Source organism: Streptomyces sp. NPDC088246 (assembly GCF_044741025.1).
In the GTDB taxonomy this organism is placed as follows: Bacteria; Actinomycetota; Actinomycetes; order Streptomycetales; family Streptomycetaceae; genus Streptomyces.
On sequence record NZ_JBIURV010000001.1, the window covers coordinates 127,491 to 241,467 of the forward strand.

At 69.3% G+C, this 113,977-nt stretch carries 98 protein-coding genes, 3 tRNA genes and 6 pseudogenes (1 of these 107 running past the window's edge); 54 read left to right on the forward strand and 53 right to left on the reverse strand.

The annotated features are described in order from the left end of the window. The 3 genes from ACIPEK_RS00600 to cpt form a co-directional block, all read left to right on the forward strand. The coding region (locus tag ACIPEK_RS00600; protein WP_401989453.1) for a tectonin domain-containing protein at window positions 1-376 on the forward strand (376 nt) is incomplete at its 5' end. Window positions 377-795: 419 nt separating this feature from the next. After that, on the forward strand, window positions 796-2,625 hold the full coding sequence (locus ACIPEK_RS00605; protein WP_401989454.1) for an acyl-CoA dehydrogenase: 1,830 nt from the start codon (window positions 796-798) through the stop codon (window positions 2,623-2,625). Window positions 2,626-2,733: 108 nt separating this feature from the next. Further along, window positions 2,734-3,255 (forward strand): chloramphenicol phosphotransferase CPT, encoded by a 522-nt coding sequence (cpt, locus tag ACIPEK_RS00610; protein ID WP_401989772.1) that lies wholly within the window; start codon window positions 2,734-2,736, stop codon window positions 3,253-3,255. Between the two features lie 36 nt (window positions 3,256-3,291). Here cpt and ACIPEK_RS00615 read toward each other — a convergent pair. From ACIPEK_RS00615 to ACIPEK_RS00625, 3 genes and pseudogenes are all read right to left on the reverse strand, one after another. Then, window positions 3,292-3,764, reverse strand: a pseudogene (locus ACIPEK_RS00615) (GNAT family N-acetyltransferase). Window positions 3,765-3,897: 133 nt separating this feature from the next. Further along, on the reverse strand, window positions 3,898-4,737 hold the full coding sequence (locus tag ACIPEK_RS00620; protein WP_401989455.1) for a hypothetical protein: 840 nt from the start codon (window positions 4,735-4,737) through the stop codon (window positions 3,898-3,900). Between the two features lie 257 nt (window positions 4,738-4,994). After that, window positions 4,995-5,600, reverse strand: a complete 606-nt coding sequence (locus ACIPEK_RS00625; RefSeq protein WP_401989456.1) for a DinB family protein — start codon at window positions 5,598-5,600, stop codon at window positions 4,995-4,997. A gap of 114 nt (window positions 5,601-5,714) precedes the next feature. Here ACIPEK_RS00625 and ACIPEK_RS00630 point away from each other — a divergent pair, with 114 nt between their 5' ends. After that, on the forward strand, window positions 5,715-5,924 hold the full coding sequence (locus tag ACIPEK_RS00630) for a hypothetical protein (protein ID WP_401989457.1): 210 nt from the start codon (window positions 5,715-5,717) through the stop codon (window positions 5,922-5,924). A 40-nt stretch (window positions 5,925-5,964) separates the two neighbouring features. Here the strand turns inward: ACIPEK_RS00630 and ACIPEK_RS00635 are convergent, their stop codons facing one another. The 4 genes from ACIPEK_RS00635 to ACIPEK_RS00650 form a co-directional block, all read right to left on the reverse strand. Beyond that, on the reverse strand, window positions 5,965-8,532 hold the full coding sequence (locus ACIPEK_RS00635) for an FtsX-like permease family protein (protein ID WP_401989774.1): 2,568 nt from the start codon (window positions 8,530-8,532) through the stop codon (window positions 5,965-5,967). Continuing rightward, window positions 8,532-9,317 (reverse strand): ABC transporter ATP-binding protein, encoded by a 786-nt coding sequence (locus tag ACIPEK_RS00640; RefSeq protein WP_401989458.1) that lies wholly within the window; start codon window positions 9,315-9,317, stop codon window positions 8,532-8,534. Before ACIPEK_RS00640 ends, ACIPEK_RS00635 begins: the two co-directional genes overlap by 1 nt. 243 nt (window positions 9,318-9,560) lie before the next feature. Then, complete coding sequence (locus ACIPEK_RS00645) at window positions 9,561-10,769, reverse strand: MFS transporter (RefSeq protein ID WP_401989459.1); 1,209 nt, start codon at window positions 10,767-10,769, stop codon at window positions 9,561-9,563. 87 nt (window positions 10,770-10,856) lie between these two features. Further along, on the reverse strand, window positions 10,857-11,168 hold the full coding sequence (locus ACIPEK_RS00650) for an ArsR/SmtB family transcription factor (RefSeq protein ID WP_401989460.1): 312 nt from the start codon (window positions 11,166-11,168) through the stop codon (window positions 10,857-10,859). 344 nt (window positions 11,169-11,512) lie between these two features. Between ACIPEK_RS00650 and ACIPEK_RS00655 the strand changes: the two genes are divergently transcribed. Further along, window positions 11,513-12,292: a hypothetical protein gene (locus tag ACIPEK_RS00655; RefSeq protein WP_401989461.1), complete on the forward strand. Its 780-nt coding sequence runs from the start codon at window positions 11,513-11,515 to the stop codon at window positions 12,290-12,292. Between the two features lie 123 nt (window positions 12,293-12,415). On the opposite strand, the gene ACIPEK_RS00660 is transcribed toward ACIPEK_RS00655, so the two are convergent. Continuing rightward, complete coding sequence (locus ACIPEK_RS00660) at window positions 12,416-12,862, reverse strand: alpha/beta fold hydrolase (RefSeq protein ID WP_401989462.1); 447 nt, start codon at window positions 12,860-12,862, stop codon at window positions 12,416-12,418. A gap of 281 nt (window positions 12,863-13,143) precedes the next feature. Between ACIPEK_RS00660 and ACIPEK_RS00665 the strand changes: the two genes are divergently transcribed. Both ACIPEK_RS00665 and ACIPEK_RS00670 read left to right on the forward strand, forming a co-directional pair. Next, the gene (locus ACIPEK_RS00665) at window positions 13,144-13,524 is read left to right on the forward strand and encodes an antibiotic biosynthesis monooxygenase family protein (RefSeq protein WP_401989463.1); all 381 of its coding nucleotides are present in this window, start codon (window positions 13,144-13,146) and stop codon (window positions 13,522-13,524) included. A 54-nt stretch (window positions 13,525-13,578) separates the two neighbouring features. Next, window positions 13,579-13,698, forward strand: a pseudogene (locus tag ACIPEK_RS00670) (IS630 family transposase); the annotation flags it as partial. 5 nt (window positions 13,699-13,703) lie between these two features. Here ACIPEK_RS00670 and bla read toward each other — a convergent pair. After that, window positions 13,704-14,633, reverse strand: a complete 930-nt coding sequence (bla, locus tag ACIPEK_RS00675) for a class A beta-lactamase (protein ID WP_401989464.1) — start codon at window positions 14,631-14,633, stop codon at window positions 13,704-13,706. 245 nt (window positions 14,634-14,878) lie between these two features. Between bla and ACIPEK_RS00680 the strand changes: the two genes are divergently transcribed. From ACIPEK_RS00680 to ACIPEK_RS00700, 5 genes are all read left to right on the forward strand, one after another. Further along, window positions 14,879-15,790, forward strand: a complete 912-nt coding sequence (locus ACIPEK_RS00680) for a LysR family transcriptional regulator (RefSeq protein ID WP_401989776.1) — start codon at window positions 14,879-14,881, stop codon at window positions 15,788-15,790. Window positions 15,791-15,792: 2 nt separating this feature from the next. Beyond that, the gene (locus tag ACIPEK_RS00685) at window positions 15,793-16,695 is read left to right on the forward strand and encodes a serine hydrolase (RefSeq protein ID WP_401989778.1); all 903 of its coding nucleotides are present in this window, start codon (window positions 15,793-15,795) and stop codon (window positions 16,693-16,695) included. Between the two features lie 381 nt (window positions 16,696-17,076). Continuing rightward, the gene (locus ACIPEK_RS00690; protein ID WP_401989465.1) at window positions 17,077-17,856 is read left to right on the forward strand and encodes an LPXTG cell wall anchor domain-containing protein; all 780 of its coding nucleotides are present in this window, start codon (window positions 17,077-17,079) and stop codon (window positions 17,854-17,856) included. Window positions 17,857-18,163: 307 nt separating this feature from the next. Beyond that, entirely contained in the window at window positions 18,164-19,147 is a 984-nt protein-coding gene (locus ACIPEK_RS00695; RefSeq protein WP_401989466.1) for a hypothetical protein, read from the forward strand. Between the two features lie 32 nt (window positions 19,148-19,179). Next, a complete protein-coding gene (locus tag ACIPEK_RS00700) occupies window positions 19,180-19,755 on the forward strand; it encodes a DUF4240 domain-containing protein (RefSeq protein WP_401989467.1) in 576 nt (191 codons plus the stop codon). A gap of 75 nt (window positions 19,756-19,830) precedes the next feature. On the opposite strand, the gene ACIPEK_RS00705 is transcribed toward ACIPEK_RS00700, so the two are convergent. Next, a complete protein-coding gene (locus ACIPEK_RS00705; RefSeq protein WP_401989468.1) occupies window positions 19,831-20,406 on the reverse strand; it encodes a hypothetical protein in 576 nt (191 codons plus the stop codon). Between the two features lie 135 nt (window positions 20,407-20,541). Here ACIPEK_RS00705 and ACIPEK_RS00710 point away from each other — a divergent pair. Beyond that, a pseudogene (locus ACIPEK_RS00710) lies at window positions 20,542-20,739 on the forward strand (Scr1 family TA system antitoxin-like transcriptional regulator); the annotation flags it as partial. A 30-nt stretch (window positions 20,740-20,769) separates the two neighbouring features. Here ACIPEK_RS00710 and ACIPEK_RS00715 read toward each other — a convergent pair. Genes ACIPEK_RS00715 through ACIPEK_RS00725 form a run of 3 tightly spaced genes read right to left on the reverse strand, consistent with a single transcriptional unit; the run spans window position 20,770 to window position 22,131 of the window. Then, window positions 20,770-21,039 carry a DUF397 domain-containing protein gene (locus ACIPEK_RS00715; protein WP_401989469.1) on the reverse strand — a complete coding sequence of 90 codons (270 nt, stop codon included), beginning with the start codon at window positions 21,037-21,039 and terminating at the stop codon, window positions 20,770-20,772. A 34-nt stretch (window positions 21,040-21,073) separates the two neighbouring features. After that, window positions 21,074-21,286 carry a DUF397 domain-containing protein gene (locus ACIPEK_RS00720; protein WP_401989470.1) on the reverse strand — a complete coding sequence of 71 codons (213 nt, stop codon included), beginning with the start codon at window positions 21,284-21,286 and terminating at the stop codon, window positions 21,074-21,076. Then, window positions 21,286-22,131, reverse strand: coding sequence for a helix-turn-helix domain-containing protein (locus ACIPEK_RS00725; RefSeq protein ID WP_401989471.1), 846 nt, complete (start codon window positions 22,129-22,131; stop codon window positions 21,286-21,288). Before ACIPEK_RS00725 ends, ACIPEK_RS00720 begins: the two co-directional genes overlap by 1 nt. Window positions 22,132-22,345: 214 nt before the next feature. Between ACIPEK_RS00725 and ACIPEK_RS00730 the strand changes: the two genes are divergently transcribed. Then, entirely contained in the window at window positions 22,346-22,993 is a 648-nt protein-coding gene (locus ACIPEK_RS00730) for an ATP-binding protein (RefSeq protein ID WP_401989472.1), read from the forward strand. 162 nt (window positions 22,994-23,155) lie between these two features. Here ACIPEK_RS00730 and drmB read toward each other — a convergent pair whose 3' ends face one another. The 5 genes from drmB to ACIPEK_RS00755 form a co-directional block, all read right to left on the reverse strand. Further along, window positions 23,156-25,012, reverse strand: a complete 1,857-nt coding sequence (gene drmB, locus ACIPEK_RS00735) for a DrmB family protein (protein WP_401989473.1) — start codon at window positions 25,010-25,012, stop codon at window positions 23,156-23,158. A gap of 3 nt (window positions 25,013-25,015) precedes the next feature. Beyond that, on the reverse strand, window positions 25,016-28,267 hold the full coding sequence (locus ACIPEK_RS00740; RefSeq protein WP_401989474.1) for a helicase-related protein: 3,252 nt from the start codon (window positions 28,265-28,267) through the stop codon (window positions 25,016-25,018). Beyond that, a complete protein-coding gene (locus ACIPEK_RS00745; RefSeq protein WP_401989475.1) occupies window positions 28,264-30,180 on the reverse strand; it encodes a UvrD-helicase domain-containing protein in 1,917 nt (638 codons plus the stop codon). Before ACIPEK_RS00745 ends, ACIPEK_RS00740 begins: the two co-directional genes overlap by 4 nt. Continuing rightward, window positions 30,177-34,952, reverse strand: coding sequence for a DEAD/DEAH box helicase (locus ACIPEK_RS00750; protein WP_401989476.1), 4,776 nt, complete (start codon window positions 34,950-34,952; stop codon window positions 30,177-30,179). Before ACIPEK_RS00750 ends, ACIPEK_RS00745 begins: the two co-directional genes overlap by 4 nt. Before the next feature lie 124 nt (window positions 34,953-35,076). Then, complete coding sequence (locus tag ACIPEK_RS00755; RefSeq protein WP_401989477.1) at window positions 35,077-35,460, reverse strand: hypothetical protein; 384 nt, start codon at window positions 35,458-35,460, stop codon at window positions 35,077-35,079. A 328-nt stretch (window positions 35,461-35,788) separates the two neighbouring features. On the opposite strand from ACIPEK_RS00755, the gene ACIPEK_RS00760 reads away from it, so the two are divergent. Genes ACIPEK_RS00760 through ACIPEK_RS00770 form a run of 3 tightly spaced genes read left to right on the forward strand, consistent with a single transcriptional unit; the run spans window position 35,789 to window position 39,755 of the window. Then, entirely contained in the window at window positions 35,789-37,876 is a 2,088-nt protein-coding gene (locus ACIPEK_RS00760; protein WP_401989478.1) for a helix-turn-helix transcriptional regulator, read from the forward strand. Then, a complete protein-coding gene (locus ACIPEK_RS00765) occupies window positions 37,873-38,850 on the forward strand; it encodes a hypothetical protein (RefSeq protein WP_401989479.1) in 978 nt (325 codons plus the stop codon). Before ACIPEK_RS00760 ends, ACIPEK_RS00765 begins: the two co-directional genes overlap by 4 nt. Beyond that, window positions 38,847-39,755, forward strand: a complete 909-nt coding sequence (locus ACIPEK_RS00770; RefSeq protein ID WP_401989480.1) for a DUF6339 family protein — start codon at window positions 38,847-38,849, stop codon at window positions 39,753-39,755. Before ACIPEK_RS00765 ends, ACIPEK_RS00770 begins: the two co-directional genes overlap by 4 nt. Before the next feature lie 89 nt (window positions 39,756-39,844). On the opposite strand, the gene ACIPEK_RS00775 is transcribed toward ACIPEK_RS00770, so the two are convergent. The 5 genes from ACIPEK_RS00775 to ACIPEK_RS00795 all read right to left on the reverse strand — a co-directional run bounded on the left by ACIPEK_RS00775 (window position 39,845) and on the right by ACIPEK_RS00795 (window position 43,803). Beyond that, on the reverse strand, window positions 39,845-41,083 hold the full coding sequence (locus ACIPEK_RS00775) for a DNA cytosine methyltransferase (RefSeq protein WP_401989481.1): 1,239 nt from the start codon (window positions 41,081-41,083) through the stop codon (window positions 39,845-39,847). Between the two features lie 66 nt (window positions 41,084-41,149). Next, window positions 41,150-42,106 carry a DNA cytosine methyltransferase gene (locus ACIPEK_RS00780; RefSeq protein WP_401989482.1) on the reverse strand — a complete coding sequence of 319 codons (957 nt, stop codon included), beginning with the start codon at window positions 42,104-42,106 and terminating at the stop codon, window positions 41,150-41,152. Next, window positions 42,103-42,555: a very short patch repair endonuclease gene (locus tag ACIPEK_RS00785; protein ID WP_401989780.1), complete on the reverse strand. Its 453-nt coding sequence runs from the start codon at window positions 42,553-42,555 to the stop codon at window positions 42,103-42,105. The genes ACIPEK_RS00780 and ACIPEK_RS00785 overlap by 4 nt, the downstream gene beginning before the upstream one ends. A gap of 14 nt (window positions 42,556-42,569) precedes the next feature. After that, window positions 42,570-42,989 (reverse strand): hypothetical protein, encoded by a 420-nt coding sequence (locus ACIPEK_RS00790; protein WP_401989483.1) that lies wholly within the window; start codon window positions 42,987-42,989, stop codon window positions 42,570-42,572. A gap of 28 nt (window positions 42,990-43,017) precedes the next feature. Further along, window positions 43,018-43,803, reverse strand: coding sequence for a Z1 domain-containing protein (locus ACIPEK_RS00795; protein WP_401989484.1), 786 nt, complete (start codon window positions 43,801-43,803; stop codon window positions 43,018-43,020). A 175-nt stretch (window positions 43,804-43,978) separates the two neighbouring features. Here ACIPEK_RS00795 and ACIPEK_RS00800 point away from each other — a divergent pair, with 175 nt between their 5' ends. Both ACIPEK_RS00800 and ACIPEK_RS00805 read left to right on the forward strand, forming a co-directional pair. Then, on the forward strand, window positions 43,979-44,398 hold the full coding sequence (locus ACIPEK_RS00800) for a RidA family protein (protein ID WP_401989485.1): 420 nt from the start codon (window positions 43,979-43,981) through the stop codon (window positions 44,396-44,398). Between the two features lie 283 nt (window positions 44,399-44,681). Further along, window positions 44,682-46,919, forward strand: coding sequence for an APC family permease (locus tag ACIPEK_RS00805; RefSeq protein WP_401989486.1), 2,238 nt, complete (start codon window positions 44,682-44,684; stop codon window positions 46,917-46,919). Window positions 46,920-47,098: 179 nt separating this feature from the next. Here ACIPEK_RS00805 and ACIPEK_RS00810 read toward each other — a convergent pair whose 3' ends face one another. Then, window positions 47,099-47,326 carry a hypothetical protein gene (locus tag ACIPEK_RS00810; RefSeq protein WP_401989487.1) on the reverse strand — a complete coding sequence of 76 codons (228 nt, stop codon included), beginning with the start codon at window positions 47,324-47,326 and terminating at the stop codon, window positions 47,099-47,101. 231 nt (window positions 47,327-47,557) lie between these two features. On the opposite strand from ACIPEK_RS00810, the gene ACIPEK_RS00815 reads away from it, so the two are divergent. Both ACIPEK_RS00815 and ACIPEK_RS00820 read left to right on the forward strand, forming a co-directional pair. Further along, window positions 47,558-48,109 carry a SigE family RNA polymerase sigma factor gene (locus tag ACIPEK_RS00815; RefSeq protein ID WP_401989488.1) on the forward strand — a complete coding sequence of 184 codons (552 nt, stop codon included), beginning with the start codon at window positions 47,558-47,560 and terminating at the stop codon, window positions 48,107-48,109. Further along, entirely contained in the window at window positions 48,106-48,918 is an 813-nt protein-coding gene (locus ACIPEK_RS00820; RefSeq protein WP_401989489.1) for a hypothetical protein, read from the forward strand. The genes ACIPEK_RS00815 and ACIPEK_RS00820 overlap by 4 nt, the downstream gene beginning before the upstream one ends. A 198-nt stretch (window positions 48,919-49,116) precedes the next feature. Here the strand turns inward: ACIPEK_RS00820 and ACIPEK_RS00825 are convergent, their stop codons facing one another. Both ACIPEK_RS00825 and ACIPEK_RS00830 read right to left on the reverse strand, forming a co-directional pair. Then, window positions 49,117-49,623 (reverse strand): GNAT family N-acetyltransferase, encoded by a 507-nt coding sequence (locus ACIPEK_RS00825; protein ID WP_401989490.1) that lies wholly within the window; start codon window positions 49,621-49,623, stop codon window positions 49,117-49,119. 179 nt (window positions 49,624-49,802) lie between these two features. Further along, entirely contained in the window at window positions 49,803-50,804 is a 1,002-nt protein-coding gene (locus ACIPEK_RS00830) for an SEC-C metal-binding domain-containing protein (protein ID WP_401989491.1), read from the reverse strand. Window positions 50,805-50,882: 78 nt separating this feature from the next. Here ACIPEK_RS00830 and ACIPEK_RS00835 point away from each other — a divergent pair, with 78 nt between their 5' ends. The 6 genes from ACIPEK_RS00835 (at window position 50,883) to ACIPEK_RS00860 (ending at window position 55,927) form a co-directional block, all read left to right on the forward strand. After that, window positions 50,883-51,686, forward strand: coding sequence for a class E sortase (locus tag ACIPEK_RS00835; RefSeq protein ID WP_401989492.1), 804 nt, complete (start codon window positions 50,883-50,885; stop codon window positions 51,684-51,686). Between the two features lie 55 nt (window positions 51,687-51,741). After that, entirely contained in the window at window positions 51,742-51,900 is a 159-nt protein-coding gene (locus ACIPEK_RS00840) for a DUF3311 domain-containing protein (protein WP_078852680.1), read from the forward strand. Further along, on the forward strand, window positions 51,897-53,438 hold the full coding sequence (locus tag ACIPEK_RS00845; RefSeq protein WP_401989493.1) for a sodium:solute symporter: 1,542 nt from the start codon (window positions 51,897-51,899) through the stop codon (window positions 53,436-53,438). Before ACIPEK_RS00840 ends, ACIPEK_RS00845 begins: the two co-directional genes overlap by 4 nt. A 297-nt stretch (window positions 53,439-53,735) precedes the next feature. After that, window positions 53,736-54,068: a DUF6412 domain-containing protein gene (locus tag ACIPEK_RS00850; RefSeq protein ID WP_401989494.1), complete on the forward strand. Its 333-nt coding sequence runs from the start codon at window positions 53,736-53,738 to the stop codon at window positions 54,066-54,068. A 91-nt stretch (window positions 54,069-54,159) separates the two neighbouring features. Continuing rightward, window positions 54,160-54,930: a YidC/Oxa1 family membrane protein insertase gene (locus ACIPEK_RS00855; protein ID WP_401989495.1), complete on the forward strand. Its 771-nt coding sequence runs from the start codon at window positions 54,160-54,162 to the stop codon at window positions 54,928-54,930. 136 nt (window positions 54,931-55,066) lie between these two features. Beyond that, on the forward strand, window positions 55,067-55,927 hold the full coding sequence (locus tag ACIPEK_RS00860) for a fumarylacetoacetate hydrolase family protein (protein WP_401989496.1): 861 nt from the start codon (window positions 55,067-55,069) through the stop codon (window positions 55,925-55,927). Here the strand turns inward: ACIPEK_RS00860 and ACIPEK_RS00865 are convergent. From ACIPEK_RS00865 to ACIPEK_RS00885, 5 genes and pseudogenes are all read right to left on the reverse strand, one after another. Next, window positions 55,924-56,241: pseudogene (locus ACIPEK_RS00865) on the reverse strand (transposase); the annotation flags it as partial. The gene ACIPEK_RS00860 and the pseudogene ACIPEK_RS00865 overlap by 4 nt on opposite strands. A gap of 196 nt (window positions 56,242-56,437) precedes the next feature. Further along, window positions 56,438-58,765, reverse strand: a complete 2,328-nt coding sequence (locus ACIPEK_RS00870) for a collagenase (protein WP_401989497.1) — start codon at window positions 58,763-58,765, stop codon at window positions 56,438-56,440. Between the two features lie 908 nt (window positions 58,766-59,673). Then, the gene (locus tag ACIPEK_RS00875; protein WP_401989498.1) at window positions 59,674-60,237 is read right to left on the reverse strand and encodes a Uma2 family endonuclease; all 564 of its coding nucleotides are present in this window, start codon (window positions 60,235-60,237) and stop codon (window positions 59,674-59,676) included. A gap of 246 nt (window positions 60,238-60,483) precedes the next feature. After that, a complete protein-coding gene (locus tag ACIPEK_RS00880; RefSeq protein WP_401989499.1) occupies window positions 60,484-60,963 on the reverse strand; it encodes a heme-degrading domain-containing protein in 480 nt (159 codons plus the stop codon). Further along, the gene (locus tag ACIPEK_RS00885; RefSeq protein ID WP_401989782.1) at window positions 60,960-62,120 is read right to left on the reverse strand and encodes a Gfo/Idh/MocA family oxidoreductase; all 1,161 of its coding nucleotides are present in this window, start codon (window positions 62,118-62,120) and stop codon (window positions 60,960-60,962) included. Before ACIPEK_RS00885 ends, ACIPEK_RS00880 begins: the two co-directional genes overlap by 4 nt. A gap of 56 nt (window positions 62,121-62,176) precedes the next feature. Here ACIPEK_RS00885 and ACIPEK_RS00890 point away from each other — a divergent pair, with 56 nt between their 5' ends. From ACIPEK_RS00890 to ACIPEK_RS00930, 9 genes are all read left to right on the forward strand, one after another. Beyond that, on the forward strand, window positions 62,177-63,337 hold the full coding sequence (locus ACIPEK_RS00890; protein ID WP_401989500.1) for an ROK family protein: 1,161 nt from the start codon (window positions 62,177-62,179) through the stop codon (window positions 63,335-63,337). Between the two features lie 320 nt (window positions 63,338-63,657). Next, entirely contained in the window at window positions 63,658-65,046 is a 1,389-nt protein-coding gene (locus tag ACIPEK_RS00895; protein WP_401989501.1) for a hypothetical protein, read from the forward strand. Between the two features lie 82 nt (window positions 65,047-65,128). Further along, window positions 65,129-65,899, forward strand: coding sequence for a GntR family transcriptional regulator (locus ACIPEK_RS00900; protein ID WP_401989502.1), 771 nt, complete (start codon window positions 65,129-65,131; stop codon window positions 65,897-65,899). Window positions 65,900-66,041: 142 nt separating this feature from the next. Further along, on the forward strand, window positions 66,042-67,166 hold the full coding sequence (locus ACIPEK_RS00905; protein ID WP_401989503.1) for a TIGR03364 family FAD-dependent oxidoreductase: 1,125 nt from the start codon (window positions 66,042-66,044) through the stop codon (window positions 67,164-67,166). Further along, on the forward strand, window positions 67,163-67,870 hold the full coding sequence (locus ACIPEK_RS00910) for a phosphonatase-like hydrolase (RefSeq protein WP_401989504.1): 708 nt from the start codon (window positions 67,163-67,165) through the stop codon (window positions 67,868-67,870). Before ACIPEK_RS00905 ends, ACIPEK_RS00910 begins: the two co-directional genes overlap by 4 nt. Next, window positions 67,867-68,958: an ABC transporter ATP-binding protein gene (locus ACIPEK_RS00915; RefSeq protein WP_382941754.1), complete on the forward strand. Its 1,092-nt coding sequence runs from the start codon at window positions 67,867-67,869 to the stop codon at window positions 68,956-68,958. Before ACIPEK_RS00910 ends, ACIPEK_RS00915 begins: the two co-directional genes overlap by 4 nt. Next, on the forward strand, window positions 68,951-69,901 hold the full coding sequence (locus ACIPEK_RS00920; RefSeq protein ID WP_401989505.1) for a 2-aminoethylphosphonate ABC transporter permease subunit: 951 nt from the start codon (window positions 68,951-68,953) through the stop codon (window positions 69,899-69,901). The genes ACIPEK_RS00915 and ACIPEK_RS00920 overlap by 8 nt, the downstream gene beginning before the upstream one ends. After that, on the forward strand, window positions 69,888-70,685 hold the full coding sequence (locus tag ACIPEK_RS00925) for an ABC transporter permease (protein WP_401989506.1): 798 nt from the start codon (window positions 69,888-69,890) through the stop codon (window positions 70,683-70,685). Before ACIPEK_RS00920 ends, ACIPEK_RS00925 begins: the two co-directional genes overlap by 14 nt. Before the next feature lie 80 nt (window positions 70,686-70,765). Beyond that, window positions 70,766-71,827: a 2-aminoethylphosphonate ABC transporter substrate-binding protein gene (locus ACIPEK_RS00930; protein ID WP_401989507.1), complete on the forward strand. Its 1,062-nt coding sequence runs from the start codon at window positions 70,766-70,768 to the stop codon at window positions 71,825-71,827. A 276-nt stretch (window positions 71,828-72,103) separates the two neighbouring features. Here ACIPEK_RS00930 and ACIPEK_RS00935 read toward each other — a convergent pair whose 3' ends face one another. Beyond that, window positions 72,104-72,883 (reverse strand): HAD-IIA family hydrolase, encoded by a 780-nt coding sequence (locus ACIPEK_RS00935; RefSeq protein ID WP_401989508.1) that lies wholly within the window; start codon window positions 72,881-72,883, stop codon window positions 72,104-72,106. A gap of 371 nt (window positions 72,884-73,254) precedes the next feature. Further along, entirely contained in the window at window positions 73,255-74,760 is a 1,506-nt protein-coding gene (locus ACIPEK_RS00940; protein WP_401989509.1) for a recombinase family protein, read from the reverse strand. 88 nt (window positions 74,761-74,848) lie between these two features. On the opposite strand from ACIPEK_RS00940, the pseudogene ACIPEK_RS00945 reads away from it, so the two are divergent. From ACIPEK_RS00945 to ACIPEK_RS00960, 4 genes and pseudogenes are all read left to right on the forward strand, one after another. Continuing rightward, window positions 74,849-75,001: pseudogene (locus ACIPEK_RS00945) on the forward strand (HAD hydrolase-like protein); the annotation flags it as partial. Between the two features lie 133 nt (window positions 75,002-75,134). After that, window positions 75,135-75,695, forward strand: coding sequence for a hypothetical protein (locus tag ACIPEK_RS00950; protein WP_401989510.1), 561 nt, complete (start codon window positions 75,135-75,137; stop codon window positions 75,693-75,695). A gap of 1 nt (window position 75,696) precedes the next feature. Beyond that, window positions 75,697-76,380: a class F sortase gene (locus ACIPEK_RS00955; protein ID WP_401989511.1), complete on the forward strand. Its 684-nt coding sequence runs from the start codon at window positions 75,697-75,699 to the stop codon at window positions 76,378-76,380. Between the two features lie 283 nt (window positions 76,381-76,663). Further along, window positions 76,664-77,704, forward strand: coding sequence for a glycoside hydrolase family 6 protein (locus ACIPEK_RS00960; protein ID WP_401989784.1), 1,041 nt, complete (start codon window positions 76,664-76,666; stop codon window positions 77,702-77,704). Window positions 77,705-77,849: 145 nt separating this feature from the next. Here the strand turns inward: ACIPEK_RS00960 and ACIPEK_RS00965 are convergent, their stop codons facing one another. From ACIPEK_RS00965 to ACIPEK_RS00975, 3 genes are all read right to left on the reverse strand, one after another. Next, on the reverse strand, window positions 77,850-79,784 hold the full coding sequence (locus ACIPEK_RS00965; RefSeq protein WP_401989512.1) for a galactose oxidase-like domain-containing protein: 1,935 nt from the start codon (window positions 79,782-79,784) through the stop codon (window positions 77,850-77,852). Further along, window positions 79,781-81,685 carry a glycosyltransferase gene (locus tag ACIPEK_RS00970; protein ID WP_401989513.1) on the reverse strand — a complete coding sequence of 635 codons (1,905 nt, stop codon included), beginning with the start codon at window positions 81,683-81,685 and terminating at the stop codon, window positions 79,781-79,783. The genes ACIPEK_RS00965 and ACIPEK_RS00970 overlap by 4 nt, the downstream gene beginning before the upstream one ends. A gap of 521 nt (window positions 81,686-82,206) precedes the next feature. Continuing rightward, window positions 82,207-82,280, reverse strand: a tRNA-Lys gene (locus ACIPEK_RS00975). Window positions 82,281-82,464: 184 nt separating this feature from the next. Here ACIPEK_RS00975 and ACIPEK_RS00980 point away from each other — a divergent pair. The 4 genes from ACIPEK_RS00980 (at window position 82,465) to ACIPEK_RS00995 (ending at window position 88,061) form a co-directional block, all read left to right on the forward strand. Further along, window positions 82,465-83,853, forward strand: coding sequence for a peptidoglycan-binding protein (locus tag ACIPEK_RS00980; RefSeq protein WP_401989514.1), 1,389 nt, complete (start codon window positions 82,465-82,467; stop codon window positions 83,851-83,853). Between the two features lie 25 nt (window positions 83,854-83,878). Further along, window positions 83,879-85,609 (forward strand): SPFH domain-containing protein, encoded by a 1,731-nt coding sequence (locus ACIPEK_RS00985; RefSeq protein WP_401989786.1) that lies wholly within the window; start codon window positions 83,879-83,881, stop codon window positions 85,607-85,609. A gap of 158 nt (window positions 85,610-85,767) precedes the next feature. Next, the gene (locus ACIPEK_RS00990; RefSeq protein WP_401989515.1) at window positions 85,768-86,358 is read left to right on the forward strand and encodes a lytic polysaccharide monooxygenase; all 591 of its coding nucleotides are present in this window, start codon (window positions 85,768-85,770) and stop codon (window positions 86,356-86,358) included. Window positions 86,359-86,384: 26 nt separating this feature from the next. Continuing rightward, on the forward strand, window positions 86,385-88,061 hold the full coding sequence (locus tag ACIPEK_RS00995) for an AMP-binding protein (RefSeq protein ID WP_401989516.1): 1,677 nt from the start codon (window positions 86,385-86,387) through the stop codon (window positions 88,059-88,061). Between the two features lie 288 nt (window positions 88,062-88,349). Here the strand turns inward: ACIPEK_RS00995 and ACIPEK_RS01000 are convergent, their stop codons facing one another. The 5 genes and pseudogenes from ACIPEK_RS01000 to ACIPEK_RS01020 form a co-directional block, all read right to left on the reverse strand. Further along, window positions 88,350-89,867 carry an MFS transporter gene (locus ACIPEK_RS01000; RefSeq protein WP_401989517.1) on the reverse strand — a complete coding sequence of 506 codons (1,518 nt, stop codon included), beginning with the start codon at window positions 89,865-89,867 and terminating at the stop codon, window positions 88,350-88,352. A gap of 131 nt (window positions 89,868-89,998) precedes the next feature. Beyond that, window positions 89,999-90,072, reverse strand: a tRNA-Lys gene (locus ACIPEK_RS01005). Between the two features lie 184 nt (window positions 90,073-90,256). Then, on the reverse strand, window positions 90,257-91,015 hold the full coding sequence (locus ACIPEK_RS01010) for an IclR family transcriptional regulator (RefSeq protein ID WP_401989518.1): 759 nt from the start codon (window positions 91,013-91,015) through the stop codon (window positions 90,257-90,259). A 167-nt stretch (window positions 91,016-91,182) separates the two neighbouring features. Continuing rightward, window positions 91,183-91,398, reverse strand: a pseudogene (locus tag ACIPEK_RS01015) (L-cystine ABC transporter ATP-binding protein YecC); the annotation flags it as partial. 226 nt (window positions 91,399-91,624) lie between these two features. Beyond that, window positions 91,625-92,584 carry a D-2-hydroxyacid dehydrogenase gene (locus tag ACIPEK_RS01020; protein WP_401989519.1) on the reverse strand — a complete coding sequence of 320 codons (960 nt, stop codon included), beginning with the start codon at window positions 92,582-92,584 and terminating at the stop codon, window positions 91,625-91,627. Between the two features lie 210 nt (window positions 92,585-92,794). On the opposite strand from ACIPEK_RS01020, the gene ACIPEK_RS01025 reads away from it, so the two are divergent. Continuing rightward, on the forward strand, window positions 92,795-93,610 hold the full coding sequence (locus tag ACIPEK_RS01025; RefSeq protein WP_383069176.1) for a decarboxylase: 816 nt from the start codon (window positions 92,795-92,797) through the stop codon (window positions 93,608-93,610). A gap of 106 nt (window positions 93,611-93,716) precedes the next feature. Next, window positions 93,717-94,814 carry an LLM class flavin-dependent oxidoreductase gene (locus ACIPEK_RS01030; RefSeq protein WP_383069174.1) on the forward strand — a complete coding sequence of 366 codons (1,098 nt, stop codon included), beginning with the start codon at window positions 93,717-93,719 and terminating at the stop codon, window positions 94,812-94,814. 16 nt (window positions 94,815-94,830) lie between these two features. Here the strand turns inward: ACIPEK_RS01030 and ACIPEK_RS01035 are convergent, their stop codons facing one another. After that, complete coding sequence (locus ACIPEK_RS01035; protein WP_401989520.1) at window positions 94,831-96,702, reverse strand: putative bifunctional diguanylate cyclase/phosphodiesterase; 1,872 nt, start codon at window positions 96,700-96,702, stop codon at window positions 94,831-94,833. Window positions 96,703-97,111: 409 nt separating this feature from the next. Here ACIPEK_RS01035 and ACIPEK_RS01040 point away from each other — a divergent pair, with 409 nt between their 5' ends. Then, window positions 97,112-98,326: a M6 family metalloprotease domain-containing protein gene (locus tag ACIPEK_RS01040; RefSeq protein ID WP_401989521.1), complete on the forward strand. Its 1,215-nt coding sequence runs from the start codon at window positions 97,112-97,114 to the stop codon at window positions 98,324-98,326. A 56-nt stretch (window positions 98,327-98,382) separates the two neighbouring features. Here the strand turns inward: ACIPEK_RS01040 and ACIPEK_RS01045 are convergent. The 7 genes from ACIPEK_RS01045 to ACIPEK_RS01075 form a co-directional block, all read right to left on the reverse strand. Next, a tRNA-Lys gene (locus ACIPEK_RS01045) sits at window positions 98,383-98,456 on the reverse strand. Continuing rightward, on the reverse strand, window positions 98,447-99,154 hold the full coding sequence (locus ACIPEK_RS01050) for a hypothetical protein (protein WP_401989522.1): 708 nt from the start codon (window positions 99,152-99,154) through the stop codon (window positions 98,447-98,449). Before ACIPEK_RS01050 ends, ACIPEK_RS01045 begins: the two co-directional genes overlap by 10 nt. Window positions 99,155-99,383: 229 nt before the next feature. Further along, window positions 99,384-99,725 (reverse strand): hypothetical protein, encoded by a 342-nt coding sequence (locus tag ACIPEK_RS01055; RefSeq protein ID WP_383069166.1) that lies wholly within the window; start codon window positions 99,723-99,725, stop codon window positions 99,384-99,386. A 114-nt stretch (window positions 99,726-99,839) separates the two neighbouring features. Continuing rightward, window positions 99,840-101,174 (reverse strand): AAA domain-containing protein, encoded by a 1,335-nt coding sequence (locus ACIPEK_RS01060; RefSeq protein ID WP_401989523.1) that lies wholly within the window; start codon window positions 101,172-101,174, stop codon window positions 99,840-99,842. Beyond that, window positions 101,171-102,784, reverse strand: coding sequence for a hypothetical protein (locus tag ACIPEK_RS01065; RefSeq protein ID WP_401989524.1), 1,614 nt, complete (start codon window positions 102,782-102,784; stop codon window positions 101,171-101,173). The genes ACIPEK_RS01060 and ACIPEK_RS01065 overlap by 4 nt, the downstream gene beginning before the upstream one ends. Beyond that, the gene (locus ACIPEK_RS01070; protein ID WP_401989525.1) at window positions 102,775-103,962 is read right to left on the reverse strand and encodes a hypothetical protein; all 1,188 of its coding nucleotides are present in this window, start codon (window positions 103,960-103,962) and stop codon (window positions 102,775-102,777) included. The genes ACIPEK_RS01065 and ACIPEK_RS01070 overlap by 10 nt, the downstream gene beginning before the upstream one ends. Continuing rightward, a complete protein-coding gene (locus ACIPEK_RS01075) occupies window positions 103,847-104,827 on the reverse strand; it encodes a phosphatase PAP2 family protein (protein WP_401989526.1) in 981 nt (326 codons plus the stop codon). Before ACIPEK_RS01075 ends, ACIPEK_RS01070 begins: the two co-directional genes overlap by 116 nt. 248 nt (window positions 104,828-105,075) lie before the next feature. Here ACIPEK_RS01075 and ACIPEK_RS01080 point away from each other — a divergent pair, with 248 nt between their 5' ends. Next, window positions 105,076-105,672 (forward strand): histidine phosphatase family protein, encoded by a 597-nt coding sequence (locus ACIPEK_RS01080; RefSeq protein WP_383069156.1) that lies wholly within the window; start codon window positions 105,076-105,078, stop codon window positions 105,670-105,672. Window positions 105,673-105,819: 147 nt separating this feature from the next. On the opposite strand, the gene ACIPEK_RS01085 is transcribed toward ACIPEK_RS01080, so the two are convergent. Continuing rightward, window positions 105,820-107,169: a tetratricopeptide repeat protein gene (locus ACIPEK_RS01085; protein ID WP_401989527.1), complete on the reverse strand. Its 1,350-nt coding sequence runs from the start codon at window positions 107,167-107,169 to the stop codon at window positions 105,820-105,822. A 240-nt stretch (window positions 107,170-107,409) separates the two neighbouring features. Here ACIPEK_RS01085 and ACIPEK_RS01090 point away from each other — a divergent pair, with 240 nt between their 5' ends. Together ACIPEK_RS01090 and ACIPEK_RS01095 are read left to right on the forward strand one after the other, a co-directional pair. Next, window positions 107,410-107,859, forward strand: coding sequence for a hypothetical protein (locus ACIPEK_RS01090; RefSeq protein ID WP_401989528.1), 450 nt, complete (start codon window positions 107,410-107,412; stop codon window positions 107,857-107,859). Window positions 107,860-107,968: 109 nt separating this feature from the next. Next, window positions 107,969-108,895, forward strand: coding sequence for a spermidine synthase (locus ACIPEK_RS01095; RefSeq protein WP_383069353.1), 927 nt, complete (start codon window positions 107,969-107,971; stop codon window positions 108,893-108,895). A 75-nt stretch (window positions 108,896-108,970) separates the two neighbouring features. On the opposite strand, the gene ACIPEK_RS01100 is transcribed toward ACIPEK_RS01095, so the two are convergent. Both ACIPEK_RS01100 and ACIPEK_RS01105 read right to left on the reverse strand, forming a co-directional pair. After that, window positions 108,971-109,123 carry a hypothetical protein gene (locus ACIPEK_RS01100; protein WP_401989529.1) on the reverse strand — a complete coding sequence of 51 codons (153 nt, stop codon included), beginning with the start codon at window positions 109,121-109,123 and terminating at the stop codon, window positions 108,971-108,973. Window positions 109,124-109,162: 39 nt separating this feature from the next. Further along, a complete protein-coding gene (locus ACIPEK_RS01105) occupies window positions 109,163-110,080 on the reverse strand; it encodes an SMP-30/gluconolactonase/LRE family protein (RefSeq protein WP_401989530.1) in 918 nt (305 codons plus the stop codon). A 124-nt stretch (window positions 110,081-110,204) separates the two neighbouring features. Between ACIPEK_RS01105 and ACIPEK_RS01110 the strand changes: the two genes are divergently transcribed. From ACIPEK_RS01110 to ACIPEK_RS01120, 3 genes are all read left to right on the forward strand, one after another. Then, on the forward strand, window positions 110,205-110,645 hold the full coding sequence (locus ACIPEK_RS01110) for an Lrp/AsnC family transcriptional regulator (RefSeq protein WP_401989531.1): 441 nt from the start codon (window positions 110,205-110,207) through the stop codon (window positions 110,643-110,645). A gap of 41 nt (window positions 110,646-110,686) precedes the next feature. Then, window positions 110,687-111,439: a transposase gene (locus ACIPEK_RS01115; protein WP_401989532.1), complete on the forward strand. Its 753-nt coding sequence runs from the start codon at window positions 110,687-110,689 to the stop codon at window positions 111,437-111,439. Window positions 111,440-111,744: 305 nt separating this feature from the next. After that, window positions 111,745-113,073, forward strand: coding sequence for an ABC transporter substrate-binding protein (locus ACIPEK_RS01120; RefSeq protein WP_401989533.1), 1,329 nt, complete (start codon window positions 111,745-111,747; stop codon window positions 113,071-113,073). Window positions 113,074-113,380: 307 nt separating this feature from the next. Here ACIPEK_RS01120 and ACIPEK_RS01125 read toward each other — a convergent pair whose 3' ends face one another. Then, a complete protein-coding gene (locus tag ACIPEK_RS01125) occupies window positions 113,381-113,425 on the reverse strand; it encodes a hypothetical protein (protein WP_363329866.1) in 45 nt (14 codons plus the stop codon). 7 nt (window positions 113,426-113,432) lie between these two features. Between ACIPEK_RS01125 and ACIPEK_RS01130 the strand changes: the two genes are divergently transcribed. After that, on the forward strand, window positions 113,433-113,977 hold the 5' portion of the coding sequence (locus ACIPEK_RS01130) for a carbohydrate ABC transporter permease (RefSeq protein ID WP_401989534.1). Its footprint extends 214 nt past the window's final position; the window shows 545 of its 759 coding nt (coding positions 1-545); the start codon lies at window positions 113,433-113,435; its stop codon lies off the right edge, out of view.

Consider the following 113,977-nt stretch of genomic DNA (forward strand, 5'->3'; position numbering starts at 1 on the left):
GTACCGGTACACCGGGCATGACTCCAACCCGTGGGTCGGTATCCCCGGTAAGGCGGTGGACATCGGTGTGGCCGCCGACGGCACCGTCTGGCATGTCAACTCCGCCGGCGGGATCTACCGCTACACCGGGGATCAGGGCTCTACCGACTGGGTCGCCGTCTCCGGCGGCCTCACCCGTATCTCGGTCGGGTCCAGGACTCATGTGTGGGGTGTGAACTCTCTGGGCCAGATGTACCGGTACACCGGGCATGACTCCAACCCGTGGGTCGGTATCCCCGGTAAGGCGGTGGACATCGGTGTGGCCGCCGACGGCACCGTCTGGCATGTCAACTCCGATGGCGCGATCTACCGCTACACGGGAGACCAACCGAGCTGACCCCAGGCAGCAACTGCGAGGGGCCCCTGTTCGGAATGGCAGAGGCCTCTCGTGGCTGAGCAATCAGCGCGGCCGGGGCGCTGCCACGTTGCCCGCCCTCCGCAACGGACGAAAATTGAAGGTGCTCCGCGAGGCAACAGAGGGCATGACCGAGGAGGGTGAGCAGCCACAGTGTTCCCACTCCGGCAACAGCTCGGAGTGCGCCCCCGCGCACAGCCGACCGCTCGGAACTCTCACTCCGCGGCGTGGCATTGACGGCCCCCAGGCGTATTGATCAGGAGCGTCGAGGGGGGCCTCACGCACTCCCGGAGAGCAGGGAAACCCGCACCTCGAAACGAGCCAGTACCAACATCCAAGTGATCTCAATCGTGTTGATCATCACGCCGTGCTAACTGAACGTATGAGCTAGCGTTCCGAAAGTGATCAAGACCTCAATCCCCTCTGACCAGGCCTCTTCGACCGTCGCAGCGCTGACGCGGGCGCTCTTCGGCGAACGGCTGGATCAGCTCCACGAGCCCTGGCGCAAGCTGTTCAGTACTGAGCCATTCAGCTTCAGAGAAGGGCTGTCGCCCGATGAACGTGCCGCACTGTCCTACGAGCGTTTACATCTGATCAACGAGGCACTCGACAGCCCCGAGGACTTCGTGGTCGATGTGGAACGACTCACGGCACTCCATGAATGGGTCGGCCCGGTGGACGCGGGATTGGGAACGGTGGCGAGCATCCACTACAACCTCTTCCTCGGCAGCCTCCTCGAACACACGTCGGGCCCGAACCGCGATCTGCGGGAGTTCGCCGAGCTGCGGCGTACAGGAACGTTTCTGTGCACGGAGGCCGGGCACGGCAACAGCGCCTCCCAGCTGGAGACCACCGCCACGTACGACCGAACCGCGGGCGAGTTCGTGCTGAACACTCCCAATGTGGCCGCCCGCAAGTTCATGCCGAACACCAGCTCCACCGGCGGCCCCAAAACCGCTGTCGTCGCTGCCCGCCTCATCACGGACGGCAAGGACCAGGGCGTCTTCCTGTTTCTTACTCCTCTCAGCGACGAGACCGGGCGACCGATGCCAGGAGTCGAGATACGCAGGCTGCCCCAGACAGCCACCGCCCCTGTCGACCACTGCATCACATCCTTTGACAACGTCCGGCTGCCACAAGAAGCGCTTCTGCAGTCCGACCACGGACGCCTCACACCGGAAGGCGTCTTCACGAGTTCGATCGGCAGCCCCCGAAAGCGCTTCCTGCACTCCATCGGCCGCGTCACCGCCGGCAAGCTCTGCATGAGCGCCTACAGCCTCGGTGTCACGCGCCACGCGCTCGCTGTAGCCGTACGGCACGCCCACGCGAGGCAGACTTCCGGCGTGACGGCCGGCGGCAGCGTTCCGCTGTTCGCTCACCGCAGCCACCACGCTCCGCTCGTCGACGCCATCGCCACCACCTACGCCGCGACTCTCCTGCACCGCGCCGCGGTACGGCAGTGGGCGCAGGCAACGGAGCCGGAGCGGGAGAACGGCGAGCGGTTCGCAGCCATAGCCAAGGGCTGGATCACCTGGCGGGCCCGCGCCGTCATGACCGAGTGCCGTGAACGCTGCGGTGCGCAGGGACTCTTCCTGGCCAACGGAATCGCGGGCCAGTTGGCAGCCAACGAGGGAACCATCACCGCGGAGGGTGACAACCTCGTCATCTGGGTCAAGGCCGCCGGCGAAATGCTTCTTGGACACTTCACTCCGAAGGAGCCCCATGACGCGCCGCCCGAGGCTCGCGACCTCGACGATCCGGCCTTCCTCCAAGACCTGTTGGCGGACATCGAACGCATCTGGCACCAGCGCGCACGTACGCGCCTGCGCAGCGCACCGGCCGGCAATCCCCTCAACCGGTGGAACACCACTGTCACACCGGCTCTGGAACTGGTCGACGCCTACGCACACAGCCAGGCCGCCCAAGCTCTTCTGGACGCCGCCGACCAGGCTCCTCACCCCGAAGCACAGCGCCAGCTGCGTTTGCTGCACCGCCTGTTCACCCTGCGCCGTGTGGCGGCTCACAGTGGAGACCTGCTTGCGGAGGGCTACCTGACCAGCGCTCAGGTGAGGCAGCTCCCCGACGCGGCCGAGAGTGTCGTCGCGGACCTCGCACCCGAGGCCTTGACCCTCACGAACGGATTCGCCGTCGTGGAGGACGTTCTCCTCGACCATCCCATCAATCATCCTGCTGCCTTCGATGGCATCGAAGACGGCCTGCTGCGGCGGTGAGAGCATCAAAGTGAGATCTGCGAGCCGTGAACGCCCGGCGGCGTCGTGTCGGCAAAAGGGCGTGTCACCCGGGGGACACGGTTCTGGAGTGGCGCGGTGATGACGCGGATGATCGTGCTCAACGGTGGCTCCAGCTCGGGGAAGTCCGGGATCGCCCGGTGCCTGCAGGCGGTCCTGCCGGACCCCTGGCTGGCCTTCGGGGTCGACACACTGATCCAGGCGATGCCCGCGTCCATGCAGGCGTCGGACGCGGGCATCGAGTTCGCTCCGGACGGTGAGGTGATCGTCGGCTCCGGGTTCCGTACGTTGGAGACGGCGTGGATCGAGGGTGTCGCCACGATGGCCCGGGCCGGAGCCAGGGTCATCGTCGACGAGGTCTTCCTCGGCGGGGCGGCGTCGCAGCAGCGATGGCAGAAGGCGCTCGGTGGAGTGCAGGTGTTGTGGGTGGGCGTCCGGTGCGAGAGCGCGGTTGCCGCAGCCCGTGAGATCGCGCGCGGCGACCGGGTCACGGGAATGGCGGCGTCGCAGGCGGACGTGGTCCACCGGGGCGTGCTCTACGACCTGGAGGTGGACACGACGCGGAGCGAGTCCATGGAGTGCGCGCGGATCATCGCCGACCGCATCGAGTGATCCATTGGGTTGCTGTGGCCGCTTACGGCCACAGCACTACACGTCGCCGAGCTCCAGCTCACCGACGACCTGGTCCCCGCTCATCTCCCCGGTCAGCCGGAAACCGAGCTTCAGATAGAACTTCTCGGGCCCGTGCGCCCCGGGAACCCAGGTCACGGTCGTTCGCGTCTGCCCGCGCCGCCGTATCTCCTCGCACACCGCCCCCACGGCGAAGCGGCCGTAACCGCGACCCTGTTCATCGGCGGAGATGTTCAGCCGCCAGAGCCCGGAGCGGAGCCTGTCATCCGGCTTGTCCGGATCGAACCGGACATCGAAGAAGGCCATGACGAAGCCCACGAGCCGCTCACCGTCGAAGATCAGCCGGGGCCAGGCGACCTCGGGTGCGGCATACGCCTGAGCCAGCGACCAGGCGACCGGCTTCACGAGTCCTGGTCGGGGCGTACTTTCAGCAGGCAGGCGGCCTCGACGTTGTCGGACGTGACCTTTTCGAGGCGAAGTGATGAAGACATGCCTGCAACCTACAGAGCGTGCTGAAAAACCATCGGGATCAACCACCGAAGCGCGATGCAGGAGCGCCTTCGCCCCCGCTACGGCCATCGGGCCGTGACGGGGGCGTCTGAACGAATTCCCTTGCAGGAAGCGTCAGTTGGCGGGCGCCTGGTACAGGCCTCGGCCGGCGCGGTGCGCCCGGGAGGTGCCGACGAGCCGGTCCAGGGTGCTGCGTACGGTGTTGATGCTGTTGGGGGTGAGCTCACGCCCCAGGGCCTTCGTGACCTCGCGGGCACGGACAGGGGTGTCGCCGAACGTGGACAGCACCTTCATGGCCATCTCGGTGAGGCTGCCGCTGTCGTCGACGGCAGGCGTGGCAGGCGCGGCAGGCGCTGCCTTCTTCGGCGCCCGGGCCTTTGCGGGCTTGGCGTCCTTTGCGGGCGCGGTGGCCTTTGCGGGCTTGGCGGCCTTGGCGGGCGCGGTGGCCTTTGCGGGCGCCGTGGCCTTCGCGGGCTTGGCGGACTTGGTGGCGACGGCCTTCTTGGCCTGCCCGCGCTCGCTCTTCGGCTTGGCGGGAGCCTGCTTGCGGCCCTTGGGCGCGGAAGTCTTCCGGGCGGTGCGGCGCGCGGGAGTGGCCGCTGCCGGCTCCTGCGGGACCTCCGCCGGGACGGCGGCGTCAATGGAATTCTGAGCCTGCTGCGGAATCTTGGGAGCGGCAACGCTCTCGGTCTTCGCCTCCGCCTTGACGTCCTCGGCTTCCGCCTTGACGTCCTCTGCCTTGACCTCCTGCGCCTCCGTGTTCGAGGAGGAAACAGGGGAGGTGGACAGCGAGCGCAGGGCCGTCAGTGCGGTCCGCACCGATTCCAGGCGCTCGGTGACGGTCGCGAGCTCCTTTTCCAGGGTTTGCTGGTGCTGTTCCAGGCGAGGAAGTTCCGCCTGCAGCAAGGCAGTTGTAGCATCGATGGTGCCGAGTGTGTTGGTCTCGGAGGTCATGTTGTCGCCCTTCTCTCCCGGCCGACCGATGGTGACCGATGTGTTGCAGCGTACGGTGCGTTGTGTTGTGGCCGGAAATCGACCTTCGGTGCGAACTGTCAAGAGGCACCTTCAGCGCTGACTGCCAGTCTCCTGAAACTCCCTGTCGCGCGTACCGGAGACGGCTCGATCGGCACTCATTCGGCCGCACATGCTTCACTGGACCCGGCCCGCTCCAGCCGCCGCCTCCAGCTCCCTTCCGCCCCGGTCACCTGCCGTCAGCCGTCGCCGGCCACATCGCCGCCGCGCGAGGCGGCCTCAACCATGCGCGCCGTGGTGCTGGCACCGTCCAGCGCCTCGCGGACGATGTCCGCGTGCCCACTGTGGTGCGCGATCTCCCGGAAAACATGCAACAGTACGTGGCGGACGGTCCACGTGATCGGTTCCGGCGGCGACCAGGGATACTGCGGGAGAGTCACGAGGCGGTCGAGGTCGGGCTCCTGCCGGACCGTGCGATCGAACTCCGCTGCCGCCGCGTGGAACGCATCGAGCAGCCCGGCCAGGGTCTCGCCCTTGGTCATCCGGGTGCCGTCGGGGTCGAGATCGGCCCGGTCGACCTCGCCCGGCGCCGTACCGTCGACCACCGCGAGCCAAGTCCGTTGTACCTCGCCGAGATGCTTGAGCGGGCCGCCGAGCGTCAGCTCGCTGACGGTGGTGGCGACGCCGGCCTGCTCATCGCCGACGCCCGCGACGGTATGGAGAAAGTTGGTGCGCTGATCAGCAACGAGCGCGAGCAGATCCTCGCGCCCCCCGCCCGGTAAAGTCGTTCGCGCTCGTCGTCCCCATGGGCCACGGCCCTCCTGGTCGGCTCGTGGGAGCCACACTAGGGCCTCTCTTGAGTCGTGATCACGCGGCGGGGCGGAGGCTGCGGCGCCGGATCACCGCCCTGCGCAGGTGGAGCGCGGCGGTAATTTCCGACCGGCCGAAGGAATGTCCACATGTCCGAGACCCGTACGCTTTCCCTGCCGCTTTCGGCAGCAGCGGCCGGCGCCGTCGTGGAACTGACCGAGGCCGAGCAGAACGCACTCGTCGCCGTCGTCGAGCAGCTGAGCCCGAAGTGGTTCGCGGACGGCAGGATCGGTGATCTCCGCTGGCTGGACGCCGCACGCGATGCCTCCGTGCAGCACTCAGGGGTGCACGGGAGCTGAACTGCCGTACACCCCTGAGGTGTTGACGTGGTGCGTCGGCCTACTGGCGGGCGTTGATGACGTCCGCCGGGCGTCCGCCGAGTGCGACGCGGCCGGGGACCAGCGTCGCCACCGCGGTGAGCACCGCGGCGAAGCCGAGGACCCCGAGGAACATCGGCAGGTCGACGGACGGCTGGGCGGCGCCCGTCATCCCGACGCTGAATGCGGTGAGCACCGCGAGCGAGATGGCCGTGCCGAGCACCGCGGCGACCAGGACGATCAGGGCGGACTCGATCCTGAGCATCGACATCACCTGGCGGCGGGTCGTGCCGACGAGCCGCAGCAGGGCGAACTCGCGGGTGCGGTCCGAAACCGACATGGCCAGGGTGTTGACCACGGCGATCGCGGTGAACGCGATGATCAGGCCCATCGCGAGGTAGTTGACCTCGGCGTTGGACTGCTGCACGTCGGCCTGGAGGTCGTCGACCTGGGTGCGGTCGAGGACGCCGATGCCCGGGAAGCGCTTGAGGGCGCCGGTCAGCTGCTCGCGGCCCGCCTTGCCGTCACCGGCCGTCTTGACGAGGACGGAGGAGGCGAGCGGGTTGTCGACGTGCCGGGCGACCACGTCGTGCGACATGGTCAGGTCGCCGAATCCCAGCCCCCGTTCGTAGACGGCGACGACCTTCAGCTCGGCCACAGTGGCGTCGCCGAGCGTCACCTTGAGCGTGTCGCCGGGCTTCTTGCCGAGGTGGTCGGCGGAGACGTCGCTCATCGCGATGCTCTTGTCCCCGAAGCCCTTGAGGCTGCCCCGGGAGACGTCCGGGTCCCAGTTCGTGGTGAGGCCCTGTGCGGAGATGCCCTGCGCCGGGTACTTGTCGAGGCCGACGCGGACCTGGGTCCGGACGATCTCGGTGACCTGGGTGACGCCCGGTACGGCGCGCAGCGCGTCCGTCGCCTCGGCGGGGACGCCGGGGCCGTTCGAAGCGACCACCCAGTCCGCCTTGTTGCCCGCCTTGGCCTGGGCCGAGGCGGCGTCGCCCATGGTGGTCTGCACGAACAGGACGGTGCAGGCCATGCCGATGAGCAGGACCAGTGGGGTGACGGCAGCGGCCATCCGCTTGGCGTTGGCCCGGGCGTTGGCGGTCGCAAGGTGACCGCCGACGCGCGAGAACTTCAGCGGGATCCCGAGGATCGCGACGGCGATGCGGGCGATGACCGGGCCGAGCAGCGAGACCGCGACGGCGAGGACCACGACGGACAGGAACGTGACGGGCTGCGAGGCCGGTTCGGTGCGCAGGAAGCCCAGCAGGACGACCACACCGATACCGAGGGCCAGGACGAGCATCCCCACGCCGAGCCGTCCCCACGCGAAGTGGCGCTGTTCCATGGACGCCTCGGACAGGGCCTCGGCCGGGCGGATGCGGGCGGTGCGGCGTGCGGAGATGCGGGCCGCGACCCACGCCCCGAGCAGGGCCGCGCCGATGGCGGCGGCGAACGGCACGAAGCTGAAGGTGAGTTCGAGGGTGTCGGGGATGGCCTTGAAGTCGATGAACTTGCTGTGCAGCCAGTACGCGATGGGCAGACCCACGACCGAGCCGAGTCCGCCCGCAAGGCCGCCGATGATCAGGGCCTCGCGGCCGATCAGCTGGCGGACCTGCTTGGGAGTCGCGGCGACGGCACGCAGCAGGGCGAGCTCGCGGTAACGCTGTTGGATGGAGAGCGCGAACGTGCCGACGACGACGAGGATCGCGACGAGCAGCGACGTACCGCCCATGGCGCCGCCCATGGAGACGAGCTTGACCCGGGCCTTGCCCGCGTCGAGGAACTCGATGGGGCCGCGCTCGCCACCGGTGGCGACGGCGTACTTGCGGCCGTCGCCGGCGAGGGCCTTCTTGGCCTCGTCCGCGAGTTCGCTCGCCAAGACGCCGGGCTTGGGCAGCAGGCCGACGGTCGCGACCTGGCCGGCCCGTCCGGAGAGGTTGCGGGCGGTCTCGTCGGAGAAGAACAGCGAGGTCTGCTGGTGCAGGTCGCCGCCCTTGGCCGCCGCGATGCCGCTGACCTTGTACGTCGTCGGGGCGCCGGTCGACTGGATGACGAGGCTGCTGCCGGTCTTGAGGCCGGTGCGGGCCGCGAGTTCCCGGTCGAGGACGACCTCGTCGGCGCCCGCGGGTGCCGTGCCGTCGGTCAGCTCGAACGGGGTCAGTGCGGCGGAGGACCAGGCGTGGCCGTAGGACGGCTTGCCGTCGATGCCCGGCACGATCTGGCCCTGGGGGCCGACCGCGTACGCCGGGAAGTTCGTCTCGGGCACCGCCTTGCGTACACCGGGCAGGCCGACGAGGGTCTCGGTGGTCCCCGCGGGCAGCCAGACCCGCTCGGCCAGCGGCTTCGCCTTGTGCTTCTCCTTGATCTTGCCTTTCTTCTCCTTGATGGTGGTCTGGTGGACGTTCTGGTCGGCGCCGACGATGACCGGGGCGGCGGCGTAGCGCTCGGTGGCGATGGTGCCGCGCAGACCGGTCTCCAGGAGGATGCCGCAAGCGGTGACCAGGGCGGCGGCGCAGAACAGGGCGAGGAAGGCGCCGATGAAGCCGCCCTTCCTGGCCTTGAGCGTCTGCAGCGCGTAGCGCAGCATCAGGCCCACGCTCCCAGGTGTGTCATGCGCTCGGCGACAAGGTCGGCGGTCGGGGCATCCATCTGTCCGGCGATCTTGCCGTCGGCCAGGAAGAGGACGGTGTCCGCGTACGAGGCGGCCACCGGGTCGTGGGTGACCATGACGACGGTCTGGCCGGTCTCGGTCACGCAGGAGCGCAGCAGGGAGAGGATCTCCTTGGCGGTCACGGTGTCGAGGGCGCCGGTCGGCTCGTCGCCGAAGATGACGTCGGGCCGGGTGATGAGGGCGCGGGCGATGGCGACGCGCTGCTGCTGGCCGCCGGAGAGTTCGGCGGGCCGGTGGGCGGCCCGGCCGCCCAGGCCGACGCGGCCGAGGATCTCGTCGAGCCAGTTCTTGTCGAGGCTCTCGCCCGCGAGGCGCAGTGGCAGCTCGACGTTCTGACGGACCGACAGGGACGGGATGAGGTTGAACGCCTGGAAGACGAAGCCGATGCGCCGGCGGCGCAGCTTCGTCAGCTGGGTCTCGTTCATGTCGTTGAGCTGGGTGTCCCCGATGTAGGACTGGCCCGTGGTCGGCTTGTCGAGGCCGGCCGCGCAGTGCAGGAACGTCGACTTGCCGGAGCCCGACGGGCCCATCACCGCGGTGAAGGAGCCGCGCTCGATCCCTACGGAGACCCCGTCCAGGGCGCGGACGCTGCGGCCGTTCCTGCCGTACACCTTGGTCACGTCGGCCAGACGAAGGGCGTGCCCCCGGTTGACCGTGTTGTGGCCGTTGTCGAGGGAAGGGCGGCTCGTCTCGGTCACCATGTTGCGACCTGTCCTCTCCATAGTGCGGTTCCGGGTCTCAGGGGGGTGATCTTCGAGCGTATATGGCATCGAGTCGAGCGTGGTCCGTAGTTCTGCATTCGCTCTACTCCGGTGCCGTTCGGGGCAGTTGACCCGGTGCTCGCCGGTGGGCCGAGGCACGTCTGCGGCGCTGCATCTGGGCCGCGACGGCGGCGACCGGACAGGCCGCGTACGAGGCAGTCCCGATGACCGGCGCCGGTCGGCTCAGCTCCGGACGTCCCCGAGTGTCCGCACCTCCTGGCCGGCGGGCGGCGCCTGTTGCGCACCGGCGCGGTCCAGTCCCAGCCTCAGAGCCATGGCAATCAAGGCAGCAATCGCGAACCCGCTTCCTGCCCAGGCGAGTTGACGGGCACCGTACTCGGCCAGGACCCAGCCCCCGACCGCGGTTCCGACGGTGATGCCGAGGTTCGAGAACGAGATGAAGAGGCTGTTGCCGAACTCGGGCGCGTCGACGGCGTCCCTCCCCAGCCAGCTCTGGCTCACGATGAGCCCGCCCGAGTGCACGGCCCCCCAGACCAGTACGGCCACAACCATCGGCGCGAACAGCGGGCCGACGGCGTACAGGAGCACGTAGACGAGCAGACACAGGACGGGGTAGGCGACCACCGTACGAATCAGGTTGCGCCGCAACAGGCCGCCGAAGACGAAATTCCCGAGGATCATGATGACGCCGAATGCCATCAGCATGGCGCTGACCCAGGTGCCGTCCATGTGCGTGACCTGGCCGAGGTACTCGGCGAAGTAGCCGTAGACCGAGAACATCGCCGCGAAGACGAGGACGACCGATGCGATGGTCAGCCACATCCGGGACCGCTTGAGAACGCTCAACTGGGCACCGTAGGACACCCGTTGCCCGACAGGCATCGACGGTACGAACCGCAGGATGCCGAGGAAGGCGATCAGGTTGACGAGCGCACCGAACCAGAACGCCGACGCCAGGGACACATGCTCGGCGAGGTACGAGGTCAGCGGCACGCCGAAGGCGAAGCCGACGGTGACTCCGCCGAACACGGTCGTCGTGGCCCGGGTCGCGTCCCCGGCGGGCACCAGCCGCGCGGCGGTAGCGAGCGCGACAGCGAAGAATACGGGGTGGAAGAGGGCGGGAACGACGCGGAAGGCCAGCATCACCTCGTACTGCGTGGTGAGCGCGTAGACGGCATTGGAGGCGGCGAACACCGCGATTGCGGCGGCGAGCACCTTCTTGCGGTCGATGCCGGAGGCGAGCAGTGTGGTGAACGGCCCGGACACGGCGATGACCAGGGCAAAGACGCCGACGAGCCACCCCGCGGCGGACGGCGTGACACCGAGCTCGGCCGAGACCTGGGGGAGTACGCCGACCATGCCCATCTCGGTGGTGATGATCCCGAACACGCCCAGGGCGAGCACGAGGACGGTGAGGGAGGTCTTTCTCATCGCGACCTTTCATCAAATCTAGAAAAGTAGATACATTGAGCTGTGAGAGAAGGTGTGCGCACGGAAATCGAGTGGGCTACCGGTGAGCTACAGCTCGTCGCGGACGTGCGCGGCGAACTCGGCGATCACCGTTTCGTTGCGTCGGTAGTACGTCCACTTGCCGATGCGTTCCGAGGTGAGCAGCCCCGCGTCCTTCAGGGTCTGCAAGTAGCCTGACACCACCGACTGCGCCAGCCCGGCACGCTTCTGGATGTCACCGACGCACACGCCGATGTGGAAGCCGAGCCCCTGCTGTCGGTAGGAGTTCTCGTCGAAGTACTTCGCCGGCTCCTTGAGCCACTGCATGAACTGCAGGCGCGCGGGATTGGCGAGCGCCTTGTGTACGGCCAGCGGATCCACCGGTCTGCCTCTCCATGCTCTCTACAGGAACGCATCTAGCTTTCGCGATATGTAGTGACAAGTCAAATCGATCCGCGTCGCCCGCCCCTCCGGCAGCTCCGAGGAGTCGGAACGATCTTTCCTTGCATCCGGTCGGTCTCGCTGAGCTCATGGGCCTTGGCTGCGGCCTCCAGCGGCAGCACCTGACCGACTGCCTCAGGGAGGCGTCTGTCGCCGGCGTGCCCGCTGGGAGATGCGGTTCTGCCCCGAGCGCGTAGTGATGCTGCCCCAGGTCTGCCCCGGGGGGCGCTTCTCAGAGGCAGGCCGCTGTTGTGAGCATGGAGACCGGCCAGGAGGAGGGACGTATGCGCGCACAGTCCTCGCTGGAGGCGGAGTCCGCTCACGCTCAGGCAGCGCGGTCACGGCGGAGCGGCGAGCGAGGCGGAGTGGCGGCGGTGAGTGACGGAGCGCCGCCGCCGGGGTCGCTGCTCGCCCTGCAGCGCAGCGTCGGGAACGCCGCGGTCGCAGCCATGATCAAGCGGAGCCGCCACGAACACGGCCCCGGGTGCGGCCCGGCCGAATCCGGCGGGGCCGTCGGTGTCGTGCAGCGCGCCAAGAAGAAGGACTGGAAGCTCGGGTCGACGAGCAACGAGCTGGCCGCCGTGAAGACGGCGCACTCCAGCGGTCCACTGGTCGATACGCTGCACCACATCATTCCCAAGTCGCTCTTCCAGCCGTTCCTCGCCGTGCTGACCCCCGCTCAGGAGCAGCAGATCAGCACCACGCTGGCGCCACTCGCCCCCAAAGCGTTCGGCGCGCCCGACGTCGACAAGGCGCTGAAGAACATGCCGGCCAACTTCCGCGTCGGCCCCCGGCCCGAGGACAGGACCGACGACCCGGGAGACGGCCTCGACCTGAACAAGGACGCCAAGGGTGACACCACGCCCCGCTCCGCCGAGCTCGAGAACGCCTTCAATTACATGACGGCCGCCATCAACGCGGGGGCGGTCACCCAGGCGGACTTCGAAAGCAAGTTCCTCGCCCCGGTCGAGGCGGCGTGCAGGCTGCATGGGACCAACATCAACATCGACCCCGCACGGGGGACATGGTTGCAGGACAGCAGCGGCAAGTACCACATGCCCTAGCCTCGCCGTCTCGGTTGGGATGAGGCCGGGCGCGGGGGGCGAGGGCAGTGCCAGGCTCTGACATCTGGAGTCGCTCCGCCGGTCAGAGGCAGGCAAGGCGGCTGACGGAGCGGCCCGGACGCCTCATGCGTGGAGAACCTGTTCCGCCGTCTCCCGGACCGCGTCGGCCAGGGTGTCAGGAGCGGTGAGGTGGGCGACGTGTCCCTGGCCGGCGAGCGTGACGATCCGCGCGTTCGGCAGGGTTGTCGCCAGGTCGGCCAGGCGCTCGCGCAAGTGGGCGGGACTGAGGTCTCCCTTGACCAGGGTCGTCGGCATTCCGAGCGTCGCGAAGCGATTAGTGCCGACGCCGAGCGCGTCGATCGCCTCGTCATCGGCGATCAGCGCCTCCGCGTGGGCGGAGAGCGCCGCTCGCACCCGCTGGTCGGCGAACATCGCATCGACCGCGCCCGCGGGCATGCGGACGATGTCGCGCATGTGGATCCGTATCGCCTCGACCGGGTCGCCCGCGTCGAGCGCCGTACGGGCGTGAACCCCCGGCCAGTGGGGGTCTGCGCTGTGATGCGCGGCCACCGCAGGATCTCCGGTTGTCCTCACAAGCCATCGGTGATCAACGCGGTGGCCGTCCTCATGCCCGCGCCACGCCCGACGTCGAATCCGAGTGACGTCGGACTAGCCGCATCAGCCAACGTTCGCCCTGGTGTTCCCCGTCCCTTGCGCCGTTCTGTGAGCCGTGGCCGTTTCCGGGAGTTGGGGGAGAGCTCGGACGGCTTTGGTCAAGAGCCCGATCCCTCATGTATCCCGTTCAGGAAAGACGCTGGATCGTTGGGCGCATCCCGCCTTACGGTGGCGCCATGAGCGATCACTCGGAAGCGCCTGTCGCGCCCGTCGAGGCCTATGAACCCCCCTACTACGTGGCTGTCTTCACTACGGTGCGAACCCAGGATCAGAGCGGCTACAGCGAGACCAACGCACGCATGGAAGACCTGGTGAAAGGCGTCCCTGGGTTCCTGGGGATGGACCACGCGCAGACTCCCGGCGGGCTGGGCATCACCGTCGGGTACTTCCGCGACGCCGACGCCCTTACGGAGTGGCGGTGCAACGCCGAGCACCGCGCGGCGCAAAAGCGTGGGCAAGCCGAGTGGTACCAGAGCTATACGCTGCATGTGGCGAAAGTGGAGCGGAGCCACGGGTTCATGCGAGCGCAGGTCCTGCAGAGCCCGACAGCAGGCTGACCAACCGAAGTCACCTCCTGGTCCGGTGAAGCGCCGTCCCGCCAGGCTGTCCGGGTGGCAGAACGAGTACGCGTCCGCGAGATCGATGACGACGAGGGCAAGCGCCTGCTGCGGATCATCCGCAGGGGCACCGGCTCGGTGGTGACCTGGCGGCGGGCCCAGAATTGCCTGATGCGGCACTAGGTGAGAGTGGCCACCACGTACGCGGCGGCCTCGGCGAGGAGGGCCTGATCGTACTCGGCGTCCTTGGTGGCCTTGCTGGACATGATCGCGATGACGAGTGGCGCGGCATTCGGGGGCCACACCACAGCTATGTCGTTGAGGGTGCCGTAGTCACCGGTCCCGGTCTTGTCCGCCACGTTCCATCCCCGCGGTACGCCGGCCCGGATACGTTGCGCGCCGGCAGCGGTGGCGTTGCGTTCCAGCAGGTGGCGGAGGAAGGTGCGCTTGTCCGTCGGCAGGGCGTCCCCCAGCAGGATCTTCCGGTAGTTGGTACCGAACGCCCGGGGCGAGGTGGTGTCGCGGGGGTCTCCCGGGGTGGCTTGCGCGATCGTCGGCTCGATCCGGTCCATCCTGGTGACCGTGTCGCCGAGGCTGCGCACGTACGCCGTGAACCGGGCCGGCCCGCCGAGATCGCGGAGCAGGAGATTTCCGGCCGTTCCGTCGCTGTAGCGGACCGCGGCATCACACAGCTGTCGGATCGTCATTCCGGTGGCCACATGCCGCCTGGTGATGGCCGAGCTCTTCATCAGGTCGCCTTCGGTGTACCTGATGACCGTATCCAGGTGCGACAGCGGATTGCGGTGCAGGACCGCCGCTGCCGCCAGCCCCTTGAACGTCGAGCAGAACGCGAACCGTTCGTCCGCCCGGTGGGTGATGGTGGCCCCGGTGCCGGTGGCGAGGGCGTACACCCCCAAGCGTGCTTCGAACTTCCTCTCCAATGCTGCCAGTTGACTGTGGCGAGCGCTCGCCGTGGCGGAGGGGGATGAGGGCGCGCCCGCTGACGGTCGCGTCGCTGTCCTCTTGCCCTCCGCGCATCCGGCCAACGGCAGGAGTGCCGCCACCCCTAGAAGCGCGCGGCGTGTGATGGCCGGCTGTCGTGGCGTCATGGTCTTCCCTCCACCGGGGCGAGTTACGACTACGGCAAGCGGGCTCGAGTTCGCTTGCCGCAGATGGGGTGACCGCCTGGCAGTATTTCCCCTCCGGAAGCTCATTACCGGCAAACAGGTATCTACCTCGAGAGATGACCCAGGTCGGGCAGAAGGCAATCTGGCATCCGGCAGTACATGCTGTCCAAGACAGAAATGCGCAGACCCATGCTGATCCGGCATAGCTATAGGCTCCGGCCGTGGACATGGTCAGGGCCTGCGAGGCGTTCGTGGCGGTGAGTGGGCATGGCAGCTTCACCGTCGGTGCCGCTGCGGCAGGCATGCCGCAGTCGGTCGTCAGCCGGCGGATCGCCGCCCTGGAGGAGCACTTCGGCGCCAAGCTGTTCGACCGGTCGTCACGAAACGTCACTCTGACCCCGTTCGGCCGGGACATGCTGTCCTCGGCCCGGCGGCTGGTCGAACTCGTCGAGGCGATGGAGCACGACGCCGAGTGTGCCAAGCGACGCCGGTTCCGGCTGGCCGTACCGGCGGTCTCCGCCCCACGCCGGCTCGCCGGGCTCGTTGCCGAGGCGCGTCGGCACGACCTGAATCTCGCCCTGCACACAGCCGGGCCGGGTGAACGCGCGGCGCTCGCCCGGACGTTGGAGGTCCGGGCGGCGATCGTGTCCGTACCCGCGGACGGAGCGCCATGGCGGATACCGTTGGGGCTGGCCGGCAGCGCCGAGCCGGCGGGGCAGACGATATACGTGGAAAACCTGCGCGCGGGCCGGGCCGGACGTAACGCACGCCGACGACGCGTCTGGATCCAGCCGGAGGACGACGTGCCGCACGTACGCGACCGGGTGATCCGCTTACGGGACGGGGTCGGCCTCCAACCCGCCCAGGTCGTGGTCTCGGCCTCACTCGTCGACGCCGCGGCCGAGGTGCTCGGCTCGGCCGACCTGTTGCTCTGCTCCGCCGTCCAGGCCGACGAACTGGGGCTGTACTGGCGGCCGATCGGCGAGTTGGAGCTGGTACGGGGTTACGACGTCGAGGCCGGACTGCGCGAGGACGCCCAGCGCATCCGGACCCTCCCGCTCGCCACGATCGGGCGCTGCCTCGGCATGTCGGACCACGGTAGCCGGAGCGGCGACGTGCCGGGCGATGGTGAGGCGTAGTGGTGGGGACGACCAAGGTCCTGCGCGATGCGAGGGAGGCCCTGCACGACGGCGGCCTGCGCGGCTCGTTCCTCGTGCGTGACCTCGACACCGGCGATGAACTCGCGATCGACGCCGAGGTGGAGTATCCGATCGCTTCCCTGGTCAAGGTGCCGCTCGCGATCGCCACACTGGAACGTGTCGGACGCGGCGAACTCGACCTGGCCGCAACGATCGTGGTGCAGCCCGGCCGCGTCACCGTGCCGGGACCGACCGGCCTGACCAAGTTCCGGCACCCGGCCACGGTCGCGCTCGAGGACCTGCTGTATCTCAGCACGGCGATCAGCGACGGCACCGCGGCCGACGCGCTGTTCGCCCTCACCCCGCCCGCCGCGGTCACCGCGGAGCTGCGGCGGCTCGGCTACGACGGCATCGTGGTACGCCACCTCATGGGGGACCTCACCCAGACGCCGGCCGAACGGTTCGCGCCGACCGAGGTGCACCTTGCCCACGCCCTCGCCATCGGCGCGGCGACAGCGGGACAGGGGCATCCCGTGGCCCAGCTCGACATCAGCCGCGCGAACGTCGGGTCGGCCCGGACCTTCGTCGACCTGCTGGAGGGATTGTGGCGGCCGACGACGATCCAGCCCGCCACCGCGGCGCGGGTCCGCGAGCTGATGACGAACAACGTGATCCGGCAGCGACTGGCTCCCGACTTCAGCTCCGACGCGTCCCGGTGGTCGTCGAAGACCGGTACGTTGCTCAACCTCCGACACGAGGCCGGGGTCGTCGAGCACGCCGACGGGCAGACGTTCGCCGTCGCCGCCCTCACCGAATCCCGCGTACCGGCCGTGCTGCAGCCCGAGACGGAAGCACTGATGGCACAGGTCGCCCGGACGCTCCGCGACCAGTTGCGGATGGCCTGAACGGATGGACGCTCCCACCACTCCTGACTGGCTCAACGGGTCTTCGCCCGATGAGCCGTCAGGTGCGCCCTCACCGCCCGGTTGGCCTCTCAGCCGTCGGGGAACTCGACCGGGACGTTCAGGTGGACCGGCTCGGTCGACTGGCTCGCCTGATGGTGAGAAGTCCTGTTCGCGTGGGGCTGCCCGCGCCACGGGCATGGGGACACGCTCGGAGCCTACGTTCTCAATCGTTATGTGGGACCAATGGGGCAAGCGGTGCGTCGTGTGACACAAGTGGTCAGAAGTGCATTGACGGGTGTACGCGGTCGCAGGAGGCTGAGCGGACCCCCCCACGCAAGCCCCCCACGGTAGCCCCCTGTCTCCTTCACCGTTGGATTGCCCATGCGCCCACTCGTTTCCGCAGGCACGCTCACGGCCGCCGTCACCGCGGCCCTGCTGCTCGCACCCACGGCATACGCCACCGCCCCCGGCGACAACGGCACCGTGAAGATCCACGACGCCGCGACCGGTGAGGAGCTCCGTAAGAACGAGCCTCACGTGTGCACCTTCTACCTCGACGCCTTCGGTTTCGATGCCGGCCAGAAGGTCGACTGGCGCATCGAAGCCTGGGCCCCGACCGCCCACGTCAAGGGCGAGACCGTGAAAACCGGTTCGCTGACGCTCGACGGCAAGGGACACCTCCGTTCGGAGGACCAGTCCCTGCCCGACGGCCACTACAAGCTGTTCTGGAACTTCGACGGCGAGCACGGCCGGGCCAAGCACAAGGTCTTCTGGGTCGACTGCGACGGCAAGGGGCAGCCGGGTGGCGGCAAGCCCGGTAAGCCCGACGAGCCCGGTAAGCCTGGCAAGCCCGACGAGCCCGGCAAGCCCGACGGCGGCAAGCCGTCGACGCCTGCCACCCCGTCAGTGCCCGGCGCTCCGTCCGGCCCGGCGCAGCCGTCCGCGGCGCCCACGTCGTCCGCCCCCGAGGGCACCAAGCCGACGTCCTCGACCTCCTCCCCTTCGTCCCCCTCGTCGTCACCCTCCGCACAGAGCGGCGGGGACCTCGCCGAGACCGGTAACGGCGCGCCCGTCGGCCTGCTGTCCGCAGCGGCCGCCGCGCTCGTCGCGGCCGGCGGCTACCTGGTGTTCCGCCGTCGCAAGGCGCAGCAGCAGCACTGACGCATGACTGTGCCCCCGTGCTTCGTAGTACGAGCACGGGGGCACAGCCATCGCGGTCCCAGCCGGCCGCGCGCGCAGACCAACTCCCGGGAGCCCCGTGGCACTCGGTGATACTCCGTGCCCCCGCCGCAGCGCCCTCTTCGGGGGAGTGGTGTGAAGTCCCATTCGCATGGCGGGAGATGAAAACAATGCGGTACGGTGACGAAACCATCACGCTCTGTGCGTCCCCGTGCGCATGGAGCGGCCCCCGGCGGTGCGCCAACACCAACCGAGGGCCTTCATCACCAGTGGATCGAGACCACCGGAAATGCTGCGTCATGCTATCGCGCCGTCCGCGCGCTACACGAAGGCATCGCACGATGTCGTCCGCCATCCCCGTCTGAACAGTGACGCGAAGGTCCTGCTCGTGTACGTCCAGGGTCTTCCCGAGGACGCCACGGACAAGCCCCTCAGCGAACTCGCCCAGAAGCTGGGCATCAAGGGCCGCGCGTACCAGAAGGCGAAGCAACTGCTGGTCGAGCACGGGTACGTACACGAGTGGCGGAGCCAGGGCGGCGGGGGCCGCTGGATCACTGAGCAGCTGGTCGCGAACAACCCTCTGACGAGTGAGCAGGCGGGACAGCTGCGGGGGGCCGTGCCCGCCGCCCCGCCGCTGCCGAGTACGCGGTTCCCGACCGTCGGCGAACCGACTGCCCGGCCGGCCGGTGGCTATGAACCGGTAGAAGACCACAGTGATAAGACCACTCCCCACCCACCCTCCGAAGCCGAGCCAACGGCGGACCCGGACCCCGAGCCGACGGCGGGGGCGGCCGACGCTCTCCAACTGGCCCGGGCAGAACGGGTCCTGCTCTCCCTGCGCCACTCGCGCCGCGAACTCCACCTGGGCGTACGCGAAGCCCGCGTACTGGCCGTGGAAGCGGTCAAGTGGCTGGAGCGCGGCCTGAGCGAGTCCGACTTGCGCCAGGCCTTACTCGCCGAACGTCCTCAAGATGGCGTGCGCTCGGCAGTCGGCTTCCTGCGCTACCGCCTCATCCAGAAACTTCCCGAGCCCCAGGCTCCGCTCCCGCCGTACGAGCCCGCGCCCGTCCGCGAGCTGCTGGAGTGCGAGGGCCCGGGCGAGAAACACGTCTTCCGCCCCCTGGCCGACGAGACTGAATGCGCACCGTGCCGCCGGTCCACAGCACACGCGACGTTCCACGGCGCCCCCGAGCCGGAGCCCGACCGCGTCCCGTGGCGGGAACGGATCGCGAGAATCAACGGGACGTCGGCAGCTCTGCCCGCGCGGCAGTAGGACTGTCCGACCTGACTGCCATAGTGCGGCCCATGGATGAGAACTCCTTCTGGGCCCTGCTGGAGGGCTCTCAGCAGCAGACCGGCGACCCGGACCAGCGGCTGGAGGCACTGCGTGAGCAACTCAAGCAGCGGTCACTGGCAGAGATCGTGCAGTTCCAGTCGTGCCTGCACCAGGTGCGACGGCGGATCGACACGTGGGAGATGTGGGTCGCCGCCGAGCAGATCCACGGAGGATCGTGCTCCGACGACAGTTTCTGGTACTTCCAGTTCTGGGTGCTCGGCCTCGGCCGGGAGACGTACGAGAGGGCGGTGGCCGATCCGGATTCGTTGGCGGAGACCCCGAAGCTGCGCGCGCTGGCCGGACGCCCCCTGCAGGACTGGTCGGACGACGAGTGGCCCGAGTGGGAGTCGCTGGACTACGTCGCGGCCGAGGCCTTCGACATGCTGACGGGCGAGGAGGAAGGACTTGAGAAGGCACTGGAGGCCGAGGGCCTGGACCTCCCCTGCAACCCCGAACCGAGCGGCGAGGCGTGGGACATACGCAACGCGGACGAAGCGTCGCGTCGGCTGCCGCGTCTCAGCCGGATGTTCCCGCTCGCCGGCTGAGTCCACGGGGGAAATCTTGAGAGAGACGGCCGTCGGCTCGCCGTTGACCAGAACGGGGCATCCCTGGTGGTTCCGCTATCCGGCCACGGCTGTACGCCTCGCCGCCCAGAAACGGTAGACAACCCAGCCGGCACTGAACACAGCGGCCGTCCAGACGATGACCTCGGCGAGAACAATTGTCGGGGTCAAGGTGAGGTGCGGTCGGGGCGGTAGCACGACCATCTGCACGGCAGCACCCACCGGAACCGTCAACGCCGCAAGCAAGCCGATCAATCCAGGCCGCCGGATGGCTGCACCCACCGCGCCCAGGACCAGCCCGAGCGGCAGTCCCGCCACCCACCACCTGACCATCTCCGTGCCTGCCCCCGAGGCGAAGGCGTCCGTCACGTAGTACGCCCCGGTGGCAGCGATCAGCGCCAGGGCCCCGACCAGCGCGCCTCGGACCGGTGTCCCGGCCAGCCAGCCCACCGCCAGCGCGGCCCAGGACCAGCCTGCGTCCATCAGCAGGCTGAGCACCTTGGCAGCACTGGCCCAAACGGTGCCCGCAAGAGGGGCGCCGAGCTCCCCGTACGGGGAGGAAAGCGCGTTGATGAGCGAGGTGGCCGCCCCGAATCCCACCCCGGCCGCAAGAGCACCCATCGTGATCTTCATACCGGGAGAGTATCCAACCGACATTCACGGAAGACTACGGAGAACCTGTGATCCGGAGGCACTCCCGGCGAGAGGCAGGTTGAAATGGCACGCAGGCCGCAGTTCAACGGCACAGGCAGCGGCGGCACCGGATGTCCGTCACTCCATGGCTTCTGGAGCTTCGACGGCCGCCTCGTGATCACCGAGAACTGGCATGCCGAACTGTGGCTCGACGACGCGGACACCATTGCCACGTACCAGCGGGTGTGGCAGTCCCTGAGTGGATCGGCCCTGTTCGGAGCGGAGGCACAACACGTGATCGCCAGGGCGCGCCGAAGCCTCGACCTCCGCTGACGGCGGCTGCCACGCTCGATCGAGGCTGACCTACTGGGTGCGCAGAGAGGCAACGAACCGTGCCCATGTGTTGTGACGTACGGCTATGTGCGGCCCGCGAGGTTGCTTGGAGTCCCGAACGCCAACCGCCGATTGCAGGTCCGCGACCTCGACGCACTCCGTGCCGCTGCCGCCGCTGCGACTGCTCTTCCGCCACTGGGAGCCGGCGGAAGGCTGATTTGTCATGAGTACACCTTCTCGTGGCCTGAAGAGAGCTGGGTCCCGGGCAGTCTGCCGGTGGCGGCCCTGACTGTGAGGCATCGCGGACGCCACCCCTCACACAGGAGGTGGCCTATCACGCGCCGAGCTGCTGGTGCTGTATGGCAGTGAGGAACCCCTCCCACGATGCATTGCCGAATGTCAGCATCGGACCGTCAGGGGCCTTCGAATCGCGGACCGCAGTGGCCCGTGGGAGGCGGGCGGCCTCAACACACTCGGTCGTGTTCCCTCCGCTGTACGACGACTTGAACCAGTGGAGGGGCTCGGGGGAGTGAGGAACCGAAGGCATTACATCTCCTTGAGTACACGCTTGATCAACGCGGACGACGCGGCTATGTCCAACGCTTGTGCACGCAGGTAGTCGAACGCAAGTCTGTATCGGCTGAGTTCTTCGTCCTTCTCCAGGAAGAGCGAGCCGACGTGCAGGTCGACGTACACGACGTCCAGGCTTGCCTCGACCCCGCCGAGGATCACGAAGCTTCCCAAGGCCGCGCAATGAGCGCCCTTCGAGAACGGCAGAATTTGCAGGGTGATGTGTTGTGAGTCGTTGGCTTCCAGCAGGTGATTCAACTGATCGCGCATGACGTCCGGGGATCCGACCACGCGCCGGACAACCGACTCGTCGAGGATCGCCCACAGGTGGGGCGGCTTCGGCCGGCTCAGGATCTCCTGGCGCTTCATGCGGATGTCCACGAGGCGCTGGATCTCGTCGGGCGCCAGACGCATCTCGTTGGCGCCCTGAATCGCTGCGCTGTAGCTCCGTGTCTGCAGAAGGCCGGGTACGTAAGTGCAGCAGAAGTGGTCCTCGCGCACTGCCTCGTCTTCGAGCGTCAGCAGGAGATTCATGTCAGCGGGGATGGAGTCGGTGTACGGCCCCCACCAGCCCTGCTGCTTTGCGTCCTTCGCCAGGGCGACCACGGCATTCCGCTCCGCGTCGGTCGCGTCGTACTGCCGGCAGAGGGCGTCCGCGATGGGCCATTTCACTGGCCCTTCCTGGGTCTCGTAGCGGCTGACCGTGGCCTTTGAGATCCCGACGAGCCGTCCAGCTTCCTCCAGCGTCATGCCCTTCCGTGCACGCAACTTGCGCATCATCGCGCCGAGCTGTCGACGTCGTGTTGTGGTCCTGACGGACATGGAGGGTGGCCTTCCGTTCCGTGTGCGCTGAGGCTCTCCGGCGCCAACAAGGCTATGTCTGACACCCGTTGCCGGGATCTGGATTCACCCGATCGATTCTCGTGAGAAGTTTCATGAAGAGACTTCTTGCTGCCATACTCGCAAACCTGGCCACTCAGCGCGGTCGTTTGGATACGGCGGGTGCAGGGCTGATGTGGCGCCGGAAGGAGAGTGCATGTCCGGACACGACAACAGTTCGCAACTCCGCAGCGTTCTGCCGTTCGAGGCCGAGCCCGCAGCGGTCCGGGAGCTGCGAAGAGCCGTCAGGGGGCAGCTTGCGGAGTGGTGCTTGCCGGCCTTCGCCGAAGAAGCTGAGCTGGCAGTGAGTGAGCTGGCAGCCAACGTGATCAAGCATGTGGGTAGAGGCGTTGCTGCCACCCTGGTCCTGGAGGCGGTAGGGGACCGGCTGCGGATCGAGCTCCATGACAAGAGTTACCGCGTGCCGGTCCTCGGAACGGTGGCCTGCGACGACGAGTGCGGGCGGGGTCTGCATCTGCTCGCCGGCATGGCTGCCGACTGGGGAACGTTGCTGACTGCGACGGGGAAGGCTGTCTGGTGTGAGCTGTCGGCCGACCCGGAGCTGCAGTGCCGCCGGGTGCAGCGTGCTGAAGCGGCCCTGACGAAATACCGAGGCGACGTCGGTGCACCGCCTTTGCTGCAGAGTCGCTCCGCTCAGATCCTTGAGGAATCTGCCATCGACCTCATCGCGGACCTCCTTCATTGGGTGACTGCCCAGGGTGGCGATCCCGACGGCCTGTTGGACCGGGCGCAGATGCACTTCGAGGCGGAGGCCCGAGCGGAGGTGCTGGCCGAGGCGGCTTGAGTCAGGGTGCATTGATCGCGCGAGTCGCAGGACACTTGTGCCAGGGTTTCAATGTCTGGATCTCCGCCGTCCCGGGCGTGCTCGTGTCATCTCGTTCTCGTGATGTGCGCCGATCCGGCGGCCGGGGTGCCTGCGGACCGTGGGCCGCCTGGGCGTTGGGTGTCAGCGAGTGAAGAAGCCCGGCACCCGACCGTCCGGTGTCCCGACCAGGGCTGCCCGATCGAGCAGGATGTTGTTGTTCTCGCAGCTCGTCTCGGGGAGCAGCAGGCAGGCATGGCAGGCGGCCATGTTCAGACTGTCCGCGCCGCTCGCCTCGGACTCCATGCACAAGGGGTCGTTCGAGCACCAACTCGCCCTGTGCAGGGCGGCCCGGAGGGAGGCTGCGAGACGGTCCGGTTCACCCTGCGCGACGACGCCGCCAAGACTGCCGGCGGAGTCGCTGGTGGCCGTGTAGATCAGCACGCCCGCCATGTCTTCGTCGCTGTAGAGCCGCTCGCGCAGGGATGCGGCCGGGTAGCCGCCGTCCAGGCTCCATTCGTTGATCAGTGTGTGGGCCAGGGCGTGCAGAAGGAGGAAGCGGGGGGTGGCGGGTGAAGGCGGAACCGGCTTGTCCGAGTCGCCCGCACGTGCTGACAGCAGCCTCTCGTGGTTCTCGCGGATCCGGGTTGCGCGAGCGACCTGCTCCGGTTGCTCCTCCCAGATCCGAAGCCGCTCCGGGTCGAGGCGAAGGAACACGCCCTCACCGCTCACTTCGAAAGCCGGAAGCCAATTCGGCTTGGTCTGCGAGATCGCCGCCTGGCGTAGTTGGGAGTCCGCCGGACTCGGTTCGTCCACACGTCGGAACGACTGCAGTGCCCGTACCTCGCGCAGCCGCTTGACCAGCATCACCTGGGTCAGCCCGTGTGACGAGCGCAGAGCGTCGATCGGGGTGGTGGGGGGCTCGCAGACGAACTCCTGTTCCTCCTCGGCGTCCTCGGGGTGCGGTTTGGACAGACTTCGATACTCACCCTCGTAGAGCTTCCGCCGGTAGTCGCCCGCGCGCTTGGCGGCTTCCGTGTCATCGGCCTGTTCCGCAGCGGCGGTTTCCGCCGCCCGCCTCCGCTCGACCTCGGCCACCACGTCGTCCTCGGTGTATTTCGGGTGGTGGAGCAGCAGTTTCCCGATGCGTACGTACGCCTTGATGGAGGCGGGGTCCTCCTCCTTGAAGCGGTCGTAGAACGGCGCTACGAGCTTGGCGATGCCCTGACTCCACGGCGGGATGGACAGGGCCGAGTGCATGACCGGGAACCAGACCGAGGAGGAACCACGTTGGAGGGTGCGCGGTGGTTCCTGGCAGCTCTCGGCCGGGGCGTCCTTGAGCCAGGGGCGACGCCCGCTGCACCGGATGCCGAGGTCCCGGAGGGCCTGGCGCCGGAACGACCCCTCCATGGACACCTTCTCCACCCCGCAACTGCAACCGATCAGCACGGCACGCAGGGATGCGGTCGAGCCGTCGGCCTGGAAGGACAGTTGGCCCCCGCAGGCCCCGGAAGGCGTCCGGTTGCCCCGGTGGACCCACTTCCAGTAAGGGAAGTCCTCCAGATGGCCGTGCGTGCACGCGATCACGAAGCGGGACGGGACCAGGCTCTCCTGGCACGTCGAGCACTCGGCCCGTCCGACCGGCGAGTTGAACTTGCGGAAGGGCTGCAACCGATGGCAGTGAGGGCATGAGTACATCTCCGGGAAGCGCACCGCCCGTACGCCGTCCCGGGCCGAGTCGGGATCGGGAGCGGGGGGCATCCGGAATCCGGAGACACCCAACTGCCAGGCCAAGCGGGGCTCCGAGATGAAGGGCGCCTCGGAGACGTCCCACGAGTCGATACCGCGGACGAGGAACGACTCGTTCTCCACCGCGATCATGGCTCCGACGCCGTACGTCGTGATGAGCTGGGCGCGGCGGATCTCTCCGAGCTTGCGCGCGGTACGTGCCGCCGTTGAGGGGAGGCCGCGGCGACGGGTGCGGGGCGGGACGGGGCCCATGGTTCAGCGCTCCTCGAAGAAGGTGGACGACGCGTCTACGTCTCGCAGACTCCACAGCGTCTTCCACGGCGACACGTATGCCGACTCGTCGTCGTAGTTGGCCAACAATGCGGGGGCGCGAGAGCCATGTGGAGCCTCGTACACGAGGTTCGGGCGCTCGTGTGCCTCGCCCCGCCACCATTCGATGAACTCGTAGAAGGCTGCGGTGGTGGCTTCGAGCTCGGCCGGTTCGACCGTCGAGACCCGGTCGAGCAGAGCCTTCCCGACCTGCTCGCGGAGGTCGGTGAGGAAGTCCTCCACGTGTGCGGCCGATTCGTTGGCCCGTGCGGCAGGCAACATCAACCGGGCAAGGGCCACCACCACGGCGTGCAGGCCCCGGTCACGGGCCCGCGCGGAGAACGGGGTGACGCTCGTGGACTCCACCTCGCGGTACAGGGCGGAGTGGAAGCTCTGGAAGTCCTCGTAGTGCGAGCGGTCCCTGGACCTCGTGGAGTTGAGCATGACTGCGACGAGGCCCGGGTGTTGCCGCCCGACTCGGCTCGTCGCCTGGATGTACTCGGCGGTGGTCTGCGGTTGTCCCATCACGGCCATCAGCCCGAGTCGGTCGACGTCGACCCCTACGGAGATCATGTTGGTGGCGAGCAGTACGTCCAGCACCTCCGGGCCGGGGAGCCGTCGCTCAATGTCCTTGAGCCGGCGGGAGATGTCACTGGCGTTCGCGCGGCTGCTCAATTCCGTGAGAACGTCCGCGCGGCGCGGCTTGAGGCCGTCCCGCGCCGCGAGGTGCCCCAGCCGCTCCTGGACGTCGTCGAGAACCTGGAGCTCTGCCGCTGACAGCAGTCGCAAACTGTTGAAGTAGCCGACCAGGGTCCAGTAGGCGTCCTTTACCTCGGGCGGAGCATCATGGGCGTGTGCCCGGTGCAGCAGAGCTGCGTACACCCGGATCAGCAAGGTGGCCTGGCTGGTGCTGGAGGTCAGCAGGCCGACATAGCAGCGTGCCGCCTTGCGCTCACGCGGCGTCTCGACGGCGAACCATGAGTCCCTTGCGTCCAGCCCGCCGGGCGGGAACTGGGCCACCGTACGGTCGAACAGCCGGGCGCCCTGCTCATCGGCGCGTCGGATGGTCGCGGTCGAGGCGATGACCTTGGGACGTTCGGCCAGGGCGTCCACGGCCGTCTCGTACAGGCCGGTGAGTGTGCCGAGCGGGCCGGAGATGAGGTGCAGCTCATCCTGCACGATGAGTTCGGGCGGCCGGGCCCCGTCGACGTCCCGGTTGAACAGTGCCGCTGAGGCGGGCCGCCAGGGCATCGAGGCGAACTTGTCGACCGTCGCGATGACCAAGGTCGGACGATGGGCGTAGACGGCCTCGTCGACGAGGTGTACCGGCAGTCCCCGATGGAAGTCACAGGTGTCTGAGGGGCAGTTCACCGTCATGCGCTTGGCGTCCTTGTCGACTGCGTAGTCACGGGGACGCAGCGGCTCACCGCACCATGGGCAGTTACGCAGTTGGACCGGGTTCTCCGTCTGCAACTGGAAGGTCTCGTTGCGCGCGAGGTCAGCCAGTTTGCCTTCGGCGACCGCCAGCGTGTTGGGGGTTGCCGAACGGCCCACCCACATGCCGATGGAGATCTCCTCGTGTCCCAGCCTTGCCGGGTCGGCGGCCCGAAGCAGGTCCATGGCGCAGATCAGCGTTGCGGCTCGCTCGAACTGCTGGAGCGTGAGTAGCCGGAGCGTGTACCGCATGAGCACGGTGACGCCTGCCCCGGCCTCCCCGTCCCGCAGCCGCCGCAGGAAGGTGGTGAAGGCGATCAGTCCGAGGTACGCCTCCGTCTTGCCGCCACCTGTGGGGAACCACAGCAGGTCGGAGATCTTTCGGTCGTCGTGGTCCGGATCGACGATTCCGGCCAGGCAGAGAAGCATGAAGGAGAGCTGGAAGGGCCGCCACCGCCCGGCCTGTTCGTCCGGTCGGCCGGACCTGCCGTCCTTGATCCACACGGTACGTGCCCGCTGGTCGGCCATCGCGAGGTTCGCCAGCCGGAACGCGTGCATAATGTCCGGTCGCCCGGTGTCTTCCAGCAGATCCACGCCTTCACACATCCGGCGCAGAGCTCGCCGGCACAGCAGGACCTGATCAGCCGCCGCCTTGCCGTCTTCCGTGCCGCGCAGCAGACGAGTCTGGTCCTCCTGGGTCTCGATCCACCGCTCGTACCCTGCCAGCAGGGCGCGCAGCGCCGACACGACCTCATGGGTCGGGTCGGTTCCCAGCCGGTACATGGTCAGTGGCTTGTCGTCGATCCCGGGATTGGAGTCGGTCAGCAACACCTCGTGGGAGGGAACGAACTCGGTCCGCAGGGCGGTGACCGTCGGAGGTTCGATCGATACGGATCCCACCGGAGGTGGCGTCCAATCCCAATGCGCCGCGCACCCGTGTCCGGTGGCGAAGCTCGGTACATGGCGATGCAGGAGCCTGCTCAGCGCCTGCTCCAAGTCGACCGCGCCCAGAGTGGCAGGCCGCACCACGAACACCGGGCTGTTGCCGTCCTGCGCCGTGACGGTCAGCACCGGCTGGTAGAAGCAGTGTGCGTCGCGGAGGTCGAACTGGCCGACCTCAAGGCTGTTGACGACCGTGGCCGTCACGGTCACAGTCCCGCCCGACGTGGACCGGGGACGGACCAGCACACGCAGCTCCAGCCCCGGGTGAAGAACGAATGGGTCGAGCAGACCGGGACGCGTGACGTCCACATCGACGGGCTCGATCCGCAGGGCGGAGCGCCGCCAATGCTCCCGCTGGGCCTTCGTACTTCGTGCCTCGGTCCGCTTCGCGGCCACCGGATTCCCCTCGGCGTCCTCGGGGAGGTATACGGCGGTGGCCACGGTCAAGCGAATCCGGGTGGACACGCTCGGGTCCACAGCGAAAGTAAGACCCATGGACGAGGGCATTCGGACGTTGGCCAGCGAGACGCCCAGATCACCGGGCCCTTCCTCGACGTCCCGACGGACGCCGAGCGGAACCGCGTCGAGCCCGTCCCGCTCGGACTCCAGCTCACCCTGCTCGGTTGCCCCTGCCCGGGACGAGTTGTCGGACCGGTCCGGGCGTGAGCGCGGGAAGAGTACACCGACCGGGTACATGGTGATCGGTGCGTCATCCGTGAGTACCTCGTCCACACCACCGACGGGGCCGAGCAGGTCCTGCCGAAGGGCTTCGAGGAGCGAGTCGCGCACCTCGTAGTGTGCTTGGTGGGTCGACCCGCTCATCCTTCGTTCCCCTCAGGTTCGTCCACGTTCCAGTGGAAGCGCCCCAGGCCGCACAAACGCGGTGCGACCCAGGCGCCGTGCGTGCCCAGGCGAGCGGCTTCGGTGGCTGCGGGGCTGCCCGCCACACTCTCGACACAGTCGATCCGGAGGCCGGTGATCAGCGGCGGCCATCGATCGACCTCGGAGTGCGAGGTGCGGCGCAGCAATCGGTACAGGTCGGTTCGGAAGCGCTCGGACACTACAGCGATCTGTCGCCCTCCGACCACCACCGCGTACGGAGGCGACTGGTCGGAGGCGACAGGGATGCCGTGCAACAGGACGAGCTCCGCCTCGGCACCGGCGGCGACATCGGTCATCAGGTGACGCCGGAGCTCCTCGGCGTCCCGTTGGAATCCCTCCGTGCCGGGAGGCTGCTCGTGGGACACGTCCGAACCGATCAGCTCGATCCCGTTACGGGCCCAGGTGCTGCGACCGCCCAGGTACCAGCGGTCGATCCTCTTGTCCTTCCGGATGAGCCACGAGTTGGGCGCGTCCAGGACGTAGAGGTCATCCCGGGCCCGAGTCATGGCCACATACAGCAGCCGGGCCTCCGCAGCCGGGTCGTAGTCGTACTTCTTCTTCCGGACCGGGGTCGGCTCCTTCAGTACGCGTGGTTCGACGATCAGGACCCGATCGAACTCCAAGCCCTTCGCCCGGTGCATGGTCGATATCACGAGCGAGGACGGCTGTGTCGCGGTTAGCTCATCAGGCAGTCTGCCTTCGGCGAGCGCGCGGTGCAGCGCGACGACATCGAGGGTTCCTCGACCACGGCCCCGCGCTACTTTTCGTACCGACCGCCACAGCGCCTCCGGCACGCTGCCGACGGGGACCCGCAGGTCGACCAGGAGTTCCTCGAAACGCTCCCGAGTGAGAGCGGTCGTACCGGTCGAGGCGAGGAGTTCGGTGATCCAGACAGGGGCGGAGCGCTCGCGGGCCGAACGCTGCAGCGTGTGCGGGACGTCGGCGGCGGCCAGGATGCCGGACAACGTCAACGCCTGGCCGTTGTCGCGGCACAGGATGGCGGTGGTGTCGGGATAGTCACGCAGGGCTGCCAGCACGAACTGGTCGTCCAGGCCCCCGAAGTTCGGCGTCGACAGCAACAGCGCACGCAGGTCACCGTGGATACGCTCCGCCTCGTCGGCGGCCTCGGCCCGATCGCGGGGCAGCCGCTGCAACTGGGCACCGTAGGACAGAGCTATCCGAGCCGCTTCACTGCGGGCCCGGAAGTTGTCGCCCAGATGGAGCTCCACCAGGTCCTCGCCGAAGGTGGCGCGCACCCACTCCAGGAAGCGGTCGGTCTCCTCGGCCCGCTGGTCCGGATCGGACACCTGGAATCCGTACACGGCCTGAGCCGAATCACCCACCACGGTGAATCCACTGTTTTCCTGGAACCGGTCGAGCAGTGCCTCGACCATCTCCCGACGGACGCCCACGAGGTCTTGGACCTCATCGATCACCACATGGGCCGGCACGTACTCGCCGCCTTCGACCGCCCCCTTGTCGATTGCCTCGGTGGCGGCCTCGATGCGGCCGTCGAAGGTGTACGTCCCCCAGTCCACGTCCGGGTACGCGCGGTTGAGCAGGGCCGAGGCCCAGCCGTCGAAGGTCTGGACACGAATCCGCTGCGCGGCGGCGGCATGCCGCTCGATCCGCTCCGTGAGCTCGCGCACGGCGGCACGGGAGAAACTGAGCACCAGGATCTCCCCGGCCTCCAGTTCCTCGCGCTCCACCAACAGGTCGAGCCGCCTCACGAGGGTGTGTGTCTTACCGGCTCCTGCCCTGGCGGTGACCAGCACCCGGGCGTCCCAGGGCTGCTCCACCACGGCACGCTGCGCGACGGTGAGTCGATGTTCGACGAGAGGGGCGGCGGTCACTGGTCCCCACCCCACAGGTACTCGAACTCGGTGAAGGCGAGCTTCTCACCGTAGTTGGTGATGTTGTCCCGCACGTTCAGGATCAGGCAGCTTTCCTTGCCGCCATTCTTCGGACCACGGAGACCGCGTCCGATCATCTGCTGGTAGATGTTCGGGCTGTACGTCGGGCGGGCGACGACCACGACACGGGTGGCCGGTGCATCGAAGCCCTGGGTGAGCACGCCGTAGTTCGTCAGGACCTGAATCCTGCCCTTGCGGAAGTCGTTGATCTGCTTGCGGCGTTCGTTGGGGGGCGTGGTCGAGTCGATCGCCGCGGCCTTGATGCCCCGGTCACCGAGCTTGGCGGCGAGCAGCTTGGCGTGGGCGACGGAGGTGGCGAACACCAGAACCGGCCAGTCCGAAGGCATGGATGCGATCTCGTCGACGATGCGCTGGCTGCGTCCGTGGTCCTCGGCCAGCCGCTGTTCGGCACCCTTCGGCAGGGTGGCGAACCTCTCGGATTGGGCCCGCTCGTCGGCCGTCAGCGCTATGTCAGCGCCCGGCAGCTCTCGGTGCTTCACCTGGGCCAGGACACCGATCTGTTGCAACCCCTTGATGGCGACGGACAGATCACCGTCGAAGACCCCGGTGTCGAGACGGTTGCCGAACCGCTGCACCAGCAGTCGGGTCAGTTCCACGTTGTTCTTGTACGGGGTCGCGGTGAGACCGATCAGGTGGCGACTGGTGCGGTGGTGCGTCAGGTTGAGCTGTTCGAGTAGACGCGTGTAGCGCGAGGACATCGCAGTGTGCGCCTCGTCGATGATGACGAGCGCGGCAGTCTCCCTCAGCCAGGTGTAGTTCTCCTTCTCCATGCAGCTGTCCAGTTTGGCATCAGTGGCGACGACCAGGTGCGGGCGCCCGTCGACCGGGGTCGCCTCGTTCGAGGCCCAGAGCCGGCTGATGACCAGAGGAAGTTCGGGGCCGACCTTCGACCAGACGAACTTCCAACTCTGCACGGCCTGTTCGCACAGTTCTTCGGTCTGGGCTATCCACAGGACTGGCCCCGGTAGCTCCTTCTGGTCGCGTATCCAGCGGATCACGCCCTCCGCCGTGACACGTGTCTTGCCGGATCCGGTCGGCAGACTGAGCATGCCGCGCTGGGGCATCGGGTTTTCCAACAGGCCGAGCAGCGCCTGCGCGAGCTCCTCCTGGTACGGGTGCAGGGCAGGGAACTCGGACGGACCGTCGACCTCCAAGCGCGGTTCCAGCGAGGGCACCTGGGCGCCGGCGAAGGAGTCCGGGAACCCGAGGTCGGTGACGAAGAGCAAAGCCTTCGAGCTCCCGGTGAAGGAGGCGGGAGCGCGGGTGGGGAAGTCCAGTGCGAGATCGCGGGAGTGAACCCGAAGGATCGCCTCGCCGTGGGCGTTGAAGGCCATCTCTGCGATGCGCCGTGAGCTCGGCTCGGCGCCGTGCTCGTGGATCTCGCTCTCCATGAGCCCGGGGGGAAGCTCGCCGCGCAGAGCATCTTCACCGATCAGCAGAGCGATCTTGTCGATGATGCTCTCGGCCTCTCGCACCGCGCGCAGCCGCTTCAGGAGGGCTTGGTCATGCTCCTGCCTGTCCTGGAGAGCGAGAGCCTGGCTGCAGCCGGCCACACCGAAGCCCCACTTGAACTCCTGATCGGCGGCCTGCAGCACCTGAAGCCGGTCGAGGGAGTCCAGTACGAAAAGGGTCTGGCCCTTCCTCGCGAACGTGAGCGGCTTCCGTTTGCTGCCCATGGGCGTGCGCACCACCTGCTCGAGCTCGGAGCAGCGCTGGATCTTATGGCTACTGCCTGCCTGGCCGAGACGAGCCTTGACCGTCGGGAACTCCTCGAACAGGGACGAGGCCCGACCGGTCTTGACAGGCTCGATATCCCTGCTGATGACGTCCGAGACCTTGAGCATGCCCCAGTCCTCGATCATCTCCTTCGCGGTGGCCACGTCCGTCTTGTCGGTGACCAGGAGTGCAGGGAGGCGTTCACGGACGAGTTCCTTGAACTCCACCACGTTCATCGCGACAGCGATCTCGCTGTCGGGGCGTCCTTCCCAGGAGGATCCCACCCGGCAGCGGGTGGGCACGCCTTCCGGAAATTCGAAGCCGACCCGGTGCAGCAGGGCGTACGCGCGACCGATGAACGCGTCGTCCTCGCTCTCGAGCAAGAGGTCCAACAGCTTGCCCCAGCGCCGGGTGGGCACTTCGTCGGTGGTCGTGGGCATGTTGAGCTTTCGCGCGGTCTCCTCAGCGATCTCGGCGACAGGGAGCACGGCACGGAAACTCTTGAGCTGGGGACCGACGGCCTCGGACACCCGGGTCAGGCCCATGGAGGTCTTCACCAGCCCGTGTTTGGAGATCATCCAGCGCAGCGGGGATATGACGGCCTTGCGTGTGTTGGCGGTGGCTCCGTACTGCATCTGCCAGTGTTGCGCCATATCGGATGCCGGCAGGGCGGACACGAAGGCAGCGCGACCCTCCTCGGACAGAGCGGGCAACAGATGCAGTGGTCCCAACGTCGCAGCACCCTCGACCGAGAGGCGGGAGATGTTGGGGCGCGGGGCAGTGCTGGCCAGATTACGTAGGTGCCAGTCGTGGACGACCTGCCGGTATTCCTGGAACCACGCCTCCTCGTGAGGCCGGTATCCGCCGGTGGGACGGTCGAACAACCCGAGGTCGCGGAAGACCGGCTTGTCGCTCTCGTGAAAGTTCAGGTCGACAGCGATGGCCTTGTCGCGACTCCCGTCGGCGGGCACCACCGGGCCGGGCAGGAGACAGTCGCGCATCGGTCGGTATCGACCGTCCAGGGTACGGACGCGCAGCGTCTCCAGCGGCTTGGACACCTTGGTGCGGATCCGGTTGACTTGCGCGCTGCCTCCGGCGCTGCGCAGCAGGACCCAGAAGTTCGACCACGCGTTGTTGTCGTAGTTGTCGAATCCCTGATCGAGGACGCCCTCGAACCGCCCCTGCGCGTCGGCGACCCTGATGCCGATGTTGTGCAGATGGCGCGCCATTTCGGGACGCTCGGAGATCGACGGGTGGACATAGACCATGTCGTCGCGGAGAGTGTCGGCGGAGGTCCGGTGGAAGATCTCACCGGCTACGGGGGCGACCATCCCGTGTTCCTCGGTCAGGACGATTCTTGCTCTGCGGGCCTCGGCGGTGAGCGGAGAGTTCTTGAGCACCATGAGGGACAGGATCTCGATGGCGTGGGACGAGGCCTCCGCGGAGCCGTCGGAGACGAGGGCCTCGAGCCAGTCCTTGATGTTCTCGGGCGCCTTCCCTGCCGCGTCCAGAATATGCATCATCTTGCCGCGGCGGACGGCGCTGTCGGATGCGTCGACGGATGCGTGTACCCAGTTGGTGGGGCGGCCGCTGTATTCCGACCAGATCTGGACCCATTCCTTGTCAAGGTTGGCCGGCGTGATGAACAGATCGCGAGGGACCTGGAGTTCACCGTTCTGGTCAGGCAGAGAGGGTTGTTGGGCAGCGATTTCCCACACCCGCCGGAGGAAATGGTCGTCGGCCCAGTTGAGTTTCTCCTTGGTGCGGCCCGGCAACAGGGGAAGGTATGCGGCGGGGTCTTCGGCGGGCATGAGTTCGGGCAGGGTGTCGACCACCAACCGGGCCGCGATCTGCAGCAGTTCCCGGTTGAAAGGACTGCCGTCGAGAAGGTGCTGGCGATCCTCGTTGGTCTTCCACGGGGCATTCAGGATGCCGGTCAGCGACACCTCGTACTTCGTCGGGAAGAACGCCCAGAACGAGCCCTTGCCGACGGGCGTGGTGTACAGACCGTTGCGGACGGTGTATTCGGGCACCGCCCAGGAAATCTCGAGCACCGGCCGGCCGTGCAGCTCGCCGGCGCTGTCCGCAGCCTCGCCGGTGGGGGAGTGGGCGACTGAGAACACCTTCCATTGCTCGGTCGTTTGCTTGGCGCCGCGTGCCACTTCCTTGAGGGTGCGGTGGATGCCTTTGCGTTCGATTGAGATCTCCCGGCGTGCGGGGGGCATGGTGCGCTCATCGTGCAGGAGTACTTGGCCGACATGGGAGGAGAACAGCTGGAAGTGGGCAGGGAAGGCATCCGTTACCCGTCCGTCGCGACTCTTGTGACCGCTGATGTCACGCCCGAGACGCTCGGCGGCACCGGGCAAGAGGGGCAGGCGGACGACGGTGGTAGCCCAGCGCAGGAGCTTGTCCAGCACGTCGTCGTCGCCACGTTCCTGATCGACGTCGAGGGGGCGAGCCATGCGGAGCACCGGGGTGTCCATGTCGACATCACCCTGCCGACCGAGGGCGCGGGCGATCTCGGCGGCGGACCAATCCCGGTCGAAGCCAAACCCGAAGTCGCCGTACCCACTGAAGAACTGGGGTGAGTCGCACACAGAGAGCACGGACTTGACACCGACGCCGAAGCGTCCGATCTGCCCGCCGCGCTTGCGGGAGACACTCATGCGCAGGATCGTCTCGGCGCCCTCCGGCGTGACCGGGGTGCCTTGGTTCGCGCAGTAGAGGTGGGTCTCGGTCAGGACCACGTGCAGCTTGCCACCGGGCGATGCAGCGATCTCGTCCGCCGCGTTCTGGACGAGTTCGAGCAACTGGCGTTCACCGTAGCCGCCCTGGGTGATGCGGCGCTCGCCGTTGGCATGCTCCTGCACCAGCCCCGGATCGACCTGATACGTCTTCAGGACGGTCGAGGACTGGCGGATCACGGTGTCGATCACGGGCGGGAGCGAAGAATCGGCGAACGGCATGTCGGTCATGAAGCACCTGTCTCGAACGAGAGAAAACGAACCGAGGATGCGCGGGGGGATACAGGGGCGCCGACGCATGACGCCGGCACCCCTGGTGAAGCAGTTAGGACAGCTGATGAGGAGGCGGAGGGGATCAGCTACTGATGGTGGTGACCGTGGTGGTCGTGACCGTGGTGACGGTCGTCGTCACCACGGTCTTGGTCCCCCTGGTCGTGCGAATCGTCCGGGTGCGAGTGACCTGGTAGGCGTGGGGGCTACCGGCGCGCCGCGGGGTGCTGGGGCGCCGGATGGCACGGGACGTGCGGCGCGCGCGGGGGAGGCGGCGGGGTACGGAGGGCGTGGTGGTCTGCTCCGTGGACGACATCTTCTTGCGGCGGGCGATGCGCCGCCGTTCCGAGGCCAGGACCTCGGGGTGGATGCCGTGACACATCAGAAGCTCGGCCCGGAGGTCGGGGTCCTCCATGTCGTCGTACTCCTTGATGAACCGTGCCATCCAGTCGTCACCATCATCGCTCATGCGGGGTTCCCCTCCCTGTGGTCACGCCAACGAGTCCCGTGACTGATGGCGCTTGCAAAGCATGCTGTGCAACTAGCCCGAGGACGGAGCTCTGGCCCGGTCCTGGACAGGTGCTTCCGTCAACAGCCTTCGCTGCATGGGGAGTTACCTGGGGTGAACGCTAGCACGTCGGTACGATCTGACGGTCAGGTAGTAGTGAGATCTTTTCTTCAACCACCCCTGCTGGCGCTCCAGTCGGGCATGCGTGTCAAGTGACGTTTGACGACCTGGCGGTGTCAAATGCAAGTGCTACCGTGGCCGTGCCCGGAACCAAGGGGAAGTGGGTTCAATGGAGGACATCGAAGGCTTCGGCATCTGGCTCGGACGCCAGCTGCGCCGCAGCGGCATATCGCAGGCGGATTTCGCCATGAAGCTGGGTTTGACGCGCGCGGCCGTGTCGGCATGGGTCACCGGCAGATCGCGGCCGAGGCCGGAGCTGATGGTCGAGATCGCCAAGATCCTGGAGACGGACGTTGCCACCCTGATCACCAGGGACGCCGATGCCGGATCCGATCGGCCGATCGACTGGTATCACCGGATCGCTCACCAGGACGGTGGTCGGGAGTACGGCAACGCGGCTGTCTTCGCCTTCGATGCGAACCTGGCTGTGTTGGCCCGGGAAGTCACGCAGAACTCCCTGGACGAGCGGCTGGACCCGGGACGCGCGGTGCGGGTGCGCTTCACCCTGCACGAGCTGACCGGTGAACACCTGCACTCCTTCCTCGCCGCACTGAAGTGGGACCAGCTCGAGCCCCACTACACGGCGGCGGCGCAGTCCCGGCACAAGGTCGGCCGGGCCCTCGCCGAAGGGCTGCGCGCATTGCGCGAAGACTCCTCCCTCCTGCTTCTCCGGGTTGACGACTACAACGCCTCGGGTCTGACAGGACCCGAATACGGAGACGGTCGGTACGCCGCCGTGGTCCGCCGGCAGCTCGACAGTCACAAAAGCAATGACCGCGCCGGCGGTTCGTACGGGTTGGGCAAGGCCACACTGTGGGCGGCCAGCCGGCTCGGCCTGGTACTGATGAACAGCACCCTGTCCGAGACGCATGAGGGGCGGACGGTCCGCCGGGTGGTCGGCCGGCTCGACCTTCCCTGGCGAGAGGTCGACGGAGTTGCCTACGCAGGACCAGCCTGGCTCGGCGAGCCGGACACGGAGAAGGAGCACGAAGGTGTCTCTCGCTCCTGGTGGGCTGATGAACGAGTGGTCGCCGATCTACGACTCGACCGGGACAGCGACGATCCGGGAACCTCCTTCCTCGTCGTCGGCGCTCACGACGCGGCCGGGAACAACGACACCCTGGAGGACCTGCACGCGGCTCTCGGTCGGGCGCTGTCCGACAATTTCTGGGCCCCCATGACCTCGGGCCGTTCGATGTCGGCCGTGCTCGAAGCATCGGTCCGGGCTCTTCGCAATGGTGAAATCGTAGTTCCCGAGCAGCGGGTTGATCCGCTCGACCGGCACCCGGCACTGGTCCACGCGCTGCGGGCGTACATCGATGGCGAGACGGTCGACGAACTCACGGCCCCCGGACAGGTCGCCGCCACGGACGTGGCCTTTGTCGTCCCGCCGCTGCGGGCCGCCGGGCGCGGAGCCGAAGGGCACAACCACCGTGCCGTACTCCTGGTCACTCCTGCTGCCGACAAGGACGAGAAGCACAGTCGCATCATCTGCATGCGCGGCACCCGAATGTCTGTCACGGCCCGCACTCCCCGCAGCCTGGGGGTGGGAGTGGACCCCTTCCAAGCCGTTCTGCTCGCCGGTTTCGCCACAGGCGACGACGGCTCGGCGACGCACGCCGCCGAGGCGTTCCTACGGGCCGCCGAGCCGCCGGAGCACGACAGGTGGGGGATGACCGAGGAACTCACCGCCGCCTATGCCAACGCGCCGCGCCGATTGACCGAGTTCAACGCAGCCATGGATGCGGCACTGCGGGGCGTGATCGGTCGGCGGAACGCCGGTCAGGACTCGACCGGCCCCGAGGTCCTTCGGAGGCTCCTGCGTATCGATGCGCCTGCGGCGGCGAGCGGTCGTCGTGGCCAAGGGCACCCGCTCGTGGACCGGGTTGTCGGGAAGGTGGACGGAGACGGGGCCTGGACCTTGGACGTGACGCTGACTGTCCCACAGCGCGACGACCGCTGGCAGCTCCTGCCGGTAGTCAAGTTCGATGTGCGATCAGGAGGGCGTCCCTCACTGGAGTGGGCGGAGCTGTCCGCGAAGGAGAACTGTCAGGTCGTCGACGGCCGACTGCTCATTGATGCGGATGTACGGTCGGCGCGCTTCGGGGGCGTCACGGCCGTCCGCAGTCACCCCGTGGCCGCCGCCATGGCCGGTGTGATCGTGGACATCCAACAGGCACAGGAGACTTCGGCGTGAGCACTGTGTACGCGTACCCGACCTTGGTGGGGAAGATCGAGGTCAGTGTTCGAGGGGCGAGCATTGACGGGAAGCCTCTGCAGCTCTCGCTGATCTCCCAACGCGATCAGGTCGTCGCCCTTCATCAGATCGAGCGGGACGACTGGACCGAGGGCGTCCTCGATCTGGAAGTCTCCCTACCCACCGATGAACTGAACGAGGGGCCGTGGTCCGGAGTCAGCTGCGTCGCCGTTCTGACCGAGGGAGCCACCAACACCCGCGTGGTGAGTCGTCTGGAACGGCGTCGTGGCGACACCCACTGGCGAGGTGAGGTTCGGGTGCGCCGCTCCACTCACGTGGCACGCGCGCTCCTCGACGTGAGCGTCGTCGGTAGTCACGGTGGAGTCGACGGCCGCGTCCTCGGTAGGACGGACACGCCCTGGGTCGTGGACCTGCTTGCCCGTACGCCCACCAGGCAACGCGATCTGGAGATCCTGGAGAAGGATTTCCGGGACGGGCCGCAGGAGTGGCTGCGTCAGTTCATGGACGCGCCTTGGCTGATCGACACCACCGGGGACCTGCCGGCTGTCCTGATCAATACGTCCTTCGAAGGGCTTCCCGAGCTGCTGTCCGGTGGTCGCGGTCCGCTGGAGAAGGCGACCGCCGGAATGGTGGCCGCGCAGATCGCGGGCGATGCCTGGGCGACCATGTTCCACTCCGCGCTGAGCGACCTCGAATTCGATGAGGACGGCACCCCGCACTTTCCTGGTGGATGGCGGGAGTCGGTGCTGCGCTCCATGCTGCCAGAGGTGTTTCCCGGACTGCCCCTCGCCGAAGCCTTGGCAGAAGCACACAGCCGCCGAGGTGACGGCCGAGGGTGGGCGGAGGTCCAGTCGCGGGTCCACTACTCAGCCGGAAGACGAGGCCAGATGCCCAAGAACCTGACGGCGACCATCCGCGCCGTAAACCGTGCCCAGGAAGGTCCGCGTCGATGAGCCGACACCACATCGAGCCCCCCGAACGGCTTGCGTTGCTACCGGGCAATCTCGCCACGACCTTCCTCACCCACGGGGTACGCGCGGGCCGGGACGGCCTGCCGCAGGTGGCGATCCTCCGGGCGAGCACGCCGATCGAGAGCGACTCCGTCCGGTGGAGCGTTGATCCGGTGCGAGAGCTCCTCGAAGAGGCCATGCGCCGGTTCGATGCGACGAGGACCGACGCCGATGCCTGGCTGGCGCCCCGACTACACGCGACCTTGCGGATGACCCGTGCCGAGGCGGCGAACCCCGGTCTGTGGAACTTCCTGGCCTTGGCCGTGGCGCCGGACTTCGTCCTGTGGCGACACCTGCCGGTCGGAGGGTTGAACGACGGCGTGTCCAGGAAGGTCAACAGCGCCAGGTTCGTAGGTCCCCACTACAGTCAGGCCTTCTCCCGACTGTGGTGGGCCGCCGAGATGTTCCGTGACGGGCCCGATTACACCCCTGCGGAGATCGCCTGCGGCAATCAGGACATGATCAACACGGCTCTCCGGCTCTCCACCATCGATCACAAGCCCACCGCGCTGGCCCTGGTGCGGGTCCTCAAGGGCTTGTCCCAACAGGGCACCACGCGACTCGGGGATCGGGTCAACGCACTCTGCACGGCGGTCAACGTGGCCGGTAGCACGCTCATGTACGAGGTGATCGCTCCGGACGATGTCCCCGATCACTTTGCGCTCTCCGGCTGGATCGAAGACGCGGAATCAGCTTCGGCCGTTCCGTGGGATCGGCTTCCCGAAGGGCCGATCGACGGCACTGCCCGGCGCTCCTCCTGTGAGGTTCTGACACGGATGTTCGAGCGATTTGCCGCAGAGGCGCCGTTGCGTGACCGGGCTCGGTCCGGGGCGGTGGTACACGACTGAAGTGCTCTGTATGCGTGGGGCATTGAAGGCAGGGCGGTCATTAGCCAACCAGCGGCTCGGACCATTTTCACAACAAGCCCCCGGTTGCTTCATATGCCTTCGGCCGCATCTGCTGGAGAGCCGGGATGCTCCGGTTCCCAGGCAGCCAATTTGTTGATCAACGCGCCATCCGGCTGCCCGAGTCGGAGCGCGCTGCTCAGGATGTGGAGAGAAAGGAGTGGTGGAATAGCGTTCCCGATCTGTTGGGCCACATCGGTGGACTGCCACGGATAGCGAGCGGGGAACGACTGGAGGAGCCCGGCCTCCTCGAACGACAGCCGATCCAGCTCCTCGCCGACCTCCTTCGCTCCCGACTCGCCCTCCTTGAGGAGGAAGAGGCGGTTGCGTCGGCACTTGCCGGTGATCGTTGCGGCGGGCTCCAGCGAGGTCCGCCGTCCACGGTTCTTCGGGTCACCGCCCGAGCCGTAGTTGGAGACCATCACGAAGTCACGGGGCCGCGACGTGCCGAGAGCGTCCTGCATGGATACCCAGGGCTCGATCTCTCTTCCCCCGGCCGGCGCTGCGAACAACGTTCCGTTCGATCGAGGCTCCATGTTGTCCGTCCCCGCCGGCAGACGCTTGATCCCTTTGCGGTACCGCTGATGCGTCGCCTCGGGGAACGGAACGGCCCTCTTCTCGTTGCCCGGGTCGTACTGGGCGATCAGTACGGCCCGGCGACGCGTCTGCGGGACACCGAAGTCCTCGGAGTGCAGAACATGGGCGTCAGCGGCGTAGCCGATTCCCCTGAGCAGTTCGGCGTAGTGCTTCCATACCGGGAGAACCGTGGGTACCTGCTCCAGGACGACCACGTCGTAAGGCTTTTCGCGCCTGAACTTGGCCTCCATGATCCAACGCAGTGGCTGCAGGACGAGCCCCGTGCGCTCGTCCGACTTGAGGGCAGGGTCCGCCTTGACCTTTTCCCAGACAGCTTCGAAGGAGCCGAGGTCCTGAGGGGCCACCAAGCATGTGGCCAATCGCTTTACCTCTTCCAGCGCTTTGTGGCCCTTCCGGTTGCCGGCCACGGAGAAGGACTGGCATGGAGGCCCGCCCGTGAGGACATTCGCGTCCTTCACCTGCAGATTGCACGGGCCCAGTGCGGCGACGTCCTTCTCCTTTGTGGTCAGGAGACCGGCCGCGTCGCGCGTCGCCCGCGTCGCATCGTCCCACTCGACCCCGATGCTCTTCACTCCCATGATCGTGGCCGCGATATCGAGGCCACCAGGTCCCGCAAACAGGTCCACGATGTGGAAATGCGCAGGTGAACGCTGTTGGAGAGGTGCATGGGTCATGGGATCGAAGTGTAGCCGGCCCTTCGTGATCCCTTTACCGCCGAACCAAGAGTGCTACGCGTGCGATCAGACACGCAGCGCGTTCACGATGGCGCTGCCCAGCGCCTTGCCAACCGGCGGAGGGGAGGCATGGCCGATCTGCCGATATCGGGCCGTCTTCCTGCCCGCGAACTGCCATTGGTCGGGAAAACCCTGCAAGAGGGCGGCCTGCGCGTTCGTGAGCTTGACCATGTCGGGGGAGCCATCGCATTCCGGGCCCGGCACATCATCGGCCAAGGCGCTGCCGTTGACCCCCATGCGAGCCCAGGCCTTCTTCGTCCCGGTCGGCCCGAGATCGGCGCCCCCTCGGTTGTCGGAGCCGCCCACGAGAGTCGGCGCCACACTGATCGCCTGTGCCGCCCAGGCGTCGGCGTCGCGCCAGCCGCGGGCCGCCATGGAGCGACGCAGTGCGCTGCCCACCGAAACGTGTGTTGTGAGGGTCGGGAGTGGTGGCCGGAAGGAGTCGAAGTACCGCTCCTTGAGCGCGACGAGTACGCCCTGCTTACGGTCTTGAGGTACCCCGAAGTCCGCAGCGTTCAGCACGAACCACCGCAGTCGGTATCCGAGGTGCTCCAGTTCCTCGCGGATGAACTCGCGCACGTTCCGGAACTCTGGGGCACCCACCAGTCCGGGAACGTTCTCCACGAGGAGGGCCCGTGGTTGGATCGAGTGGGCAAGGAGGACCGCTGCTTCCAGAAGGCGCTGTTCCTCCTCGGTCTCTGTTCTTGCGACGGTGGCACTCGACTTCACCCGAGGCGGGCCCGCCGACAGCAGGTCGACGTCGTAGGTCTCCGGGTGCTCGTCCGGAACGAATTCCAGAAGGTCCATTTCCAGGACTTTCCAGGCGGGGCGGTTCAGGCGCAGCGTCTCGCAGGCCACGGGTTTCTTGTCCAAAAGCAGCACAGGATCGAAGCCCGCCTGCTCCAGTCCCAGCGCGAGTCCGCCCGCCCCCGCGCACACGTCCACGAATCGCAATCCGCTCACAAGCCCCCACCTTCTTGCTTTGTCCGCCTCGCGGACTTCTCACGATCGACGGTTTTCGCGACCTGCTCGGCGACCTGAGCCGGGGCCTCGTGCTCCCAGAACCGCAGGACCGTCCATCCCTCGGCGACCAGATGCGCTGTCGTTTCTGTGTCCCTCGCCATGTTCCGATCGAGCTTCTGTCGCCACCACTCCGCGTTCGACTTCGGTTGCGTGGCGTGATCGGGGCAGCCGTGCCAAAAGCACCCGTCCAGGAACACCGCCACCTTGGCGCGTGTGAAGGCGATGTCGATCGTCCGTCGGGACATGTGCGGTACGCGCTCGTTGAGGCGGTACCGGTAGCCGGACGCATGCAACAGCTTCCGGACCGCGACCTCGGGAGCGGTGTCGCGGCGTGCCTGGCGGCTCATCCGGGCAGAGACGCCGGGGGAGGACGGTTTGGCGGTGTTCATCATTGCCAAGTCTCCTACGCCCCGCCCTCTTCGCGATCAATGACAGCGAAATTGCTCTTGCTCGAATCGATGGCGCGGAGGCGCACCAGGCTCCTCTGCCTTGCGTTCGGCGAGGTTGGGGCGACCAGGGAGAAAGCCATGACGACGGCTCCCGGATCGATCGCACCGCCGGAGGAGAGCCGAGGAGGTTCCTCCTCGGCCAAGGGGTAGAGGACCAGGACGCCTCGTTGTTCCCGGACGATCGATTCGACCAAGGGGTCCCCGGAGTCCTCGATGGCACCGGCCACCCGCAGGGCGGCACCACGGTGCTTGGGCTCGCTGATCGCACCGAAGAGGTCACCGCGGCGCCGGGTACGGCTTGCCGGCGAGAGCGGGCGGGAGCCGAGGATGCTCGCCTCGACCTTACCTACCGAGGTCTGCTGCGGAACGATCACCAGCCAGTCGTCGATGGCGTTGTCCGCGTCACCCGCCGCGACGAGGGACTCCAGGTGCGGCGAGAACTGGGTGGGAGCTGACCATTTCAGATCGCATGGGATCCCGAGCAGCGCACCGTGGTCGAGCGTGCCGAGTACGGCCTCGTAGCTGTCGTCCCGACCAGCGGCACCTCAGCGTGACGGGGGTGGGATCCAACAATTCGAGGACGGGTCGCCACGCCTCGGTGTTGTGCCGCAGGTCCATGGCGCTCGTCGGGTACGCCGTCGGCTCCACCCACTGCCCCGGCGACCGGATCTTCACCAGCTCCGTGTTGAACATCTTGTTGCGGGCGGACGGCTTGATCCACGGCAGGTGCTGGGACATCAGCGGCGGTATTTGAGCAGAAGTCACCTGCGGTTTGCCGTCGACCAGTTCCGCGTACCGTGACAGCTGCGAGCGGAAGGTTTCCTCGTCGCGGCAGATGGCCTCGAAGGCCTCGTGCAGGTCGACCGTCTTCGACTTGCCCATGGGCTCCTCGCGGCCGATGTAGAGGCGGACCAGGTCGCGGTAGCCGGGGCGGAAGCCGAACCAGCGGCCCATCTGCATCAGGGTGTCGGCCTGCTGGGTGGTGCGGCGGTAGTACGTCACCGTGAGGCCCTCGACCGTGAAGCCGCGGGAGAGTTTGGTTCCACCCACCAGGGTCTTCCACACGCGGTGCGTGCGGTCGAAGTCGAGGTCGGGCTGGGCGTAGTCGCGTTCGGTGTCGCCGTTGACGACAATCACCGGGCCGCCGCCGGAGTTGATGAGCCGGCGGGCCGACGTCTTCCGCTTCATCGCAGTGGACTGCAACCGCCGACGGCTGCACTCCACGCTCGGCTGCCGAAACCCGCACGAAGTGCCTCAAGTAGAGTCACGACATCGCCCTCGCAGCGCAGAGATCGAGTGCCCACTCCGCTGGGGGAGCCTCACCGGACCGGTGGAAACACCACACTTGAAGGAACCACCGCACATGAGCGACAACCGCACCATCACCAACTCCGCCGGGCTGCACGACCCCACCCCGTTCGGTTACAGCCATGCCGCTTCCGCACCCGGCGAGCTGGTGTTCATCGGTGGGCAGTACGCCTCCGACGACACCGGCCAGGTCGTGCCCGGCGACTTTGCCGCACAGGTCGAGCGGTCCTTCGGCAACCTGCGCATCGCGCTCGCCGGTGTCGGGCTTGGCTTCGAACATGTCGTACGGCTCGGCACGTACATCGTCGACCATGACCTGGAGAAGCTGGAGATCCTCGGCAAGGCGCTGCACGGCGCCTGGGCCGACCGGCTGCCCGCCCAGACGCTCAGTGGGGTCGCTTCGCTCGCGCTGCCCGGGATGCTCTTCGAGATCGACGCGGTCGCGGTCCGTCCGGCCGAGGGACCCGAAAGCTAGCCACAGCCGGGATCCGCCGGCCCATCGGGTAACCGGGCAGGGAAAGCGCCATCAGCTCATCCATCGTCATCGGCCCGTGGTCGTGAACAGGTCGGCCGATATCGGATGGACGACCGGGCCTGTTGCGCGCGGAACCGCCGGATCTCGGCGTGAGCACACGCTCACGCCGAGATCCGGCTGAATTCGCCAACAGCGTCAATGGGCCACCCAGCGCGATCTTGTGGGTCTCCGACACCGGCATGTCATCGCCGCTCGGGGAGCCCTGATCGACCACACTGCGCGCGTGACTGATGCGAAGGGTAGTCGAGGCGGGGAGTCGGCGGGACCGCCCGGACCTGCCGCGCAACTGGCCGAACTGGACGAGGAACAACTGCGCGTCCTGCGCGGGGTGGGCCGTGCCTGGGGTCAGGTGTCGGCGTCTCCCGAGGAATGGCGTCGGGCTCTGCCCGTCGACCCCGACCTGGGCGCGTTTCCCCCGGCGGCACAGCTCCGGCCGGCCCGGTTCGCGCGCCTGGTTCCCCTCTCACCCCTGGGGGCGTCTTCGCCGGGCGGGCAGGTCGACACGGAGGAACCGCCCACTGGGCGGCTGGGCCGTGCCGGGGCGTGCGTGCGGCGACTCGTCCTGGGAGTGCCGCTGCGGAGTTCCGCTTTGGTGTCCGAGCGGATGCGCAAGCTCGTCGCGCTGCCCGTGCTGTCGGCCGACGCGCTGTCGTCGGTCGCCTACGGTCCCGAGGCAATGCTCGCGGTCCTCGTGCTCGCGGGCTCGGCCGGGTTGGCGTACTCGTTCCCGGTCTCCGGCGCGATCGTGTTCCTCATGCTGGCAGTCGGCCTGTCGTACCGTCAGACCATCCGCGCCTACCCGCACGGCGGCGGCTCGTACATCGTGGCCAGCGACAACCTGGGACAGGTGGCCGGTCTGGTGGCCGCCGCGGGACTGATGACCGACTACGTCCTCACCGTCGCGGTGTCGATCGCCTCGGGCGTGGCGGCCATCACCTCGGCGATCCCGTCGCTGGCCCCCGACACCGTGCCCATCGGCGTCGGGGTGATCGTCCTTCTGCTCGCCGGAAACCTGCGCGGCATCCGCCAGGCGGGCGCCCTGTTCGCCGCCCCCACCTACGCTTTCATCATCGCCATGTTCGCCCTCATCGTGGCGGGACTCGTCCACGCGGCGGGACAGGACTTCCAGCCCCTTCCCACCCCGGCGGCCACGGTCACCGAGAGCGCCGGACTCTACCTGATCATGCGGGCCTTCTCCTCCGGCGCCACGGCGATGACCGGTATCGAGGCCATCTCCAACGCGGTACCGGCGTTCAAGCCCGTCGAGTGGCGCCAGGCCCGGACGACACTCACCTGGATGATGGGCCTGCTCATCGCCATGTTCACCGGCATCATCGTCCTGATCCACCTCGTCGGCGTGGTGCCCGGCACCCGGGAGACGGTGCTCTCCCAACTGGCCCACCTCAGCTTCGGCTCCGGATGGATCTACGTCTTCGTACAGGCCACCACCGCGGCCGTCCTCCTCCTCGCCGCGAACACGGCGTACAACGACTTCCCCCGTGTCCTGTCCCTCCTGGCACGCGACGACTACGCGCCCCGGGCCTTCATGCGCCTGGGCGACCGGCTGGCCTACAGCAACGGAATCATCCTGCTCTCGGTGGCCGCCACCCTGGTCTACGTGGCGTTCAACGGACAAACGGCAGCCCTCATCCCGCTGTACGCAGTCGGTGTCTTCCTCGCCTTCACGCTCTCCCAAGCCGGCATGGTCATGCACTGGTGGAGACTGCGCGACCGGCACTGGCGCAAAAGCCTGCTCTTCAACGCCCTGGGCGGCCTTCTGTCAGCCGTCGTCTTCATCACCGCGGGCATCAGCAAGTTCACCTCGGGCGCCTGGGTCGCGATCGTCGCCGTCGGCCTGTTCCTGCTGTTCACCATGCGGATCCACCACCACTACGCCACCGTCCGCGCAAGCCTGCGCCTGCGTCCGCACACCGTCGAACTGCCCGCGCACACCGCCATGGGACCGGGCACGGGCCCAGCCACGCCGGACGTGTCCCCCGCCCCCCGACGGCACGCGCCGCAGTCGGAGACGAACGGGGAGAACGAGGAACTGCCCGGGGAGATCCGCCACCTCACCGTCGTCGCCCTCGCGACCCTCGACCTCGCGGGCATGCGGGCCCTCGCCTACGCGGCCTCGCTCCGCCAGCCCGTGCTCGCCCTGCACATCAGCCTCACCCCTCAGGAGGCCGAACGGGTGCGCGCCTACTGGGCGTTGTGGGGAGACCACCTCCCGCTGGAGATCGTCGTCTCCCCCTACCGGGCGACCGTGGCCCCTCTCGTCCACTACATCGAGGCCCTGCACCGGCAGAACCCCGACCTCACCCTCACGGTGATCCTCCCGGAGATCATCACCCGGCACCGGCGCCACCAACTCCTCCACAGTCGCACCGCCCCACGCCTGCGCCGCGCCCTGCGGTCCCTCCCCAAAATCGTCGTCACCACCGTGCCCTTCCACGTATAGCGCTCCTGCCCGGACCCGAAAATCCCTTACATGTCTCAGCGCCCCGTCAGGAGGTGCCGGCTGTCACCAGTGCCCACATGCCAACTGGCCAACTCGCCAACCAAGTTGGAAAAGGCTCAGGGTCTGCCGGGGCGGCTCGGAGAGTGGAAGGTTGTGTTGCCCGGGGCGGTTCGCCGCGGTCAGGGGGCCAGGCGGTAGGCGTGCAGGATGGTTTGTTCCACGGTGCCGCCGTCGGTGTTGCGAGCCGTGGCCTTCAGGGAGACGAAGGAGCCGGAGCCTGACCCCGCCCCGGCCGCCGTGGCCGCGTGGGGCGGGGCCGCCCCGGCGGGCGGTGCGGCCGCCGTGCCGATCAGCAGTGCGCCCAGCACGACGGCGGTCGGCGGGCCTGTCGTACGTATGCCCCGCATACGTGTTCCTCTCCATAGCGCGGCCCCGCGGGAGCGTTCGCCCGTATCGCGGGGGCGGACGCTCCGGACGCGGGCACCGGTCACTTCCATGTCTCGACAGGAACGACGGAGCGGACGGGGTGCGAAGAGGTGACGGGGTGTCAGAAAGATATTCGGAGAGATCTGGCGGCTCGTGACATCCCCGCACCCGGCCCGCTCCGTCGAAGGGGCAGAGACGAACGGAGGCACGCATTGCGTACCGGTGACCTGGAGGAATTCCGCGGCTTCGCCCAGGAGCGGCTGGTGCACCTGCGCCGCGCCGCCTACCTGATGTGCGGTGACTGGCACCACGCCGAGGACATCACGCAGACGGCACTGGCGAAGCTGTACTCCGTGTGGGGGCGGCGGCGCCAGATACGGAACATGGAGGCGTACACCCACCGCGTACTGACCCGGGCCTGCGTCGACCACATGCGGCGGCGCTGGCGTCGCGAACAGCCCTCCTGCGTACTGCCCGACCGCGCCGAGCCCTGTGAGGACCCGGCACTGGGGCTCCAGGTACGCGCCGCGCTGGCCGTCCTGCCGCCGCGGCAGCGGGCGGTGGTGGTGCTGCGCTACTGGGCCGATCTGGACATCGCCGCGACCGCCGCGGCCATGGGCTGCTCCACCGGCACGGTGAAGAGCCACACCGCGCGGGCACTGGCCCGCCTGCGTTCCCTCCTGGGGGACGACGCGGATTCCGACACGTTCGGGGCGTTCGCCCCTCCAGCCGATTCCACTCGAAGGAAGGCCGTACTGCGATGAACAACCACGATGTCAAGACCCTTCTGGAGGCCGGGCTCAGTGACGAGCCGCCTCTGCGGACCAGCATCGACACGGCGGTCGCGGCCGGACGGCGCACCGTTGTCCGCCGTCGCGGAGCACTTGCCGGAGCGGGCCTGGCCGCGGGGGCGGCGGTGGCCGCCCTGGCACTGGTCACGCCCGGCGCCGGCCCGGGCACGACCCCGTCGGCCGCGGCCGACCCGCTCGTCGGTCCGCTGGTGCCCGCCGCGGCCGGCAGCGCGGCGCCGCAGACCCTGCGGCCCGACGCCTTCGGGCCGGGAACCGAGCACACGACCCGGTGGAGCAGCGAGCAGCTCGCCGACACCCTGGTCGGGCTGCTCCCGCAGGGGAAGGCGACCGTCCGGGAGGGAGACTTCCCCGGCCGGACCTACCGCGTGCAGTGGGACAGCGGCACCGGCCCGGTGGAGTTCGTCGGCGGAGCGGAGTACACGGCCAAGGGCCCGCAGGTGCCGCTCTGCGCGAGCATCACGATGCCGAAGGTCGCACCCCGGCCGGGCGCACCGGCTCCGCGCGACACCGCCCCGGCGAGCGACTGCCAGGTGGTCGAACTCGCCGACGGCGCACGGGCGGAGGCCGTGACCCTGCGGTTGCCCCGGGACGGACAGCCGTCCTTGTACGTCCGTGTGCTGCGCAAGGACGGCCGAACGGTGACCCTTCAGCAGTGGAACGGCCGGCCGGACGCGAAGGCGGCGCGCAACACGCGGTCGCAGCCGCAGCTGGACACCACCGCAATGCTGAAGATCGCGAACGACCCCGCCTGGAAGTTCTGACCTGCGGCATGGCCCCGCCCCGGCCGCTGCCGGTGCGGACCGGGGCGGGGCGGGACCCGGGGCTACGCCGACGGGAGGCAACGGGGGGACGGGGCCGCGGTCGGTGTGGGGCGGCGCGGCGGAGATCGGTGCGCCGGGCACCCGAGCCGTCGCCCGGCGCGTCTCCGGCGGACCGCGTCCCTCGGACCTCTACGCCCCTCAGGCCTCGCCCGCCGTACTCCGTACGTAACCGAGCCCGGGGCGGTCGTTCAGCAGGAGTTCCTCTCCGGTGGGGACGAACCCCGTGCGGGTCAGGACCGCGCGTGAGGCCGTGTTGTCGAGCGCGGCCGCTGCGCGCAGTGTGGTCAGGCCGTACTCGGTGGCGGCCAGGGTGCAGATCTGGCGGACGGTGGCCGTGGCCAGGCCCTGGTGGGTGGCCTTTTCGGCGATACGGAAGCCCAGTTCGGCGGAGCCGTCCGCGATGTCGACCAGGTTGAACCGGCCCAGGATCTCGCCCGCGCTGTCGGAATCGGTGTCCACCAGGACGTGGAAGCGGCAGATACCCGCGGCCTGTTCGGCGAGCAGCGCGGCGAGCCGGGCTTCGAAGTGGGCGAAGTATTCGTCGCCGCGGTCCGGTACCGACGCGGCGAAGAAGGCGCGGTTCTCCCGCTCGAACGCGAGCAGGGCCGGGGCGTGATCGGCGCGGAGAAGCTGGAGTTCGGGCATGGCTGCACCATACGGATCGGCGGCATGACGGGGCCATCGGGATTCCGGGGGACGCCACCCCCGTTGTCGTGTCGTGACGGTCGCGGCCCGATGTGTCACGTTCGCGCGCGGGGTCATGGGTGGCCGTGCGGTACGGGAACGGCCCCGGCCGGGCCGGGGCCGCCCCTTCGTATCGTCGTTCAGTCCGTGCCGTGACACTCCCGGTACGCCCGTCCCGATCCGCACCAGCAGGGTGCGCTGCGGGCCGGGGGCCAGGGGACCGCTCGGCCGCGGGCGGCGAGGGTGGTGGCGTACTGGGGGAGGAGGCCCGGGTCGGCCGGGGACGTGGCTTCCGAGGCGGCGAAGGCCTCGTACGACGGGACCGTGCCCGTCACGATGCCGAGGTTCGGGGTGCCGGCCTGGTGGAGGTCCCGGAGTGCGGCTTCCAGGCGGGCCAGGTGGTCGGCGTGGGAGGGGTACTCGCTGCGCAGGACCGGGTAGGCGTTGAGGAGTTCGTCGAGTTCGGTGGCCGGCCAGTGCAGCACCGCCACCGGGAACGGGCGGGACAGCGCGGTGCGGTACGTGCCCAGTTCGGCGCGGAGGCGGGTGATCTCGGCCCGGAGCTCGCCCGGGTCCGAGGAGCCCAGCGCCCACAGGCGCTTCGGGTCGTGCAGCTCGTCCAGCGGGACGGAGGCCGCGTGGACGGTGTCGGCCAGCTCGTCCCAGACGTCGTGCTCGACGCCCATCAGCCTTCGCACACGGTGGCGGCCGATCAGCAGCGACTGCGTGGCGTACGGGACCTCCTCGCCCGGCGTGAGGAGGAGCGTCAGCGCGGTCGTGAAGTAGTCGTGGGCCGCCTCCAGCTCGTCGTGCGATTCGAGGGTCTCGGCCGCGATCTCCCAGGGCGCCGGGTCGAGCGGGCCCGCGGTACGGATGCCGTCGATGATCGCGCGGGCCTCGGCCTCGTGGCCGTACTCCCACAGGTTGGCCGCGTTCAGGGCCTTGACCAGGTGCGGGCGGTCGAGGTCGGGGGAGCCGAGCAGTTCGTCGTAGAGGGTGGTGGCGCGGGCGCGGTCACCGGCGAGCTCCAGATGGGCCGCGGCCTGGAGGAGCAGCGGCTCGCGGTCCTCGGGGTACTGCGCCGCGGTGCGCAGCAGGCGCTCGGCTTCGGTGATGTGGTCAGCAGGCGTGTCGGGGCGCATGAACCACACCGTACTGCTGTACGGCATCTGGACGGAGGGTTGTTCCGGCCCTGGAGAGTTACGGCACATGGCCCTATCGTGCGGGCCGTGCGGGAGCGGATACCGGTCGTGGTGCAGCGGAACTCGCGAGGGCGCCGGGTCGCCGCGCGCGGGTTGTGGACGGGCGCCGAGGTGATGGTGACCCTGGGTTTCGTCCTGTTGTTGCTCGTTGTTCATCAGCTGTGGTGGACCAACCGGCAGGCCCGCGCCGACGCCCAGCACAAGGTGCAGGCGCTTGAGAGGGAGTGGGGAGAGCCGCAGGGGCAGCCACCGGAGCAGCCGCGACAGCCACAGGGGCCGGAGGACGGTACGGGGAGCAGTGGCGAGTCCGGACGTGGGGCTTCCGGCGGGGGTTCGTCCGGGGGCCGCACCGCACCCCCCGCGCCCCGCTGGGACCAGGCGTATGCCGTCATCCGTATCCCGCGGCTCGGGCTCACCGCCCCCGTCGCCCAGGGCATCAGCAAACGCGGCGTCCTCGACAAGGGGTACGTCGGACACTACCCGCGCACCGCACAGCCCGGCCGGGCCGGGAACTTCGCGCTCGCCGGGCACCGCAACACGCACGGCGAACCCTTCCGGTACATCAACCGGCTGCGGCGCGGGGACCGGATCGATGTGGAGACCCGGGACGCCGTCTACACGTACACCGTCGACCGGACGCTCGGGCAGACCAGCGCCCGTGACAGCGGTGTCATCGCGGCCGTCCCGCGCAGCAATGTGAAGCCGCACGTCGGGTACAGCACGGCCGGTTCCTATGTGACGCTCACTACGTGCACGCCCGAATTCACCTCTCGTTACCGGCTTGTCGTATGGGGGAAGCTCACGGGGGTCCGGGCGCGGTAGCGGTGTCGCACTAAGGTTCCCTGACGTGCTCAGACGACGTCCGCAGTTGTTGTGGTTGCTGGTCCCCTACGTCCTGTACCTGGGGGCGCTGCCGTTCGTGAACCGGGTCCGTCCCGTGGTTCTCGGGCTGCCGTTCCTCTTCGTATGGCTGCTCGGGGCGACCCTGCTGACACCCGTCGCCGTATGGCTGACCCGACGGGGGGACCGCCGGTGAACGCCGCAGTCGCGACCTCCGTCTTCGGGTTCTTCATGGTCGTCACCGTCGCCCTCGGGCTGCTCGCGATGCGCGGGCGGCGGCGAGGGAGCGGCGAGGGTGGCGGGCTCGCGGAGTGGTCCGTGGGCGGGCGCAGCCTCGGGACCGTGTTCATCTGGGTGCTGATGGCCGGCGAGGGCTACACCAGCTTCAGCTACCTGGGCGCCGCGGGATGGGGCTACAACTACGGGGCGCCCGTGCTCTACGTGGTGGCGTACATGTCCTGCGGTTACGCCCTCGGCTATGTGGTCGGGCCGACGCTCTGGGCGTACGCGCGCAAGCACGGGCTCGTCGGGATCACCGACATGGTGGCGCACCGCTTCGGACGGCCCTGGCTCGGTGCGCTGGTCGCGGTCCTCGCGACCGTCTTCCTGCTGCCGTACATCCAGCTCCAGATCACCGGCATGGGCGTGGTCGTCTCGACCATCTCCTACGGTGCCATCAGCCTGAACTGGGCCTACTTCATAGCCTTCGCGGTCACCACCGGCTTCGTCGTGGTGAGCGGGCTGCGCGGCAGCGCGTGGGTGTCCGTCCTCAAGGACATCCTCGTGATCGCCACCCTCGGCTTCCTCGCCTTCTATGTACCGATCCACTACTTCGACGGCTACGGGCCCTTCCTCGACCGGCTCGTCACCGAGAAGAGCCAGTGGCTGACCTTCCCCGGGCACGGGGACAGCGGGCTCGGGCAGGCATGGTTCATCACCACCTCGTTCCTCAACTCCCTGACCGTGGTGATCTTCCCGACGACCGTCGCCGGCTATCTCGGCGCGAAGAACGCAGACGTACTGCGCCGCAACGCGATGTGGCTGCCCGCCTACAACGTGCTGCTCTTCGTGCCGATGCTGCTCGGCATGGCCGCTCTCTTCGTCGTGCCGGGGCTCGTCGGCGCCGAGTCCAACCTGGCGCTCTTCAAGCTGGTCGTGGACTCGCTGCCGGCCTGGGCGGTCGGCGTCATCGGTGTGGCGGCGGCTCTGTCGTCGATCGTGCCGATGGCCGTCTTCATGCTGGTGATCGGCACGATGTGGGGGCGCAGTGTGCTCTCGCTCGTGCCGCGGCTGGAGCGGCGGCAGAAGGGCGCCGCCCAGACCGTCGTGGTGGCCGCGGGGGTGATCGCGCTCGTGCTCACGTACACCGCGCCGAACACCCTCGTACGGCTCTCCCTCATCTCGTACGAGGGGATGGCGCAGCTGCTCCCCATGGTGCTGCTGGGGCTGATGTGGCGGCGGCTGACCCTGCTTGGGGCGATGAGCGGGCTGGTCGTCGGCGTGGGCGTGGTGTGCGGGTTCGTGTTCACGGAGAACGATCCGGTGTGGGGGGTGAACGCGGGCATCGTGGCGCTCGGCGCCAACCTCGCCGTGGCGCTCGCCGTGACGTACGCGGGCCCGCGCGAGCGCGACGACCGGCCGGACAGCGAGGTGCTCGCGCGGGACGAGATCGGGGTTCCGGAGGACGGGGCGGACGCGGAGCTCAGCGGCGCTCCCGCAGGAGCAGGACACTGACCGTCGCCGACAGGGCCAGGCCCACCGACAGCAGCAGTGCGCCGTCCGCGCCCGAGCCCGTCGCGGTGATCGCGATCGTCAGCGGCGGCCGTAGTCGTCGGCGAGGCTGCCCACGATCAGGAACGGCTCGCGCCGCACCGGCTGCTGCGGCCGCTGGAGACCGATCGCGCCTGAGCGCGGAGGGGTATGCCGGACCCATCGTGTATAACGGCTGGGGAGCCGAACGCACACCTGCGCGAAAAGCGTGGCTGCGTGAGTCCGGCCGTCAGGCCGCGAAGGGGAAGAAGGGAGGGGCCGATGAGCGGTGACGTGAACCGTCTGCGCGGTGGCCTCGCCCGGCTGCTCCGCCCCCTGGGGCTGCTGCTCTTCCTCGTCACCGAAGTCTTCCTCGCCGAAGGCGGCAGCCTCTCCGCCGCCGTCGCGCTCGCCGCCACGGCGGCCGCCGGCTCCGCGCTCGCCGTCGCTTCGGTCATCAGCGCCCGCTGCGCCGCCCCCGTGCCCCGCACCCGGGTCCGTACGGCCATGCGCGACCGGGAGAAACGCACCGCGTTCCTGCCGCAGCGAGACCCGGACGCCAAGGGGCGCAGACGCCCCCGAGCCCCCGGCTGCGCCCTTCCGACGGCCGCGTAGGGGCTCACACCAGCAGTAGCCACCTCTCGCGGTTCGTCATGCCGAGTTCGCTCTTCTTCCCGGCAAGACGAGACCCCCGGAGGGCTCACCCATGTCCGTCATCATGTCCGCGTTCGCCGCCCTGGTCGGCGCGCTGGCCGATGTGCTGCACCCGCTCTTCCAGAGCGCGTCCGCCGCCGCCGCGATCGTGCTGTTCACGGCGCTCGTGCGGCTCGCCGTGCACCCGCTGTCGCGGGCCGCGGCGCGAGGGCAGAAAGCCCGCACCAGGCTCCAGCCGCAGATCGCCGAGCTGCGCAAGAAACACCGCAAGAACCCCGAGCGCATGCAGAAGGCGCTCATGGAACTGCACAAGGCGGAGAACGTCTCGCCGCTCTCCGGCTGCCTGCCGAGCCTTCTGCAGATGCCCGCCTTCTTCCTCCTCTACCACCTCTTCTCCAGCCAGACGATCGACGGCCACCCCAACGAGCTTCTCGGCCACCAGCTCTTCGGCGCCCCGCTCGGCGAGCACTGGCACGACGCGCTCGCGCACGGCGGACCGTTCGGGGCCCAGGGCATGGTCTACCTCGGCCTGTACGCGATCGTCGCCGTCGTGGCCACCTTCAACTACCGGCGGACGAAGCAGCAGATGGCCGCCAACCCCGTCACCCCGACCACCGGCCCCGACGGACAGCCGGTCCCGGGCATGGGCATGATGACGAAGCTGATGCCCCTGATGTCCTTCGCCACGCTTTTCACCGTCTCCGTCGTACCACTCGCCGCCGCGCTGTACGTCGTCACGAGCACCACCTGGACCGCGGTCGAGCGGGCTTTCCTCTATCGCGACATGCCGGCCGCGGGCACCGCCATGGCCACCGCAGCGTGATCGGGGCGGCCAGTGCGCCGGTCCAGTGTGTGAACAGGGTCTTGCAGAGTGATCGGATGTCTTGGACGATCGGACAAGCCTGCGATGGCCGACACCCATCCGCCGGGCCCGATCTCGACCAAGGGGAGAAAGACCGTTGAAGCTGCTTCGTGTGGGTACGGCAGGCGCGGAACGACCGGCACTGCTGGACGAGGACGGAACCCTGCGTGACCTGTCGGGAATCGTCACCGACATCGACGGCACGCTGCTCGCCGACGAGTCCGCGCTCGCCCGGGTACGGGCCGCCGCGGCCGCGCCCGGCGAGCTGCCCGCGCTCGACGCCGAGGGGCTGCGGGTCGGGCCGCCGCTCGCCCGGATCGGCAAGATCGTGTGCATCGGGCTGAACTACCACGACCACGCCGCCGAGACCGGTGCGGAGATTCCCGCCGAGCCGATCCTGTTCTTCAAGGCGCCTGACACCGTCGTCGGGCCCGACGACACGGTGCTGGTGCCGCGCGGCAGCGTCAAGACCGACTGGGAGGTCGAGCTCGCGGTCGTCATCGGGCGCACCGCTCGCTACCTGGAGTCTGCCGAGGAGGGGCTCGCACATGTCGCCGGATACGCGACGGCGCACGACGTCTCCGAGCGCGAGTTCCAGATCGAGCGCGGCGGCACCTGGGACAAGGGCAAGAACTGCGAGACGTTCAACCCGCTGGGGCCGTGGCTGGTGACGGCGGACGAGATCGCCGACCCGCAGGCGCTGTCGCTGAAGCTCTGGGTCAACGGTGAGCTGAAGCAGGACGGCACGACGGCCGACCAGATCTTCCCCGTGGGTGAGGTGGTCCGATACCTCAGCCACTTCATGACCCTGTACCCGGGCGATGTGATCAACACCGGGACGCCGGCGGGGGTCGCGCTGGGGCACCCCGAGCCCAAGCCGTATCTGAGGGCGGGGGATGTCGTGGAGCTGGAGGTCGCGGGGCTGGGGCGGCAGCGGCAGGAACTGAAGGGTGCCTAGCAGGAAGACGGTGCGCCTGGGGCGGTTCGGGTGAGGTCTTTGAGCCAGATCATCGAGGCGCGTAGGTGGAGTCCGGCAAGGTAGCTGTCCGGGGTCTTGTCGTACCGGATGGCGATGCCTCGCCAGGCCTTGAGCTTGTTGATCAGACGCTCGACGGTGTTCCGTTCCTTGTAGAGGTCCGCGTCGCGGCTGACAGGCTGGCCGCCTGCGGAGCCCTTCTTCTTGCGGTTGGCGGCCTGGTCCTTCTTCTCTGGGATGACCGCCTTGATGCGGCGTTTCCGCAGGTGGGCGCGGTTGCCGCGGGACGAGTAGGACGAGGTCGGGCTGCGGCTGCATCCCGACAAGCTCACGCAGTCCGCCCGCCACCGGCGACCTGGTCGGGCGGGGACAGCACTGCGTCCCGCCGCCCGACGACGGCGGGACGCACGCCCAAGCCCCGTTTTCCGGCAGTGTCACGCCGGCGGGGGCCTTCCCTGCTCGGCGGACCTCGGTGGGTTCCGGTGGAGCGGCCTACTGGTACTGCGTGGTGACGCTCACGCCGCTGAAGTCCTGCTGTCCGGCGGCGAGGCTGAAGTAGACCCAGCCGGACGGCGGGTTGTCGATGGTCAGCGTCTCGTTGTTGCCGGCGTTGGTGGACTTCGCCTGGTACGAGGTGGTGGTGGCCCAGCTGGTGCCGTTGTAGTACAGGTCGGCGTTGCCGGTGCCGCCGGTGCTGGTGATGGTCAGGTGCTGGACGCCTGCCGGCAGGTACAGGAAGTGGCTGCTGTAGTTGCCGGTGGTGGCCGCGAGTTTGTCCCGGCGGCAGTTCTTGTCGAATTGGCGCGGGTCTGCGTTGGTGCAGAGCGGGGTGGACGGGGCCTCCGGCAGGGGGCCGCAGTTGTCAGTCGCGCAGGTGGTCGTCAGCCAGGTAGCGAAGCCGGCGTCGTAGCTGGTGCCGATGGTCTGCTTCAGGAAGGTGCGGGCACCGCTCCAGTCACCGGTGCGGTACTTGCCGAGCACGGTCTCGATGTCCGCGGGGTGCGCCTGCAGCATGTAGCGGACCGCCAGGAAGCCCCACCGGTAGACCCGGGTCGAGTTGACGTCGGAGTCCTCGTCCTGGCCGTAGACGGTGTCGAACAACTCGCTGAGCTGGTAGGTCTTCCTGCCGGCCTCGGCGATCGCGTCGGCGTTGCGCTCCTGGCGGTAGCCGTACGAGATGTTCTCGGCGATGCCCTCGACCCACCAGATGGTCGGCGTGGTCTGGCCGGCGTCGAAGTCGCCGTGCATGTTGTAGCGGCCGTCGAGGTAGTGGGTGTACTCGTGGTTGAGGTTCCAGATCTCGAACTTGGGGCGCAGCCAGGACGCCTCGTGGGCGATGAAGCGGGCCTGGTTGCCCGGCTTGGCCGGGTCGCCCTCCTCGTACATGCCGCCGTTGTCGACGTCGATGTCGTAGATGGCCCAGGCGTACAGCGAGTACTGGGTGTAGTCGTCGAAGACGACGACCTCCAGGTCGGTGTTCACGTCACCGGGGATCGCGCCCTTGTCACCGATCACGCGGTGGAAGTAGGCGTCCTGGTTGATCAGGCTGGTGCAGGTGGTGGCCAGCTGCCCGGGGGACATGTCCTGGGCGCGGATCTTCAGGCCCGGGGTGCAGGTGTGCTGGATCGGCAGGACCACCGGGAGCACGCGGCTGCCCAGGTCGCAGATGCCGTAGGCCGTGCAGTTGCCCTTGTCGTACTGACGTGTGGCCCAGCCCAGGTTCATGGTGATCGGGGCGGTGGGGCCGACGTTCGGGTAGCGGTTGATCAGGTCCTTCAGCAGCGGCCGGACCCGGTCCTTGAGCTCGGGAACGTCGAGGGCGTAACCGAGGAAGCGGCCGACATTGCTGATGACGTCCAAGCGGTTCAGCTGCGTGTCGTTGCGGGTGATGAAGTCGGCCCAGGTGTTGAGGATCGCAGGGTCGGCCTTGAGCGCGGCCCGCCAGCCCCGGCCGTCGTTCTTGGTATCGAAGCCGTTCTCGACGACGCGCTCGGCGTTCTCGAGGGAGAGGGTCATCCGGCTCGGCCAGGTGGCGTCGTAGTTGGCGAGCAGCCACTTGACGACGCCGGCGTACCGGCCGGCCTCGTGGGTGCTGTCGATCAGCGTGACGACCTCGTTGAGCGTGTCGCCGTTGGCGTCGGTGACGTCCTTGCTGCGCGGGGCGGCGAAGAAGGCGTCCAGCGCGCCGCGGGCCGAGGCCTGCAGTGCCGTGCCGTAGTCACCGACCACGTCCTGGTGGTTGTCCTGCACGTAGTAGCCGGCGCGCAGGAACATCACCAACTGGCCCACGGAGGTGCTGTTGTCGCCCGGGTAGGTGGCGGAGGCGTCGCGCAGCGCGTTGGCGACGGTCACCATCTGGGGCTCGCGGAACGTCTTCCCGGCGTCGGTGCCGGTGAGGTTGAACAGCGGGTAGGTGCAAGTGACCCTGGGGAGGGCCTTGAGCTGCTGAATCAGCGCGCTGCCCGTGGCGTTGATCACTCCGGACAGGTCGCCGCATTCGTTCCCGCCGGCGGCGGCCGACTGCTTGCCGGCCTTGACGGGCTCGGCGGTCGGGGCGGCCGCCGGGGCGGACTCTTCGATGGAGTCCTGCGAGGAGATCTTGAAACCGGAGCCGTCGGTCGTGGCGTCGGGCGACTTGGGGACCGGGATCGACCGCGGCGCCGAGGCCGCGGGTCCGGCAGCGTTGGCGCCAACCTTGGTCACGGCGCCGACGGGGGTGGCCTGGCTCTGCGGCGTGAGCAGGCCGAGCGCGATGAAGAAAGCGGCGCCGAGCGCAGAAAGCCTGCGCGCGTTGGCCGTTGATATCCGGGAGGGGCGCATCTGAGGGGGCCTCCGGGGCCTTCGTGGCCGCACGTTGGGCATGCGGGCAATCGATATGTGACATGTAAAATTGCACATGTGGCATCGCGCGGGAAGGCCCCGGACCGGATTGCCGTCCGTCGCAAACCGAAATGTTGTCAGATCGGCGGCCCCGGAAGGCCGTCGCGCGCCCACCCGCCCGTCCCGGCCGCCGCTCGTTCGAACTCTCTGGGCTCCCTGATCGCTGTGGAATACGGCTCCGGCCAGGTGTGCTGCGCCGACCCCGCACTGCTCCGCGTGTACGTCGGTCTGCCCTTCACGTACGCCCAGAACCGCCTCGCCCATGTCGAGCAGCCGGCCTGGCGTGCCATCAGGCCGACCGCCGACCGCCGCCGATACCGATACATGCCGCGAGCCCGAACCAAATGGTCCGGGTTCGCGGGCTGTCTGGCGACGGCGCTGGACGCGGATCGCCTCGATCGGGGATCACGCATTGTCCAGCGCGCTCTCCCCGTCGGGGACTGCCTTGGTGTCGAACGTCTTCGTGATGGCCGGGGCCGACCGACGGGCGCATGCGCTATGGTTGATCTTGGAAGTTTCCGCAACTCACGGCGACTGACGCTGCGTTGGTGGTCCAAGGAAAGACACCCCGCTTCCTGCGGGGAAATGCAGGTGCAAGGCCTGCCCAGCGCTCACTCACGAAGCCCTTCCCCCGCCGGGGGAAGGGCTTCGTCACGTTCCCCGCGTGCCCTGGAGAACTTCCGCGCGGCCTTCACCCACGAAGACCCCGCAACAGTGACCGCGAGGCGCGCGGCACCGTGATCTACCAGGTCCGGCAGTCCTGGGCCCACCCCGCCCCCGGCGACATCGACGACGCAACCGTGGAGACGGCGCTGTATCCCCCGCGCACCTTCCGCTTCGTGCGGCGCTCAGGCGGGCGACAGTCCGCCCGTGTCGAGGTTCAGGTTGAACGGATCCGGCAGGTGCAGCACGGTCCCGAACGGGTGGGGGCCGTCGACGCGGGTGTAGCCGAGGTGGCCGGGTTCGGAGAACAGAGTGATGCTGCCCTCGATCCGGTCGACGAGGAGGTAGAGCGGGGCGCGGTACTCGGCGTACCGGCGGCGTTTCACGATCCGGTCGGTTTCCGCGTTCGATTCCGAGGTGACCTCGACGACGAGGAGCGTCTGGTCGGGGAGCAGTGCTCCGCCGCCTTTGGCGAGCTCCTCGGGGACGACTGCGATGTCTGGGACGTACCAGTTCGACGACCCGGGCAGGTCCAGGTTCCCGGACCCTTCGACGCATCCGAGTTCGTCGACGCGGTCCTCGAGCTGCCGGCGCACTACTCGGGCGGCGCGTTCGTGGTCCCAGGTCGGTGACACGGGCTCGATGATCCCCTCGATGATCTGAACACGGTCCCCGCGGATGTGCTGGACGGCGTATTTGAGGGCGCGTTCGGAGTCGATGCCGTGGCTGTAGTCGGGTGCGCTCGCCATTTGTCCCGCCTCTGATGGTGGTGCTCAACAGCATCATGCCCCGACTCCTGCCGGGACGTGCCGGTGCTCAGCGTTTCACGCGGCCGCGGATGGCCAGGGCGGCGAAGCCGAGGAGGACGGGGCAGGCCGCCGGTGGAGCCCTTCTTCTTGCGGTTGGCGGCCCGGTCTTTCTTCTCCGGGATGACCGCCTTGACAGATCGGAGGGGTGGGGTGCCGCGTCGGCGGCGCCCCACCCCTCCTTTCCCGTCACGCGCCGATCGTCGTCGCGAACTGTTCCAGCGCCTCGACCACCAGGGCGTGGTCCTCCGCCTGGGGCAGGCCCGAGACCGTCACCGAGCCGATGACGCCCGCGCCCTCGACCGCGATCGGGAACGAACCGCCGTGCGCGGCGTACGTGTCCGGGTCCAGGCGCGAGGACTCGTCGAAGGTCGTCCCCTTCGACCGGAACCGGGATCCGACCAGGTACGAGCTCTCGCCGTACCGTTCAACGACCCTGCGCTTGCGGTCGATCCAGGCGTCGTTGTCCGCGCTCGATCCCGGCAGCGCGGCATGGAACAGCTGCTGTGCGCCGCGGCGGATGTCGATGGCGACCGGGGCGTGCCTTTCCCGGGCCATCGAGACGAGCAGGCCGCCGAGCGCGTACGCATCGTCGTAGCTGAAATGCGGCAGCGTCAGTCGGCGTTCCTGAGCGATGAGTTCGGAGATGGTCGGAGCGGTGGGGTTCATGGGGTCTGCTCCTCGGTGTCGGTATCGGCGGAGGCGGACGGGGTTACGGCGGGCAGGGGCACGGTGACGCCCTCGCGGGCCGAGCGGCGCGCGGCCTCCAGTACGTCCAGGGCAGCGGCGGCCTGGAGGGCGGTCACTGGATTGTCACCCTTTCCGCGCAGTGCGTCGGTGACCGCCGCGTAGTACGCGGGGTAGTCGCCCGGCAGCGTGCGGACCGGGGCGCCGCCGCCGGTCAGCGGGGACTCGCCCGAGCCGATCCGGCCCCACAGCTCCTCGGGCTCCTCGCCCCACGGCCGGTTCGCCGTCGGACGCGCGCCCGCGCGCAGGTCGGCCTCCTGCGGGTCGAGGCCGTACTTCACATAGCCCGCGGCCGAGCCGAGCACCCGGAAGCGCGGGCCGAGCTGGGCCGTGGTGGCGCTGACGTACAGATGCGAGCGGACCCCGTTCGCATGGGTGATCGCGAGAAACGTGTCGTCGTCGGCGGCGGCGCCCGGGCGGCGTACATCGGACTCCGCGTACACCTGTACCGCCGGTCCGAACAGGACGAGCGCCTGGTCGACGACATGGCTGCCCAGGTCGTACAGCAGCCCGCCGATCTCCTGGGGGTCGCCCGACTCGCGCCAGCCGCCCTTCGGCTGCGGGCGCCACCGCTCGAAACGGGACTCGAAGCGCTGTACGTCCCCCAGCTCACCGTCCGCGACCAGGCGGGCGAGAGTGAGGAAGTCATTGTCCCAGCGGCGGTTCTGGAAGACCGAGAGCAGCAGCCCGCGCTCCTCGGCGAGGGCCGCGAGCTCCCGCGCCTCGGCGGCCGTACCGGCGATCGGCTTGTCCACGACGACCGGCAGACCGGCCTCGATCGCGGCGGTCGCGATCGGGACATGGGTCCTGTTCGGCGACGCGATCACGATCAGATCGAGTTCGTCCGCGCGCCCCCACAGCTCCTCCGGCGACGCGGCGAACCGTACGTCGGGGAACTCGGCGCGCGCCTGCGCCTGCCGCTCCTCGTTCGAGGTGACGACCGTGTCGAGGACGAGGCCCTCGGTCGCGGCGATCAGCGGGGCGTGGAAGACGGAACCCGCCAGGCCGTAGCCGACGAGTCCGACGCGCAGGCGGGTCTCGGACAGCCCGGGCGTCTCGTGAGTCCAGTTGCCAGTCATGCCTGCCACTTAAGCAACGCTGTTGCCAAAGTGCAAGCGACAGGGACAATGGGGCTGTGAACAGGAGTAATAGCGGCGCGAACCTGCCGACGCTGCGCAGCCACAATGCGGCGTTGGTGCTGGATCTGCTGCGGGTGGCGGGCGAGCGCGGCATCAGCAGGCTCGAACTCGCCGAGCGTACGGGGCTCACGCCGCAGGCCGTCAGTAAGATCACCGCCCGGCTGCGCGCCGAGGGCCTGGCGACCGATGCGGGTCACCGGGCCTCCACCGGGGGCAAGCCGCGCACCGTGCTGCGGCTGGTGCCGGACGCCGGGTACGCGGTCGGCATGCACCTGGACCGCGACGAGCTGACGGTGGTGCTCGTCGACCTGGCCGGCGCGGTTGCCGCCAGCCGTACCGCCCCGCTGGACTTCGGCGCCCCGGCGGACGAGGTGGTCGCGGTGGCGGCGTACGCGGTCGCGGCGGTACGGGACGGGGGCGCGCAGCCCGTGGAGTTGCCGGTGCTCGGGGTCGGCGTGGCGGTGCCGGGGCCGCTCGACCACCGGGGCGGGGTGCTGCACCGCGTCACCGGGTTCCCGCAGTGGGACGGGTATCCGTTGCGGGACGCGCTCGCGGCGAGGACCGGGCTGCCCGTCGTCGTCGACAAGGACACCAACGCCGCGGCCCTGGGCCTCGCCCTGCGCGCGGCGGGCGCGGGCGACTTCGCGTATCTGCACCTCGGGACCGGGCTCGGCGCCGGGCTGGTCCTGGGCGGGGGGCTGCATCGCGGGGCCCGTACCGGGGCCGGTGAGTTCGGGCACCAGACCGTCCAGCTGGACGGGCCGGTGTGCAGCTGCGGGGGGCGCGGTTGCATCGAGGCGCTCTGCCTCGCCGCCGTCGCCCGCGGTGATGTCGCGGAGGCCGCACGGGTGCTGGGTACCGGCGCCGCCAACCTCGTCGGGCTGCTCGACATCGACCGGGTCATGCTGGGCGGCCGTACCGTCGCCGCCGACCCCGATGCGTACGTACGAGGCGTCCGCGCCGTGATCGACGAGCGCGCCCGGCTGGGCGGCATCGACGCGCCCGTGCCGGTCACCGCCGCCGGGGGAGGGGACCGGCCGGTCGCGGAGGGGGCCGCGCAGCTGGTCCTGGCCCCGCTGTTCGGGCGGGTCGCGGGTGCGGACGTCGCGGGTGCGGACGGAGGCGCGGTCCTGGTCCCGTGGTCGCCCGGCGGCTGAGGGCGGCGGGTTCGGCTCCGGTCCTGTGGTCGCCCGGCGGCTGAGGGCGGCGGGTTCGGCTCCGGTCCTGTGGTCGCCCGGCGGCTGAGGGCGGCGGGTTCGGCTCCGGTCCCGTGGCCGCCCGGCGGCCGAGGGCAGAAGCGCGGACGCGGGGCACAACTGAGCTGATCGAGCGGTTGCGGGCCGCCGGCCGGGCGGCCCTCCGGCATGTCGGTGCCGGTCGCCTCGCGCGCGCGTGGCAGCGTCGCGGCCCAGAGCCGGTGAACTCCGGCGCACGGGGCGAGCCGACCGTCTCGCGAGCAGCGAAGGGTGCCCCCCACATGCCCCCCACACCGCCCCCGTCCGGCAGACCTTCCACTTCCACCCCTGCGTCCATCTCCGCGGCCGGTCCTGTATCCATCCCGCTGTCCTCCGCCGCCTCCATCCCCGTATCCGCCGCCTCCGCGCGTCCCCCCTCGCCCCCGCACGCGCTCCCCGGGCGGACGCGGCACGGGCTCGCGCTCGGGCTGGCGGCGGCGAGTGTGGTTCCCGCCGTCCTCGGTGGAACATCCGCCACACCCGCCTCCGCCGTACCTTCGGCCACCCCGGTTTCGAAGCCGGACTCCGCCACCGCCGACCAGCAGCCCACCTGCGGTGATCCCGAGGCGAGCGATTTCCCGATCAGCACCCGTATCCACGGCGGCCCGGACACCTACGCATCCGGCGGCGGCTACGGAACCTGGTTCCTGGACCTCACCAACACCACCACCGAGTCGTGCCGGGCCATCCATCCTGTGCTGGTTCTCACCGACGAGGACCGGAAGCTGACCTCCGACCAGATCCAGCTGGAGTTCTCCGAGCCGAGCCGTCCCGATGTGGAGCACCGCGTCACCTGGGAGACCACCGACCAGGACGAACACATCGGCGTCTTCGGCGGCGACGGCGCCGACTCCTTCGAGGGCTTCACCATCCCCGCGGGCCGTACCGTCACCGTCGAGGTCCGGATGGCGTTCTCCTCGGACACCAGCCCGGGCCGGATGACCGCCAATGCCGCGATCGTCCAGCGGCAGCCCGCAGCGAGCGGCGGGACCGGGAAGGACGACGGGTCCTGGGTCGGCGAGTCCGGCGAATACCCCTTTGCCGTCGTCGACGACAGCGGCGAGACCGGAGAGATCGGCGAGACCGGCGAGACCGGGGAGGTCGGTGGGACGGGGGAGGTCGGTGGGACGGGGGAGGTCAGCAGGACGGGGGAGGTCGGTGGGACGGGAGAGGCCGGCAGGACTGGCAAGGCTGGCAGGACGGGGGAGGTTGGCGGGACGGGCGAGGTCGGCAAGACAGGGGAGGGCGGCAGGACGGGGGAGATCGGCGGGACCGGGAAGGTCGGCGACACTCCCCGCGACACCCTGCCCGACGAAGCCAGGCCCAGCGCCACCGCCGACACCGCCGGTACCGGTCGCGCCGCCGACACCGCCGGTACCGGTCACGCCGCCGACACCGCCGGCACCGGTCACGCCGCCGACAGCGCCGGTACCGGTGACACCACCGGTGCCGGTGACGCTCCGCGGCCGCTCGCACCCGGCCGGACCCCTGCCGACAGCTACCTTCCCGAGCTGGCCGCAACCGGCCCGGCCACTGTTCCGTACCCCGGCATCACCGTTGCCGGGTTCCTGATCGGCGGCGGGGCCACGGTGGTCTGGTCCCGCCGCCTGCGCCGCAGCCCCCGCCCCTGAACCGCCCCTTCCGCACCCGTCGTCAGGCCCGTCCGCGCCTGGGCGTTCACGGGTGTTCATGTCCGTCTGCCACCATCGGGCCGTGGACTACCCGTACGACCAGACACCTGGCGCACCCATCCGTTCCGGCATCCCGGAGCACGGCCGTATCCCCAAGTACTACGCGGTCAAGGCTCGTGTATCCCTCCTCATAGAGGAGTTGGGCGAGGGCGGCATACTGCCCACCGAACGCGATCTGGCCGAGCGCTACGAAGTCTCGCGCGAGACAGTGCGCCAGGCGCTGCGCGAACTCCTGCTGGAGGGGCGGCTCGCCCGCCAGGGGCGCGGCACCGTCGTCGCGGGCCCCAAGCTGGAGCAGCCGCTCTCGTTGGCGAGCTATACGGAAGGCGTACGCCGCCAGGGCCGCACCCCCGGCCGTCACCTCATCGGTCTGGAGCGGTTCCCCTGCCCCGAGGCGCTGGCCACCGACATCGGGGTGGGGAGCGGCGAACCGGTCTGGCACCTGGAGCGGGTGCTGCTCGCCGACGACGACCGGGTCGGCCTGGAGAGCACGTACGTCTCCGTCGCCCGCGTACCGGATCTCGACAAGGGATTCGACCCCGACTCGTCCTTCTACGCCTACCTCCGCGACCGGCTCGGGATCTCCTTCGGCGATGCGGACGAGCGGATCGAGACCGTGCTCGCGACGCCGCGAGAGGCGCTGCTCATCGGCACGCCGCCCGCACTGCCCATGCTGCTGATCCACCGGATCTCGCGCGATACGGACGGGAAGCCGCTGGAGCGCGTACGGACCCTTTTCCGCGGGGACAGATTCTCCTTCACCGCACACCTGGGCGCGCAGGGCGGACGCTGAACGACCCTGGACACGGCAGCCGCCGATCGACTCATCATGATAACGGAAATGTAACGGGTCTAGTCCAAGCTTGGGGCTCGGTTCACCCTCCCGTTGCCGTACCGATCCGTACGGGTCACCGGCCCCGAGGAGCGTAGCCGTCGTGAGAGTCATCGTCGTAGGAGCCGGCGTGGTGGGAACCATGCACGCCTGGCACGCAGTGAACCGCGGCCACGAGGTCGTACAGATCGAGCGAGAGAGCGAGGCGCGCGGGGCATCGCTCCGCAATTTCGGACAGATATGGGTCAGCGGCCGGGCCGGTGGCGAGGAGCTGGAGACCGCACTTCGCGCCCGTGAGTTGTGGGAAGGCATCGGGGCCCGGGTCCCCGGCCTCGGTTTCCGGCCCTGCGGCTCGCTGACCCCGCTCCGCACCGAGCTGGAGACCGCCGTGGCAGAGGCGGCCGTCGCCCGCCCCGACGCGGCGGCCCGCGGCTACAAGCTGCTCACCGCCGACGAGGCCCGAGCGATCAACCCCGCGCTGCGCGGCGGCTTCACCGCCGCCCTCTGGTGCGAGCGGGATGCGGCGGTCGAGCCACGCACCGCCCAACTGGCACTGAAGCAGGAGCTGCTGAAGTCCGGGCGGTATACGTACCTCGGTGGGCGTGAGGTCCGCGAGGTGAGGGGTACCGCCTCCGTCCGCGACGACCACGGCGATGTGCACACCGGTGACGCCGTGATCCTGGCCACCGGAGCCTGGCTCGGCGGACTCGTCCGCGAACTGGCCGGCCCCGATCTGCCCGTGCGCCGCGTACGCCTCCAGATGATGCAGACCGACCCGCTCGGCGAGCCGCTCACCACCTCCGTCGCCGACGCCGACAGCTTCCGCTACTACCCGGCGTACCGGAGCGAGGCGCTGGACACCCTCAACGCCCGGCAGGCACAGGCGCCGACCGCCGCCGAGCACAGGATGCAGCTCCTGATGGTGCAGCGCCGCGACGGCGGACTGACCATCGGCGACACCCACGAGTACGAGCACCCCTTCTCCTTCGACACCGTCGAGGAGCCGTACGAGCACCTCACCGGAGTCGTCGAATCCCTCCTCGGCCGCCCGCTGCCGAGGATCCGCCACCGCTGGGCCGGGGTTTACGCCCAGTGCACCGACGCCGGCCGGGTCGTCCACCGCCGGCAGGTGCGAGACGGCGTCTGGCTGGTCACCGGACCGGGCGGCCGCGGCATGACCTGCTCACCCGCAATCGCCGAAACGACCGCCGACGAACTGGGCTGGTGAAGAAGTTGACTTCGCAGAATCCCCTCGACCTGATCGTGCTCGACATGGCCGGCACCACCGTCGCCGACGGCGGCCTCGTCGAGCAGGCCTTCTCCGCCGCGGCCCAGCGCCTCGGCGTGGCGCCCGGCTCCGCCGACCACGCCGGGAAGCTCGACTACGTACGCGCCACCATGGGCGAGTCCAAGATCTCCGTCTTCCGCCACCTCTTCGGTGACGAGGACCGGGCCCAGCAGGCCAACACCGCCTTCGAGGAGGCGTACATGGAGCTGGTCGGCGGCGGCCGTATCGCGCCCGTCCCCGGCGCACGCGCGGCGATCGAGGAGCTGAAGGCGGCCGGCCGCACAGTGGTCCTCACCACCGGGTTCGCGCGCGTCACCCAGGACGCGATCCTCGCCGCACTCGGCTGGCAGGACCTGGCCGACCTGACCCTGTGCCCCGCCGACGCGGGCGGGCGCGGGCGCCCCCACCCGGACATGGTCCTCGCCGCCTTCCTGCGCACCGGTGCGGTGGACGGCGTCCAGCAGACCGTGGTCGCCGGGGACACCTCGTACGACATGCTCAGCGGCATCCGCTCCGGGGCCGGGATCGTCGCGGGCGTGCTGACCGGCGCACACGACAAGGACCAGCTGACCCGCAACGGGGCCACTCACGTCCTGCGTTCGGTCGCCGAGCTGCCGGACCTCGTCGCCCGGGCGGAAGCATGACCGGCGGGGCCACCGGCGGGATCCGTTTCGATCAGGTCAGCGTCGCCTACGGCGGGAACACCGTCCTCGACCGGCTCGATCTGACCGTCGAACCCGGCGAGGTCATGGCGCTGCTCGGGCCCTCCGGGTCCGGCAAGACCACCGCCCTGCGCGCCGTCGCCGGATTCGTGCAGCCCGCCTCGGGCCGGGTGTACCTCGGCGACCGAGATGTCACCGGGCTGCCGCCGCACAAACGCGGCATCGGCATGGTCGTCCAGCAGTACGCCCTCTTCCCGCACATGCGGGTCCAGGACAACGTCGCCTTCGGACTCAAGGCCCGCAAGGCGGCGAAGGCGGAGATCCCCGAGCGGGTCGCCGAGGCCCTCGAACTCGTCGGCATGGCCGCCTACGCCGAGCGCTACCCGCGCGAACTCTCCGGCGGCCAGCAACAGCGCGTCGCCATCGCCCGCGCGCTCGCCATCCGCCCCGGCGTGCTCCTGCTCGACGAACCGCTCTCCGCGCTCGACGCCCAGCTGCGCTCCGGAATGCTCGCCGAACTGGCTCGACTGCACCGGGAGTTGCCGGACGTCTCCATCCTGTACGTCACCCACGACCAGGTCGAGGCGCTCACCCTCGCCGACCGGATCGCGGTCATGGACAAGGCGCGGCTGCAGGACTGCGGCACTCCGCAGGAGCTGTACCGCCGTCCGCGTACGGAGTTCACCGCATCGTTCGTCGGCAACGCGAATCTGCTGCCGGTCACCGTCGCCGACGGCGCCGACACCGTCGACTTCGCGGGGCGCGCGCTCGACGTACCGACCGGCGAAGCGGCCGGCGGTGCCACCGCCACCCTGTGCGTCCGGCCCCATCTGGTCGGGCTCGGCGACGGGCCCAACGCGCTGAGCGGCACGATCGCCGAGGTGCAGTGGCGGGGCTCCACCCACCGGCTGTACGTCGACGTCGACGGGCACCGGGTCAAGGCGGACCTCCGCGAGCTGCGTGAGACGCCGGCGCTCGGTGACACGGTGACGCTGCACTTCGCCGCGGAGGACGCGGTGCTGCTGCCTGCGGGCACGGCACCGGGAACCGGGGGAGGGGCGCATGCCTAGCGCGCTGACCGCGGACGTCCGCCCGGGACCGTCGGACAGCCGGTCCGTCCTCAGGCGGCGGACGGGCTCGATCGCCGGCCCGCGCAAGCCCATCGAGGGCCCGGACCGGGGTGCGGGCGACCGCCGGATCCCCCGCTTCGTCTGGGCGCTGCCGCCCGTCGCCGTCCTCGCGCTCGTCTTCCTCTACCCGCTGGCCCTCGTCGTTCAGCAGTCCGTCAGCCCGGACGAGGGCGGCACCTCGCTCGCCCCGTACGGTGACGTGTTCGCCTCCGAGTCGTTCCGCTCCGCGCTGACGACCACCGTGTGGCTGGCAGTCGGTTCGACCGTCGGATGTCTGGTGCTGGGCTTCGTCCTGGCCATGGTCATCGCGTTCGTGCCGTTCCCCGGAGGCAGGGCGGTCGCCAAGTTCATCGACGTCTTCCTCTCCTTCCCGTCGTTCCTGATCACGCTCGCCCTGCTGTTCATCTACGGCAATGCCGGCATGGCCAACGGCCTGTGGACGGACGTCACCGGGGCATCGAACGGGCCCTTCGACTTCCTCACCACCCCGTGGGGTGTGCTGCTCGCCGAGGTCACGTACTTCACCCCGTTCGTGATGCGTCCGCTGCTCGCCGCGTTCTCGCAGCTCGACACCGCGCAGCTGGAGGTGGCGTCCTCGCTGGGCGCCAGGCCGGCCCGGATCGTGCGGCAGGTGATCCTCCCCGAGGCGCTCCCCGCGCTCGCCGCGGGCGGCAGCCTCGTCCTCGTGATGTGTCTCAACGAGTTCGGCATCGTGCTGTTCACCGGTGCGAAAGGGGTCACGACCCTGCCGATGCTCGTCTACAGCAAGGCGATCCTGGAGTCCGACTACCCGTCCGCCTGTGTCGTCGCCGTCGTCAACATCGCGATCTCCGTGGGTCTCTACAGCCTGTACCGGATGGTGAGCCGCCGTGTTGGTGCATAGCCGAACGGGGAAGTGGGCCGCCTGGGCCGTGTTCTTCGTGCTCTTCGTCCCGCTGTTCGCGGTGCCGCTGCTGGTCGTCCTCGCCGCGTCGTTCACCACCAACTGGTCCGGCGCCCTCCCCTCGGGCCCGACCACCGAGCACTACGCGGCCGCGACCGGCGGCGACTCCCTCCAGGCCCTGACCACCAGCCTGATCACCGCCGTCAGCGCCAGTCTGCTCGCCCTCGCCGTCGGCTCCTGGGCCGCGCTCGCCGCCGCCTCGCTGCGCAGGCGCGGCAGGAGGTTCCTCGACGCGTTGTTCATGTTGCCGGTCGCCGTGCCGTCGGTCGTCGTCGGCCTCGCCGTGCTCGTCGCGTTCAGCAAGCCGCCGATGCTGCTGAACGGGACGCGCTGGATCGTGATCCTGGCGCACACGATTCTTGTCACGGCGTTCGCCTATTCGTCGGTTTCGGCGGCAATAGTGCGTCTTGACCCGATGTACGAACAGGCGGCGGCCAGTCTCGGCGCCCGGCCCTCGTACGTCCTGTGGCGCATCAAGCTGCCGCTCCTGCTGCCGGCCCTCACGGCGGCCGCAGGGCTCTGCTTCGCGCTGTCCATGGGTGAGTTGAGCGCCACGATGATGCTCTACCCGCCGGACTGGACACCGCTCCCGGTGCAGATCTTCGCGGCCACCGACCGTGGCTCGCTGTTCACCGGAGCGGCCGTCGCCGTGGTCCTGATGGGAACGACGCTGCTCGTGCTGCTCGGCGTCGCCCGAATCCGTACCAGGGCCTCGTACCGCTGATCCGTCGATCCATGGATCGGCCGACACCCCCGTACCGACTCCGGCCGGTTTCCGGCCGACATCCAGGAGATACGACCGCCATGCGCAAGAACCACCTCAAGCCCGTAGCCGCCGTCACCGGCTGCCTCGCCCTCGCCGCCACCCTCTCCGCCTGCGGCGGCTCCTCGGCCGCCTCCGACGAGAAGGTCGTCACCGTCTACAGCGCGGACGGCCTCAAGGGCGGGAACGGCGACGGCTGGTACGACAAGGTCTTCAAGGACTTCGAGAAGAAGACCGGCATCAAGGTCAAGTACGTGGAGGGCGGCTCCGGCGAGATGGTGCAGCGTGCCGCCCGCGAGAAGTCCAACACCCAGGCCGATGTGCTGGTCACCCTGCCGCCGTTCATCCAGCAGGCCGACAGCAAGGGCCTCCTGACGGCGTACGCACCGGCCGGCTCCGACAAGGTCGACGGCGCCGACAAGGCGTCCGACTCCAAGTGGACCTCCGTCGTCAACAACTACTTCGGCTTCATCCACAACAAGAAGGAGCTGAAGTCGGCCCCCACCACCTGGGAGGAACTGCTCGACGGAAAGTTCAAGAACAAGATCCAGTACTCCACCCCCGGAGTCGCCGGTGACGGCACGGCCGTACTGATCAAGGCGATGCACGACTTCGGCGGCAAGGAGCCGGCGATGGAGTACCTGAAGAAGCTGCAGGCGAACAACGTCGGCCCGTCCGCCTCCACCGGCAAGCTCGCTCCCAAGGTCGACAAGGGCGAACTGCTCGCCGCCAACGGCGACGTCCAGATGAACTACGCACAGTCCAAGGACATGCCGAACCTCGGCATCTGGTTCCCCGCGAGGGAGGGCGGCAAGCCCACCACCTTCGCCCTGCCGTACGCGGCCGGCCTGGTCGACAAGGCCCCGCACAGCGCCAACGGCAAGAAGCTGCTCGACTTCATGCTCTCCGAGCAGGCGCAGAAGGACGTCAGCGCGGTCGGCGGCGGCTTCTCGGCCCGCAAGGACGTCGAGGCCACCGACGCCAACGCCATCGAGCTCGCCAAGCTGATGGACGGCGTGGAGATCTTCGAGCCCGACTGGTCGGACATCGGCACCAATCTGGACACGTACGTCGAGGCCTGGAAGTCGGCCACCGGCAGCTGACCGCCGGCCGGCGATTCACCTCGAGGAAAAGCGACTTCGGCGGATCATCGCGCAAAGGTAACGGGTCTGGACCATCCTGGAGGCGGTGCCGCCGGCGTCCCCGCACACGGCGTACGGCAGGAGTCCCACATGGCAGAGCGCAAGCCGATCTCATCCCGGCTCACCGACACAAAGGATGTATGGCCCTGAGCTGCGGAAACGCCGTTCTCAGGGCCCCCGAACGTCTTATTCTGGCTGCCTGACACTCCGCTGCGGGGCGGAGTGCCGGACCGCCACTCAGACGAGGTCGACGAGGTCCGCGATCGAGTCCACGACCTTCGTCGGCCGGTACGGGTAGCGCTCGATGTCGGCCTTGGCCGTCAGCCCGGTGAGCACCAGGAAGGTGTCCATCCCGGCCTCCAGCCCGGCCAACACATCCGTGTCCATCCGGTCACCGATCATGGCGCTGCTCTCGGAGTGCGCACCGATCGTGTTCAGCGCACTGCGCATCATCAGCGGGTTGGGCTTGCCGACGAAGTACGGCTCCTTGCCGGTCGCCTTCGTGATCAACGCGGCAACGGAACCAGTGGCAGGCAACGCCCCCTCGGGCGAGGGTCCGGTGTTGTCGGGGTTGGTGGCGATGAAGCGGGCACCGTTGTTTATCAACCGGATGGCCTTCGTCAGGGCCTCGAACGAGTAAGTCCGAGTCTCACCCAAGATCACGAAATCGGGCTCGGCGTCGGTCAGCACGTACCCGGCCTCATGCAAGGCGGTGGTGAGCCCGGCCTCTCCGATGACGTACGCCGTGCCGCCAGGGTGCTGACTGTCCAAGAACTTGGCGGTGGCCAGGGCCGAGGTCCAGATGTTCTCAATCGGTACGTCGAGGCCGATCCGGCTGAGTCGTACATGCAGGTCTCGGGCCGTGTAGATCGAGTTGTTCGTCAGCACGAGGAATGGCTTGCCCGAATCCCGGAGCTTCTTGATGAAGGCATCCGCGCCAGGGATCGGCACGCCTTCGTGCATCAGCACCCCGTCCATGTCGGTGAGCCACGAATCGATGGGCTTGTGATCTGTCATGGGTGCGGCTCCTGCCATACGAGGACTCACGGGGTGACCATGCTATTCACTCGTCGCACTCAGAGCCTGAACGTCTCGCAGCCCGGACCGGTCGCAGGGGGAAACATACCCTTTCGTTCATGGGTTCCCTATGCATAAGTAAGGGGCAACTTGCCCGAAGATCGCCTGCAATGCATGTTTATGCATAAGGAGTAACCCCGCTCCGCCGCCCAGAGGGGAACCGTGCCTGCTCTCAAATCCGCGTCCACCAGCGCGGTTCGCGTACACGGCCAGTGAGGGAAGCAACTGCCCTGCCTCGGCTTGGGGATGGCGAGTTCGAGGTGCCGGCTCGGGTGTCCCACTCGTGCGGACGGTAGTCGTTGGTACACGGGCTACTTCCACACGATCTCAAGGAGTTCCGGGCGGAACACTCCGCGCTGTGCGCCGCCCTTACCTGCTCCGCTGATCACCACAGATTCGATACTCCTCATGATTTCCTGCCGCTTCATGTCCGCGGTGTAGCCCTCCCATTCGCGGACGATGCGACCGGCCGCGGAGCCTGCTCGGGCGGGAGTCCCCGAAAGCGCCGAGGCCTTTCCCTTCGTCTCCCGCTCCTTGTCCTCCAGGCGGCGGATCTCGCGGGCGAACTCGCCGAGAGAGAGCAGGTCGTCCGCCCGAAGCTGTCGAGCCTCGGCTTTGTCCGCCTCGATCTGCTCCAATGTCTTCCTGGCCTTGACCAACTCGGGGTCTTCCTCTTCAGCGGGCTGTACATTGCGAGCCTGCTTCTTGAGGTTGCCGAGAAGGGCCTTCTCTACGTAGTCATCGACGGGGGGACCGCTGCGGGACAGCTTTCCGCACCCGCCGCTCGCCTTCTTGCACAGGTAGTAGTACCCGTACTTCTCGTAGCTGGGAGTGCCCTTCGCGTACATGGCGGATTGCAGGCCGGTTCCACACTTCGCACAGCGGGCGATGCCAGTGAGCAGCCGCTTCGTGACCGTGGTCCCAGTCTTGCGGCCCCTGCCGGTGTTCTTCCGGGCGTCCAGTACATCGATCAGTTCCCGCCACTCCGCAGGCGTGAAGATCGTCTCCCACTGCCCGATGACCGGTGTGCCGTCCGTACGCTCGACCAGGTATTCGGTGGGGTCCACGCGGCCGGACCTCTCGCGAACTTCCTGCGGGATGTAGGCGCGGTACCCGCACAAGCGAGGGTTCCTCAGCACGTACTTCACGCTGGTGTACCCGATCGTCTTGCCGGGGGGAGTCTGGGGGCCGCGCACACCCAGTTCCGTCCACTCCTCATGGAGAGTGGCGATCGTCTTGCCCTTGACCACGTCCCTGCGGGCCTTCCGGAGAAGCTCGGCTTCCCACTCGTCGACGTGCTCTACGTCCTTCCAGCCGAAAGCCCGCTGCCCCTTGTGCGGCTTCCCGTCCGTGGCCTCGGCCAGCTTCTGCCGGGCGACTCGGCGGGCGGCATCCGCGGAGTACTTGTTGGCGATGGTCACGTAGATGCGGGCCTGGAAACGCCCGTCTCCGGTCGTCAGGTCATAGTCACCTGCGGTGGTACCGAAGACCATGGGCCGACGGGCCTGCTCGTAGATGTCGATGAGACGTTCAAGGTCGCGCGGCTGGCGGGCGATGCGGTCGATGTTGTAGGCCAGGATGCCGCTGATCACGCCGTTCTGAAGGTCGAGGACCATCTCCTCGAAGTCCTTGCGCTTCACGCGGCGCTTGTAGGCGGAGGTGTCGTTGTCCTCGTAGACGCGGTGCACGTTGACGCGCTTGAGCTGAGCCAAGTCGTACACGTCTTCGCGCTGGCGGACGACTCCCTCTCGGCCGTCGCGCCCGTCACCTATCTGCCCGATGTCTGAGATTCGGGCGTATCCACCTACTGCGAGCATGTCTGTCCCCGCCAGTGTTGCCTTCAAGATCGTGCCAAAGTATACGTTTTATGTGTGCGTGGTGAGGTTCGTACATACAGCTTCGAAGACCGATGTGCTGGCCGGCCTGGAGGCGGGGATGCAGACGTTCCTGGTCCTCACCGGTCTCACCGCAATGGCGGATATCGACAGGTACCCCTTCCGGCCGTCCACGGTCGTCGATTCCATCGCCGATCTGGTCGACCTCGTCGACGTGAGCTGAGCCCGGCGGGGCACCGGCCCGAGGGGGCGGGGGAAAACGTTCCGAGGGGGCCTTGCCTGCCCGCCCCGCCCCCTGTGCTCCTGCGGATGCGAAATGCCGCAGCAGGCGTGAACCTTCCCTAAGGAGGTTCACGATGCGTTCGATATCCCTCACGTTCTGTGCCGTCGCGGCCGTCGCGGCGATCCTGGTGCCGACTTCCGCCGCGCTGGCCGAATCCGGGTCCGGCCGGACAGGCTCGGACTCTCGCACCACACTCTCGGTGACCCCGCCCTCCGCCGCCCCGGGCGGTGACGTGGCCCTCAGACTGGACGCCTGCGGGGGCAAGGAGGCCAGGGGCACTTCCGATGCCTTCGTCTCGGAGGCGCGCTTCTCGCCCGCCGCGGACGGGGGCCTCTTCGCGCAGGCCCGGATCAGCTCGGACGCCTCCCCGGGCGACCATGACATCCAGATCGTCTGTACGGACGACAAGGGCACCAAGACATCCGGCAGGGTCACCGTCATCGACCGCGACCGGGCCACGCCCCTCGCCCCGGTCAGCGCGGGAGGCGGCGGCACCGCCGTCCTCACCGACAAACAAGCCCATCAAAACGGCCCCGGCGCCGTGCATGTGGTGATCGGTCTGGCCCTGGCCGCCGTCGCGGCCGCCGCCGTCGGGTTCCGCAGCGTGCGCCGTCGCCGCCCGGCCGAGGACTGACGTGTCCGCCCCCGACCACCCCGAGGGTCGCGGCCGGCTGCTCACCGGAGTGGCCTGGGCCGTCCTGCTGATGGGTCTGTGGCTCTGGGGCCGTGACATCGCCGACGGCTCCGGCGCCAGCTCCGCCCCGACCACCGGCGACATCGCCGCGGTCGGGCGCCCGCTCGGCGTCCCGCTGCCCCCGCCGCACGACCCGATCGAGGGCGCCGCGCCGGAGCGGGTCGAGGTCCCGTCGATCGGCATCGACGCGCCGGTGGTCGCCCGCGGCCTGGACAAGGACGGGGCGATCGAACCACCGCCGTTCGACACGCCCCGGACCGTCGGCTGGTACGGCAACGGCACCGAGCCCGGCGCGAAGGGCGCCGCCCTCTTCGTCGGCCACGTCGACACCGAGACCCAACCGGCTGTCTTCTACGGGCTCAGCGCGGCCCGCCCCGGCGCCAAGGTCGAGGTGACCCGCGCGGACGGCAGGGTCGCCGAATTCACCATCGACGACGTCCAGGTCTTCACCCGGGAACGCTTCAACGCCGACAAGGCGTACGGCCCCCACAAGAACGGCCGCGCGGAACTCCGTCTGATCACCTGCGGCGGCACCTACGACCGGGCGGCGCGCTCGTACGACGCGAATGTGGTCGTCTCCGCCTACCTCACCGGCGAGAAGTCCGCAGGGAACGGCAGCGACTGACGACGCCGTATCCGGCCCGGCCGACAGTCCTCTTCCTCCGGGGCGCCGGCCGGGCCGGTCCTCGGCCGCGGCGGACGGGTGCGGGAGTGGCCGGCGCCGACGCGGGAGGTCAGGGGGCGGACCGTGCCCGACATTCCAGGGCGGCGAACCGCCTTGGCCCAGAGATCTTCTGACGCACCGTCGGAAGGCGGTCACTCTCGGCTTCCGGGTGAACGGACAGAAGCCCTGTGCCAGGATGAAGGGGACGCGGCAGTGCACCGCCGTCGCACCCGAGGGGGAGTGGATGTACGGCAGCTACAACGGCCGGTCGGGCACGGCGCGGCCGGGTGCGCGGGCGGGTGCGGTGGCCGTGGTCGGGGCCGCTCTGCTGCTCGCGGGATGCTCCTCCTCGTCCGGCTCCGGCGGTGCGGGGAAGAGTGCCGGTGCCATCGGTCAGCGTCCCCGGGGCAGCGACCCGTACTGGGTCAACCCGGACGGGAGCGCGGCCAGGCAGGTCGCCGCGTACACGAAGGACGGCGACGGGGAGAACGCCGGCCTGATCGAGAAGATCGCGCGGCAGCCCGTCGGCGAGTGGATCGGCCCGGACGATCCGGAGGCCGAGGTGAAGGGCTTCACGGAGGCGGCCGAGAAGACCGGCCGGGAAGCGCTGCTGGTTCTCTACAACATCCCGCACCGCGACTGCGGGCAGTTCTCCAAGGGCGGCGCCGCCGACGGCAATGCGTACCGGGTCTGGCTGGAGGGCGTCGCCAAGGGCATCGGTGACCGGCGCGCCACGGTGATCCTGGAGCCGGACGCGCTGCTGCACATGGTCGACGGGTGCACGCCGCAGGAGTTGCACGAGGAGCGGTACGACCTGCTGAAGAGGGCCGTCGAGCGGCTCGGGCAGCAGCCGGACACTCGCGTCTACCTGGACGCCGGCAACGCCGGCTGGCGCACCCCCGACGCGCTCTTCCAGCCGCTCCGGCGGGCGGGCATCGCAGCGGCCGACGGATTCGCCGTCAACGTCTCCAACTTCCAGACCACGGCGGCCAGTACGGAGTTCGGCAAGCAGCTCTCGGCGAAGGTCGGCGACAAGCCGTTCGTCATCGACACCAGCCGCAACGGCAACGGCCCGTACAGCGGGGGCGCGCCCGAGGAGAACTGGTGCAACCCGCCCGGCCGCGCGCTCGGCCAGGCGCCGACGACCGACACGGGTGATGAACTGGTCGACGCATACCTCTGGGTCAAGCGGCCCGGCGAGTCCGACGGCGAGTGCAAGGGCGGCCCGAAGGCGGGCGATTGGTGGCCCGAGTACGCGCTGGGGCTGGCCCGGGCGACGAAATAGGGTGCGGGGCACCCCGATTCACCGGATGCCGCTGTGCGGGGCGCCCTGATTCACCGGATGCCGCCGTGCGGGGCGCCCTGATTCACCGGATGCCGCCGTGCGGGGCGCCCCGAATCATCGGATGCCCCGCCTCGGGGACCCGCGCCTACGGCACCTCGACCCACATCCCCTCGGACGGCGTCCCCCTGTCATCCGTCACGAACAGCATGTACCACCCCGACGGCACCAACGCCCGGTTCCCCGGCACCGTCACCGTGATCCCGCCCGCCGTCCTCTTCAGGCCCAGCGCCACCGACCGCTGGTCGGTGTCCGTGACATGGGTGACCGCACTCGGCCGCATCAGCTTCGCCGAGGTGATCGTCGCCCCGTGCGCCGTCGTGAACCTGCCCGTACCGCCACGTCGGATGCTCTTCGGCCCGGCCGTCAGCTCCGGGCGCGAACCGCGGTACAGATACGGCGGCGTGTAGATCTCGATGCGCTGCTCGAAGACGCCCGGCCGGGTGTTCGCCCGGTCCGCGTAGAGCGAGTCCGAGCCGAAGACCATGACCCGGCCGTCGGGGAGGAGTACGGACCCCGAGTGGTAGTTGCGGCCCACCGCCGGGTCGGCGACCCGCCTGTACGTGTCCGTCCTCGAGTCGTACAGCCGGGCCTGCAGCACATTGGACCCGCCGCGCCCGCGGTAGTCGTTGGAGCCGCCGGTGACCAGCAGCGAGTCGTCGGGGAGGAGGGAGGCGCTCGGATAACGGGTGCCTTCCCCCAGCGAGGCGCCGTCCCGGAACCTCGGGGCGGGGTCCTTCAGGTCGACCAGACGTGACTTCGCGCTCGACCTGTCGGACTCGCCGACCCCGCCACCGCCGATGACCACGAACTTCTCGTCCTGGGCCGGGGGCAGCCGTACCGTCGCCGAGGTCTCCATCTCGTCGGCGTCGCCCATGCCGGGGATCTTCCTGAAACTGTTCGTCGCCAGGTCCCAGATGCCGGGCTCGCGGCCGACATCGGCGGGGCCGTATCCGGCGTTCGACCCGGAGTAGAAGAGCTTCCCGTCGTTCAGCAGGAAGACCGCGGGGTACGTGGGGAACCTCCGGACGATGCCGGTGTACTGCCACTTCCTGGTCTTCGGGTCGTAGATCTCGTCCTTGCCGGGGACGATCTGCCCGATCTCGTCCAGCCCGGAGAGGGCGAGAACCCTGCCGTCCTGGAGGGTGGTCAGCGTCGGGTACCAGCGCGCCTCGTTCATCGGGTCGACGGTGATGTACTTCTCCGCCACCGGGTCGAACTCGAAGGCTTCCCGGATGCCCTGGAAGTCCTTCTTGTCGAGGGCGAGCTTCTGCGCGATCCCGTATACGTTCCGCGCGTCGGAGCCGGTCAGGCCCGCGATCCGGTAGTTGTCCTCGGCGCCCGTCCCGTACTCCTCACCGGATTTCTGTGCCTCGACATAGATCCTGCCGAGGCCGGCGTCGTTGCGCAGGAACGCGCCGGTCCTCCTGTCGAAGACCTTGGTGGCCCTCTCGACCAGCACCGGATCCTTGGAGACGAACGTCCTGCCGTTCGCGCTGCCCGTGAACCGGGTGCCCGCGGGCAGGGTGACCGGCTTGTCCGGGTCCTCGTTGTGGACGATCATCAGGCCGCCGGCCTTGGTGACATCGCCCTTGAGCTTCTCGTAACGCCTGGTGCCGCCGGCTATGAGCAGCTTGCCGTCGGGCAGCTGGGTGTGACCCGAGCAGAACATGTCCTTGGGCGTGGGGATGTCCTTGAACCCATCGGTCTTCGGGTCCCACAGCACCGACCGGAAACTCTTCGCGTCGAAGTTCTTCCGGTTGTTGCCGGAGCCCGCGACGAGCAGCACCTTGCCGGTGTGCAGCAGTGCCGCGTGGATCGTATTGATCCGGTACCCGGAAGGGATGTCCAGGAAGTCCCAGTGACCGTTCGCGGCCTTGTAGTGCGGCTTGTTGATCCTGTACTCGTGGTAGCGCTCGCTGCTGAAGCGGTACACCCACGGCCCGTTCGCTCCCGAGAGTGCCAGAATCACCGCCGTACTGATCGCCATGCGGCGGGTACGGAGGCTCGGACGGTACTTCATCGTTCACGTCCCCCAAGAGCGGTCTGCATGGTCTGTTCGCCGTCGGCCCGCTCGTGATCGGCCCGTATGTGTGCCGGCTGCGGGGGCGGGGTGGTGCGGCGCTTCCGCTTCTCCGTGCGGACGGTGTACTGCCGGCCGAGGATCGGTGCCGCGGCAATCAGCATCGCCATGGCGGCCCAGGTGAGCATCGCCGGATGACTGTGTCCGCGTACGAAGGAGGTGGCGATGGAGCCGCCGAATACCACGATGAAGAAGAGGTGGATCCGGAAGGTGCCGAAGAGGGTGTCCGGGCTGGACGAGTCGCCCTTGGGCGTCACCACGAACGAGCTCTTGCGGCGCAGCACGGCATCCAGCAGCGAGCGTGCGTAGACCGGGGCGCAGAGCGCGGACATCATCATGCCGGCCAGGCCGCCGGAGCCCTCGGGCTCGTGCGGTGAGACATTGTGCCGCCGGTTCCAGACGTACAGGCCGATCTGGAGCGCCGAGGCATTGCCGTACAGCATCATCCAGACCGTCGGGTCGATCTGCACACCCGAGGCGCCCGTCCCCAGGAACAGTGCGCAACTCAGTGCCGCGAGGATCCAGTTCAGGGCGGACATCGGGTAGAAGATGATCATCATGGTGTAGTTGAAGAGCTTGCCCGCGGGGAGCGAGAAGAAGCCCTTCCAGTACTGCTTGAGGATCGTCTCGTAGGTCCCCCGCGACCAGCGGAGCTGCTGGGTGAAGAAGTCCGTCCACGCGGTCGGGCCCTCGCCGACGGCCAGCACGTCCGGGGTGTAGACCGAGCGCCACTTGCGGCCGGTCCTCGGATTGCGGGCGCGGTGCATCTCGAAGCCGGTCGCCATGTCCTCGGTGATCGAGTCGTACAGACCGCCGATCTGCTTGAGGGCCGAGATCCGCACCGCGTTGCTGGTGCCGACGAACATCGGGGCGCCGTAGCGGTTGCCCGCGCGCTGGATCAGTGCGTGGAAGAGGAACTGCTGGGACTCGGCGGCCTTGGTGACCAGCGTGTCGTAGTTGCCGTAGACCTGCGGGCCGATGACGAAGCCGACGTCCGGGTCGCGGAAGTAGCCGAGCATCCGCTCCAGATAGTTGGGCAGCGGTACGTGATCGGTATCGACGGAGGCGAAGAAGTCGTACGCGCCGCCGTGCGCGTCCAGCCAGGCGTTGTAGTTGCCGTGCTTGGTCCTCGCGCGGTACGCACCCTCGGCCCGGTTCCAGTGCGCGACGCCCTTGCGGGTGAAGTGGTGCACCCCGAGCCCGGCGCAGACCTCCTTCACGGCCGGGTCGTCGCCCTCGTCGAGCAGCCAGACGTGGACCGTCCCGCGGTGCCGGATGCGGACCGCGGCCTGCAGGGTCTTCGTCACCATTTCCAGGGGCTCCTTGCCCGGGACGAAGGAGGTGAGGAAGGCGACTTTGGTGCCGGTCTCCGGTACGACCGGGACCGGGTCGCGCGCCACCAGCGTCGCGTGCGCGTTCGACAGGACGTTCAGCGTGCGGAAGAGCTCGATCAGGCCGATCGAGACCAGCATCACGATGTCGAGGACCAGCAGCGTGCCGTTCTTGAGATTCGGGTCGCGCCGCGTCCAGTGATCCGGCTGCATGAGCCAGACGAACAGGCCGAGCGAGACGAGGGGCGCGGCGCCCAGCAGGAGCGCCGCGCGGATTCTGTGCGGCTCCTGCGAGATCAGCGAGCGGTACTGCACCCGGTACGGTCTGCCCGGATCGGGCCGGGTCAGTGGGCCGGCGAGCCGGCTGTAATGCTCGTAGTCGTAACGCGGCAGTGCATTCGTCGGGTGCCGCCGTTGTTCCCCGGTCCTCGGCTGCGCCGGTATCCGGAGCTGAGTGGTCCGGGAAGGGTCGTTGTTCTGCTGCCGGGCGCCTGTCGGCGTCGACGTCATGGGCCATCCCCCTGCACGCATGGTCAGTGCGTCACTGGTCGGTCGTCTCGGCCACGGCGATTCCCCGTCGGTCGCCGCGGACGACATCAATGGCGGGCGACCTTCCGCTCAGACACGGAACGGCACCCTTCCGGCTGTCTGATGCCTCCCCGACATCTGTCCCCCGAGCAGGGCCCCCACCCCACGTAGCGGACAACCGGAACTTCCCCCTCTGCATCCCCCAACTGCACGGCGCATCAGCCTGGTTGGAGCTGACGGCCCCTAGACAGGTTGTCCGACCCCGGTCCCGATCGCAAGGGCGAAAAGGGTGGGTTACCGGTCATACGTGCGATTTGAGGAACCCTTGCCGAAGGGGTGTGCGGAGGCGTAATGCGAAGGCTCTTCGAGTCTCTGAGTGACGAGATGGTGACTATGTGGCAGCCGTGTGCCGCGCAAGGGCCCCGTGGAGGTGGCGATGCGGGGGTCTGGCCCTTGAACGAACAAGGCCCCCTCACGCGTGGTGAGGGGGCCTTGACTCTGCGTGCGCCGCCAGGGACTCGAACCCCGGACCCGCTGATTAAGAGTCAGCTGCTCTAACCAACTGAGCTAGCGGCGCCTGCTGACCTGAAGAACTCTACCTGAAGGTGAGGCGTGCTCCTGACCATTTCCCGTCCATCACGGCCTGTCGGATGGTCGTTTTTTCTCTTCTGTCCGTCAAAATGCGATATGTCAGGAGAGTTGAGACACTGGCGCCCTTGCAGACGCGCCCAAAGATCTTGACGAGTGCGGAGGGGAATCGCATGACTGTGCCGACTTTCGAGGAGTACGTACCCGCCGGCGACTGCACCTGTGCGGGGTGCGCCGCACAACGGCGCATCGCCGTCGGCGCCTTGCCCATGCGGTACGGAGGCCATCCGGCCGCACATGGCGCGCGCCGCGCGCTGGTGCTGGTCGCCGCGGCCGGAGTGGTGCTGAGCACCGGCGTGGCCGAGGCGGCGAGCGCGCCGGGCGACCGGGCGGCGGAGGCGACCGGAGCCGCCCGTACGGACGAGACGACGGTGTCGGTGTACCCGGAGACCCCGGCCGACGAGGGCGACTCGCTCGCCCCGGCCGGCGGGGATCCGGACAGTCCGCAGGGTGGGCCGGGGCCGCTGCGGGGTACGGGGGCCTCGGGCCCGCCCTCGTCCACCGGGACCACATTGCGCAAGACCAGCCGGGCCGCGATCATCAACCGCGCGAAGAAGTGGGTGTCCGCGCAGGTTCCGTACAGCATGAGCAAGTACTGGTCCGACGGCTACCGGCAGGACTGCTCCGGCTATGTGTCGATGGCCTGGAAACTGCCCGGCAACGAGTGGACCGGCAGCCTCGCCAAGTACGGGAAGAAGATCGCGCGGGGGAAGCTGCAGCCCGGCGACATCCTGCTCTTCCACAATCCGGCCAACCCCACGAAGGGCTCGCACGTCACGATCTTCGGCGGCTGGACCGACTACACGCACACCCACTACACGGCGTACGAGCAGACGAAGCCGCACACCCGCAAGCGGACGACGCCCATGGCGTACTGGACCAACTCCGGCAAGTACGTCGCGTACCGCTACAAGGCGCTCAGCAGCGGCAGCAGCGGCAGCAGTGGTAGCGGCGGCGGATTGTCGACGAAGGCGTTCCCGGGCGCCGGGCAGTTCGGCCCCGGCACCAGCAACATGTACGTCACCCGGCTCGGGAAGATGCTCATGGACCGGGGTGGCAAGCGCTTCTACCAGGCCGGACCCGGACCGGGCTGGGGCGACGCCGACCGGCGCGCGACCCAGGCGTTCCAGAAGGCCCAGGGCTGGAAGGGCAAGGAAGCGGACGGCATTCCCGGCCCCCACACCTGGCGCCACCTGGCCAACGGGACCGGTCGCGACATCCCCGCCGCCGGGAGCGGGAACGGCCAGGGCAATTCGAACTCGGCTTCGAAGTTCCCCGGGCGGGGCTATTTCCGGCCCGGTCGGTCAAACAGCCATGTCGACAGGCTCGGCAAGCAGTTGGTGAAGAAGGGATACGGCAAGCACTACCTGTCGGGACCGGGGCCCCGGTGGACCGAGGCGGACCGGCGCAATGTCGAGGCCTTCCAGCGGGCCCAGGGCTGGCGGGGCGGAGCGGCCGACGGCTACCCCGGCCCGGAGACCTGGCGACGACTCTTCGCGTGACAAAACGGACATGACGGAGGCGGAAATGGGATCCACGGTGTCGGACAGCTCCGGAGCCCCGGAGAACGCGGGGGAACGGGAAGGGAAGCGGGAGCAGGGAGAGATGCCGGTGCGGGTGTGGGGTCCGGACCAGGTGAAGGCGCGCGACGGGGCGGGGGGTCCGGGCGAGGAGACGGCCCTGGGCCCGGGGGGCGGTGCTGGCTCTGCGGGCTCGGGTTCGGCTCTGGGTCCGGGGAGTGGTGCGGGCTCGGGTTCGGCTCTGGGTCCGGGGAGCGGTGCTCGCTCAGGGGTGGCATCGGGTTCGGGGGCCGCCCCGGACGCGGAGCCGGGTGCCGGTCCCGACTCGGTGGTCGACCTTGTGCTGGACCTTGTCCCGGGTGAGGATGTGGACTCCGCGACCCTCGGCGCGACCTCGGCCTCGGTATCGGTCCCGGCCGTGGGTACCGCACCTGTCCCGGACGCCGCACCCGTCCCGGCCTTGACCGACCACCGCACCGGGCCCGGTTCCGCCGCCCCGTCCCCACCCTTGCCTCCGTCCCCGTCCACGAGCCGGGCTGTTCCCGACACCGTCTTCGACTCCCGCCCCGTCGCCGGGGGCGACGGGGCCGAGCAGTCCGGCGACGCCCCGGGGAGGACCGGGCGGCGTCACGCGGTCATCGCCAATGAGCGCACCGCCACCATCCCCGTAGACCAGCTTTTCCGTGAGAACCCCGAGCACACCGACGCGGCCGCGCTCCCCGCCGATGTGATGTGGCGGGGGGCCGACGGTGACCAGCCGGCGGCGGGGGTGCGTCGGACACCCGTGACGAGGGGGCCGCAGGTGCAGCCTTCGACACGGCCGGCGCCGGCCGGTGATCCACGGCTTGCCGAGCGGCCGGGGCCCGCGCTGCCCGGCTGGGTGGCACTGCTCGCCGGGCTGGCCGGGATCGTTGCCGGTGGCGCCGCCCTCTGGTGGGCCGGCGTGCTGCCCGCCGCCGCGCTCGCCCGGTTCGGGATCGGCTCGCGTCCGTACGACGGGATCGGTTCCGGCGTCTGGGCGGCCCTCGCCGTGCTGGTGATGGTGGTGATCTTCGCGCTCGGCGGCCTGGGCCGCGGACGGGTCGGGTACGCCTGGGTGCTGACGCTCTTCGGCGGGTACCGCGGGAGTGTGCGGCGGACCGGGCTGATGTGGATCAGCCCGCTGCTGCTGCGCCGCCGGGTCGACGTACGCCTGCGGCACTGGCGCAGCGAACCGCTCCCCGCCGTGGATGCCAACGGTACGGCGCTGCGTGTCGTCGTCCTCGTCGTCTGGCGGATCAGGGACACCGCACGGGCGACGCTCGGGGTCGCGGACCACGAAGCGTATCTGCGTGAGCAGGTCGAGGCGGCGATGGCCCGGGTCCTCTCGCAGCTGCCCGCCGACGCCTTCCACGAGGACGCGCACACCCTGCGCAACGCGGAGGCCGTCGGTGATGCGCTGACCCGGATGCTGAAGGCGGACTGCGAGCCCGTCGGCATCGAGGTGTACTCCGCGCAGCCGACCGGAATCGAGTACGCACCGGAGATCGCCGCGGCCATGCAGCGCCGCCGGATCGCCGCCATCGACGCCAAGCACCGTGACAGTGTGCTGACTTCGGTGGTTGACGCGGTGGACGACACTGTCAACCGGCTGACCGCGAGGGGGCTCGTGGAGCTGGACGACTACGAACGGAAGGCGCTGGTCAAGGACTTGACGGTGGCCTTCTACACCGGACGCAGTGGCGGGGAGGGCGCCTGAGGGCTTCGGGGGACGCTCCGGCGGCGAAGCGGAATCCAACTCCCATTGGTCTGGACATGTTCATGTCGCGTCAATAATCTAAGGCTTGGTCTAGACCGCAGCACATGCGCGCAGCAGGGCTCATGGAACCTCCCCCACGTTCTTGAGGAGCGACAGCAATGCGTAAAAGGGCAAGCGCGGCCGTAGTCGGCCTGGCAGTAGCGGGCGTCTCGATGCTCGCGACGAGCAGCGCCGGCAGCCACGGCTACACCGACAACCCCATCAGCCGCCAGAAGCTCTGTGCCAATGGCACGGTGACGGGCTGCGGCAACATCCAGTGGGAGCCGCAGAGCGTCGAGGGCCCCAAGGGCTTTCCGGCGGCAGGTCCGGCCGACGGCAAGATCTGCTCCGGCGGCCACTCCGAGTTCGCCCAGCTCGACGACCCGCGCGGCGGCAACTGGCCCGCCATCAATGTCACCGCGGGGCAGGGCTTCAGCTTCCGCTGGCAGTTCACCGCGCGCCACGCCACGACGGACTTCCGCTACTACATCACCAAGAACGGCTGGGACCCCACCAAGCCCCTCACCAGGGCCGACCTGGAGCCGCAGCCCTTCATGACGGTGCCGTACGGCGGCAAGCAGCCCCCGGCGACCCTGACCCAGCAGGGCACCATCCCCACCCAGAAGACCGGGAAGCACATCATCCTGAGCGTCTGGACCATCGCGGACACGGCGAACGCGTTCTACGCCTGCTCCGATGTTCAATTCTGACGTGTAGTCAGTTACCGTGCGGCGCCATGGGGAGCGCAGGCACCGTCGCGGAGCTCGTACAACGCCAATGGGGCGACCACCGGCCCGGACTGAGATCTGAGGACACCGTCCTCAGCCATCACCAGGTCGCCTCGGGCGCTGCCGCACGGGCCGCGCTCCTGGCGGATCTGCTGCCGGCGGGCAGCGAACCGCACCTCGGGGTGCTGCTGGACAACACTCCTGAATTTGCTCTCTGGTTGAGCGCGGCGGCCCTGGCCGGGGTCGCCGTCGCCGGTATCAACCCCACCCGGCGCGGCGCCGAACTGGCGCGCGACATCCTGCACACCGACTGCCGCGTCCTGGTGACCGAACGCGCGCATCTCTCGCTGCTCGACGGCCTGGATCTTCCGGGTGTGCGGGTGCTGGTCACCGACACCGATGCGTACGCCGAACTGCTCGCCCCGTACACCGGAGCGAAACCGGGTGACACGGTCCTGGCCGAAGTCGGGCCCGGAACCAGGATGCTGCTCTACTTCACCTCGGGCTCGACCGGTGCGCCCAAGGCCGCGATCTGCTCCCAGGGGCGGCTGGCGGCGGCCGGGCGGTCCCTCGTCGATCACTTCGGCGTCCGGCGCGAGGACGTCCACTACATCTGCATGCCGATGTTCCACGGCAACGCGGTGATCGCCGACTGGGCGCCCGCGCTGGCCGGCGGGGCCGCGGTCGCTCTGCGCCGCCGCTTCTCGGCCTCCGGATTCCTCGACGACGTACGGGCACACGGGGCTACGTACTTCACCTATGTCGGCCGCGCCGTGCAGTATCTGCTGGCCACCCCCGAGCGCCCCGACGACCGCGAGCACCCGCTGCGGCTCGGCTTCGGCACCGAGGCGGGCGCGGTGGACGCGGCCCGCTTCCGGGAGCGGTTCGGGGTGCGGCTGGTCGAGGGCTACGGCTCCTCCGAGGGTGGCGCGGCGATCCAGCGGACCCCGGACACCCCGGAGCGCGCGATCGGGAGGGCGGCGTCGCGCGACGATCTCGCGGTCGTCGACCCGGAGACCGGTGAGGAGCGGGCCGCCGCGGTCTTCGACGAGTCCGGAAGGCTGACCAACGGGGCGGATGCGATAGGGGAGTTGGTCAACCGGGGCCGTACACCCTTCGAGGGGTACTGGCGCAACGCGGCGGCGGACGCGGACCGGGTGCGCGGCGGCTGGTACTGGACCGGGGACCTCTTCTTCCGCGACGCCGACGGCTTCCTCTACTTTGCGGGCCGTACGGACGACCGGCTGCGGGTGGACAGCGAGAACCTGGCCGCCGCGGTGATCGAGAACATCCTGGCCCGCTGGGAGGACGCGGCGGCCGTGGCGGTGTACGCGGTGCCGGACCCGGTCGCCGGTGACCAGGTGATGGCGGCGCTCGCGATGCGGGAGGGGGCTGCGTTCGACCCGGACTCCTTCGCCGCGTTCCTGGCGGCCCAGCCGGACCTGGGGACGAAGATGACGCCCCGCTTCGTACGCATCGTCCCGGCGATGCCCGTGACGGCGACGAACAAGGTGCATCGGGTCGGGCTGCGCCGCGAGGGGTTCTGGTGCGGCGGACCTGTGTGGTGGAACGGTGCCGGGGGTCGGTACGAAGCGTTCGGCGATGAACAACTGGGAGCCCTGCTGGGTGACTTCACAGCGCACGGACGTGACGGCCTGCTGCCCTCGATCTCCCCCATAGCCTGAAGGGCACGGGAGGGGCCTCCTCGGCGGGCCTGAGGATCAAGCCCGTCCGGCGATCGAGGGCAAAGCGGCGAGGTGGGTGGACCCGCACTAAGACCGACCGGCACATGGGGGGCGGCGTCGCGGGGCTGGGCACGCACACCTGCGGCGTTGTCGTCGGTCACCAACTTCCCCAAGCTCTCGGCTTCGCTCGAGCAGAGGAGACCCCATTCGCGTTGACTCCTTCCTCCGCCTTGCAGCCGCACGCACCCAGCCACGCTCCTTCTCCCACCCCCCCATGTGCCGGTCGGTCTAATTCGTCAGGGCCAGCTCCTCCCGGTCCGCCACCGCGGACCTGGGCCGCAGCAGCGTCACGGCCAGCACCGCGCCCGCCAGCAACAGCGCGGCCCCCGCCACCGAGGCGTACTGCATGCTGTGCACGAAGGCCTCCCGCCCGATCGAGATCAGCGAACCGTCCCCCGTGGCCACCGCACCCGCCAGCGTCTTACGGGCACCCTCCGGCGCGGAGCCCGGCATGTCGGCCGTGTAGACAGCCGTGGCCACCGCGCCGAGCAGGGCCATCCCCGTCGCACCGCCGAACTCCTGCCCGGTCTCCAGCAGCGAGGCCGCCGAACTCGCCTTCTCCGGCGGGGCGGTGGACAGCGCCAGGTCCGAGACGAGCGCCATCACGGTGACGATGCCGCAGCTCATCACGGCGCAGCCGCCGAGCAGCAGCCACAGCGAGTCCGTACCCGTCAGGGCGAGGACCGCGAATCCGGCGGCGGCGATGACGAAACCGGCGCAGATGACGCGCGTACGGTCGGTCCGCTGGGCGATCGCCGTGGCCGTCGGGGCGGCGGCCCCCACCGCCAGTGACGGGGCCAGGCTCCACAGCGCGGCCTCCATCGTGCCCATGCCGAGTACCGACTGCAGATACTGCGTGGTGAAGAACGCCGAGCCCATCATGGCGAAGGCGGCCAGCGCGTTCAGCCCGATCCCGGCCGCGAAGCCGCTGTTGCGGAAGAGCTCCCGGCTGATCATCGCGTCGCCGTGGCTGCGCTGGCGGCGGACGAAGAACCAGCCGACGACGAGCCCGGCGGCGATGATCAGCGCGTTCCGCGCATCGAGCCCGTGCGCGGCGCTCTCCTTCACCCCGTAGACGACGGGCAGCACGGCACCCATCGACAGCGGCACGCTCAGGAAGTCGAACCGGCCGGGGTTCGGGTCCTTGAACTCCGGGACCAGCACGGGCACCAGGACCAGCAGCAGCACCATCGCCGGCACATTGATCAGAAAGACCGAGCCCCACCAGAAGTGCTGCAGCATGACGCCGCTGAGCACCGAGCCGAGCGCGATCCCGCCGGCCATGGCACCCGACCAGATGCCGACGGCCCGGCCGCGCTGCCGCTCGTCGCGGAACATGTTCCGCACGAGACCCATCGTCGACGGCATCAGCGTGGCACCGCCGATCCCGAGCAGCGCGCGGGCCGCGATCAGCATCTCGGGGCTGGTGGAGTATGCGGCCGCGACAGACGCGGCACTGAACGCGAACGCCCCGAGGAGCAGCAGCTTGCGGCGGCCGATCCGGTCGCCGAGCGAGCCCATCGTGATGAGCAGACCGGCCAGGGCGAAGGCGTACACATCGAAGATCCAGAGCTGCTGGGTGGCGCTGGGGGCGAGGTCCCGGTCGATGGACGGGATTGCGAAGAAGAGGACGGAGACGTCCATCGAGACGAGGAGGAGGGGCAGCAGGAGGACCACGAAGGCGGTCCATTCCCGGCGACCGGCGAGGTGGCCGCGCTCGGCGGTGGTGCTCGTAGCGTTCGTCATGCCAGGAAATGTACGAGCGTTTAAAACGTTTGTCTAGTACGGGTGTGTAAAACGTTCGTACATCTCGATGGACAGCAAAAAACGCACTGGGCGGTTCACGTGTGTACGTGAACCGCCCAGTGCGTTGTCTGTGCGCCGCCAGGGACTCGAACCCCGGACCCGCTGATTAAGAGTCAGCTGCTCTAACCAACTGAGCTAGCGGCGCCTGCTGACTCGAAAATAATACCTGCTTCCGAGGGTGCTGATGACACTCGGGCAAACGGGACTCATCGGATCAAATCAATCCCTTCCGGCAAAATCGATCCTGTCCGGCAAAATCAAGCCCGTCCGGCGCTTGAGGACAAAGTCGTCCCGGGGGCACCCCGGTGGGCCTCGCCGAACCCTCACCCCTAGAGCGCCAGCGACAGAAGCACGGGCGCCGCCCGCCGATTCAGCGTGGCTGCCGCCTCGCGCAGGCGATGCGCATCCTCGACCGGCAGGGACAGTGCCAGGCGGCCCGCCGACGACCCGGCCGTCAGCGGTACCGCCGCGCACACCGTGCCGACCGCGTACTCCTGGAGGTCGAGCACCGGGACCGTCGCCGGCTGGCTGTCCAGCTTGGAGAAGAGCGCCTTCTCATTGGTGATCGTCCGCGATGTGAGCCGGGCCGTCTTGTGGCGCGAGAGGTGGTCGCGGCGGCCGTTCTGGTCGAGCTGGGCCAGCAGGCACTTGCCGACGGCCGAGGCGTGCGCGGAGGAGCGGAAGTCCACCCACTCGTTGACCGCGGGGGTGTGGGGGCCGTCGGCGTACTGCGTGACGCGGATCTCGCCGTCGACGTACCGGCTGATGTAGACCGCCGCACCGACCGAATCGCGCAGTTGTGCGAGCATCTGCTGGAGCTTGGTCTCCAGGGCCTGTCTGCGGGCCGAGCCGGAGCCGAGGAGCAGCAGCGACGAGCCGATGACATACGCGCCGTCGGTGACCTGCTCGACGTATCCCTCGCGGCGCAGCATCAGCAGCAAAGAGGTGAGATGCCCCATGGGCAGTCCCGTCTCCTGGGAGATCTGGGTGTCCGGCACGCCGTTGCCGTGCTTGGAGACCGTTTCGAGAACACGGAGGGCGTACTGCACCGAATGGAACGGTGCGGTCGGTTCGGGCTTCAACGTCACGGTTTCCCCCCACCAGGTTGTGACCGCAAGCTCTGCCCTCACGATAGCCGCCAAGAGCCCTTTCCGGGGCGGCTGTTGGCGACTTGATGGGGCGCCCCGACGCCGTAAGCTGGGGCGCGCCCGTCTGGCATATGCCAGGGTCATTGGCGTACGAAGAAGTGGCGAGGTCACAGCACTGCGGTGAGGAACTCGCGTGTGCGTTCGTGTGCGGGATCCGTGAAGATTTTTTCCGGCGATCCCGACTCGATCACGCGTCCAGCATCGAACATCAGTACAGTCTCCGAGACGTTCCGGGCGAAGTTCATCTCGTGGGTCACGCAGAGCATGGTGATGTCGGTGTTCCTGGCGATGTCGCTCAGCGGCTCCAGCACGCCCGCCACCAGTCATGGTTCGCAATCTTCTGGAGCGGTCGAACAGTCCGGACAGGAGGTGCGCCTGCCCGATCACGCACCTCTGCAGGAAGAGGCCTCCTGTGATCGAAGGGTGACCGGAGTGCGACGGCCGGTGCGCAGCGCGTATTTCCCTGCGTGAAACTCGCGATGACCGACCGTCATGCGGAGCTGTCCGTGACGGGCAGGTGAAGTGGCCGACCGGCCCGGCCCGTCGAGGTCACTCGCTCCGGTCCCGGACGGGTACGTACCCGCGCTGCTTGTCCACCACGTTCGGCAAGGGCTCCCCGGCCGACCAGAGTTCGTACATCTCCACGAACTGCTCGCCCAGCCGGTCCCGCCAGCCCGCCGTGTCGCCGCTCATGTGCGGCGACACGATCAGATCAGGTACGGCCCAGAGCGGGCTCTGCGGCCCCAGCGGCTCCTGCTCGAACACATCGAGCGCCGCACCCGCGATCCAGCGCTTGCGCAGTGCGGCGACCAGATCGTCCTCGACGACCATCGGGCCGCGCCCCACGTTGATGAATCGGGCCGACGGCTGCATCAGCCCGAAGAACCGCGCGTCGAACATGCCGCGGGTCGACTCCGTCAGCGGCGCCGCGCAGATCACCCAGTCGGCCATGGAGGCCAGTCGATCCAGCTCTGCCACGCCGTGGATGGTGCGCCGCGCCCGGCGTCCCACGAGCGCCACCTGGACCCCGAGGGCGATCAGCAGCCGGGTGATCTCCCGCCCGATCGGGCCCGCGCCGACGACCACCGCACGGCTGCCCGCGACCTGAGCGCTCTCCCTGTGGCGCCACAGCCGCCGGTGCTGGAGTTCCAGCGTGCCCGGGAGATCCTTGGCGAACGCCAGCACCAGACCCGTCACATACTCGGCGATCGGCCGCTCGAAGATGCCCCGCGCATTGGTCACCACCGTGTCGGAGGCCGCCAGCGCCGGGCAGAGCAGCCGGTCCACGCCGGCGCTCGCCGTATGCACCCATGCCGGGCGCGGTCCGTCACCGGGCCAGGCGGCCCGTACCGCGTCGGAGGTGAAGTCCCACACCAGCAGTACGTCGGCCTCCGGGAGCTGTGCGGCGAGCCCGGCCTCGTCCGTATAGCGGACGGCGGCCCGGCCGGTCAGGCGGCCGAGACGCGGCGACGGGTCGGTGTCCAGGACGAGCAGGGTGGGCTCTGACATGAGAGACGGTCGCTCCGCTGCGTCTGTGAGGTGCGGTTCGACCACGCTCGCACCCGCGCCCGGCTTCGTCAACACGTCGCAGTGGGGGTGGCGACGGATGGGGGAATACTGGGGGAGAGGCGGGCGAAAACGGTCACGGGTAGGGCTACCCGTGACCCGTCCGGCCCCCGAATACCCGTCCAGGCACCCGCCGGAACAGGAAGGGTGGACATGACGACCCTCGGTTTTCTCTACCCGGGCCACCACTACGCGGAGGACGACTTCCCGCGGATGGAGATCCTGCTCGACGCCGTCAGACTGGTCGTGAACCACACCGACGTCGACGAGGACGCCTACGGGATCGACGCGCTGGTACGGACCGGCACGCCCGAACGCCTGGCCGCCGGGGTGGCGGAGCTGCAGCGCGCCGGTGTCGAGTCCGTCGTGTGGGTGAGCAGCGGCGGCAGCTTCCTGTACGGCTGGGAGGGCGCCCATGAACAGACCGCCGCCCTGGCCCGGGCAGCCGGTGTGCCCGCCTCCAGCACCTCCTTCGGCTTCGTCCATGCGGTACGGGAGCTGGGTGCCGACCGCGTCGCCGTCGCCGCGACCTACCCCGAGCACATCGCCGCACTGTTCACCACCTTTCTCCGGTCCGCGGGCATCGAGGTGGCCGCCACTCACGCCGCCTCTCTCTCCTGCGCCGCCGAGGCCGCCGCCTGGGACCTGGACCAGGTGAAGGAACTCGTCACGGCCGCGGACCGCCCGGAGGCCGAGGTGATGCTGCTGCCCGACACGGCGCTGCACACCGTCTCGCACGTGGCGGAGCTGGAGAAACTCCTCGGCAAGCCGGTCCTCACCGGGAACCAGGTGACGGTCCGGGAGGGGCTGCGGCTGGCGGACCGCCGGTCCTGGTCCCCGAGGCTCGGCAAGATCTTTGCCGAGCGCGAGGCGCCCCCGGCCCCGGTGGCCACATGGGGCGCGGGCCGGGAGCGCGCGCACAGCGGGAAGAAGGGGTGGCCGGGAAAGCAGACCCACCCCGGCTGGTGAGCCAAGGGACGGGCAGCGGGCCGGGGGAATAAACGGAGACCACCTCCTGTTGTGCCCTTCCGGACGTATGAGCCGGACGTAGGCGCAACACCGGAGAGGCCAGGACGTGGACGAGATTCGAGGCGACGAGATCCGTGGCAAGACGGAGGGGACGGCCACCGTTCCGCTCTCCGTGCTGGACCTGGTGACCGTGGGCCAGGGCCGCACCGCCACACAGGCGCTGCGTACGAGCGTGGACATCGCGCAGCTCGCCGAGCGCCGCGGATTCCATCGCTACTGGGTAGCCGAACACCACTCCATGCCCGGCGTCGCCTCCTCCTCACCCGCCGTGATCCTGGCCCACCTCGCCGCACACACCGAACGCATCAGGCTCGGCTCCGGCGGCGTGATGCTGCCCAACCACGCACCGCTCGTCATCGCCGAACAGTTCGGCACCCTGGAGGCCATGGCCCCCGGCCGCATCGACCTCGGTCTCGGGCGCGCCCCGGGCACCGACGGCGCGACTGCGGCCGCCCTGCGCCGCACGGACCGGCTGGGCGAAGGCGCCGAAGACTTCCCGCAGCAGCTCGCCGAGCTGACCCGGTTCCTGGACGACGACTTCCCCGACGGCCACCCCTACGCCCGTATCCACGCGGTTCCCGGCCCGGTCCAGGCCACCGCCGAGGGCGGGGTCCAGTCCCCTGCCCGCCCGCCGATCTGGCTGCTCGGCTCCTCCGGCTTCAGCGCCCGGCTGGCCGGCGTACTCGGCCTGCCGTTCGCCTTCGCCCACCACTTCTCGGCCCAGAACACGGTGCCGGCCCTCGACCTGTACCGGGAGTCGTTCCGGCCGTCCGCGGCGCTCGACGCCCCGTACGCCCTGATCGGGGTCTCGGCCCTGGCCGCCGACGACGAGCGCGAGGCCCGCCGTCAGGTGCTCTCCGGCGCCCTGTCCATGGTCCGCCTGCGCACCGGGCGCCCCGGCCTGGTCCCGACACCCGAGGAGGCGGAGGCGTACGCCTTCAGCCCCATGGAGCGGGAGTTCGTCGACAGCTGGCTGGTCAACATCGTCCACGGCACGGCGGACGAGGTCCGTACGGGCCTCGATGACCTGGCCAAGCGCACCGGCGCCGACGAACTGATGATCACCGCCAACGCCCATGGCGGCGAGGCCCGGCTGCGCAGCTACGAACTGATCGCGGACGCGTACGGGCTGCCGACGGCCTGACACCGGCAGCCGTGGTTCAGACAGTCAGCCTTCCGCCGCCGATCAGCTCGGCGATCCGCTCCGGGGCCACCGCGCGTGAGTACAACCAGCCCTGCCCGGTGTCGCAGCCGATCCTGCGCAGCCGTTCCGCCTGGCCTGCCGTCTCCACGCACTCCGCGGTGACGGTCAGGCCCAGGCGGTGCGCCAGTTCCACCATCGCCTCGACGATCGTCTCGTCGGCGGGGCTCGGGCGGTCGCCGTCGTCGTGGCGGAAGCCGCGTACGAACGATCCGTCCAGCTTCAGTACGGAGACCGGCAGCCGGCTCAGATAGGCAAGGTTCGAGTAGCCGGTCCCGAAGTCGTCGATGGCGATCCGTACGCCCATTTCGCTGAGCGACTGGAGGGCCTGGAGCGGGCGGCCCGCCGAGCCCATCACGGCGGACTCGGTCAGCTCCAGCTGCAGCAGTCCGGGATCGAGGCCGGTCTCGGCGAGGATCTCCGCGACATCGGTGACCAGGTCGGAGTCCCAGACCTGCCGTACGGCGACATTGACGCTGATGAACAGCGGCGGTTCGGCCGGGTGGTCGAGCTGCCAGCGCCGGGCCTGGCGGCAGGCGGACTGCAGCACCCACCGGCCGAGCTGGACGATCGAGCCGTCCTCCTCGGCGATCGCGACGAACCGATTCGGCGAGAGCATGCCGAACTGCGGGTGGTTCCAGCGGACCAGCGCCTCCACCCCGCGTACGACTCCGTCGGCCATGCCGACCAGCGGCTGGTACTCGATGGTGAACTCACCGCGTTCGACGGCGGGCCGCAGATTGGAGGAGAGCGTCTGCCGGGTCATCCGGTGGGCGTTGCGCTCCGGGTCGAAGACCGTCCAGCGGGCCCTGCCGTCCGCCTTCGCCCAGTACAGCGTGGTGTCGGCGGCCTGCATCAGACCGGTCGCCGAGGTGCCGGCCACGGCCCGTTCCACCACTCCGATCGAGGCCGATACGGAGAGCCGCTGCCCGCCCAGATCGAAGGGCTTCTGCAGCGCGGCGAGGACCGTGCGGGCCAGGTCGGTGAGCTGCTGCGTACCGGTGGAGTCCTCGACCAGGATCGCGAACTCGTCGCCGCCCAGGCGCGCCACGAGATGTGAACCGGGGCGGTGCGGGCCGTCCTGGGCGGCACAGTCGGTGAGCCGTGCGGCGACGGCGGCGAGCAGCCGGTCGCCGATCCGATGGCCCATCGTGTCGTTGACGGCCTTGAAGCCGTCGAGATCGAGATAGCAGAGCCCGATACGGCCGTGTCCGGGGATGCTGTCGTCCTGGTACGGCGGGATCTCCAGGGCGGCCGAGAGCCGTTCGAAGAACAACGTCCGGTTGGGCAGCCGGGTCACCGGGTCGTGCATCTGGAGGTGGCGCAGCCGCTTCTGCAGCTCACGCCGGTCGCTGATGTCCGCGACGGAGAGCAGCACCCGGCCGGGCCCGGGGCCGTCGGCCCTGCCGGCCTCCGGTTCGGGCATCGGTACCACGGTGATCTCGGCCCACATCGAGCGCCCGTCGGGATGCTTGAGACTGCGGGTGCAGCGGAACCGTGAGCGCCGGCGGTGCAGCACCTCGCGGTACGCGTGCCAGGTGCGGCCATCCGCCACGAGGTCGAGCAGATCGGCTGCGGACTGTGTGGTCAGTGCCGCGGCGGGGAAGCCGAGGAGGCCGCCGAGGGCGTCGTTGGCGGCGACGACCAGGCCCTCGTGGTCGATGACGGCCATCGGGAGCGTGGCGGCCCGGAAGGCGGCCCGGTAGCCGTGCGGCTCGGATCCTGCGGCTCCGGCAGGGGACCACAGAGGGTGACGCTCCGTGACCGAAGGTCCTGCGGAATGGGGGGGTGTGCCCACCGCGGGCCTCGGCCCTTCGGAGGTTCCGCTCACCGTTCGCTCCCGCCGTGCAGTTCTGTCCTGAACAGGTGTGGCCGGACTGGCCCGCCGCGCGGGGCGCCGTTGTCGGAGGCGGAAACCACGCGGGAAAGCCTGGTGAAGCATAGAGGTTGGTGCGTCGGCCGTTCCAGCGCCCGACCCCTCTGCGCCCCGCGTTCGCCCCACTTGGGTCAGTTGCGCGCCGATCCGGTTTGCCCGCGATTGATGGTTCCTGAGCGATTCCGTTCCCTTGCGATGTCCGGGTGATCGATTGTGACCGTCCGTGAGGGTGAATTCCGCGGCTGGCTGCTGACTCGACTGGGGCAGCTCAACAGGACGAAAGCCTCGAATCATCACAGGGTGGGTGGGTGACCGCATCTCGCACCCGGAGGTAGATGTGCCGCGTCAGCACGGAACCGGGGGAGTGGAGAGGCTGAGCCTGCGAGGTGCGGTCGCGGCTGTGACCTCCCTGCTGGCGCTCGCTGCCACCTCCCTCGTCGCCGGGCCCGCCGTGGCGGCCACCGGTGAAGCGGGTCCGTGTGCACTGCCCCGGACCGAGGCGCACCACTCGCTCGGCGTGGGGGGCTGGAACGACGCCTACCCCCGCCCCGACCACTCCCTCGACGCGGTCATGGTCTTTCTCTCCTTCCCGGACCATCGCCCCACCAGTACCCCCAAGGAACTCACCGCCGACTACTTCCCCGCCACCACCCAGTTCTTCCAGCGCGCCTCGTACGGGAAGTTCACCCTGCGCCCGCACCCGCTGCGCCAGTGGATCCAGATGCCCAAGGCGTCCGACTGGTACGGCATACAGCGGGACTGGAACAACGAGCGGCGCAGCACCTATCTGCGCGACGCCATCGCCGTGGCGGATCCGAAGGTCGACTTCTCCCGGTTCAGCATCGTCTACCTGGTCGCCGACCCGGACGCCCCGGGCGTCGACTCCGACGCCACCAAGGTCGTCAACTTCGACCAGCCGCTGCACGCCGACGGCACGGACATCCGACGCGTCGTCACCGTCTTCGAACAGCACCCGCCGGACCACAATGTGCTGGCCCACGAGACCGGGCACGTCTTCGACCTGCCCGACCTCTACCACCGGCCGTCCGACAGCAAGGGCGACTGGGACACCTATGTCGGCGACTGGGACGTGATGGGCAGTCAGTTCGGTCTCGCACCGGACTTCCTCGGCTGGCACAAGTGGAAGCTGGGCTGGCTGGACCGCAGACAGGTGGTGTGCGTCCAGCGCAGCCAGGACATCACCCTGGAGTCGATCGCCGCCGCGCCCGCGCCCGGGGCCTCCATCGGCACCCGGCTCGCGGTGATCAGGACCGGTGAGGGCAGCGCCGTGGCCATCGAGGCGCGCAGCGCCACCGGCAACGACCGGACGACCTGCACCGAAGGCGTCCTGCTCTACCGGGTGCGCAACGCAACCCCGTCCGGCGGTGGCCCGGTCGAGGTCATCGACACCCACCCCCACACCGACGCCTGCTGGGACCTGTCCGTCTACGCGCCGCTCGCGGACGCCCCGCTGCGGGTCGGCGAGACGTACAGCATCCCCGGCGCGCACGCCAGGGTCGAGGTCGCCGGCCGGACACCGTCGGGCGCCTGGACGGTCCGGATCACCACGGGAACGTAGGCTCCTGTGAACACGAAAAGGCCCCCTCGCTTTCGCGAGGAGGCCTCCTCCGTCTGTGCGCCGCCAGGGACTCGAACCCCGGACCCGCTGATTAAGAGTCAGCTGCTCTAACCAACTGAGCTAGCGGCGCCTGCTGACGTCGTAGACATTAGCATCCTGATCGGCGGGAGGAAAAATCGAATTCCTGGCCGCCGACGAGGGCGTCGACCTGGTCACCCGTACGCAGGCCCAGAGCAGTACGTCCGGCCCCGGCAGCCAGGGGCTGCGGGTGTCGGGGGCTACCACCCAGCGCGGCCCGGGGGTGGAGGAGGCGCAGGTCAGGGGCGGTACGGTCACCGCATCCCCGATGCCGTGGCAGAGCAGCGGCGGGACCTTGCCGCCGACGCCGTCCCGCCCCTGCGCGCCCCTGCCGGTCCGCGGTTCGTGGCCGCCGCCCCACTCCTCCCAGTCGAGCAGTGACGGCAGCCGCTGGGCGGTGCCGGGGGAGGCGAAGAGCAGCATCCGTCCGCGGTGAGTGGCGACGGGGCCGGAGCCCGGGCCGTCCGCCCACAGGTGTTGCAGCATCCGGCGCCCGAAGAGGGTGGGCACATTCACCACGTCGAAGGCCGAACCGCACGGCAGCACCCCGGGCGAGGAGGGGTGGGCCTCCCACTGTGCCAGCGTGCTGCGCGGATAGGCCGCGGCGCCGGCGAGCCAGGCGGCGCCGGCCGTCGTGACCTGAGCCGTCTGATTCGCGGCCCGGTCCCGCAGGAGAGCGAAGACGTCGGCGCCGTGGTGGGGGCCGTCGCCGTGATGCAGGGGCGTTTCGTCTGGCAGCCATGCGCTCATGCGCCCATGTCTACCGGGAGTGATCAAATGGATTCCGAGAGTTGCCGGAAACCGGGACAGGTTGGGGTGGGGAGGAGTATCTTGCGCTCGGGCATATGCCACTGGTTGTACCCGGTGTCAGGGCCTGGCGTGGAGGGGTGGTCCGGATGGATCGGTGCGATGGCGGGCCGGGGCCGGTGGCAGGCCCGGTGGGACCGGCGCGCCGGTCGCGTCGGGGCCGTTACGGCAGTCAGGGCGTGGAGCCGCCCAGCAGGCTCCGGCCGAACTCGACCATCTTCTTGGCATAGTCCTCGGTCCACTCCGCACGCTGCGCGATGTCCGCGGTCGTCAGCCGGTCGAACCGGCGCGGATCGGCGAGCTGGGCGGCGGCGATCGCCTGGAACTCGACCGCACGGTCGGCCGCGGCACGGAACGCCAGGGTCAGCTCGGTGGCGCGGGACAGCATCTCCTTCGGATCGTCCATCGACTCCAGGTCGAAGAAGTGCTCAGGATCGGCGACTGCCGCCGACGGCTCGAAGAGCAGGGGCGCGGGGCGCAGCCGCTGCCGCTCGTTCCGCTCGGGTTGTGGCATGTGGTGTTTCCTCCTTCGGTGGGCCCGACGGCCACCCTCCATTGTCCAACGTCGCGCAAGGGGGCTACGCGGCTACCCGGAAACGGGGCTGCGACCCGCCGGGACCGGGCGCCCTCACGCCTTCCACCGCACCCGGTGCTCGCCCAGATGCGCCAGCACCGTGTGGTTCGCCTCCCAGCCGTCCGGGAACTTCACCGTGACCCCCAGCTGCACCGGCTCCGTCGACGGGTGCTCGTCCAGCAGCTCCGCGACGCCCGCCCGGCACACCACGATGCACGCATGCCGGTGGCGCGAGGCCAGGACGCACAGTCGGCCCGTCTCCAGATGGAACGCCGTGGCGTCCGGGCGGCCGGACAGCGGGTGCAGGACCACCGTCACATCGAATTCGCGGCCCTGGAGCCGGTTCGCCGTGTCCACCGCCACGCCCGTCACACCCAGCTCGGCGAGCGCCGCCCGTACCGCCGCCGCCTGGTCGCGATGGGCGGTGCCGACCGCGACCCGGTCCGCCGTCACCGGGACCGGATCGGGGGAGCGTTCGCTCGTCGCCGCACCGCCCCGGTCGAGCAGCCGGCGGACGACCAGAGCCACCGCCCGTACCGCCTCCGGGTCGGTGCGCGGGGTGTGCCGGGCCGGGAGTTCGAGCAGGCCCCAGCCGGATTCCGCGGCCTCGTCCAGTACCCGGTCCGGCGCCGAGCCGTCCGACGCGACGCCGAACGAAAGCCGCCGGTCCCCGTGGTCCGTACCGCTGCGGAAGGGGGTGTACGGGTAGAACGCGTCCGAGACGAGCGGCGCGGCGGAGGCGGGCAGCCGCCACGACACCGGAAGCCGGTGCTGCGGCAGCCCGGGATTGTGCGCGAGCAACGTGGAGACCGCGCTCGCGGACGGGTCGTACGACAGCCCCGCCCACTGGTCCGCGCCGACGATCGAGAACGGGTCCAACTGGCCCGGATCGCCGACGAACAGCGCCCGTTCGAAGAGGCCCGCGACGGCCAGCAGCGCATCCGAACGCATCTGGTACGCCTCGTCGACGATCGCGTGCCCCCACGGCTCGACGTTCTTCACATGCGCCCACTTGGCGGCCGTCGAGATGACGACATCGAGTCCGGCGAGATCCGACGCCTTGGCCGACTTCCGTACATTGGCCAGGCCGTCCAGCACCTTGTCGTACGGGTCGGAGTCATTGCTGTGCAACCGCCCGACCGGCAGCCCCGGGTCCTTCTCGGCCAGCCGCACCACCAGGTCGTCGACCTGGGCATTGGTCTGCGCGACCACCATCAACGGGTGCCCGGCCGCCGCGAGTTCGAGTGCGGCACGCACCACGAGAGTCGACTTGCCCGCGCCCGGCGGGGAGTCCACCACGATGCCGCGCGACGTACCGCTCAGGGTGTCGGCGAGGATCGCGTCGGTCGCCCGCGCGGCCTGGGCGCCCGGGTCGAATACGGCAGTCACAGGAGGTCCTCCGCGGTCATGGGATCGGGGCTCTCGGCCTGCCCGGCAGTGGCGCCCGGCGGGCCGCCGTGCGTCCAGGGCGTCTCCTCGGGGTCCGGCAGCTTCGGGCCGCCGCGCTGATCGTGCTCGAACAGCGTCCAGGCGATCCGGTCGCCCGGCTCGGGCACCGAACCCGGGGCCGGCTCCTTGCTCCGGCCCATCCGGTCGGTGATCCGCAGCACCAGCAGGGGCGCGTTCCCGTCCTCCGGCTCCGTGGCGTACTCCACGAACTCGGCGGTCTGCGGCTTGCCGTCCAGCGAGCGGTACACCTTGGTGCGCTCCCCGAGATGCGGGCGCTCGTCCGTGCGGACCGTGACCAGCGGGCGGGGGGACGGGCGCTTCGACTCGCTGTACGCCATCACCACCTCCGTCACGTCGCCGACGAACGCCTCACCGGCCAGCCGCCGCCCGGCCAGCACCAGCGGATCGTCCAGCGCCTCCTGCGCCTCCAGCTGGGCCTGCGCCGTCTCGCGCGAGGCCAGCTTCTGCGCGGCCGTCACCGCGTCGTCCCGGCGAGGCTGCGGCGGCTCGCCGGACCGCACACGGTCCCGGTGACCGGTGAACGACCAGCGGTCCCTCGTCCAGCGGTCCTCGGCCCGAGACCCCTCGGGCAGTTCCTTCAGCAGATCGAGCCCCCGCCACACCGCGTCCCAGGTCGGCCTCATCACGCCGGCCAGCAACGCCCTGATGTCCCGCTCGGCGGCGGTCAGTTCGGCGAGCCGGGCATCGGCCGCCAGACCGTCCTCGGCCGCTGCGAGGGAGGTGCGCGCCCGGTCGTACTTCTCGATGGCGGGCGCCAGCAGCCGGTTGTCGAACGCGGGGTCCGTGGCCGGACCGGCCGGCGGGCACAGCAGCTGCCCTTCGCCGTCCCGCTCCAGCTCCGCACGGAGCGCAGACCGCGCCCCGGACTCGCCCGCCGGGGCGGCGATCCAGGCCAGCAGCGCGCCCAGATGCTGATCCTCCAGGCTGCTCTGACCGGTCGCCCAGTGCCGGTTCAACAGATCGGTCGTGGCCAGCAGCAGCGAGGAGCCCGGCACCCTGGCCCGCTCCCCGTAGTGCGTCAGCCAGCGGCCCAGCAGCGGGACACGGGCAGGCGCCGGGTACGGGGTGTCGGGATCGTCCTCGGCCGTGCGCCTGAACCGCATGGAGCGGCCGAGCAGCCGTACGAAATCGATGCCCGCCCGGCTCGGCACGATCAACTGCGCTGCGTCCGCGCACAGTTCGACCTCGACCTTGACCTTCTTCCCGGTCTCCGGATCGGTCTCATTGCGCTCGGCGGGCTCGACGACAGCCTCGTACGCCTCGATGTGCGGCAGCACCGCCTCGGCCAGCTCGGCGAGGAACGCGAACCGCAGATCCCGGTCGCGCGGCTGCGAAACCGCCAGCAGCCGGGGCGCCTCCCGGTCGGTCCCGACGAGCGCGCCCAACGGGGCGCCCGCCTCACCGGCGGTGGTCAGCGGCACCAGGACGAGCGGCCGGTCGGTGAGATGGCGGTGCAGGACCGTCGTCATCGGCTGCGCCCGGCCGCTCTCCACGGCCTCCAGCCGGGCCAGGGTGCTGATCAGCGACATGCCGCACTGCCCTCCAGCGCCTCGGCACGCAGCGCCGCCGCACGCCGCAGGGCCACGACCGTCGGATCCGCCGGGTCGCCCTCCTTGCCCGCGGCGGCGGCCAGTACCGCCCCCACCGTCGTCAGCCCACCGAGCTCACCCCGCACGCTCCGCCCCAGCGCCTCCACGGCACCGGCCGAGCGGGCCTTCGCCCGGCAGTGGAAGGCCAGTTCACAAGCGGCCAGGCACTCCGGGGCATACGCCGCGCCGACGGACTCGACCGCGGCGTCGAGCTGCTGCGGGGAGCACTCCGGATCGAAGGTGGTGCCCTCGGGCAGGGCCGCCGCGATGTCCTCGATCCGGGTCAGCCTGGCCAGCTGGCGCCGGGTGACCGCACGCTGCTTGCGTACGTCGACGACCGAGGCGGTGGGCAGATTGGAGAAGTCCTTCGGGCAGACCAGCAGCACCCGGTGGCCGACCTCCGCGCCCTCGGTCAGCTCCGCGATCCGCTCCAGCGCCAGTACGTAGACGGCGGACTGCCGGGCGGCCGCACCGACCTTCGCCGCGTCGGCGGAACCGTCGACCATGGGAAAGGACTTGATCTCGACGACCGTCCAGGTGCCGTCGGGGTGCACCGCGACAGCGTCCGGCTCCAGATAGGTGGGGGAGCCCGCCACCTCCAGGGCCAGCATCGGGTGGTCCAGCAGTGCCCAGCCGCCTGCCTCGGTCGCCTCCCGCAGCGCCAGCGCCGTACGCGCCGCGCGGCCTTCGGGACCGGCCGCGGCCAGATCGGGCACCAGGACCTCACGCGGCGAATCGGCGCCGCCGCCGAGGCGCTCGTGGAGCAGCCGCATCAGCTCCGTACCGCCGTCGGCCTTGACCTTGGCCTCGAAGGCGTTGCCCCGGACGAGAGCGAACTGCGACTGGCCGAAGGGGGCCGGTGAACCGAGCGCCGTGGCCAGCGCGGCCTTGTCCACCCCGGCGCCGTCCAGCAGGGCGCGGCGCCGGCAGCCGGGGTTGGCGGCGAGGGCGGCCAGCGCGCGGGCATCCAGCGGACGCGGTGCGACAGCCGGGCCCCGCAGCTCAGCGAGCCGCTGCCGGAGTGTCGCCCCCCGCTGTCCCCGCGCCTGCGGGGGCAGCGGCGTCGGCCCGGGGTGCGCGACCGGTCGAGGCGTCTGCGTCGGCCGATGCTGCGGCATGGGTGGAATCTGCGGAGGTGGTCCGCTGGCCAGGGATTCGCTCACCCGCCGAAGTCTTGCATCCGGCACTGACAATCGGGGACTTCGTGGTCCGGGCGAATCGCGGGAAGCGGGCTGTGACCCGGTCGGCGATACGCATCACCGGTCCGGCCAGCAGGGCTCCGACGCCCATCACGGCAGCGCCCGCGACCGCGTCGAGGAAGTAATGATTGGCCGTGCCCATCACCACGAACGTGGTGACCAGGGGGTACGCGATGCCCGCGGCCCGTACGAGCGGGTGGCGGCCGTGACGCCACAGCAGGATTCCGCACCAGAGCGCCCAGCCGACATGCAGGCTCGGCATCGCCGCGTACTGGTTCGTCATTCCGCTCATGCCGCGCGGGGCACTCGCCCCGTTGCCCCACCAGCCGTACGAGCTGTACTGCGCCATGGTGTCGACGAAGCCGTGCGTGGCGTCGAGCAGCCGGGGCGGGCAGGTCGGCAGCAGGGTGAAGCCGATCAGGCCGAGCAGTGTGGAGGTCATCAGCCAGGTGCGGGCCCTGCGGTACAAGGCCTCGCGGCGGCGGAAGAGCCAGACCAGGACGGCCGGGGTGACCAGATAGTGCAGGGACGCGTACACGAAGTCGGCGGGTATGCCTATCGAGGAGTGCGCGGTGAACAGCCGGTTGAGCGGATGTTCGAAGTTGATGTGGAGCGTCTTCTCCAGGTCCAGGATGCGCAGACCGTGGTCGACGGCCGTGGACACGTCGCCGCGCACCACCAGCCGGCCCGCCGAGTAGGCTGCGTACACCAGGGCCAGCAGCGGCAGCTCGGTCCACCAACGGGGCCGGGGGCGCGCCACGGGCGCGGTGCTGGCATGCTGCATCCGGAAGCTCTCCATCATGTGTTAATGCGACCGACGGCGGGCGTTCAACCGTACGGTGCAGGTCGGTCGCGATTCCCCCGGGGGTCCATGTCGGGTGCCCCGTGTGTGTACGGATTTCTCCGCGCAGGGAGTGACGCCGGTTCGGCCCCGGAGGTTGCCTCCCGAAGACGTGCGCGATGATGGGAAAACCGGACGATCCGTTCTGTCTCGATCTCCGGCCTCAGATCTCAGTCTCAGGGAGAGCCGTCATGGCACCGCGTATCCTGCTCGCCCGGCACGGCCAGACGGAATGGTCCGTCAAGGGCAATCACACAGGCAGGACGGACATCCCACTGCTCGACACCGGCCGTGCGGGCGCCAAGCTGCTCGGTGAGCGGCTGCACCGCAAGCCGTGGGCGGACCTGCCGGGCCTGGAAGTCCGCACCAGTCCGCTGCTGCGGGCCAAGGAGACCTGCGACATCGCGGGTTTCGGGGACCGGGCCGAGCCGTGGGACGCGCTGCTGGAGTGGGACTACGGGGCGTACGAGGGGATGACCCCGGCACAGATCAAGGCGATCCGTCCCGACTGGTTCATCTGGCGCGACGGAGTGCCGGAAGGGGAGACCCTGGCCGAGCTGTCCGCCCGCGCCGACGAGATCGTCGACTGGGCCCGCTCGGCCGACCGCGACGTCCTGGTCTTCGCCCACGGTCACATCCTGCGGGCGCTGGGGGCGCGGTGGCTGGGCGAGGACGTGTCGTTCGCGGCGCGCATCCGGCTCGATCCGACATCGCTGTCGGTGCTGGGGTGGGCGTACGGTGCGCCCGCGATGGAGCGCTGGAACGACACGGGCCACCTGGACCGGTAGTCCTGCCGCCCCCGGCAGCGGGGGCCCTCGATCGCCGGACGGGCTCGATCTTGCCGGCGCGCGCTGAAGGCCGGCCCGTCCGGTGACTGCGGACGGAACCGGTCACGTGGCGCGGGGCGTCCGGAATCCTGGCCGTTCGGCGAACCTTTATGCTTCCGCCGCGGAGACCTCCGCGTGCCGCTCGAGGAACCCCCGTACCTCCGCCGCACCCCGCTGCGGCGCCAGTACCCCGGCCGCCCCCGCCAGCATCGCCCGGATGCGGGACGACTGGACGCGGTCCAGCAGGTCCAGCACCTGGTGGCCCGCCGTCGCCGCCTCCGCGGCCCGGCCCGCCCGGGCCAGGTCTGTGGTCAGCTCGGCCCGGTACAGCGCCAGGTTCCGGGTGAAGTGCGGGTCCTGGAGCCGCGTCGCTCGCAGCGCATGGCGGGCTGCCCGCGACCAGTCGCCCAGCGCCGACCAGCACTGCGCCTCCAGCATCTCCAGTTCCGCCTCCCGGAAGAAGGTCATCCACTCCGGATCGGCGTCGGACGGACCGCGCTCGAACGCGGTGTGCGCCCGGCCGATCGCCCGTTCGCAGCCCGTACGGTCCCCGAGCCCCGCCCGGCCCCCCGCTTCCCGTAGCGCGAGCAGCGCCAGCAGCCGCGGCGAACCCAGCGGCTGCGCCGCCCGCTGCCCGGCCTCGGCGGCGCGTACGGACTCGCGGGGCCGCCCCGTGTCCCTGGCCAGGAACGACGCATTGCAGAACGCATGCGCCTCCAGCGCCGCGTCGCCCGCCAGCCGCGCCGTGGCCAGCGCCTCCGCATAGTGCGAGCGGGCGTCCTCGAACCGGCCCGAGTCATGGGCCAGCCAGCCCACCGAGATGGCCAGTTCGCCCGCCCCGGCATGCAGCCGGTCGGCCGTGGAGCGCTTGGTGGCGGTTGCGGAGTCGAGCAGCGCGTACGCCGCCCGCAGCGGATGGGACGCCCTGCGGTACAGGCCGTCACCGCCGTGCCGGTCGTCGAGCAGCCGGATCTGCCGTACTGCCTTCTCGACGGCGCTCACCTCGGCCTCGCCGACCCGGTGCCGGTCGGGCAGGGCGGCGGCGGACGCGCCGTCGAGGCCGAGGCCCAGTGTTGCGGCTGCCATCGCGGTGGTGCCGCTCGTCATGAATACGCGACGCAGCACGTCGCTCTCCTCGTCGGTGTCGCTGTGGAGCGTGGGGGGCGGTGGGGTTTCGGCAGTGGTCCGTGCCCCCCGGCCGCGTACCGATTCGCGCGGTGAGAAGCCCAGGTCCGCCAGGGTGGCGCCGGGGAACATGTGCAGTAGGACCCGCTCGTACGCGTAGTTGGGACAGCGGATCTCGCCGGACTCCACGCGTCCGATGTACCGGGCGTCGCACGCGACCTGCTCGCCGATCTCGCGGGCGGACCTGCGTACCGCGGCAGCGAACTCCCCGGCGGAGCGCGGTCCGCGCAGCCGCCGGAAGGCGAGGTTGGGAACTGCCCCTGTCGACACCATGGCTGAGCCCTCTCTGGTGCAGCCGGGCTCCTGCTTCCGGTGTCCCGGCGGAGCAAGAACGTACCGGTTGTGACGGGCCACACACACAGCGTTTGCCTACAAAAGGGATATCTCGCCCGCGATCCGCCATGAACTGCCACCCTTTGCGGCGGCGTGGCACCGTAGCCCTTGACGCCGTCGGCGCGTTGGTCCACGTGGAGACGGAATCCGGCTCCGCCCGGCGATGAGAGGAGAGGTCCCTTGTTGCACATCGGCACGGAGACCGGCTCGCGGACGACTGCGACGACCACGGCCGCAACGGGTGCCACGGTGCCCACCGCGCCCACGGAGGACCACGGCGCCGTACCCTGCGACCTGGTGACCGTCCCGGCACGCCAGGGACTGGAGGCCGTGGACATCCTGCGCCGGGGCGCCGACCAGGAGGCCGTCGGCCCGGTCCTGCACGACGGCGCCTGCGACACCCTCGGCTTCCTGGTTCCCCCGGGGACCGCCGAGGCATGGGACGTACCGGGCAGCGCCTGTACGCGGACCGACGGCCGCGGGCTGCGCATCCCCGCCGAGCCGCCCGTCACCGGCAGTGGCTGGCTGCTGCCGCCCGAGGCGGACGCCCCGGTCACCGACCCGGCCGTGCTGCGGGCCGCTCTCGACCAGGCGGCCCGGCTGATCGAGGCGGCCGACAACTGCCGCTGACCGCAGGCTCCCGGCCCGCGCGCCCATAATGGGCCGGTGGCCGGGTCTCCCGGCGCGGCCGGTTCCGTACCGGCCCGGAGCGATGAGCAGTGAGCAGGCACGAGCAGCAGTGGCACGTCGAGGAGCGTCGAGCGCAGGCGCGGGCGCCCGTAAGCGGTCCGACCGCAAGGCCGACGGCAGGACCGAACGCGGGACCGGGCGCAGGACGGAACCCGTCGCCGAACCGGTGGACGGCGGTCTCGCCGAGCTGGTGCCCGACCGGGAGCGTCCGCACGCCTGGACGCTGACGCTCGACGGAGCCCCCCAGTCCCATGTGGACCTCGACGACCCCACGTATCTGTCCTTCGAGTACCAACGCAGGATCGGCCACATCGCCGACCTCGTCGCACCCCCTGGGCAGCCCCTGCACGTGGTGCACCTGGGCGGCGGCGCCTTCACGCTCGCCCGCTACATCGCCGCGACCCGGCCCCGCTCCACCCAGCAGGTCGTCGAGGTGGACGCCGCGCTCGTCCAACTGGTCCGCCGGGAGCTGCCGCTGGACCCACAGGCCAGGATCCGGGTCCGGGCCACCGATGCCCGCGCCGGACTCGGGAAGATCCAGGACGGCTGGGCGGATCTCGTCATCGCCGATGTCTTCAGCGGGGCCCGTACCCCCGCACACCTCACCAGCACCGAGTTTCTCGCCGAGGTGCGCCGGGTCCTGAAGCCCGGCGGGAGTTACGTGGCCAACCTCGCGGACGGCCCGCCGCTGACCCATCTGCGCGGCCAGGTCGCCACCGCGGCCACGGTCTTTCCCGAACTGGCGCTCGCCGCCGACCCGACCGTGTGGCGCGGCCGCCGCTTCGGCAACGCCGTGCTGCTCGCCTCGGATCTGCCGCTGAAGGTCGCGGAGCTGACCCGCCGGGTCGCGACCGACCCGCACCCCGGACGCGTCGAACACGGGCGGGCGCTGGCCGACTTCACCGGCGGCGCGGCGGCGGTGAGCGACGCGGACGCCAGGCCTTCACCGGCGCCACCGCCGTCGGCCTTCGGGTGAGCCGCCGGCACGAAGCCGGCGTGCCCCCACCCGAACTTCTAACCGCTTCGGACAGGACACGCCTGGAGCGCCCGGCTACACGATCTCGACCCGTGGCGGATGGTCGTTCCAGGCGCAGAAGACCGACACCACCCGCCGTCGTCGTGGTTGAAGTTCCCCCGGATCCACATCGAGTTCGTCCAGACCCGCATCGGCCAGCCCTGTGCCGGTGTCGCTGAGACTCTCCACCCCTGTGGTGATCCTTTCGGGAAGGGGTGGGGTAGGGGTTCAAACCGCCATCGGTGCCGCCGTGACCCCCATGAGCAGCGAATAGAGCGTGTCGTTCGCCGTGATGAAGAGACGGTTCCTCTTCGGGCCGCCGAAGCGGATATTGGAGACCGTGTTGGGCACCAGGATGCGGCCGAGTAGGGTCCCGTCCGGGGCGTAGCAGTGCACTCCGTCGTCCATGGCCGCGGCCCAGAGGTGGCCCCGGTCGTCAAAGCGGATGTTGTCGAAGCGGCCCTCCTCGGTCCCTTCGGTGAAAACCTTGCCCTCGGAGAGGGTGCCGTCCGGGCGTACCTCGAAGACACGGATCAGGTTGGCCCGGGTGTCGGAGACGTACAGCTCGCTCTCGTCAGCTGAGAAGACCAGGCCGTTGGGGGCGCCGAAGCCGTCGGCCGCGAGCCGCACCTCGCCGGTGTCCGGGGCGATTCGGTAGACGTTGTTGGCGCCGATCTCGCTCTCGGCGCGGTGGCCCTCGTAGTCGCTGGTGATCCCGAAGTCCGGGTCCGAGAACCAGATCGAGCCGTCGGACTTCACGGCCGCATCGTTCGGGCTGTTGAGCCGCTTGCCCCGGTAGCGGTCGGCGAGCACGGTGACCGAGCCGTCGTGCTCGGTGCGGGTGACCCGGCGGTTGCCCTGCTCACACGTGATCAGACGGCCCTGGCGGTCCAAGGTGTTGCCGTTGGAGTGCCCCGCGGGCGAGCGGAAGACGCTGACCGCCCCGGTCGTCTCGTCCCAGCGCAGCATCCGGTCGTTCGGGATGTCACTCCAGATCAGCTGGCGCCAGGCCGGTATGTACAGCGGCCCCTCCGCCCAGCGGGAGCCCACGTGGAGCGTCTCCAGTTGCAGATCACCCACGGTGCACTTCTCGGTACGGAACCTGTCGTCGAGCACTTCGCACAGCGCGGGGCGGCCAGTGGCCATGTCCGTTCTCCTTCAGTCGTTCTGCGCTCCAATTTCTGAACAACATACTGCTGAAGTTGAGTATTGCGGGATGTCATATAGTGAATCACCGTCATTGGGTGGAGCTGGTTTGGAGGAGGGTGTCATGGATGATGTGGACCGGAAGTTGCTGAACCTGCTGCAGGAGGACGCCACGCAGGCGTACGCCGCCCTGGGCAAGGCCGTCGGGCTCTCCGCGGGTGCGGCCCATGAGCGGGTGCGCAAGCTGCGCGAGTCGGGGGTGATCCGCCGCACGGCGGTCGAGGTGGACCCCGCCGCCGTCGGCGGCGGGGTGCTGGCCTTCGTCATGGTCGACTCGTCGGCCTGGATGGGCGACTCCGGCAAGTGCTTCGCCGCGATCCCCGAGTTGCAGGAGGCCCACATCATCGCGGGCAGCGCATCGGTCCTGGTGAAGGTCAGGACCGGGACGACCGAGCAACTCCAGGACGTACTGAGGCGGTTGTACGAGATCGAGGGCGTCAGCGGGACCCAGGCGACGGTGGCCCTGGAGACGTTCTTCGAGAGACCGGTGTCGACGGGAGTCTGAAGCACCCTCCGTGAAGGTTCACGACGCCCTGTGCGACATCGGTGCGTCTTCGGATCCTGGGAGTACGCCTTGGTGATGGCGTCAAGCGCGAGGGCCACAAGTCGTTCGTCGTACTGCCCGCTGAGCAGGAGCGGTTTGAGCCGCTGCCGGCAACGGGCAGCGTGGCCGGCGTCGACCTGGGCATCGCCGACTTCCTCGCCGACTCCAACGTCGGGTTCGTGGCGAACCCCAGGCACGGAGGCCGCGCTGCCGCGAGGCTCGAAGCCGCCCAGCAGGCGCTGTCTCGCTTCCCGCGCCGCAAGGCGAAGGACCGCACCGCCAACCGCCGGCGGGCCGTGGAGCGGGTCGTATCAAGAGACCCGGGAACTCATGGCTATGTATACCCGGGAGTTCCAAAGGCTGGTCAAGCGCGGTCCGGGTGTGATGTAGGGCTTCGGCCCGCCAGAGATCGTCCGCAGATGGTGGTGGCCGATCTTCACGTGGCCCAGCTCGTCCGGATTGGCCGGCGAGACCGGTCCCGACCACTGGGATCGTCCGAACCGCCCCGTCCCCCTGCCGCCGCCCCGCTGCCCCGCCCCGGCCCCGGCTTCGGGGAAAGAACGCGGATACGCCCCCGGTCACCCCCACCGCACGACACCCCGTTCACCTTCCGGCGGGCGGCCGGGCGTGAACCGGGCATCACGCGGCCCGCGCCCGGAGGCGGGCGGAAATGCGGATCCCGCCGCAGCGGTTCCGAAAGTCCGCCCCGACGGCCCTCGTTCGGCACGTCCTTGACCTGCGCGCTCTCGAAATGACTTGACCCCGCGGCTGATTCCCCGGCCGACGCCCGCGGGTCATGGCAAGACTTCGGCGGGACACGGTCTCGTGACTTGCAGGACACACTCGGGCAACGGAAGCGCCTTCAACTCTTGACACCCACCCCTCAGAGGCAGGAACCTTCCGACATCGACGCATGGGAGCGCTCCCACATCGTGCGGGGATTCCCCGCTCGAACGGCACTGCCCGTGTCCTCCCCCCTGAACCAGTCGGCACCCGCACTCACCAGCGCGTATGCCACGCAGTCAGAACGCCAGTCCACCCTGGAACAAGGAGTAGTGGAATGCGTATCACCCGCACCGTCGCCGGCCGGAGCCGCAGAGTCGCGGTTCTGGTCACCACGGGCCTGACGGCCTCGGCCCTGTTGCTGACCGGCTGCAGCAGCGATTCGGATTCATCGGACAACACGGGCTCCGATGCGAACGGGAAGATCACGCTGACCGTCGCCGACTTCGGGCAGTTCGGCTACAAGGAAGCCGGTCTCTTCGCCAAGTACCACGAGCTGCACCCGGACATCACGGTCAAGGAAGACGTCACCTCCGACGAGAAGGTCTACTACCCCAAACTGCTCCAGCAGCTGAACTCGGGCAGCGGTCTCGCCGACGTCCAGGGCATCGAGGTCGGCCGGATCAAGGAGCTCGTCGACACCAAGGCGTCCTCCTTCGTCGACCTCAGCAAGGTGATCAACGTCGACGACTGGGTGTCCTGGAAGGAGAAGCAGGCCACCACGGCCGACGGCGCGGTGATCGGTGCGGGCACCGACATCGGTCCGATGTCGCTCTGCTACAACTCCGAGCTCTTCGAGAAGGCCGGTCTGCCGACCGACCGTGAGGAGGTTGCCAAGAAGGTCGCCGGCGGCTGGGAGGACTACCTCAAGCTCGGTGAGGAGTACAAGAAGAACGCGCCCGAGGGCACGTACTTCATGGACTCCGCCAGCGCGATGTTCAACGCCGTGGTGAGCTCGAACGCGAAGCAGTACTACGACGAGAGCGGCAAGCCGATCTACAAGGACAGCCCCAGCGTCAAGCAGGGCTGGAACCTGGCGGCCGAGGCGGCGTCCAAGAAGCTGACCCAGGGGCTCGCCCAGTTCAACGACCCGTGGAAGGCCGCGCTGCGCAAGGGCACCATCGCGACTGTGGCCTGCCCCGCGTGGATGGCCGGCCAGATCTCGGTCAACTCCGGTGACGCCAACAAGGGCAAGTGGAACATCACGACCGCGCCCGGTGCGACCGCCGCCAACTGGGGCGGCTCCTTCCTCTCCGTGCCCAAGTCGGGCAAGCACGTCGACGAGGCCACCGAGCTCGTCAAGTGGCTGACCGCCCCCGAGCAGCAGGCCGCGGTCTTCAAGGCGATCGGCAGCTTCCCGTCCAACAAGGGCGCGTACGACCTGCCGGACGTGAAGAACGCGAAGCTCCCCTACTTCAACGACGCGCCGATCGGACAGATCTACGCCGACGAGGCCAAGTCGATCCCCGAGACCGTCCTCGGCCCGAAGGACGGTGTGATCAAGGACACCATCTCCACCCAGATCAACAACATGGAGCAGCGCGGCACCAGCCCTGACGACGCGTGGAAGGCGGCGACCAACGCGATCGACAAGGCGATCGGCTGACCGTCGCCGGTGCGGGCGGCCCTCAGGAGCCGCCCGCCCCGGCACACGCCCGGCCCAGCCCCTCACCCGGGCACCCCTCGTACGGGGCAACCCAGCAACGCAGGGAAGGACTCCCGCCCGTGGCCACCTCCACCCCCACCCCGGACGCATACGCCCCACCGCCCGGCGGTTCCCAGAAGACACCGGCGGCCCCCCGCCGGCACACATGGCGGAGCCGGCTGTGGCGGTTCGACGACAAGGCATCGCCGTACGCCTACATAGCCCCGTTCTTCCTCGTCTTCGGCGCCTTCGGGCTCTATCCGCTGCTCTACACCGGCTGGATCGCCCTGCACCGGGTCGAGATGACCGGCATGAACCGGATGGAGTGGGTCGGCTGGGACAACTTCGACAAGATCCTGCATGACAGCGAGTTCTGGACCGCCGTCACCAACACCTTCCTCATCGGCGTCATATCCACGGTCCCGCAGCTGCTGGTCGCGCTCGGCCTGGCCCACCTGCTGAACTACAAGCTGCGCGCCAGCACCTTCTGGCGGACGGTCATCCTCACCCCGTACGCCACCTCCGTGGCCTCCGCGGCCCTCGTCTTCGCCCTGGTCTTCCGGGCCGACGGCGGCCTGCTGAACTGGGCGCTGGAGTTCGTCGGCCTCGGCCACACCAACTGGGCCAACGGCCACTGGACGTCGAAGATCGCGATCTCCGTCATCGTGATCTGGCGTTGGACGGGCTACAACACCCTGATCTATCTGGCCGCCATGCAGGCCGTACCGGCCGATCTGTACGAGGCCGCATCACTCGACGGCGCATCGCGCTGGCAGCAGTTCCGCAAGGTGACCATCCCCTCGCTACGGCCCACGATCCTGTTCACGATCGTCATCTCGACCATCGGCTCCATGCAGTTGTTCGG

Coding starts and splice junctions, on each gene's coding strand:
- ACIPEK_RS00875 (WP_401989498.1), bottom strand. CDS start 60,237: ATGGCGAGCGCACCCGACTACAGCCACGGCATCGACTCCGAACGCGCC.
- ACIPEK_RS00690 (WP_401989465.1), top strand. CDS start 17,077: ATGCGCCCACTCGTTTCCGCAGGCACGCTCACGGCCGCCGTCACCGCG.
- ACIPEK_RS00850 (WP_401989494.1), top strand. CDS start 53,736: ATGAGCGGTGACGTGAACCGTCTGCGCGGTGGCCTCGCCCGGCTGCTC.
- ACIPEK_RS01025 (WP_383069176.1), top strand. CDS start 92,795: ATGACGACCCTCGGTTTTCTCTACCCGGGCCACCACTACGCGGAGGAC.
- ACIPEK_RS00970 (WP_401989513.1), bottom strand. CDS start 81,685: ATGACGTCGACGCCGACAGGCGCCCGGCAGCAGAACAACGACCCTTCC.
- ACIPEK_RS00755 (WP_401989477.1), bottom strand. CDS start 35,460: ATGAGCGATGATGGTGACGACTGGATGGCACGGTTCATCAAGGAGTAC.
- ACIPEK_RS00960 (WP_401989784.1), top strand. CDS start 76,664: ATGTACGGCAGCTACAACGGCCGGTCGGGCACGGCGCGGCCGGGTGCG.
- ACIPEK_RS00645 (WP_401989459.1), bottom strand. CDS start 10,769: ATGAGAAAGACCTCCCTCACCGTCCTCGTGCTCGCCCTGGGCGTGTTC.
- ACIPEK_RS01000 (WP_401989517.1), bottom strand. CDS start 89,867: ATGACGAACGCTACGAGCACCACCGCCGAGCGCGGCCACCTCGCCGGT.
- ACIPEK_RS00995 (WP_401989516.1), top strand. CDS start 86,385: ATGGGGAGCGCAGGCACCGTCGCGGAGCTCGTACAACGCCAATGGGGC.
- ACIPEK_RS01075 (WP_401989526.1), bottom strand. CDS start 104,827: ATGCAGCATGCCAGCACCGCGCCCGTGGCGCGCCCCCGGCCCCGTTGG.
- ACIPEK_RS00930 (WP_401989507.1), top strand. CDS start 70,766: ATGCGCAAGAACCACCTCAAGCCCGTAGCCGCCGTCACCGGCTGCCTC.
- ACIPEK_RS00985 (WP_401989786.1), top strand. CDS start 83,879: ATGGGATCCACGGTGTCGGACAGCTCCGGAGCCCCGGAGAACGCGGGG.
- ACIPEK_RS01080 (WP_383069156.1), top strand. CDS start 105,076: ATGGCACCGCGTATCCTGCTCGCCCGGCACGGCCAGACGGAATGGTCC.
- ACIPEK_RS00760 (WP_401989478.1), top strand. CDS start 35,789: ATGGAGGACATCGAAGGCTTCGGCATCTGGCTCGGACGCCAGCTGCGC.
- ACIPEK_RS00965 (WP_401989512.1), bottom strand. CDS start 79,784: ATGAAGTACCGTCCGAGCCTCCGTACCCGCCGCATGGCGATCAGTACG.
- ACIPEK_RS00630 (WP_401989457.1), top strand. CDS start 5,715: ATGTCCGAGACCCGTACGCTTTCCCTGCCGCTTTCGGCAGCAGCGGCC.
- ACIPEK_RS00770 (WP_401989480.1), top strand. CDS start 38,847: ATGAGCCGACACCACATCGAGCCCCCCGAACGGCTTGCGTTGCTACCG.
- ACIPEK_RS00885 (WP_401989782.1), bottom strand. CDS start 62,120: ATGACTGGCAACTGGACTCACGAGACGCCCGGGCTGTCCGAGACCCGC.
- ACIPEK_RS00940 (WP_401989509.1), bottom strand. CDS start 74,760: ATGCTCGCAGTAGGTGGATACGCCCGAATCTCAGACATCGGGCAGATA.
- ACIPEK_RS00800 (WP_401989485.1), top strand. CDS start 43,979: ATGAGCGACAACCGCACCATCACCAACTCCGCCGGGCTGCACGACCCC.
- ACIPEK_RS01105 (WP_401989530.1), bottom strand. CDS start 110,080: ATGGCCACTGGCCGCCCCGCGCTGTGCGAAGTGCTCGACGACAGGTTC.
- ACIPEK_RS00825 (WP_401989490.1), bottom strand. CDS start 49,623: ATGCCCGAACTCCAGCTTCTCCGCGCCGATCACGCCCCGGCCCTGCTC.
- ACIPEK_RS00750 (WP_401989476.1), bottom strand. CDS start 34,952: ATGACCGACATGCCGTTCGCCGATTCTTCGCTCCCGCCCGTGATCGAC.
- ACIPEK_RS00665 (WP_401989463.1), top strand. CDS start 13,144: ATGAGCGATCACTCGGAAGCGCCTGTCGCGCCCGTCGAGGCCTATGAA.
- ACIPEK_RS00810 (WP_401989487.1), bottom strand. CDS start 47,326: ATGCGGGGCATACGTACGACAGGCCCGCCGACCGCCGTCGTGCTGGGC.
- ACIPEK_RS00740 (WP_401989474.1), bottom strand. CDS start 28,267: ATGAGCGGGTCGACCCACCAAGCACACTACGAGGTGCGCGACTCGCTC.
- ACIPEK_RS01110 (WP_401989531.1), top strand. CDS start 110,205: ATGGATGATGTGGACCGGAAGTTGCTGAACCTGCTGCAGGAGGACGCC.
- drmB (WP_401989473.1), bottom strand. CDS start 25,012: ATGGGCCCCGTCCCGCCCCGCACCCGTCGCCGCGGCCTCCCCTCAACG.
- ACIPEK_RS00935 (WP_401989508.1), bottom strand. CDS start 72,883: ATGACAGATCACAAGCCCATCGATTCGTGGCTCACCGACATGGACGGG.
- bla (WP_401989464.1), bottom strand. CDS start 14,633: ATGACGCCACGACAGCCGGCCATCACACGCCGCGCGCTTCTAGGGGTG.
- ACIPEK_RS00730 (WP_401989472.1), top strand. CDS start 22,346: ATGTCCGGACACGACAACAGTTCGCAACTCCGCAGCGTTCTGCCGTTC.
- ACIPEK_RS00680 (WP_401989776.1), top strand. CDS start 14,879: ATGGTCAGGGCCTGCGAGGCGTTCGTGGCGGTGAGTGGGCATGGCAGC.
- ACIPEK_RS00775 (WP_401989481.1), bottom strand. CDS start 41,083: ATGACCCATGCACCTCTCCAACAGCGTTCACCTGCGCATTTCCACATC.
- ACIPEK_RS00855 (WP_401989495.1), top strand. CDS start 54,160: ATGTCCGTCATCATGTCCGCGTTCGCCGCCCTGGTCGGCGCGCTGGCC.
- ACIPEK_RS01050 (WP_401989522.1), bottom strand. CDS start 99,154: ATGAGCGCATGGCTGCCAGACGAAACGCCCCTGCATCACGGCGACGGC.
- cpt (WP_401989772.1), top strand. CDS start 2,734: ATGATCGTGCTCAACGGTGGCTCCAGCTCGGGGAAGTCCGGGATCGCC.
- ACIPEK_RS00720 (WP_401989470.1), bottom strand. CDS start 21,286: ATGCCTTCGGTTCCTCACTCCCCCGAGCCCCTCCACTGGTTCAAGTCG.
- ACIPEK_RS00705 (WP_401989468.1), bottom strand. CDS start 20,406: ATGAAGATCACGATGGGTGCTCTTGCGGCCGGGGTGGGATTCGGGGCG.
- ACIPEK_RS00980 (WP_401989514.1), top strand. CDS start 82,465: ATGACTGTGCCGACTTTCGAGGAGTACGTACCCGCCGGCGACTGCACC.
- ACIPEK_RS01020 (WP_401989519.1), bottom strand. CDS start 92,584: ATGTCAGAGCCCACCCTGCTCGTCCTGGACACCGACCCGTCGCCGCGT.
- ACIPEK_RS00785 (WP_401989780.1), bottom strand. CDS start 42,555: ATGAACACCGCCAAACCGTCCTCCCCCGGCGTCTCTGCCCGGATGAGC.
- ACIPEK_RS01055 (WP_383069166.1), bottom strand. CDS start 99,725: ATGCCACAACCCGAGCGGAACGAGCGGCAGCGGCTGCGCCCCGCGCCC.
- ACIPEK_RS00725 (WP_401989471.1), bottom strand. CDS start 22,131: ATGTCCGTCAGGACCACAACACGACGTCGACAGCTCGGCGCGATGATG.
- ACIPEK_RS01085 (WP_401989527.1), bottom strand. CDS start 107,169: ATGGTGTCGACAGGGGCAGTTCCCAACCTCGCCTTCCGGCGGCTGCGC.
- ACIPEK_RS00880 (WP_401989499.1), bottom strand. CDS start 60,963: ATGAACCCCACCGCTCCGACCATCTCCGAACTCATCGCTCAGGAACGC.
- ACIPEK_RS00695 (WP_401989466.1), top strand. CDS start 18,164: ATGCTGCGTCATGCTATCGCGCCGTCCGCGCGCTACACGAAGGCATCG.
- ACIPEK_RS00820 (WP_401989489.1), top strand. CDS start 48,106: ATGAACAACCACGATGTCAAGACCCTTCTGGAGGCCGGGCTCAGTGAC.
- ACIPEK_RS00700 (WP_401989467.1), top strand. CDS start 19,180: ATGGATGAGAACTCCTTCTGGGCCCTGCTGGAGGGCTCTCAGCAGCAG.
- ACIPEK_RS00655 (WP_401989461.1), top strand. CDS start 11,513: ATGCGCGCACAGTCCTCGCTGGAGGCGGAGTCCGCTCACGCTCAGGCA.
- ACIPEK_RS01065 (WP_401989524.1), bottom strand. CDS start 102,784: ATGTCGCTGATCAGCACCCTGGCCCGGCTGGAGGCCGTGGAGAGCGGC.
- ACIPEK_RS00895 (WP_401989501.1), top strand. CDS start 63,658: ATGCCCCCCACACCGCCCCCGTCCGGCAGACCTTCCACTTCCACCCCT.
- ACIPEK_RS00870 (WP_401989497.1), bottom strand. CDS start 58,765: ATGCGCCCCTCCCGGATATCAACGGCCAACGCGCGCAGGCTTTCTGCG.
- ACIPEK_RS00795 (WP_401989484.1), bottom strand. CDS start 43,803: ATGAAGCGGAAGACGTCGGCCCGCCGGCTCATCAACTCCGGCGGCGGC.
- ACIPEK_RS00620 (WP_401989455.1), bottom strand. CDS start 4,737: ATGACCTCCGAGACCAACACACTCGGCACCATCGATGCTACAACTGCC.
- ACIPEK_RS00950 (WP_401989510.1), top strand. CDS start 75,135: ATGCGTTCGATATCCCTCACGTTCTGTGCCGTCGCGGCCGTCGCGGCG.
- ACIPEK_RS00830 (WP_401989491.1), bottom strand. CDS start 50,804: ATGCGCCCCGACACGCCTGCTGACCACATCACCGAAGCCGAGCGCCTG.
- ACIPEK_RS01120 (WP_401989533.1), top strand. CDS start 111,745: ATGCGTATCACCCGCACCGTCGCCGGCCGGAGCCGCAGAGTCGCGGTT.
- ACIPEK_RS00915 (WP_382941754.1), top strand. CDS start 67,867: ATGACCGGCGGGGCCACCGGCGGGATCCGTTTCGATCAGGTCAGCGTC.
- ACIPEK_RS00640 (WP_401989458.1), bottom strand. CDS start 9,317: ATGGTGACCGAGACGAGCCGCCCTTCCCTCGACAACGGCCACAACACG.
- ACIPEK_RS00715 (WP_401989469.1), bottom strand. CDS start 21,039: ATGCCTCACAGTCAGGGCCGCCACCGGCAGACTGCCCGGGACCCAGCT.
- ACIPEK_RS01070 (WP_401989525.1), bottom strand. CDS start 103,962: ATGCCGCAGCATCGGCCGACGCAGACGCCTCGACCGGTCGCGCACCCC.
- ACIPEK_RS00990 (WP_401989515.1), top strand. CDS start 85,768: ATGCGTAAAAGGGCAAGCGCGGCCGTAGTCGGCCTGGCAGTAGCGGGC.
- ACIPEK_RS00920 (WP_401989505.1), top strand. CDS start 68,951: ATGCCTAGCGCGCTGACCGCGGACGTCCGCCCGGGACCGTCGGACAGC.
- ACIPEK_RS00635 (WP_401989774.1), bottom strand. CDS start 8,532: ATGCTGCGCTACGCGCTGCAGACGCTCAAGGCCAGGAAGGGCGGCTTC.